General features: G+C 53.6%; 109 protein-coding genes and 1 tRNA gene (2 of these 110 cut by a window edge). 31 read left to right on the plus strand and 79 right to left on the minus strand.

Going from position 1 to position 115,343, the window contains the following annotated elements:
* From OGM61_09085 to OGM61_09115, 7 genes are all read left to right on the plus strand, one after another.
* Positions 1-647, plus strand: partial view of a class I SAM-dependent methyltransferase gene (locus OGM61_09085; protein UYI84003.1) — the 3' portion only. Its footprint begins 52 nt before the window's first position; the window shows 647 of its 699 coding nt (coding positions 53-699); the start codon falls outside the window, past its left edge; it ends in the stop codon at positions 645-647.
* The gene (tenA, locus tag OGM61_09090) at positions 644-1,327 is read left to right on the plus strand and encodes a thiaminase II (protein UYI84004.1); all 684 of its coding nucleotides are present in this window, start codon (positions 644-646) and stop codon (positions 1,325-1,327) included. The genes OGM61_09085 and tenA overlap by 4 nt, the downstream gene beginning before the upstream one ends.
* A 42-nt stretch (positions 1,328-1,369) precedes the next feature.
* On the plus strand, positions 1,370-2,296 hold the full coding sequence (locus tag OGM61_09095; GenBank protein ID UYI84005.1) for a site-specific DNA-methyltransferase: 927 nt from the start codon (positions 1,370-1,372) through the stop codon (positions 2,294-2,296).
* A gap of 141 nt (positions 2,297-2,437) precedes the next feature.
* On the plus strand, positions 2,438-3,421 hold the full coding sequence (locus OGM61_09100; protein ID UYI84006.1) for a DMT family transporter: 984 nt from the start codon (positions 2,438-2,440) through the stop codon (positions 3,419-3,421).
* A 141-nt stretch (positions 3,422-3,562) separates the two neighbouring features.
* Positions 3,563-3,940: a GntR family transcriptional regulator gene (locus OGM61_09105; protein ID UYI84007.1), complete on the plus strand. Its 378-nt coding sequence runs from the start codon at positions 3,563-3,565 to the stop codon at positions 3,938-3,940.
* Position 3,941: 1 nt separating this feature from the next.
* Positions 3,942-4,637: an ABC transporter ATP-binding protein gene (locus tag OGM61_09110; GenBank protein UYI84008.1), complete on the plus strand. Its 696-nt coding sequence runs from the start codon at positions 3,942-3,944 to the stop codon at positions 4,635-4,637.
* On the plus strand, positions 4,631-5,437 hold the full coding sequence (locus OGM61_09115; protein UYI84009.1) for a hypothetical protein: 807 nt from the start codon (positions 4,631-4,633) through the stop codon (positions 5,435-5,437). The genes OGM61_09110 and OGM61_09115 overlap by 7 nt, the downstream gene beginning before the upstream one ends.
* A 70-nt stretch (positions 5,438-5,507) precedes the next feature.
* On the opposite strand, the gene upp is transcribed toward OGM61_09115, so the two are convergent.
* Genes upp through tsaE form a run of 3 tightly spaced genes read right to left on the minus strand, consistent with a single transcriptional unit; the run spans position 5,508 to position 7,302 of the window.
* A complete protein-coding gene (gene upp / locus OGM61_09120) occupies positions 5,508-6,137 on the minus strand; it encodes a uracil phosphoribosyltransferase (protein ID UYI84010.1) in 630 nt (209 codons plus the stop codon).
* Between the two features lie 29 nt (positions 6,138-6,166).
* Positions 6,167-6,877 (minus strand): tRNA (adenosine(37)-N6)-threonylcarbamoyltransferase complex dimerization subunit type 1 TsaB, encoded by a 711-nt coding sequence (gene tsaB, locus OGM61_09125; protein ID UYI84011.1) that lies wholly within the window; start codon positions 6,875-6,877, stop codon positions 6,167-6,169.
* On the minus strand, positions 6,871-7,302 hold the full coding sequence (tsaE, locus tag OGM61_09130; GenBank protein UYI84012.1) for a tRNA (adenosine(37)-N6)-threonylcarbamoyltransferase complex ATPase subunit type 1 TsaE: 432 nt from the start codon (positions 7,300-7,302) through the stop codon (positions 6,871-6,873). Before tsaE ends, tsaB begins: the two co-directional genes overlap by 7 nt.
* Before the next feature lie 119 nt (positions 7,303-7,421).
* Between tsaE and OGM61_09135 the strand changes: the two genes are divergently transcribed.
* Complete coding sequence (locus tag OGM61_09135) at positions 7,422-8,564, plus strand: FtsW/RodA/SpoVE family cell cycle protein (protein ID UYI84013.1); 1,143 nt, start codon at positions 7,422-7,424, stop codon at positions 8,562-8,564.
* A 135-nt stretch (positions 8,565-8,699) separates the two neighbouring features.
* Here OGM61_09135 and nifU read toward each other — a convergent pair whose 3' ends face one another.
* The 4 genes from nifU to OGM61_09155 form a co-directional block, all read right to left on the minus strand.
* Positions 8,700-9,131 carry a Fe-S cluster assembly scaffold protein NifU gene (gene nifU / locus OGM61_09140; GenBank protein UYI84014.1) on the minus strand — a complete coding sequence of 144 codons (432 nt, stop codon included), beginning with the start codon at positions 9,129-9,131 and terminating at the stop codon, positions 8,700-8,702.
* Positions 9,132-9,160: 29 nt separating this feature from the next.
* A complete protein-coding gene (gene nifS, locus OGM61_09145) occupies positions 9,161-10,351 on the minus strand; it encodes a cysteine desulfurase NifS (GenBank protein UYI84015.1) in 1,191 nt (396 codons plus the stop codon).
* Between the two features lie 131 nt (positions 10,352-10,482).
* The gene (locus OGM61_09150; GenBank protein UYI84016.1) at positions 10,483-10,893 is read right to left on the minus strand and encodes an RrF2 family transcriptional regulator; all 411 of its coding nucleotides are present in this window, start codon (positions 10,891-10,893) and stop codon (positions 10,483-10,485) included.
* A 127-nt stretch (positions 10,894-11,020) separates the two neighbouring features.
* Entirely contained in the window at positions 11,021-11,611 is a 591-nt protein-coding gene (locus OGM61_09155; GenBank protein UYI84017.1) for a hydrolase, read from the minus strand.
* A 432-nt stretch (positions 11,612-12,043) separates the two neighbouring features.
* Here OGM61_09155 and OGM61_09160 point away from each other — a divergent pair, with 432 nt between their 5' ends.
* Complete coding sequence (locus tag OGM61_09160) at positions 12,044-14,107, plus strand: FAD-dependent oxidoreductase (GenBank protein UYI84018.1); 2,064 nt, start codon at positions 12,044-12,046, stop codon at positions 14,105-14,107.
* A 130-nt stretch (positions 14,108-14,237) separates the two neighbouring features.
* Here OGM61_09160 and OGM61_09165 read toward each other — a convergent pair whose 3' ends face one another.
* The 30 genes from OGM61_09165 to OGM61_09310 form a co-directional block, all read right to left on the minus strand.
* A complete protein-coding gene (locus OGM61_09165) occupies positions 14,238-14,921 on the minus strand; it encodes a YjjG family noncanonical pyrimidine nucleotidase (GenBank protein UYI84019.1) in 684 nt (227 codons plus the stop codon).
* Positions 14,922-14,936: 15 nt separating this feature from the next.
* A complete protein-coding gene (locus OGM61_09170; protein UYI84020.1) occupies positions 14,937-16,178 on the minus strand; it encodes a threonine/serine exporter family protein in 1,242 nt (413 codons plus the stop codon).
* Between the two features lie 585 nt (positions 16,179-16,763).
* On the minus strand, positions 16,764-17,534 hold the full coding sequence (locus OGM61_09175; GenBank protein ID UYI84021.1) for a class B sortase: 771 nt from the start codon (positions 17,532-17,534) through the stop codon (positions 16,764-16,766).
* Positions 17,535-17,601: 67 nt separating this feature from the next.
* Positions 17,602-17,847: an LPXTG cell wall anchor domain-containing protein gene (locus OGM61_09180; protein UYI84022.1), complete on the minus strand. Its 246-nt coding sequence runs from the start codon at positions 17,845-17,847 to the stop codon at positions 17,602-17,604.
* A 106-nt stretch (positions 17,848-17,953) separates the two neighbouring features.
* Complete coding sequence (locus tag OGM61_09185) at positions 17,954-18,958, minus strand: LCP family protein (GenBank protein ID UYI84023.1); 1,005 nt, start codon at positions 18,956-18,958, stop codon at positions 17,954-17,956.
* 301 nt (positions 18,959-19,259) lie between these two features.
* Positions 19,260-20,405: a UDP-N-acetylglucosamine 2-epimerase (non-hydrolyzing) gene (wecB, locus tag OGM61_09190; GenBank protein ID UYI84024.1), complete on the minus strand. Its 1,146-nt coding sequence runs from the start codon at positions 20,403-20,405 to the stop codon at positions 19,260-19,262.
* Positions 20,406-20,407: 2 nt separating this feature from the next.
* Positions 20,408-21,580, minus strand: coding sequence for a capsular polysaccharide biosynthesis protein CapF (locus OGM61_09195; protein UYI84025.1), 1,173 nt, complete (start codon positions 21,578-21,580; stop codon positions 20,408-20,410).
* On the minus strand, positions 21,574-22,602 hold the full coding sequence (locus tag OGM61_09200) for a polysaccharide biosynthesis protein (GenBank protein UYI84026.1): 1,029 nt from the start codon (positions 22,600-22,602) through the stop codon (positions 21,574-21,576). Before OGM61_09200 ends, OGM61_09195 begins: the two co-directional genes overlap by 7 nt.
* 4 nt (positions 22,603-22,606) lie before the next feature.
* Positions 22,607-23,842, minus strand: coding sequence for a hypothetical protein (locus OGM61_09205; GenBank protein ID UYI84027.1), 1,236 nt, complete (start codon positions 23,840-23,842; stop codon positions 22,607-22,609).
* The gene (locus OGM61_09210) at positions 23,839-25,158 is read right to left on the minus strand and encodes a flippase (protein UYI84028.1); all 1,320 of its coding nucleotides are present in this window, start codon (positions 25,156-25,158) and stop codon (positions 23,839-23,841) included. Before OGM61_09210 ends, OGM61_09205 begins: the two co-directional genes overlap by 4 nt.
* A complete protein-coding gene (locus OGM61_09215) occupies positions 25,133-25,651 on the minus strand; it encodes an acyltransferase (protein UYI84029.1) in 519 nt (172 codons plus the stop codon). Before OGM61_09215 ends, OGM61_09210 begins: the two co-directional genes overlap by 26 nt.
* 2 nt (positions 25,652-25,653) lie before the next feature.
* Complete coding sequence (locus OGM61_09220; protein UYI84030.1) at positions 25,654-26,802, minus strand: glycosyltransferase; 1,149 nt, start codon at positions 26,800-26,802, stop codon at positions 25,654-25,656.
* 7 nt (positions 26,803-26,809) lie between these two features.
* Positions 26,810-28,018: a glycosyltransferase gene (locus OGM61_09225; protein ID UYI84031.1), complete on the minus strand. Its 1,209-nt coding sequence runs from the start codon at positions 28,016-28,018 to the stop codon at positions 26,810-26,812.
* Positions 28,019-28,094: 76 nt separating this feature from the next.
* On the minus strand, positions 28,095-32,039 hold the full coding sequence (locus OGM61_09230) for an InlB B-repeat-containing protein (protein UYI84032.1): 3,945 nt from the start codon (positions 32,037-32,039) through the stop codon (positions 28,095-28,097).
* A 200-nt stretch (positions 32,040-32,239) separates the two neighbouring features.
* Positions 32,240-32,986: a prolipoprotein diacylglyceryl transferase gene (locus OGM61_09235; GenBank protein UYI84033.1), complete on the minus strand. Its 747-nt coding sequence runs from the start codon at positions 32,984-32,986 to the stop codon at positions 32,240-32,242.
* 11 nt (positions 32,987-32,997) lie between these two features.
* Positions 32,998-38,499: a phosphodiester glycosidase family protein gene (locus tag OGM61_09240; GenBank protein ID UYI84034.1), complete on the minus strand. Its 5,502-nt coding sequence runs from the start codon at positions 38,497-38,499 to the stop codon at positions 32,998-33,000.
* 28 nt (positions 38,500-38,527) lie between these two features.
* Positions 38,528-39,049: a hypothetical protein gene (locus OGM61_09245; GenBank protein ID UYI84035.1), complete on the minus strand. Its 522-nt coding sequence runs from the start codon at positions 39,047-39,049 to the stop codon at positions 38,528-38,530.
* Positions 39,031-40,359, minus strand: coding sequence for a hypothetical protein (locus OGM61_09250; GenBank protein ID UYI84036.1), 1,329 nt, complete (start codon positions 40,357-40,359; stop codon positions 39,031-39,033). The genes OGM61_09245 and OGM61_09250 overlap by 19 nt, the downstream gene beginning before the upstream one ends.
* 31 nt (positions 40,360-40,390) lie before the next feature.
* A complete protein-coding gene (locus OGM61_09255) occupies positions 40,391-41,263 on the minus strand; it encodes a LicD family protein (GenBank protein ID UYI84037.1) in 873 nt (290 codons plus the stop codon).
* A 10-nt stretch (positions 41,264-41,273) separates the two neighbouring features.
* Positions 41,274-42,107 (minus strand): glycosyltransferase, encoded by an 834-nt coding sequence (locus tag OGM61_09260; GenBank protein ID UYI84038.1) that lies wholly within the window; start codon positions 42,105-42,107, stop codon positions 41,274-41,276.
* 22 nt (positions 42,108-42,129) lie between these two features.
* A complete protein-coding gene (locus OGM61_09265) occupies positions 42,130-42,780 on the minus strand; it encodes a hypothetical protein (GenBank protein UYI84039.1) in 651 nt (216 codons plus the stop codon).
* Entirely contained in the window at positions 42,767-43,531 is a 765-nt protein-coding gene (locus OGM61_09270) for a CpsD/CapB family tyrosine-protein kinase (GenBank protein UYI84040.1), read from the minus strand. Before OGM61_09270 ends, OGM61_09265 begins: the two co-directional genes overlap by 14 nt.
* A complete protein-coding gene (locus OGM61_09275; GenBank protein ID UYI84041.1) occupies positions 43,494-44,297 on the minus strand; it encodes a Wzz/FepE/Etk N-terminal domain-containing protein in 804 nt (267 codons plus the stop codon). Before OGM61_09275 ends, OGM61_09270 begins: the two co-directional genes overlap by 38 nt.
* A 32-nt stretch (positions 44,298-44,329) precedes the next feature.
* On the minus strand, positions 44,330-45,004 hold the full coding sequence (locus tag OGM61_09280; protein UYI84042.1) for a sugar transferase: 675 nt from the start codon (positions 45,002-45,004) through the stop codon (positions 44,330-44,332).
* A 308-nt stretch (positions 45,005-45,312) separates the two neighbouring features.
* Positions 45,313-46,428, minus strand: coding sequence for a site-specific integrase (locus OGM61_09285; protein UYI84043.1), 1,116 nt, complete (start codon positions 46,426-46,428; stop codon positions 45,313-45,315).
* Positions 46,429-47,200: 772 nt separating this feature from the next.
* Positions 47,201-48,631: a hypothetical protein gene (locus tag OGM61_09290; GenBank protein ID UYI84044.1), complete on the minus strand. Its 1,431-nt coding sequence runs from the start codon at positions 48,629-48,631 to the stop codon at positions 47,201-47,203.
* 214 nt (positions 48,632-48,845) lie between these two features.
* On the minus strand, positions 48,846-50,429 hold the full coding sequence (locus tag OGM61_09295; protein UYI84045.1) for a recombinase family protein: 1,584 nt from the start codon (positions 50,427-50,429) through the stop codon (positions 48,846-48,848).
* Positions 50,426-51,709: a recombinase family protein gene (locus tag OGM61_09300; GenBank protein UYI84046.1), complete on the minus strand. Its 1,284-nt coding sequence runs from the start codon at positions 51,707-51,709 to the stop codon at positions 50,426-50,428. The genes OGM61_09295 and OGM61_09300 overlap by 4 nt, the downstream gene beginning before the upstream one ends.
* A gap of 60 nt (positions 51,710-51,769) precedes the next feature.
* The gene (locus OGM61_09305; protein UYI84047.1) at positions 51,770-51,928 is read right to left on the minus strand and encodes a hypothetical protein; all 159 of its coding nucleotides are present in this window, start codon (positions 51,926-51,928) and stop codon (positions 51,770-51,772) included.
* Positions 51,925-52,323, minus strand: coding sequence for an RNA polymerase subunit sigma-70 (locus tag OGM61_09310; protein ID UYI84048.1), 399 nt, complete (start codon positions 52,321-52,323; stop codon positions 51,925-51,927). Before OGM61_09310 ends, OGM61_09305 begins: the two co-directional genes overlap by 4 nt.
* Before the next feature lie 223 nt (positions 52,324-52,546).
* On the opposite strand from OGM61_09310, the gene OGM61_09315 reads away from it, so the two are divergent.
* Positions 52,547-52,714: a hypothetical protein gene (locus OGM61_09315; protein UYI84049.1), complete on the plus strand. Its 168-nt coding sequence runs from the start codon at positions 52,547-52,549 to the stop codon at positions 52,712-52,714.
* A gap of 90 nt (positions 52,715-52,804) precedes the next feature.
* Complete coding sequence (locus OGM61_09320; GenBank protein ID UYI84050.1) at positions 52,805-54,094, plus strand: hypothetical protein; 1,290 nt, start codon at positions 52,805-52,807, stop codon at positions 54,092-54,094.
* A 150-nt stretch (positions 54,095-54,244) separates the two neighbouring features.
* Here the strand turns inward: OGM61_09320 and OGM61_09325 are convergent, their stop codons facing one another.
* The 16 genes from OGM61_09325 to OGM61_09400 all read right to left on the minus strand — a co-directional run bounded on the left by OGM61_09325 (position 54,245) and on the right by OGM61_09400 (position 70,818).
* Positions 54,245-55,192: a LysM peptidoglycan-binding domain-containing protein gene (locus tag OGM61_09325; GenBank protein ID UYI84051.1), complete on the minus strand. Its 948-nt coding sequence runs from the start codon at positions 55,190-55,192 to the stop codon at positions 54,245-54,247.
* A gap of 1 nt (position 55,193) precedes the next feature.
* Positions 55,194-55,607 carry a phage holin family protein gene (locus tag OGM61_09330; protein UYI84052.1) on the minus strand — a complete coding sequence of 138 codons (414 nt, stop codon included), beginning with the start codon at positions 55,605-55,607 and terminating at the stop codon, positions 55,194-55,196.
* 58 nt (positions 55,608-55,665) lie between these two features.
* Positions 55,666-57,828, minus strand: coding sequence for a DUF859 family phage minor structural protein (locus tag OGM61_09335; protein ID UYI84053.1), 2,163 nt, complete (start codon positions 57,826-57,828; stop codon positions 55,666-55,668).
* Between the two features lie 13 nt (positions 57,829-57,841).
* Positions 57,842-60,211, minus strand: a complete 2,370-nt coding sequence (locus OGM61_09340; protein ID UYI84054.1) for a hypothetical protein — start codon at positions 60,209-60,211, stop codon at positions 57,842-57,844.
* Positions 60,208-60,939: a phage tail family protein gene (locus OGM61_09345; GenBank protein ID UYI84055.1), complete on the minus strand. Its 732-nt coding sequence runs from the start codon at positions 60,937-60,939 to the stop codon at positions 60,208-60,210. The genes OGM61_09340 and OGM61_09345 overlap by 4 nt, the downstream gene beginning before the upstream one ends.
* A complete protein-coding gene (locus tag OGM61_09350) occupies positions 60,936-63,431 on the minus strand; it encodes a phage tail protein (protein UYI84056.1) in 2,496 nt (831 codons plus the stop codon). Before OGM61_09350 ends, OGM61_09345 begins: the two co-directional genes overlap by 4 nt.
* A gap of 155 nt (positions 63,432-63,586) precedes the next feature.
* Positions 63,587-64,861, minus strand: coding sequence for an ATP-binding protein (locus OGM61_09355; GenBank protein ID UYI84057.1), 1,275 nt, complete (start codon positions 64,859-64,861; stop codon positions 63,587-63,589).
* A gap of 344 nt (positions 64,862-65,205) precedes the next feature.
* Complete coding sequence (locus tag OGM61_09360) at positions 65,206-65,589, minus strand: hypothetical protein (protein UYI84058.1); 384 nt, start codon at positions 65,587-65,589, stop codon at positions 65,206-65,208.
* 15 nt (positions 65,590-65,604) lie between these two features.
* Positions 65,605-66,201 (minus strand): phage tail protein, encoded by a 597-nt coding sequence (locus OGM61_09365; GenBank protein ID UYI84059.1) that lies wholly within the window; start codon positions 66,199-66,201, stop codon positions 65,605-65,607.
* Positions 66,202-66,204: 3 nt separating this feature from the next.
* Complete coding sequence (locus OGM61_09370) at positions 66,205-66,546, minus strand: hypothetical protein (GenBank protein UYI84060.1); 342 nt, start codon at positions 66,544-66,546, stop codon at positions 66,205-66,207.
* Entirely contained in the window at positions 66,543-66,974 is a 432-nt protein-coding gene (locus tag OGM61_09375; protein UYI84061.1) for an HK97 gp10 family phage protein, read from the minus strand. The genes OGM61_09370 and OGM61_09375 overlap by 4 nt, the downstream gene beginning before the upstream one ends.
* A complete protein-coding gene (locus tag OGM61_09380) occupies positions 66,961-67,302 on the minus strand; it encodes a head-tail adaptor protein (GenBank protein ID UYI84062.1) in 342 nt (113 codons plus the stop codon). Before OGM61_09380 ends, OGM61_09375 begins: the two co-directional genes overlap by 14 nt.
* Positions 67,299-67,610, minus strand: a complete 312-nt coding sequence (locus OGM61_09385; GenBank protein UYI84063.1) for a head-tail connector protein — start codon at positions 67,608-67,610, stop codon at positions 67,299-67,301. The genes OGM61_09380 and OGM61_09385 overlap by 4 nt, the downstream gene beginning before the upstream one ends.
* A gap of 18 nt (positions 67,611-67,628) precedes the next feature.
* The gene (locus OGM61_09390; protein ID UYI84064.1) at positions 67,629-68,831 is read right to left on the minus strand and encodes a phage major capsid protein; all 1,203 of its coding nucleotides are present in this window, start codon (positions 68,829-68,831) and stop codon (positions 67,629-67,631) included.
* 6 nt (positions 68,832-68,837) lie between these two features.
* Positions 68,838-69,557: a Clp protease ClpP gene (locus tag OGM61_09395; protein UYI84065.1), complete on the minus strand. Its 720-nt coding sequence runs from the start codon at positions 69,555-69,557 to the stop codon at positions 68,838-68,840.
* Complete coding sequence (locus OGM61_09400; GenBank protein UYI85584.1) at positions 69,466-70,818, minus strand: phage portal protein; 1,353 nt, start codon at positions 70,816-70,818, stop codon at positions 69,466-69,468. The genes OGM61_09395 and OGM61_09400 overlap by 92 nt, the downstream gene beginning before the upstream one ends.
* A gap of 120 nt (positions 70,819-70,938) precedes the next feature.
* Between OGM61_09400 and OGM61_09405 the strand changes: the two genes are divergently transcribed.
* A complete protein-coding gene (locus tag OGM61_09405; protein UYI84066.1) occupies positions 70,939-71,865 on the plus strand; it encodes a hypothetical protein in 927 nt (308 codons plus the stop codon).
* 185 nt (positions 71,866-72,050) lie between these two features.
* Here OGM61_09405 and OGM61_09410 read toward each other — a convergent pair whose 3' ends face one another.
* The 23 genes from OGM61_09410 to OGM61_09520 all read right to left on the minus strand — a co-directional run bounded on the left by OGM61_09410 (position 72,051) and on the right by OGM61_09520 (position 89,404).
* Positions 72,051-73,616 (minus strand): terminase large subunit, encoded by a 1,566-nt coding sequence (locus OGM61_09410; GenBank protein ID UYI84067.1) that lies wholly within the window; start codon positions 73,614-73,616, stop codon positions 72,051-72,053.
* Positions 73,617-73,752: 136 nt separating this feature from the next.
* On the minus strand, positions 73,753-73,980 hold the full coding sequence (locus OGM61_09415) for a hypothetical protein (protein UYI84068.1): 228 nt from the start codon (positions 73,978-73,980) through the stop codon (positions 73,753-73,755).
* A 115-nt stretch (positions 73,981-74,095) separates the two neighbouring features.
* On the minus strand, positions 74,096-74,275 hold the full coding sequence (locus OGM61_09420; protein UYI84069.1) for a DUF5049 domain-containing protein: 180 nt from the start codon (positions 74,273-74,275) through the stop codon (positions 74,096-74,098).
* Positions 74,268-74,495: a DUF4314 domain-containing protein gene (locus OGM61_09425; GenBank protein UYI84070.1), complete on the minus strand. Its 228-nt coding sequence runs from the start codon at positions 74,493-74,495 to the stop codon at positions 74,268-74,270. The genes OGM61_09420 and OGM61_09425 overlap by 8 nt, the downstream gene beginning before the upstream one ends.
* Complete coding sequence (locus OGM61_09430) at positions 74,479-75,156, minus strand: virulence protein (protein ID UYI84071.1); 678 nt, start codon at positions 75,154-75,156, stop codon at positions 74,479-74,481. The genes OGM61_09425 and OGM61_09430 overlap by 17 nt, the downstream gene beginning before the upstream one ends.
* 130 nt (positions 75,157-75,286) lie before the next feature.
* Complete coding sequence (locus OGM61_09435) at positions 75,287-76,525, minus strand: site-specific DNA-methyltransferase (protein UYI84072.1); 1,239 nt, start codon at positions 76,523-76,525, stop codon at positions 75,287-75,289.
* Positions 76,525-77,307, minus strand: coding sequence for an S-adenosylmethionine synthetase N-terminal domain-containing protein (locus OGM61_09440; GenBank protein UYI84073.1), 783 nt, complete (start codon positions 77,305-77,307; stop codon positions 76,525-76,527). The genes OGM61_09435 and OGM61_09440 overlap by 1 nt, the downstream gene beginning before the upstream one ends.
* A 4-nt stretch (positions 77,308-77,311) precedes the next feature.
* Complete coding sequence (locus OGM61_09445) at positions 77,312-77,860, minus strand: terminase (GenBank protein UYI84074.1); 549 nt, start codon at positions 77,858-77,860, stop codon at positions 77,312-77,314.
* A gap of 439 nt (positions 77,861-78,299) precedes the next feature.
* Positions 78,300-78,647 (minus strand): HNH endonuclease, encoded by a 348-nt coding sequence (locus OGM61_09450; protein UYI84075.1) that lies wholly within the window; start codon positions 78,645-78,647, stop codon positions 78,300-78,302.
* A 139-nt stretch (positions 78,648-78,786) separates the two neighbouring features.
* Entirely contained in the window at positions 78,787-79,212 is a 426-nt protein-coding gene (locus tag OGM61_09455; GenBank protein UYI84076.1) for a DUF1492 domain-containing protein, read from the minus strand.
* Positions 79,209-79,433 carry a hypothetical protein gene (locus OGM61_09460; GenBank protein UYI84077.1) on the minus strand — a complete coding sequence of 75 codons (225 nt, stop codon included), beginning with the start codon at positions 79,431-79,433 and terminating at the stop codon, positions 79,209-79,211. The genes OGM61_09455 and OGM61_09460 overlap by 4 nt, the downstream gene beginning before the upstream one ends.
* Before the next feature lie 4 nt (positions 79,434-79,437).
* Positions 79,438-80,802: a DEAD/DEAH box helicase gene (locus OGM61_09465; protein ID UYI84078.1), complete on the minus strand. Its 1,365-nt coding sequence runs from the start codon at positions 80,800-80,802 to the stop codon at positions 79,438-79,440.
* Complete coding sequence (locus OGM61_09470) at positions 80,783-81,064, minus strand: VRR-NUC domain-containing protein (protein UYI84079.1); 282 nt, start codon at positions 81,062-81,064, stop codon at positions 80,783-80,785. Before OGM61_09470 ends, OGM61_09465 begins: the two co-directional genes overlap by 20 nt.
* Positions 81,065-81,316: 252 nt before the next feature.
* The gene (locus tag OGM61_09475) at positions 81,317-83,665 is read right to left on the minus strand and encodes a virulence-associated E family protein (protein UYI84080.1); all 2,349 of its coding nucleotides are present in this window, start codon (positions 83,663-83,665) and stop codon (positions 81,317-81,319) included.
* 41 nt (positions 83,666-83,706) lie between these two features.
* Positions 83,707-84,087, minus strand: coding sequence for a hypothetical protein (locus OGM61_09480; GenBank protein UYI84081.1), 381 nt, complete (start codon positions 84,085-84,087; stop codon positions 83,707-83,709).
* A gap of 10 nt (positions 84,088-84,097) precedes the next feature.
* Complete coding sequence (locus OGM61_09485) at positions 84,098-86,038, minus strand: DNA polymerase (GenBank protein ID UYI84082.1); 1,941 nt, start codon at positions 86,036-86,038, stop codon at positions 84,098-84,100.
* Between the two features lie 67 nt (positions 86,039-86,105).
* The gene (locus OGM61_09490; protein UYI84083.1) at positions 86,106-86,288 is read right to left on the minus strand and encodes a hypothetical protein; all 183 of its coding nucleotides are present in this window, start codon (positions 86,286-86,288) and stop codon (positions 86,106-86,108) included.
* A 17-nt stretch (positions 86,289-86,305) separates the two neighbouring features.
* Positions 86,306-86,854, minus strand: coding sequence for a DUF2815 family protein (locus tag OGM61_09495; protein ID UYI84084.1), 549 nt, complete (start codon positions 86,852-86,854; stop codon positions 86,306-86,308).
* 2 nt (positions 86,855-86,856) lie between these two features.
* A complete protein-coding gene (locus tag OGM61_09500) occupies positions 86,857-88,002 on the minus strand; it encodes a DUF2800 domain-containing protein (protein ID UYI84085.1) in 1,146 nt (381 codons plus the stop codon).
* Positions 87,992-88,309, minus strand: coding sequence for an rRNA biogenesis protein rrp5 (locus tag OGM61_09505; protein UYI84086.1), 318 nt, complete (start codon positions 88,307-88,309; stop codon positions 87,992-87,994). The genes OGM61_09500 and OGM61_09505 overlap by 11 nt, the downstream gene beginning before the upstream one ends.
* Positions 88,302-88,502 (minus strand): hypothetical protein, encoded by a 201-nt coding sequence (locus OGM61_09510; GenBank protein UYI84087.1) that lies wholly within the window; start codon positions 88,500-88,502, stop codon positions 88,302-88,304. The genes OGM61_09505 and OGM61_09510 overlap by 8 nt, the downstream gene beginning before the upstream one ends.
* A gap of 73 nt (positions 88,503-88,575) precedes the next feature.
* Positions 88,576-88,974, minus strand: coding sequence for a hypothetical protein (locus OGM61_09515; GenBank protein ID UYI84088.1), 399 nt, complete (start codon positions 88,972-88,974; stop codon positions 88,576-88,578).
* A gap of 235 nt (positions 88,975-89,209) precedes the next feature.
* Positions 89,210-89,404, minus strand: a complete 195-nt coding sequence (locus tag OGM61_09520) for a hypothetical protein (protein UYI84089.1) — start codon at positions 89,402-89,404, stop codon at positions 89,210-89,212.
* A gap of 384 nt (positions 89,405-89,788) precedes the next feature.
* Between OGM61_09520 and OGM61_09525 the strand changes: the two genes are divergently transcribed.
* The 8 genes from OGM61_09525 (at position 89,789) to OGM61_09560 (ending at position 102,074) form a co-directional block, all read left to right on the plus strand.
* Entirely contained in the window at positions 89,789-90,586 is a 798-nt protein-coding gene (locus OGM61_09525; protein ID UYI84090.1) for an NBR1-Ig-like domain-containing protein, read from the plus strand.
* Positions 90,587-90,603: 17 nt separating this feature from the next.
* Positions 90,604-90,819 (plus strand): helix-turn-helix domain-containing protein, encoded by a 216-nt coding sequence (locus OGM61_09530; GenBank protein UYI84091.1) that lies wholly within the window; start codon positions 90,604-90,606, stop codon positions 90,817-90,819.
* Between the two features lie 72 nt (positions 90,820-90,891).
* On the plus strand, positions 90,892-92,898 hold the full coding sequence (locus tag OGM61_09535) for a type I restriction-modification system subunit M (GenBank protein UYI84092.1): 2,007 nt from the start codon (positions 90,892-90,894) through the stop codon (positions 92,896-92,898).
* Positions 92,895-94,256 carry a restriction endonuclease subunit S gene (locus tag OGM61_09540; protein UYI84093.1) on the plus strand — a complete coding sequence of 454 codons (1,362 nt, stop codon included), beginning with the start codon at positions 92,895-92,897 and terminating at the stop codon, positions 94,254-94,256. Before OGM61_09535 ends, OGM61_09540 begins: the two co-directional genes overlap by 4 nt.
* 2 nt (positions 94,257-94,258) lie before the next feature.
* Positions 94,259-95,431, plus strand: a complete 1,173-nt coding sequence (locus OGM61_09545) for a protein kinase family protein (GenBank protein UYI84094.1) — start codon at positions 94,259-94,261, stop codon at positions 95,429-95,431.
* Positions 95,432-95,454: 23 nt separating this feature from the next.
* On the plus strand, positions 95,455-98,436 hold the full coding sequence (locus OGM61_09550; protein ID UYI84095.1) for a type I restriction endonuclease: 2,982 nt from the start codon (positions 95,455-95,457) through the stop codon (positions 98,434-98,436).
* Between the two features lie 30 nt (positions 98,437-98,466).
* Positions 98,467-99,405 (plus strand): DUF1837 domain-containing protein, encoded by a 939-nt coding sequence (locus OGM61_09555; GenBank protein ID UYI84096.1) that lies wholly within the window; start codon positions 98,467-98,469, stop codon positions 99,403-99,405.
* Positions 99,402-102,074: a DEAD/DEAH box helicase gene (locus OGM61_09560; protein UYI84097.1), complete on the plus strand. Its 2,673-nt coding sequence runs from the start codon at positions 99,402-99,404 to the stop codon at positions 102,072-102,074. Before OGM61_09555 ends, OGM61_09560 begins: the two co-directional genes overlap by 4 nt.
* A gap of 408 nt (positions 102,075-102,482) precedes the next feature.
* Here OGM61_09560 and OGM61_09565 read toward each other — a convergent pair.
* Positions 102,483-102,558 (minus strand) — tRNA-Pro (locus OGM61_09565).
* Positions 102,559-102,701: 143 nt separating this feature from the next.
* On the opposite strand from OGM61_09565, the gene trmB reads away from it, so the two are divergent.
* The 8 genes from trmB (at position 102,702) to mnmE (ending at position 109,999) form a co-directional block, all read left to right on the plus strand.
* Positions 102,702-103,391, plus strand: coding sequence for a tRNA (guanosine(46)-N7)-methyltransferase TrmB (trmB, locus tag OGM61_09570; protein UYI84098.1), 690 nt, complete (start codon positions 102,702-102,704; stop codon positions 103,389-103,391).
* Positions 103,346-104,101 (plus strand): exodeoxyribonuclease III, encoded by a 756-nt coding sequence (locus OGM61_09575; GenBank protein UYI84099.1) that lies wholly within the window; start codon positions 103,346-103,348, stop codon positions 104,099-104,101. The genes trmB and OGM61_09575 overlap by 46 nt, the downstream gene beginning before the upstream one ends.
* The gene (gene dusB, locus OGM61_09580; protein UYI84100.1) at positions 104,095-105,069 is read left to right on the plus strand and encodes a tRNA dihydrouridine synthase DusB; all 975 of its coding nucleotides are present in this window, start codon (positions 104,095-104,097) and stop codon (positions 105,067-105,069) included. Before OGM61_09575 ends, dusB begins: the two co-directional genes overlap by 7 nt.
* A 21-nt stretch (positions 105,070-105,090) precedes the next feature.
* The gene (locus OGM61_09585; GenBank protein ID UYI84101.1) at positions 105,091-105,666 is read left to right on the plus strand and encodes a sigma-70 family RNA polymerase sigma factor; all 576 of its coding nucleotides are present in this window, start codon (positions 105,091-105,093) and stop codon (positions 105,664-105,666) included.
* Positions 105,663-106,547, plus strand: a complete 885-nt coding sequence (locus OGM61_09590; GenBank protein UYI84102.1) for a zf-HC2 domain-containing protein — start codon at positions 105,663-105,665, stop codon at positions 106,545-106,547. The genes OGM61_09585 and OGM61_09590 overlap by 4 nt, the downstream gene beginning before the upstream one ends.
* 276 nt (positions 106,548-106,823) lie before the next feature.
* On the plus strand, positions 106,824-107,495 hold the full coding sequence (locus tag OGM61_09595; GenBank protein UYI84103.1) for a redox-sensing transcriptional repressor Rex: 672 nt from the start codon (positions 106,824-106,826) through the stop codon (positions 107,493-107,495).
* Between the two features lie 24 nt (positions 107,496-107,519).
* Positions 107,520-108,575, plus strand: a complete 1,056-nt coding sequence (locus tag OGM61_09600; GenBank protein ID UYI84104.1) for an S-layer homology domain-containing protein — start codon at positions 107,520-107,522, stop codon at positions 108,573-108,575.
* Between the two features lie 56 nt (positions 108,576-108,631).
* Entirely contained in the window at positions 108,632-109,999 is a 1,368-nt protein-coding gene (gene mnmE, locus OGM61_09605; GenBank protein UYI84105.1) for a tRNA uridine-5-carboxymethylaminomethyl(34) synthesis GTPase MnmE, read from the plus strand.
* A gap of 55 nt (positions 110,000-110,054) precedes the next feature.
* On the opposite strand, the gene OGM61_09610 is transcribed toward mnmE, so the two are convergent.
* A complete protein-coding gene (locus OGM61_09610; GenBank protein UYI84106.1) occupies positions 110,055-111,365 on the minus strand; it encodes an MATE family efflux transporter in 1,311 nt (436 codons plus the stop codon).
* 216 nt (positions 111,366-111,581) lie between these two features.
* Between OGM61_09610 and OGM61_09615 the strand changes: the two genes are divergently transcribed.
* Positions 111,582-112,019, plus strand: coding sequence for an Rrf2 family transcriptional regulator (locus OGM61_09615; GenBank protein ID UYI84107.1), 438 nt, complete (start codon positions 111,582-111,584; stop codon positions 112,017-112,019).
* A 394-nt stretch (positions 112,020-112,413) separates the two neighbouring features.
* Here the strand turns inward: OGM61_09615 and OGM61_09620 are convergent, their stop codons facing one another.
* The gene (locus OGM61_09620; protein ID UYI84108.1) at positions 112,414-113,145 is read right to left on the minus strand and encodes an FCD domain-containing protein; all 732 of its coding nucleotides are present in this window, start codon (positions 113,143-113,145) and stop codon (positions 112,414-112,416) included.
* A 220-nt stretch (positions 113,146-113,365) separates the two neighbouring features.
* Between OGM61_09620 and OGM61_09625 the strand changes: the two genes are divergently transcribed.
* Positions 113,366-114,562, plus strand: a complete 1,197-nt coding sequence (locus tag OGM61_09625; protein ID UYI84109.1) for a 2-hydroxyacyl-CoA dehydratase family protein — start codon at positions 113,366-113,368, stop codon at positions 114,560-114,562.
* Positions 114,562-115,343, plus strand: partial view of a 2-hydroxyacyl-CoA dehydratase family protein gene (locus tag OGM61_09630; protein UYI84110.1) — the beginning only. The gene runs 1,003 nt beyond the window's last position; 782 of the gene's 1,785 nt are visible here — the first part of the coding sequence; the start codon lies at positions 114,562-114,564; its stop codon lies beyond the right edge, outside the window. The genes OGM61_09625 and OGM61_09630 overlap by 1 nt, the downstream gene beginning before the upstream one ends.

A 115,343-nucleotide genomic window follows, 5' to 3' on the forward strand; every position in this document is an offset into this window, starting at 1 on the left:
TGGAAAACGACAACCTGTTTCAGAGCGAGCTGCGCCTGTTTCAGACCGCACTCGGCGACATTGCCGGCAAGCGCGTGCTCTCCGTCGGCTGCGGCAGCGGCCTGTTCGAGAGCATGATCGACTGCAGCGGCATCGAGGGCATCGAGCCCTCGCACGACATGGGCGCGATCGCGCAAAAGCGCGGCGTGAACGTGATCGCGTTCGGCGCGATTGAGGACGCCGAGCTGGAGGAAAATGCCTACGACGTGATCTACCTCAACGGCAGCTCCAGCTATATGGAGGATCTGACGCGCGCATTTGGTGTCTGCAAAAAGGCGCTCAAGCCGAACGGTAAGTTTATTTCCCTGGACGTGCCCAAGGAGAGCGCGTTCGGCTTCATGTATCTGCTGGCAAAGGAGGCCGGCACGTTCGACCACCCGTCGCTCAGCGGCGTTATGCCCAAGCTGCCGTACCCACTCGAGCTGTGCTGCGCGGGCGTGTGGCACTCCACCGAGGAGAAGATCGACGCGCTCAAGGCACTCGGCTTCCACGATTTTGACTTTTATCAGACGCTGCTGCGCAACCCCATGTACACCAACGAGGTCGTGGAGGACGTCGTGCCCGGCTACCAGAGCGGCGGCTATGTCGCCATCATTGCGCACAAATGAGCGGGCATAACGGCACAAAGCTCTCGCAGCGGCTCCATGCGTGTGTGCAGGACATCTGGCCGCGGTACCTCTCCCACCCGTTCGTGATGCAGATGGCCGACGGCACGCTGCCGATGGAAAAATTCCGCTACTATATGCTGCAGGACTATCTCTACCTCAAGGACTACGTGAAGATCTTCGCGGCCATCATCCAGAAGGCCGATGATTTCGAGCAGATCCGCTTTCTGAGCGGAGAGTTGGCGAACACGATCGGCGAGACATTCCGCACGCATCTGCCGTACATGCAGCGCCTCGGCGTCACGGAAGACGAGATCCGCCGCGCGCGCCCGCACATCGACAACAGCGCCTACAGCCACTATATGCTCTGCGAGGCGCAGGCCGGGGACGTGCTGACCGGACTCGTGACGCTCTTAAACTGCTCATGGAGCTATGCCTACATCGCGCAGGAGATGGCGGCGCGCTATCCGGACGCGCTTCAAAACGAACACTACGGCGCGTGGTTCGCGGGCTACGTTTCGGAGGAGTACCGCCAGACGAATCAGGCGCTCATCGACCGGATCGACGCGCTCGGCGCGGACATCGACGAGCAGACAACACAGCATCTGTGCGAGATCTTCCAAACGTGCTGCCTGTTTGACCTGCGCTTCTGGGACATGGTCTACGCCATGGGAGAGACCTGATGCGCCCGCAAAACAGCCGCTTTTCCCTTGCGAGGTGACACCATGAAAGCCGAACGCAACAAGACCATAGACTTTCTGCCGGAGGACGCGCCGGAGTATCTCGCGCGCTGCCTGCGCGTGACGGAGGACGTGCCGCTCGACGCCGTGTGCGGCCGCACCATCTGCGGCGACACGTTTCAGGTCGCGCCGCACCTGCCGCGCGGCTTTGCAGACCTCCTGATCGTCGACCCGCCGTACAACCTAACCAAGGACTTTTCCGGCGGCGGCTTCCGGCGCACGACGGACGCAAACTACGCCGCCTTTACGCGCGCATGGATCGAGCTGCTGCTGCCGCTGCTCAAGCCGGACGCCTCGGTCTACGTCTGCTGCGACTGGCGCTCGAGCCCGGTCATCGGCATGACGCTCAAGGACTATTTCCGGCTGCAGAACCGCATCACCTGGCAGCGGGAAAAGGGCCGCGGCGCGCAGCGCAACTGGAAAAACGGCATGGAGGACATCTGGTTCGCCACCCGCACGGACGATTACACGTTCCATGTCGACGCCGTGAAGGTGCGCCGCCGCGTGCGCGCGCCCTACCGCGCCGACGGCCGGCCGAAGGACTGGGAGGAGACACCGGACGGCAAATTCCGCAACACGTGCCCGTCAAACTTCTGGGACGATATCTCCGTGCCCTACTGGTCCATGCCGGAAAACACCGCCCACCCGACGCAAAAGCCCGAAAAGCTGCTGGCCAAGCTCATCCTCGCAAGCTCCGACCCCGGCGGCATCGTGCTCGACCCCTTCGCCGGCTCCGGCTCTACGGCCGTGACGGCGAAGAAGCTCGGCCGCCGCTTCGTCGCCATCGAGCGCAGCGAGCAGTACTGCGCCTGGGCCGAAAAGCGGCTGGAGCTGGCGGAGACAAACCCCGCCATCCAGGGCTACGCCGACGGCGTGTTCTGGGAGCGCAACGCCGGCCGCCTGCCGCGCTGAGCGAACTGCATATGCCCCGGCGCCCGGCTGACACCGGGCGCCGGTTTTGCTTGTTGGAAATTTGACGTTTCTTGACAAGCGTCCAAAACAGTGTTACAACGGAAACCGCTTGTGCAAGTACGAAACAAAGAAGGCGCAGATATGAAACGAGGCTATCTGTACATTGCGGTCACGACGCTGCTGTTTTCCAGCATGGAGGTCGCGCTGAAGCTGATCTCCGGACAGTTCAACCCTATCCAGCTCAATTTCAGCCGGTTTCTCGTCGGCGGGCTGGTGCTCATTCCTTTCGCCGTGCGCGAACTGAAAAAGCGCGGCCGGAAGCTTGACGGCAAAGCGCTCGGCTCGTTTGCCCTGCTGGGCCTGATGGGCATCGCGGTAAGTATGTCGCTGTATCAGCTATCCGTCACGCGCATCCAGGCTTCGGTCGTCGGCGTGCTGTTTTCCAGCAACCCCGTGTTCGTGACGCTGTTCGCCTTCCTGCTCCTGCACGAGACGATCTCGAAAAACCAGATTGCGGGCCTCGTGCTGGACGTGGCAGGCATCGTGCTCATCATCCAGCCGTGGCACCTGCGGCTCGATGCGCTCGGTGTGGTGTACGTCCTGCTGGCGACGCTGCTGTTCGCGCTCTACGGCGTGTGCGGCAAGCGCCAGTGCGCGCGCTTCGGCGGCATCGTCGTGACGTGCTTCAGCTTTCTGTTCGGCGCGGCCGAGATGATCGCGATCGCAGGTTTGACACACATTCCGGCCCTCTCTGCCGGCCTGACGGCCGCCGGTCTGGACACGTTTGCGAGCATCCCCTTCTTCACCGGCTACACGCTGACCAACCTCCCGATCGTGCTCTTCATCTACATCGGCGTGACCGGCATCGGCTTCACCTGCTACTTCCTGTCGATGGAGGTCACGAGTGCGCAGACAACGTCGCTCGTGTTCTTCTTCAAGCCCGCGCTCGCGCCGCTGCTGGCGTTTCTGGTGCTGCACGAGGCAATCCCGGGCAATATGCTCGCCGGTATCGCGTGCATCCTCTGCGGCAGTCTGGTGTCCATCCTCCCCGGCCTGCTCGCACAGCGAAGGGCCGCTGCGCTTCCGTTCGCGGAAGACACGGTCAAGGAAGAAATCAAAATCTGAATCTGCAATCTTTGCGCCCGCAGCGATCGCTGCGGGCGGTTTTTGTTTTTTTGCAAAATTGGGCTTGACATCCCGCACACATTGTGCTATTGTCTTAATCACTTAATACAGCGATACACAATTTCGACAGGAGGCGGCATCATGAACTGGAACATCCGCAACGACGCGCCTGTCTACACGCAGCTCGTGGACCAGATCGCCCGCGCGATCATTCTCGGGCAGTTTCCGCCCGGGAGCAAGCTGCCGTCGGTGCGCGACTTCGCGTCCGACGCCGGCGTGAATCCGAACACGATGCAGCGCGCGCTCGCCGAGCTCGAGCGTCTGGAGCTGATCCGGACGCAGCGCACGGCCGGCCGCACCGTGACAGAGGATCTGGCGCGCATCGACCGGGAAAAGCGGCGGCTGGCGCAGGCCGGCATCGACGCATTCTGGCAGGCGCTGGCGCAGCTCGGCTATGACCGGGCGCAGGCGCTCGAGCTGCTGCAGCAGAATCTGCGGCAGGCAAAGGAGGAAATGTAACATGGCAATTCTCGAATGCAAGGGTCTGTGCAAGAGCTACGGCGCGGAGCCGGCGCTCGACCGCGTGGACCTCTCGGTCGAGCCGGGACACATCGTCGGCCTGCTCGGCCCGAACGGCAGCGGCAAGAGCACGCTCATCAAGCTGGCCAACGGCCTGCTCACGCCGGACGCCGGGGAAATTCTCATCGACGGCAAGTCGCCGTGCAGGGAAACGAAGAAGATCGTGTCCTATCTGCCGGAGCGCACCTATTTTGCCGACTGGATGACGGCGCTGCAGCTGCTGGCGTTCTTCGGCGATTTTTACGATGATTTTGACCGCGGCGCGGCCGTGCAGATGATGCAGCGGCTCGGCATCCAGCCCAAGCAGCAGATCAAGCAGATGTCGAAGGGCACGCGCGAAAAGGTGCAGCTCATCCTCGTCATGAGCCGTAAGGCGAAGCTCTACCTGCTCGACGAGCCGATCGGCGGCGTCGACCCTGCGACGCGCGATTTCATTCTCAACACCATTATCAGCAACTACAACCCCGAGGCCGCCGTCGTCATCTCCACGCACCTGATCGCGGACGTGGAGAACATCCTCGACGACGTGGCGTTTCTCAACCGCGGCCATCTGCTGCTGCAGTCGTCGGCCGACGAGCTGCGCGCCAGGGAGGGCAAATCGGTGGACGCTGTGTTTCGGGAGGTATTCAGATGCTAGGAAAACTCTTAAAGCAGGATTTTCGCGCGACAGCGCGCATCATGCTGCCGCTGTATGCGGCCGTGCCGGTGCTCGGCCTGTTCACGAACCTGATCACCCGCCTGTGTGAAAACCAGAACGGCTTTCTGATCCGCGCCATCGGCGCGCTCGTGTCGTTCGTGTTTTCACTCTCACTCATCGCCGCCGTCGTGACGACGGTCGTGCTCATGATCCTGCGGTTTTACCGCAACCTGATGACGGACGAGGGCTACCTGATGTTCACGCTGCCGGTCTCGACGACGGAGCTGATCTTCTCGAAGCTGATCGTCTCGATCGTGTGGTTTCTCGGCACGTTCGCGGTCGACGCGCTCGGCCTGCTGCTGTCCGGCACGATCGGCGGCTACGAGGATATCGTCCGGTTTCGGTTTGCCTTTACCTTCGGCGCACCGTACAGCATGCCGACGATCACGCAGGCGCAGGCCGGCTGGCTCACCGTCGGCGTGGTCGTGCTGGTGGTTTTGTGCGGCCTTGCCCTGTGCCTGATGACCTACGCCGCCATGGCGATCGGTCAGAGTTTCAAGAAAAACAAGGGGCTCATGTCCGTCGTGTTCTTCTTTGTGCTCTGGATCGGCACGCGCCTCGTACTGGCGCTGATCTTCGGCGCGTTCTACGGGTCGGCCAGCGCGGCCGTCAACACGATGACCGTGTTGCAGGCGCTCTGGACCGTGCTCGGCTGCGCGTGTGTGGGCGCGCTGGCGTTTTGCGTGGGCTATTTCTTCCTCACGCACGGCATGCTGCGCAAGCACCTGAACCTGCAGTAACAAAGCGAAAAAACACCCGGTATTGGCGAGCCAATACCGGGTGTTTGCTTTACGGATCAACAGGAGAGAATTACTTGGTGCCGAAGATGCGGTCGCCCGCGTCGCCCAGACCGGGGACGATGTAGCCGTGCTCGTTGAGATGATCGTCGAGCGCTGCGACGTAGATGTCCACATCCGGATGCTCCTTCTGCATCACAGCCACGCCCTCAGGGGCGCCGATGATGCACATGAGCTTGATGTGCTTGCAGCCGACTTCCTTCATGAACTGCACCGCGGCGGACGCGCTGCCGCCGGTGGCGAGCATCGGATCGACGATGATGACGTCGCGCTCGGAAATGTCGGGCGGCATCTTGAAGTAATACTTCACGGGCTCAAGCGTCTGCGGGTCGCGGAACAGGCCGATGTGGCCGACCTTGACGTTCGGCATCAGGGTGACCATGCCGTCGACCATGCCGAGACCGGCGCGGAGGATCGGCACGATGGCCAGCTTCTTGCCGGCGATGTGCTTGCAGTGCGCCGTGGCGACCGGGGTCTCCACGTCGATCTCCTCGAGCGGGAGGTCGCGCGTGGCCTCAAAGCACATCAGCATGGCGATCTCGGAAATCAGCTCGCGGAATTCCTTGACGCTGGTGTTCTTGTCGCGCAGGATCGAGAGCTTGTGCTGGATCAGCGGGTGGTCAAAAACGTGAACTTTACTCATCTCGTCGTCTCCTTTGTTGATTCAATTTTTCATTCTTGCGCCGCCTGAGCAGCCAGCCGTGCCTGGCGTTCCCGCTCGGCCTGCGACAGGCGCAGATAGACCGGGAGCAGTTCCTCCGCCGGGGCCGGCGTCTGCCCGAAGGCGGCCATGGCCACGCCCCACGCGCTCTGGCTGACCAGATTGCCCGGCGCCAGCACCGCAGGGATGCCCATGTCCAAACATGTATTATAACACAACTGTGCGCCGTCGCCAACCAGAAAAGCGGATTTCTGCATTTTTCCCAGTTCTTCGCCCAGCTCCGCGAGCGAAATCGCACGGTCTTCACAAAGACGCACCGGTTTTCCGCCCCGGATCTCGAACAGGGCATTGTAGATCTGGCTGCGGCGGGCATCCATGGCCGCGCACACGAGCGCGCCCTCCCCCGCCGCGAGACCGTGATACGCCATGGCCTCAAGCGTGGACACGCCGATGGCGGGCTTCTGCGCGCCCCAGGCGAGCCCCTTGGCCGTGGACACGCCGATGCGCACGCCGGTGAACGAGCCCGGCCCGCGCGCGACGGCGATGGCGTCGACGTCCGCAAGCCTGGTATCGGTATTTTTCAGCATCTGCTCCGCCATCGGCAGCAGCGTGCAGCTGTGCGTCAGGCCGCTGCACTGCTGGCTCTGGGCAATGAGCACTCCATCGCGGCACAGGGCGACCGACGCCGCCTTGGCCGAGGACTCCAGTGCGAGGATCAGCATGATGTCCCGCTCCCTTCCGTGATCGTGATGCGCCGGGTCGTCGGGCCGAGTTTTTCAAACCGGACCACGACCTCGTCGCCGTAAAAAGCGTCCTCCACGTTCTCGCTCCACTCGACGGCGCAGACGGAACCGCGGTTGACATAATCCTCCCAGCCAATGTCGAACAGCTCGTCGGCACTGCCGAGACGGTACATATCAAAATGGATCAGCTCGCGGGGCCCTTCATATTCGTTCACGATCGTGAACGTCGGGCTCGAGACGCGGCACGTCAGCCCCATGCCGCGGGCCATGCCGCGCACAAAGGCGGTCTTTCCGCTGCCGAGCTCGCCGTACATGGCCACGACCTTGCCGTCCGGCAGGGCGCGCGCAAAGTCCGCGCCGGCCTGTTCGGTCTCCGCTTCGCTGTGGGTCAGATATTCCTGCATGATATCCCTCCGATTCTGAAGAAGTATTATAGCACGGTTTCGGCCGTTGCGTAAAGTCGTTTTGTGTGATATAATAAGCGCCGATTTCAAAACGCCGCCGCGGCGGAAAGGAGGCCATTATGAAAAAAGCCATGTCCTACGCAAAGGAGTTTTTTCACCGGGCGGATATTTTCCTGCTCGTGATGGGCCTCATCTGCGCCATTTTCGGCATCGTCGTCATCTCGAGCGCCACGGCGTCGTACCACTCGGCCAAGTATGTCATCGTGCAGAGCGCGTCGCTCATCCTCGGCGTTTTCGCGTTCGTGGTCATGACCGTGCTGGACGTGGATGTGCTGGCCGACAAGTGGCAGATCCTGTGCGCGTTCAACGTGGTCTTTCTACTGCTGCTGATCCCCTTCGGCGTGAGCGACAACACCGGCAACACCGGCTGGCTGCGCTTTTTCGGCATCGGCATCCAGCCGACGGAGGTCGTCAAGCTCGCGTTCATCATCATTCTGGCAAAGCAGATCAGCTACTTGAAAGAATACCACGACCTCAACTCCGTGTGGTCGGTCGCGCAGTTGGCGGGCCATTTCGTGCTGCTGTTCGGGCTGATCCTCGTCGTGTCGTCTGACCTCGGCTCGGCGCTGATCTTTTTCTCCATCTTCCTCGTGATGCTCTTTGCCGCGGGCTTTGCGCTGCACTGGTTTGCGATCGGCTTTGCGGCCATCGCCGCGATGATCCCGCTGCTGTGGAAATTCGTGCTGCACGACTATCAGAAAAACCGCATCCTCGCGCCGTATGACTCCAGCATCGACCCGACGAACACCGGCATCAACTGGCAGCCGCACCAGAGCAAGATCGCGCTCGCTTCCGGCCAGTGGACCGGCGCGGGCCTCGGCCACGGCACGCAGAGCCAGTCCAACGCCCTCGCCGGCAAGCACACAGACTTTATCTATGCCGTCATCGGCGAGGAGCTCGGCATGATTGCCTGCATCCTCGTCATCGTGCTGCTGCTGATCATCATCATCCGCTGCGTCATGGTCGGCATCCGCTCGGGCAGCAACATGGGCTCGCTCGTGTGCTTCGGCGTGGCCGCGTTTTTGACGTTCCAGACGTTTGAGAACATCGGCATGTGCATCGGCATCACGCCCGTCATCGGCATCACGCTGCCGTTTTTCAGCTACGGCGGCTCTTCCCTGTTCACAACGTTTGCCGCGCTCGGCATGGTGTCGGGCATCCACTTCCGACCAAGGCCCAAGCGAAACAGCATCTATTACTGACGCACCACGCCCCCGCAGGATTCCCGGGAAACCTGCGGGGGTGTTTTTTGCGGACATACAGAAAGCACCCGGCCGAATGGACGGGTGCTTTCCGCAAAACATAGAAGGGGGAAGAGGAGAAGCAGCAGGGTGGTATCAGCCGCCGTGACAGGCGGCGCAGTCATGCTCTGCAAAGAGCGCGGCGTCGTAGGCGATGCCGTTTTTGTCGTAGTAGTCCTTCACGGCCGCCTTGACCGCTTCCTCCGCGAGCACGGAGCAGTGGATCTTCTGGGCCGGCAGGCCGTCGAGCGCCTCCACGACCGCCTTGTTGGACAGTGCCAGTGCCTCCGAGATGGGCTTGCCTTTGATCATCTCGGTCGCCATCGACGAGGACGCGATCGCGCTGCCGCAGCCGAACGTGTTGAACTTCACGTCCGAGATGATGCCGTCGTTTACCTTGATATACATCCGCATGATGTCGCCGCACTTGGCGTTGCCGACTTCACCGATGCCGTCAGCGTCGGGCATCTTGCCAACGTTGCGGGGGTTTTCAAAATGGTCCATGACCTTTTCGCTGTACAGTGCCATAGGAAAGCCTCCTTTATATCTATATTGTGTCAAATCAGGTGCGGGCGCGCGCCGGTCTCCAGTTCGTCCCACACCGGGGAGATGCTGCGCAGGTAGGCGACCACCTGCCGGACATTGTCCACGATGTACGCCATTTCCTCGTCCGTGTTATATTCGCCCACGGACAGACGCAGCGACCCGTGCGCCACCTCGTGCGGCAGGCCGATGGCCAGCAGCACATGGCTGGGGTCGAGCGAGCCGGACGTGCAGGCGCTGCCGGATGAAGCGGCGATGCCCTTGCGGTCGAGCAGGAGCAGCAGCGACTCGCCCTCGATGCCCTCGAAGCAGAAGTTCACCGTACCGGGCACGCGCTGCGCGCGGTCGCCGTTGAGCCGGGCGTGCTCGATGGTCGAGAGGCCGGCGATGAGCGTCTCGCGCAGGCGCGTGACTTTCTCCGTGTTCTCGGCCATGTGGTCGACCGCCTCGCGCAGCGCTGCGGCCATGCCGGCAATAGCCGGAGTGTTCTCCGTGCCGCCGCGCTTGCCGCGCTCCTGCGCGCCGCCCTCGATGATGTTCGTGAGCGGGATGCCGCGCCTGGCGTACAAAAAGCCGACGCCGCGCGGTCCGTGGAACTTGTGCGCCGAGCACGAGAGCAGGTCGATGTGCATCTCCTGCACGTTCACGGGGACGTGGCCGACGGCCTGCACCGCGTCCGTGTGAAACGGGATGCCCCGCTCGCGGCAGAGCGCGCCGATGGCCTCAATGGGCTGGATGGTGCCGATCTCGTTGTTGGCGAACATGATGGACACGAGCGCCGTGTCGTCCCGGATGGCCGCGGCCACGTCCTCGACGCGGACGACGCCGTTTTCGTGCACATCCAGCAGCGTCACGTCAAAGCCCTCCTTACGGAGCTTGTCGAGCGTGTGCAGCACCGCATGGTGCTCGAATTTCGTGGATATCAGATGTTTTTTCCCTTTGCGAGCGCCGTTTCTGGCGGCGGAGATGATGGCCTGATTGTCAGCCTCGCTGCCGCCGGAGGTGAACACGATCTCGCGCGGATCGGCAGCGCCAATCAGCTGCGCGATCTCAGTGCGGCAGGCGAGCAGATGCTCGGCCGCCTCCTGCCCGAGGGTGTAGAGCGTGCTGGGATTGCCGTAGATCTCGTCAAAATACGGAAGCATGGCTTCCTTTGCGGCGGGGGATAGTTTTGTGGTTGCCGCATTGTCTGCGTAGACGCGCATGAGACTGTCCTCCTTTAATTCCTATTTGCTTTGTGGGTAAATGATACCATGTATTTCCCACACTGTCAATAGGAATTTGAAAAAGAAAACCGGGGAAAGAAAACACACGTTCTTTCCCCGGTTCTGCGCCCTTATGCCTTGCCGTCGAGCAGGTCCTGCACGGACACGCCGGACAGGTAGTTATCCATAACGGCGTCGAGCTTTTTCCACATCGGCAGCGTCAGGCACTGGGCCGCGCGCTCACAGCCGTTCTCCCCGGCGTCAAGACACGACACGGCGGCCATGCTGCCCTCGGTGCTGTGCAGCACCTCCGCGACCGTGATCTCGCTCGCCGGCCGGCTCAGGCGGTAGCCGCCCTCCTTGCCGCGCTGGCTGTTGACGAGGTTCGCGCGGTTGAGCGCCGCTGCGATCGCCTCCATATATTTCAGGGACACATCCTGCCGCTGCGACACGGTCTTGAGCGAGATGAAGCCCTCGTCGCAATGCTGCGCCAGGTCGATCATCAGGCGCAGCGCGTAGCGCCCCTTGGTTGAGATGACCATAATCTGTTGCCTCCTTGCTGCACAGGTGTGTGTGCAGATGCTAAGGATAATATACTACCAAATCACAAGGAATTCAAGCCGAATGTTGCAGATGTAAAAAAAGCCGGGGCGCATCCCCGGCCTTTTCTTATTTGGCTTCTTTGGCTTCCTGTTCGGCCACGAGCGGCTCGACCACGCGCATGGCGTCGAGCGTGCGCGTCAGTAGCTCGTCCAGACTCCAGCCGAGCATATCCGCGCCGCGCTGGATCACCTCGCGCGAGCAGCCCGCCGCAAAGCCGCTGCTCTTATATTTCTTCTTGAGCGACTTGAGCTCCATATCCTGCACGCTCTTGGACGGACGCATCAGCGCCGCCGCGCCGATCAGGCCGGTCAGCTCATCGGTCGCAAAGAGCACCTTTTCCATCTCGTGCTCCGGCTGGATGTCCACCGTGATGCCGTAGCCGTGGCTGGCCGTGGCATGGATCAGCCGCTCGTCGAGGTCGCGCTCGCGCATGATCTCCTGCGACTGGATGCAGTGCTGATCGGGATAGCGCTCAAAGTCCAGATCATGCAGCAGGCCGACAATGCCCCAGAAATCCACCTCGTCGCCGTAGCCGAGCTCCTGCGCGAAATAGCGCATGACGCCCTCGACCGTGCGGGCATGATGCAGATGGAACGGATCCTGGTTATACTCCGTCAACAGTGCCCAGGCTTCCTCCCGGTTCAGTTGCTTGCTCATAGCAAAGCCTCCTAATACATATCTTTTTTGTAGGTCTAAGAAAGAATAGCATTAACATAGCACAGTCGCCGCTGGATTTCAAGTAGTTTTTTCGCTGAACACCCGGAAGTCAATGTGTCTGAAAATTGACACGCTGCCAAAAATATACCATTATTTGACTAAACGTTGGCTTTCTACCGCGCTGCTTCTTTTTGGAATTTCCAGACGCTTTCTGCCACTTGTGTCACTCTTTTACGCTTTTTGTGAGCAAAATATACGAGCCGGTCGATTTTATTTCATTGCTTTTTGTCAAAAAGTATGTTATGCTATGCACAGTATGTATGCATCGTGTTCACTGCACTGCGGTGTCATACTTACGAAAACGTTCGATGATCTGCCGAGAGCAACAGCAGGATCATCTTCGTAATAAAAGAAAAAGGAAGGATGTATTTCATGGACGAAAAGTATAGCGCGCTATTTACTCCGTGGAAGATTGGCAATGTCGAGATCAAAAACCGCATTGTCCAGTGCTCCATGGGCGGCACCTCTCTGTTTGGTTGGCTGGAGCCCTGCCACTTTGATAAGGAAGCTGCGAACTTCCTGCTCAACCGTGCACAGGACGGCGTCGGTCTGGTTCTCCCGGGCATGCAGTGTGTCCGCGACACCATGGGCCGCAGATGGCTCTGGCAGAACAAGAAGATGTTTAAGGAACTCGCCGACTACATGGTCGAGTACCACAAGACCGGCTCCAAGCTGTTCATTCAGCTCGCCGCTGGTTTCGGCCGCTCCATGGCTGTTGCCCCCTGGATGGTCACTCTGAACAACAACAAGGTGCTCGGCGCCCTTGCCAAGCCCGTCATCGACGTCAGCTACTGCTGCGCTTCCGCTTCCGCTACCCCGAACCGTTGGCAGGAGGACATGCTCTCCCGTCCGATGACCGTCGAAGAGATCCACGAGATGGTCGATGCGTTCGGCAAGACCGCGAAGCTGCTGCGTGAGGCCGGTGTCGACGGCGTTGAGATCCACGCCGTCCACGAAGGCTATCTGCTTGACCAGTTCACCATCGCCAACTGGAACCATCGTACCGACGAGTACGGCGGCTCTTTCGAGAACCGTTTCCGTTTCCCGGTCGAGATCGTGCAGTCCATCAAGCGTCAGGCCGGCGCCGACTTCCCGGTGTCCCTGCGTTACTCCGTCGTCTCCAAGACCAAGGCTTGGGGCAAGGGCGCTATGCCGTATGAGACCGACTTTGAAGAGTTCGGCCGTGACATGCCCGAGTCCGAGAAGGCCATCAAGTACCTGGGCGATGCCGGCTACGACATGTTCAACTGCGACAACGGTACTTACGACGCATGGTACTGGGCACATCCGCCTCAGTACATGCCCGACAACTGCAACCTCGAGTACGTCGAGCACATCAAGAAGTTCACCGACAAGCCCGTCGCCTGCGCCGGCCGTATGGATCCGGTCAAGGCCGCGGAAGAGATCGCTGCCGGCCGTCTCGATGCAGTTGCCATCGCGCGTCAGAACCTCGTTGACCCCGAGTGGATCCACAAGATCCTCGAGGGCCGTCAGGACGAGATCAAGCCCTGCATCCGCTGCCACAACGGCTGCTTCAACTTTGCGAAGTTCAAGGGCACGGCGAACATCCAGAGCACGCAGGATTCCCTGCACCTGGGCCGCTGCGCGCTGAACCCGACGACCATGCAGCACAACAAGTATAAGATCGTTCCGACCAAGAGCCCGAAGAAGGTCGCCATCATCGGCGGCGGCATCGGCGGCATGGAGTGCGCGCTTGTCCTCAAAAAGCGCGGCCACAAGCCGGTCCTCTTCGAGAAGACCAACGAGCTCGGCGGCCTGTTCCTCACCGCTTCCGCGATGAGCTTCAAAGAGAACGACAAGGAACTCATTGAGTGGTACAAGAAGGAAGTCGCGAAGCAGGGCATCGACATCCGCTTCAACACCGAGGTCACCGACCTTGGCACCATGCGCGGCTTCGACGAGATCATCGTGGCCACCGGCTCCGTGCCGAGAACCATGCCCATGATCCCGGGCTTCGAGAAGACCATGAGCTTCACCGAACTGCTCAAGGAGAAGAAGGAAGTCGGCGACAAGGTCCTGTTCTTCGGCGGCGGCCAGTCCTCCTGCGAGGCGGCTTACGACCTGATCCTCCAGGGCAAGCACCCGATCATTGTCGAGTACGCCGGCGACCTGGTTGCTGCTCAGGCTACCTGCCTTGCCAACACCTCCTTCCTGCGTGACGCGATGGAGTACCACAAGGTCCCGACCTACCTGCACTCCACCATCACCGAGATCCACGACGGCGGCGTTACCGTCAAGGGTCAGGACGGCAAGACCTTCGAGGTCGCTTGCGACAACGTCATCAACGGCATCGGCTTCGTGCCGGCTCCGGTTGGCGACAAGGGCCGTCACGTGCACCGCGTCGGTGACTGCGTTGCCATCGGCAACCTGCGCACCGTCATCTGGCGTGCATGGGACGTCTGCATGAAGATCTGATCTTCGGCTGACCCCGAAAACCGCACAAAACCCGCGCGGGTGCAGAGTGATCTGCACCCGCGTTTTTGTATGCATATAGGAAAGCCGCCCTCGCTCAGCAAAGCGAGGGCGGTCTGCTTTTTGCGCTTTCTTAGAGAATATCGAACAATTCCTCCAGCCGCGTGATGCGCCAGTCCGCCTGCGGCGGCATGGCCGCACCGCGGTCGGCGGGGTCGAACCAGCAGGTGCGCATCCCCGCTGCCCTGCCGCCCGCAATGTCCGCCGTGAGCGAATCACCGATCATCAGGCACTGTTCCGACCGAACACCGGGCAGCTGCGCAAGACACCGGTCAAAGAATACCCGGCTCGGCTTCTCTGCGCCCATCTGCCCGGAGATGAACAGCCGCTCAAACGCATCGAGCATCCCGGCCCGGCGCAGACGGTTCACCTGCTGCGCATACGGCCCGTTGCTTGCAGCGCACAGGCGGTATTTCCCATGCAGCCGCGCCAGCACCTCCGGCGCGCCCGCGACCGGGACCGCGCTCTCATGCAGACGGTCGCGGAACGCATCCTCCATCGCCGCGCCGTCAGCCTCCAGCCCGAGCCGCGCCAGGATCGTCTGCCAGCGCACGTCCCGCAGCCCGGCGATCGTCAGCTCGCCGCGCTCGATCCGCGCCCAGAGCTTGTCGTTCTCCACCTGAAACACGGCGAACATCTCCGGCGCATACGGCAGTCCTGCCGCGCGGAAGATCTCCTCCATTGCCTGCATCGCACCGGCGCTGAAGTCCAGCAGTGTATTATCAATATCAAACAATAGTACAGTCGATTTTTCCATGGTTCGCCCCCCTGTTTATTCGCGTCCGGGTGCAGATGCGCGGCGCCTGCGTGCATTTACTGCACGAAACACCGTCGACACCAGCAGGATGCCAACTGCCAGACTGCCCGCGATCCCGGCCGTCTCCAGTCCCTTTTGCAGCGCCGCCTGCACGGAGCCCGAAAGGCCGATGCTCATCGTATAATAAATACCGGCGCCAGGCAGCAGCGGAATGCTGGAGATGACCAGATAGGACGTGACCGGGCACTTGCGCCAGCGCCCCATGCCCTCGGAATACACGGCGGCCACGACCTCGGAAAAGAAGTTGGCGCTGTAGATACTGAACCCGGCCCTGCTGCACAGCAGGTACACGATCCATGTCAGCGCGCTGCCGAGCGCGCACAAAACGCTGCCCCAGTCGTGGACATTAAACAGGATCACAAATCCAAGGCAGGCGACAAACGTCGCGAGACCCTGCGCCCAGAGCGGATAGGTCAGCGCTGCGGCCGCCTCCGCATGGCCGTAGATCGGCGTCGTGACGTGCCACGCCGCCGCCGTGCCAAGCGCGATGGCGAACGCCGAGAGCAGCACCTGCACGATGCGGCTGACGCCGGAGCTCGTGTCGCCGTAGATGATGTCGCGCATCGAATTTGTGATGAGCAGTCCGGGCACCAGCAGCATCAGCGCGCCGATGATGACGACCGCCACGCAGTCGAGCCAGCCGAGGCCGGCAGCGACATACGCCGGCAGCGCCATGAGAAAGGACGCCGCAATGGTGCTGAAAAACGGGTTGACCTCCAGCCGGTCCATGCAGCGCGTCACAAAGCCGATGATCAGGCCGCTCAGCCCTGCCCAGAGCCAGTCGCGCACCGTGCCGCCAAATACGCAGCAAAAGCCCGCCGCCGCCATGAAATTGCCGAGGTAATATATCCACACGGCGTAGCTGCGGACGGCGGCTGTCGTCTCTTTGAGCCAGCGCTGCGCCTCCTGCGGCTCCGGGACTTCGGCGCAGATGCGCCGGCTGAGCGCGTTGAGCTTTTCAATGCGCTCGAGGTCGTTGCCATGGTAGCCCACGCGCTTCATGATGGTCAGCGGCTTCGTATTCGGCGTCACGAAGCTCACCGCAACACAGTTCGGGATGGCAAACGCCTGTCCCTCCGTGCCATATGCCTCGATCACACGGCGCATGGTCTCCTCGACCCGGTACGTCTCCGCCCCGGCGACCGCGAGCTCGTAGCCGATCTGCACCGTCATATCCGCAAGAAGATAATAGTCCATACCTGTCTTCCCATAAACGAAAATTTCCCGGCCAGTGCCGGGCTTCCAGCACTGAGAGCGTAACACATTTCGCGGAGCAAATCAACGGGGATGCGGTGGTTTTTGTGCCGATATTTTTCCCCAAGAAGCAGCACTCCCTTACTGTGCCCAGATGCGGAGGCACAGCAGGATTTCTGCTCCAGAAATCCTGTGAATCTGCCCAAACGCTTCGGTCGAAAAGAAACATCTGTTAAAAAAGAAAAGGAAAGGAATCCAGAGCGATGATTCCATTGTCAAAGAAAAGACTGTCAACAAGATAAAAACTATGCTCATAAAGACAAGGATTATGAAGCTGCAGCGTATCATAGCCTTAATGCCATGGCCGCTGCCAACGATGGTTTTTCCGGAAAGTGTACTTTCCACGGCCCGCGTCCCAGTAACCCAGACTTCATTTGATTTATCGAGTCAGAGTCGCTATCATATAGCAGATTCATGACATTGCCATTGAAAACATGGAGCGTCAGGAAAACGGCCTGCACGGCTGATCTTCCGGATGCAAAACCCGGCAGAGCATTTGCTCTGCCGGGTTTTCCTTTTCGTATGCAGTTATTTGGCGTGGGCCTCCGCCACGAGCTTGCCCTGCACGAGGTAGCGTTGGTGGTTATCGCCCCGGAAGCACGTCGAGAGCGTCAGCACCCGGTCGCCCGGTTCGGGCCAGGCGTCGGTGCGGAAGTTGGCCTGCAGGCTCTTTTGCGCCTGCACGCCGTCAAAATACGCCGTGAAATCGTCCGCATCCGCAAAGTCGTGACACAGCAGCAGGTGCTCGTTCGAATGCGGATAGGCCGCGAAGATCTCATAAACGAGCATCCGGTCCGGAAGATAGATATAGATATAGCGGTGCGCCTCAAAGACCTCGGCATCCGAAAAGTCGTTGAGCTGGGCAAACATGCGTCCGTTGCGCAGGTTATGCCCGTAGAGCACGGTCATGGGATCGCTGAAGTCCTTTTGATTATAGTCCTGACTGAAGATGCTGCCGCCGCTGTAGTACGCGCCGTTTTCGCTGTGCTTGGAGTAATACTCCTGATCATCATCGCCGTCACGCTGGAGCACAGCGTAGCTGATGTCCGTATCCGGGATCGTCACCCAGGCGTAGATATCCGGGTTCATGGCCTGCAGCTCGTCGAAATCGACCGGGATCTTCACGCGTCCAAGCTGGAAGCTGCCGGTGTCGTCCGGGGCGTTGGTGCGCATCCGGTCGCCGAAGGACTGGCCCTGATAGTACTGAATGATGTACCACACGCACCACGCGCACGCGCACAGCGCCGCGAGCGCCACAAGCACCAGCACACTGCGCACAAGGATCTTTTTCGTTTTCATCGTTCACCTCATAAAACAAAAGCTCCATGAACGAATCATGGAGCTTTGTTATCATAGTTATGCCATCTTACTTGGCGCGAACCAGCTTTTTGCCGCAAAACAGCACCGCTCCGACCGCAGCAACGGCCGCCAAGATCACCCACAGGATGCTGAAGGACTCACCGGTCTGCGGAGAGGTCTTGCCGGAATCGGGATTGACATTCGGATTCGTGTTGCCCTTCTCCGGGCTGGTAACATTACTGGCAGCAAACGCCGTCGCCGACAGTGCAAACACAAGCACGAGTATCAAAAGAATGGCCACAAAACGCTTCATTGTGTAACTCCTCCATTCATAAACTTACAGCTTCTAATAGTAGCATAATTTTACACCGAAACGGTGTAAAATGCAAGGGTTATTTTCAAAAAATAACCGTTTTCAGTCAACCATCCACCGGCTCGTAGAAAATATCCAGGACCATCTCCAACAGCGCATCGGGATTGACCTGATACTCTGCGTGCTTCTGCGCGCCCATAACCGATGTGCCGGGCACGTTGACGATATCGCCCGAGAAGTGCATCCCGCTCGCCTGCTGCGCCAGATAGACCATCATGGCGGTGTTGATGTTCGTCGTGATATTGCGCCGAACATCGTTATAGAGCGCCAGCACGCTCGCCGGGTCCTCCTTGACCTGCGCGAGCATCTTGTTCACGAGCGCGAGCACGACCTGCTTCTGCCGCTGCATGCGCTGGTTGTTGCCCTCGGTCGAGTCGGCACGGTAGCGGATATAATTCTCCGTGCGCTGACCGGTGAGCGTCACGGGCTGTCCGGCGGTGAAACCGGAAAAGCTCGCATCCGGCGTAACGGTCACACCACCAACACTGTCCACAAGCTGGCGGATACCCTGCATATAGATCGATCCGTAGGCCGGGATCGGCAGGTCATAAAACAGGCGCGAAACAGCCGCGCTCGTCAGCTCGCAGCTGCGCTCTGCCCCGTCGCCGTAGGAATAGGCCAGCGCCAGCTGCGCCGTGGCCGTGCCGACGTGTGCGCCGGTGCTGTCGAGAATGTCCAGCGTGCACATCGCATCACGCGAGATGGACACAAGCGTCAGCTCCTGGTTACGCATGTCGAGCACCGCAAGGATATTCGCATCCGACTGGTTTGCGTTTCCATAGACGCCGTCGGCATCCTGCTTGACCTCCTCGTCCACGCCCATGAGCAGGATCGTGACAATGTCGGTATTATAGCGGTAGAGCTGCCCGTTGTAGCGCACCGTGCCAGAGCCAAGCGCCTCCACATCATCGCGGGCAATGTTCACCCCGTCGTCGTTCGTCAGCGCATTGCGGCCGACCGCCGACAGGATCAGCACCGTGCCGACCAGGATCAGCGCAATGGCTAGCAGGATGCACACGATGATGACCAGCACACGCGTGCCGCTGCTCATGCGTTTTTTTGGCGGCTGCGCCGCCGGTTGTTCTCTGGCGTCTGACACAGGCGTCCCCCCTCGTTTGCAGATTTGTTTCTGTCCGCATGATACCACACCCCGGCAAATGTTGTAAAGCCGGAGAACGGGATACGCAGTTGCCTTTTCCAACCGCACTTCCCCATATACAGCTCCCTTGTTTGTATCTCCCCCTTTGGTCCTTTTGCTATGCCACGTCTAAAATGGCGTGCATTACTTCTTCGTCTTTCGCACCGTCATCCACTCCAAGCAAAAAGTGTATGTGATTATCTGCAAGCGCCATTTATTCGTCTTTCCTCCAAACCATTTTATTGACGATGCCCGTGTAGCTCTGAATGATTCTCGCAACCTTCATGGACACGTTTTCAGCAGTGTAACCCGCTACCGGTGTGCCAAAGCATTCCGCCCGCTGCATCCCGACAGCCATCTCCACCGCCTGCAGGAGGGAGTCTGCGTCGATTCCGGCGAGTACAAAGCAGCCCGCGTCCAGCGCCTCGGGACGCTCAGTGGAGGTGCGGATGCTGACTGCCGGGAATGGCTTACCGACAGACAGGAAGAAACTGCTTTCCTCCGGCAGCGTTCCGCTGTCGGAAACCACCGCAAAAGCGTTCATCTGGAGGCAGTTGTAATCAAGGAAGCCCAGCGGTTCGTGGGCGATCACACGGGTGTCCAGCTGGAATCCCGTCGCCTCCAGCCGCTTTCTGCTTCTGGGGTGGCAGGAGTAAAGGATTGGCATATCATACTTCTCTGCCATGGCATTGACCGCTGTGAACAACTGGACAAAATTGCGGTCTGTATCGATATTTTCCTCCCGATGGGCCGAGAGCAGAATGTACTGCCCCTTAGTCAGTCCCAAACGCTGGTGGACATCGCTCGCTTCGATCTTGTCCAGATTGGCGTGCAGTACCTCGGCCATGGGGCTGCCGGTCACAAAGGTGCGCTCCTTCGGCAGGCCGCACTCCATCAGATACCGGCGTGCGTGTTCTGAATAGCAGAGATTTACATCGCTGATAATATCCACAATGCGTCGGTTCGTCTCCTCCGGCAGGCGCTCGTCCTTGCAGCGGTTACCCGCCTCCATATGGAAAATCGGAATGTGCAGCCGTTTGGCGCCGATCACAGAAAGGCAGGAGTTGGTGTCGCCCAGGACCAGCACCGCATCCGGCCTGACCCGCACCATCAGCTTGTAGGACTTCTCGATGATATTCCCAATCGTGGCTCCGAGGTCATCGCCTACAGCATCCAGATAATAGTCCGGTGCCCGAAGGCCAAGATCGTCAAAAAACACCTGATTGAGGGTGTAGTCGTAGTTCTGACCAGTGTGGACTAGAATCTGCTCAAAGTACCGGTCGCAGCACTTTATCGTGGCGGACAGCCGGATGATTTCCGGCCGCGTACCGATAATCGTCATCAGCTTCAGCTTTCCCATTGCTACACCTCCTCAAAGTAGGTATCCGGATGGCTGGGGTCAAACTGCTCGTTGGCCCACATGACTGTCACCAGATTTTCCGTTTCGCTCAGATTGATAATATTGTGGGTATAGCCCGGCAACATATGAACAGCCTGGATCCGGTCGCCGCTGACCTCAAATTCGATCTTTTCATCGGAGCCGATTTGACGTTCCTGAATCAGCCCGTGTCCGGCCACGACGATAAAGAATTCCCACTTGCTGTTGTGCCAGTGCTGTCCCTTGGTGACGCCCGGTCTTATGATGTTGACGGAGACCTGTCCGCAGGAGGCGGTCTTCAGAAGTTCCGTGAAGCTGCCTCGCTCATCCACATTCATCTTTAGCGGGAACGCAATTTTTTCCGGCGGCAGATAGGACAGATAGGTACTATAGAGCTTCTTTGCAAAGCTGCCATCCGGGATCTCTGGCAGCAAAAGCGTCTGCGGCTGCTCCCGGAACGTTCGGAGTAGACGGACGATCTCGCCCAGCGTCACAGGATGACTGACCGGAACGCTGCAATACGCCCCATCTGTCCGGTTGGGATGCCCCTCCATGGCGTTCAGAATCTCGTTGATCAGGTCGTCAATGTAGACCAGTTCCAATTCGACTGCCGGGTCTGAAACGGTGATCGGCAGATCCCGCGCGATATGATGGCAGAAGGTTGCCACCACCGAATTGTAGTTGGGGCGGCACCACTTGCCAAACAGGTTCGGCAGACGATAGATCATCCCGTTTGCACCGGTTTCTCTGCCGTAAGCGAGGAGCAGCTCCTCCGCCGCTTTTTTGGACTGCCCATAGGGACTTTCGGCATATCGTCCGGTCAGGCTGGCCTGAATGGAGGAAGACAGCAGCACTGGGCAGCGGTTGCCGCTTTCCCGAAGCATCTCCAACAGGGTACGGGTGAAGTCCGTGTTTCCGGCTGCAAATTCTCCCGGATCCTGGGGCCGGTTCACGCCAGCCAGGTGAACCACGAAATCCGCCTTTTGGCAGTAGCCCACCAGGGTTTCAGCCGAAGTATCCCGCGTACACAAGAGAATTTCCTCGATTTGCAGTGCGGGCCGAGTCCTGTCTCTGTGATCCTTGATGGCGGAAAGGCGCTGCGTCAGATTTTTCCCAACAAATCCGTTTGCGCCGGTGATCAGTACATTCATCAGCAAGTTCCTCCGAACAGCTTCAGCTTCAGCAAAAGCTGTTTCATTTCCTCCACATTCAGCCGGTGTGTATTGTGTGAGGTATATTGCTCGATCTTGCCGAATTCCGGGTTGCCTTTACTGAAATAGTTGTCATAGTTCAGATCCCGGTTGTCCGCCGGAATGCGGAAGAAGCCGGGCAGCTCTTCCGCCCGCATCATTTCCTCTGCAGTGACCAGCACCTCAAAGAGCTTTTCGCCATGCCGCGTTCCGATGATCGTCGTGCCAAGGTTGGAGTGCTTCAGCTCCAGCACAGCCTGTGCCAGCGTCTCGATGGTCGCAGCAGGGGCCTTCTGCACGAACAGGTCGCCCTGTTCGCCATGCTCAAAGGCATAAAGCACAAGGTCTACGGCATCGCTGAGCGTCATCATAAAACGGGTCATATTGGGATTCGTGATCGTCAGGGGCTTCCCCTCGTCGATCTGGTCGCAGAACAGCGGGATGACCGAGCCGCGGGAAGCCATGACGTTGCCGTATCGGGTCAGGCACAGAACCGGATCTCCGGGCAGCATCTGCCGGGAGCGGGCGATCACATTCTTCTCCATGACGGCCTTCGTCATGCCCATAGCATTGATGGGATAAGCCGCCTTGTCCGTAGACAGGAAGATTGCCTTCTTCACATGGTTTTCCACACAGGCAGAGATCACATTGTCAGAACCGGCCACGTTGGTTTTGACCGCTTCCATGGGGTAAAACTCGCAGGAGGGTACCTGCTTGAGGGCGGCTGCGTGGAATACATAATCCACCCCGCGGAACGCCGGGTCGATGGAACGGTAGTCCCGCACATCACCTATGTAGAATTTGATCTTTTCCGCATACTGCGGATACAGCTCCTGATAGGTATGCCGCATATCATCCTGCTTCTTCTCATCCCGTGAGAGAATGCGGATCTCTGCAATGTCGGTGGTCAGGAAGCGGCGCAGCACAGCGTTGCCAAAGGAGCCTGTCCCACCGGTAATGAGCAGTATTTTATCTTTGAATTGAGACATGTCTTTAGAATCCCCTTTCCGATTCAGCGGTATCTTCCTTGCCGAATGAGCACTCCACTCCTTTGATGCCACCCAATAGCATTAGAATAGCAAAGAAAAAATACGGATTTGCATCAACAACAGGCTCAGGCATACAGATCAGCAATGCACCTAAACCTAAACTTGCAATTTGATTTGATAGCAAATTGTGGTTTGTTTTTTTCATACGCACAGCGGCACCATATGCAGACCGTATGCTCGTTATCGTAAATATTACAGCGATTACAAAGGGAATCAGTCCAACCTTATTTAAAATATCAAGCCATAGATTGTGTACCCACTCTCCGTGATATGCGAATTCACTCTTCTGGCCTCCAAAGGGATAACGAAGCCAATCCCCCGAAAACAAATATGAGGTCCATGTTTTAAACCTCGAAGATTTGTCATCGTATAGCAGTCGCCGTACAATTTTCAAAGACAGCAATTCATCTTGAATTCCGAAAGCATTCAGGAACACAATTGCAAATATCGCAACAAAAAAGAGCGCGGCAAGCCCAATGAGCAAAGCTTTTCTGCTGATTCGCACAGATGAGTCATGAAGCCAACGAAGTAGGTTAAAAGCAACAAGAATTAAAACAATGAATATCATCGTTCGATAGGCAAAGAACGATGCTTCAAACGTACTCATCAATAGAACCGCCAGCGCTATAAGCTTTTTTCGAACCCCGCAATGGGAGAACAGGATTGAAGTTGAAAGAGCAACCGCAAATGTGAACATAAACCCCGTAGAGATAACTGAAACCATGTCACCACGCCAAAAATCGACGGACACTCTTTGATAAGCATATTGCGCATAGTAGTCTGATTTAAGATATGCGAGCAGATTCAAAACGCCGTGCAGAAAGAAACCAAATGTTAGCGTATTCGTCATTTCTTGAAACGAACGGTCGCTATTATCAGATAAAACAAACCACTTTCCGAACAAGTAGGCTGCCCAAGGTCCCCAAAGATATATGATTAGACTTTTTACCGCAAATCCAAAGTTAAAAGTATAAATAACAAAATAGGATGTCGAAAAAAGCAAGAGAATAACATCATGCTTTTCAATGACAATGGTTTTCGATTTCCATATAAAAAAGTAAAGAGTCAATGCGAAGAAAATTTGACCAGGAAGATTGAAGGCACCGACCGAAAAGAGGAACAGCCCCACAATAGTTATTGTATTAGCGGCATTTGTTCTTTTGCCGAAAAGAACACTCATCTCCAATTTCTCCTTGCTGTGCTTTCATTCTTTTTTGGAAAAATCCCGCGAAAAAGTACTGCATCAAGCATCAGTCTACAGTTTGGTCTCAAAGGCCTTATTATTGCGGGAAGAATCACTGTTGTCGAAGCCTGGGTGATTAGCGAGGCCGCAGCGGCTCCAGATGCTCCCCACGATGGGATCAGCGCAAGGTTCAGCACAACATTAAGTGCAGCCGCACTGACATACAGGTATTTCAGATATTTCTGCCTGTTTTCACATACCATCCATGCATTTCTGGCAACACCAAGGTAGGAAAACGCTGTGTACCAAACCACGATGCGCAGAGGCCCGACTGCCGGCAGATAGTTTTCTCCATAGAGAATCAAAATAAAAGGCTTTGCGACAAGGCAGATCATTGCGGATACGAACAGGGACACATAAAAAACAATTGCGTAGAGCTGCCGGTTCTTCCGCTCATAGCGCAGGCGGTCTTTCTGAAAACTCTGCACGATCTCCGGATAAAGGGAATCAATGATTGCTGAGAGAATAAAGGCCCATGAAACGCTGACCGTCGAAGCAAGTGAATAATGTCCGACGGCATCTGCGCCAAGCATCTGCTTGAGCATCAGCTTATCTGTACAAGCATAGATGGAGACCATCAGCCCGGCTATGATAAAGCTGCCGCTGCTTTGCAGAAGCTCCTTTGCTTTTTCCAGAGAGTAACGGAATCTTGTTCCGCCATTTTTGAAATAAGCAATCAGCAAAAACGCTGCGAGTACGATGTAATCCAATGCGCTTGCAACGGCGAACCATTCCACGCTTTTCCCAAGCGCAAGCAAAATAATTTTGTACACAGACATTGCCGCATACGAGACGAGTTCGGCAATGGCGGAATACTTGGACTGGAGCCTGGCCTGAAACCAGTAGTTGAGGGTATCAAACACCTGAAAAATGAGGCCAATGCTGTACAGCGCCACAACCACAATGGTGAGACGTTCCCCTCTGTCCACAACACTGACAATGCCGATGATTGCCAGCGCAGACAGCAGACTTGAGATCGCCCGCAGCAACAGGGTCGTTCCAATTGTTTCGCCCTGCTGATCCGGATGATCCACAAAGTTCTTAACGATCACGCTGTTAATGCCAAGCGTACAGAGCGAGGCAAAGAATGCCGCATATGCCGCCGCGTAATTGATCAGGCCGTAATTGCTTGGGCCAAGATAGCGCGCCGCAAAAATACCAACGACAAAAGCCAGCAGCTTGTTCGCCACTTTGCCACCGATGATCCATCCGGCATTTTTAACGACTTTATTCTTTCTGAGCGACTGCAGCAAAATCTTCAAGCTCCTTCATCACTTTGGCTGGGACACCGGCCACCATCGTATCCGCCGGCACATCTTTAGGAACACAGGCGCAGGCTGCGATCATACTTCCATCCCCAATGCTCGTATTCAATAGGAGCGTAACCCGACCACCGATCCACACGCCGCTGCCTACTGCAATATGATAGGATTCGCCTTTTCCAGCCCGCCTGCTATGGTCGCCCATCTGGTGTCCACCTGTCAGGAAGGTGACATCCGGAGCAATATCGCAGTTATCTCCAATCGTCACTGTCCCATTTCCATGGACAGTGAGATTGCATCCAATCCAACAATTCGCACCAATGCGGAGCGTCCCTGTATTATGAATCGGCCCGACAATTTTGGTATTTTCTCCGATCTCATAGCCGATGGAACGAAGAAGATTCCTCTTTGCGGGGAAAAAACGTGTTCCGGCCAAGACATGATTGACAAGGTAAATCACAATTCGTTTTTTGATAGTCTTCAACTTCATCTTTGATACCAGTCCTCCCGCAGCGGCTTTGCGAGGCTGCATGGACCGTTCGCAAACAAGCCGGAAGCGTCTGTACCGTTCAAAAGTGCCTGCGATAGCTGCAAAAATCGCTTTGCGGCAACCTCTGCATTCCACAATTCTGTAATCGTCAGGTACGCCGCTTTTCCAAAGCTATACTGCATAGTCGTATTTTCAAGAAGCCGTCGTACCTTTTCATAAAGCTCCTGAATATTGCCGGAGTGATAAACGCTTCCATTCACGCCGTCATTTACGAGGTAAGGTGTTGCCCCTGCTGCATAGCTGGCAACCACCGCACAGCCGCTGTTCATGGCCTCGTTTAACACAGCGCCCCAGCCCTCTTGGCGGTCACTTGTGAATAAGTAGATGCCTGCGCTTTCCATATGACGACGCACGGCTTCCGGAGACATGGCCCCAAGAAACCGTACATTTTCATCCAGAAGTCCAGCTTCCGAAGCCTGTTGCTTGAGCTGCCGCTCCATCTCACCGGTACCGATCATCTCGATTTTGAAGCAGCATCCTGCCTCATGGAGTCTCTTTGCAACCTCAATCACATCGTCCGGATGCTTCCAGTCCAGAAAGCGTCCACACCACAAAATGGTTGCTTTTGCTTTGCGGTCAATCAAGTCATCAATGCTGGGATACCGGATCGTCTCCGGAAAGTAACCCCATTTGTAGCACCGATTATGGAAAAGACCGAATTTTGCATAATCCCCCGCGGTATAGGCACTGGCGCAGAGCATATATGTCTTCCGCCAAGGTGGATTGTAATAATGCCACTTGAGAAATCGCGGTATATATTTCAAAACAGGATTTCCAGCTTTCAGCGGTCGCTCGGAATATCGGAAAAACAATTTGGCCTTTTTGCCGTATTCCTTTGTCTGACGCTCTGGAAAGGAACCTGCTATCAAAACATCCAGATCATTTAATTGCTTCTGAACCTCCTGGTCTGATGCCGAACAGGTATATGAACGCACCAAATCATTTCCCCATCCGAGGTTCTTTCGCTCTGCATCCATCTCTTTATGCGCCACGAAGCAATAGTTGTGATTTGTCAATTCATAGAGGGCATCGGATAGGGAAACTTGATGATGCGTAAAGTAGTTACTGCAAAAAAGAATTCTCATGTAGCCATCACACGCCCTTTTTCAAAGTAGACAAAACATTTTCATAGAGTTTGACATAGCCTTGATACACCGTGTCCTTGTCAAAACGCACCATTTTTTTAGGGTCCGCACGCCAGTTGCTGTCCGCCACGTCTCTCACGGCATTCTCCAATGCCTGCATATCGCCCTGCGGAATCAAGCGTCCATTTCCCGGTGCTACCGTTTCAGGACAACCGTCCGTTTCGTATACCACCACTGGCGTTCCGCATGCCTGGGCCTCTACCGTAGTCAGGCCAAAGGTTTCCTCATAGGTAGGGTTCACAAACACATCTGCGGTAGAGTACCATTGCGCCAATTCGATTTGATTTGCCGTGCGTAAAAGCCCAAGCACATTGGAAGGAATATTCGGCAGTTGCTTTTCGATTAGGCCAATCAAAACCACCTGATAGTCAGAGCCGAGGCGGCCAGCAAGCGTCAGCAAATCCGGCAAACCCTTGCGTGCATTCCATGCATTGGCTACCCCGAGGACGATTTTCTTATCTTCCAGATGATACTTTTCACGCAAGCTGCTGGACTGTGGGCGGAAAATCGTGCGGTCAATCCCGTTGGGAATAACGGTTCTCGGATAGTTCTGTAGGAACGACTGTGAAACCTGATCCGCAAGCCATTGCGAGGGCGTTGTGATGGTCAGACTTTTTACACCGGTAAAGGCATTCTTTTTGCGAAGGAAGTTATGCCTTACATCGCCTTTCCAATAGCATTGCGGATACCGGTACAGCAATTTGCAGTCCCGGCACTCGGTCTGCCATTGCATACACTTGACTTGCGAGAAATGTGTGCAATGGCCGGTAAAAGTCCAGCAATCATGCAAAGTCCAAACGACGGGAATATTCGCTTCCTTCAAAAAGCGGAACAGCATCTCGTAATTCACATAGAAGCCGTGCAGCGTGTGCAGATGGATCAGATCAGGCTGAAACGCTCTGATTTCTCGGATCATCTTTCTGGTCGCCGCCCAGGAATATAGTCCCGCATGGTCTGTGAATCGTGATACTGCATTGTGAAAGTAATACTCCAGCTTTCCAGACACCTTCACTGTGTCCGCATTGTCGGAGCATGCTCCCGTACCGTATAAAGTCTTTACATCATTGCCATACTTTTTCAGCAGGTTCATGATATCAGCGATGATTTTTCCAGTGCTTCCAGTCCCATATACCAAATTGACAAACAGCACTTTCATCCTTCTCATCTCCGATGTTGTGTGATAAAAGAGAACCGCCGAGGCGCCAAGGTGCGCCCCGGCGGTTCCAGTGTATTTACTCGGTTTCGCTGTCCAGAATCATCCGGCCAGCACTGTCAAAGTTGTAATATCCCTCCGGCATCAGGCCGTGCGTCCAGTACACATAGTAGCTGCGGTCATGGACGACCTCACAGGTGGAACGCACATAGTAGTAGTCGCCGTCGATCTGGATCAGACCGGCATAGGTACGTTCACCGTTCCTGTAGAAGTACAGGCTTCCGTCTTCCTCGTAGATCCCGTTTTTCAGAGGTGCGACGCTGCCTGTCAGCTTGCCATCTGCGTCGAAGTGATATCTGCCCTGGGGCATCAGGTCATGCGTCCAGGAAATGTAGTAATCACAATCGCGTACCACTTCGCACTTGGAATTCACATAGTAATAATCATCGCCAATTTTGATGAGGCCCGCATAGGTCAGTGTTCCGTTGACATAGTAATGCAGAACACCATCTTCCTCGACGATGCCATTCTTCGGAGTGCCGGTCAGCTTTCCGTTCTCATCGAACGTGTAGTAGCCGGCTTCCTTCAGACCATGCGTCCAGGAAATGTAGTACACACAATCGTTCACGACCTCACCGCTGCTGCGGACATAGTAGAAATCACCGTCAATTTCAATCAGGCCAACATAGGTTACCTTGCCGTTGACATAGTAACGAAGCACGCCGTCATCGTCCTTCACGATGCCATTCTTGTCCGTAGCACCCGGAATGAGCTTGCCCTTTGCGTCAAAGGCATAGGTTCCTTCCTCCATCAGACCGTTCATTCTGGAGCAGTAGTAGGTCTGGTTCACGATCAGCTGGCCCTTGCTGTTGGCATAGTAGTAATCGTCACCGATCTTGATCATACCTGCAGGAGCCTTGATGCCGTCGACATAGTAGAAGAGATCTTCGCCAGCCTTCAGGATTCCGTTCTTGCCGGTGTCCTCGTCGTGCAGAATGACACCGTTCTCATCGAAGTAGTAGCCCCATTCAGGAAGCGCAAGGCCATTGGTCTTGTGGAGCCAGCAATCCTTGCCGTTCAGCACAGTGCTCTTCACCGCCGCCGAGAGGGTCAGGCCCTCACGCTCCTCCAGATTCTTCTGAACCGCGAAGTAATAATAGTTGACCTCGCCGTTCTCCTTGACAACGCGCTTCAGGCCGGCTTCTTCCTCGATGATGCCGCTGTTGAGCCAATAGGTATCATTTCCGACGCTGTAAACACCGGTAACATCTTTTTGGAACACACCCTTGCCGTCAAAGACGCAGCGGGCTTCTTCCGTTGCTCCATCGGGGACCAGCGTCGCGATTCCGGTAGCCGCGTATCCGGTTTCGGTGTCCAGATAGTAGGTATTGCCGTCAATGACGGTCCAACCAGTCTTCTGCAGTTCGCCGTTCTTGTAATACTGTCTGCCCTGCTCGCTCTCAAGCCAGCCGGTCGGGCACGGGATCACTTCGCCTTTTGCGATAAGCTCATTACAAACCGTGCAATACGTATCGCCGGTGTAACCGGGTGTCGTAAGCGTTGCTTCGACCGCATTGCGAATCTCCGGCTTGTGGCCGGTCGCAGGGACTACCTCCTGTTTAACAAGCACTTCCTTGCAAACATCACAGTGCTTGCCCTCCGTCAGGCCGGTCTTGGTGCAGGTCGGCGCGACTGCGGGGTCAATGACCTCGGTATGTCCCTTGGCGGGGATCACTTCCTGCGCAACGAGGATTTCGTTGCAGACAGAGCAGTGCTTGCCCTCGGTCTTGCCGGGTTCGGTGCAGGTCGGCTCAACTGCCGGATCAATGACCTCGGTATGTCCCTTGGCGGGGATCACTTTCTGCGCAACGAGGACTTCGTTGCAGACAGAGCAGTGCTTGCCTTCGGTCAGACCAGTCTCCGTGCAGGTCGGAGCCTTTGCTACATCGATTACTTCTGTGTGGCCGGTCGCAGGGATTTCTTCCATACCGGAGAGGATTGCCTTACAAACGGAGCACTTCGTACCGGCCTTATGGCCGGGCTCGGTGCAGGTGGCCGGTTTTTCGGGGATCTGAACAGGCGTGTGGCCGGTCGCGCTGATTGCTTCGGTCTTGGTTGCATTGCAAACTGTGCAGGTGTAGGTCTTGACACCGGCGTTCTCACAGGTAGGGGCGGTCGTGATCTCGCCCTCATTCCATCTGTGGCCCTTGGCGGGAATCTCTTCCTGCGCTTTGATAACCGTTCCGCAGACAGAGCAGTGCGCGCCTGCGGTCTTGCCGGGCGCGGTGCAGGTAGGCTCGACGGCCGGGTCAATGACCTCGGTGTGTCCCTTGGCGTGGATGACCTCGCCTTTCTTCACCATCTCGTTGCAGACGGTGCAGTAGGTGTCGCCGGTGTAGCCGGGCGCGGTGCAGGTGGCGTCCTTGGCATCTCTCACCTCAGTGACCGCATGGCTGCATCGCCACTGGGCGTAGAGGGTGGTGTCCGCCGTCAGGGTGATGTTGTCGCCATCTGCATAGGAGGTGCCGCTGCCGTCGGCTGCGGTATTCCAGCCGTTAAACGTATAGTTCTCGCGGGTGAACGGGTTGGAGAGTAGCGGCGTATCCGTGGAGGGCGCGACCTTCTGCACCTCGATCTCCGGTGCGCCGGTGTAGTTCGGATCAAAGATCACCAGAAGGCGCTGGCACTTGAGCCACTTGTCAACCTCGAAGTTATACTGATCCTGCGCCGCACCTTTGGTGTCCGTATAGCTTCCGTCGTCATTTTTCAATCTGATCGGGTCGATACCGATATCATGAGAAGTTACGTTCGAGCCGCTTTGTGTATACTGATAGGTGATTGTCTCGGTACCAGAGGTTGCCTTCATAATATAGCGGCCGGTCTTCTGGCTGGAGCATACGTCCGCACCGCTTTTTGTGGTGTAGATCGCGCCGGCCGCAATGAGCGTGCCGTTGACATCCACAAGGGCGTCCACCAGATCGGCATTGGTTCGCGTATAGCTTTTCGTGGGAGAATATAACACGGATTTGAACTTCGCGTTGGGATTGACATAATTCTGGTCCGTCCACTGGTCGCTGTCGTAGATATACGCCTTCTTGCGCGCAGCGATCGTCAGCTCCGCCGCCTTGTCCACATATACCTGCACGCCGGGCAGGAGCGCAATGTCCTGGTTGGTGGTGATGCTGCTGCGCGGCGTGATGTGCAGGGTCATATTGTTGGTGATGGGCAATACATATTCGGAAGAATCTACTCTAAGCGCACCAGAGTTGATACTCAAACTGTTCAACTCTGCCTTTCCGTCTACTGTGTAAACCATGCGATCCTGGGCAGCGTCGTACTGCTTTGTCAGGCTGCCGGAAAGCACCTTAAACATGCCGCTGTTTCCGATAAAGGTGACAGAAGCACCATTTTGGCTGTCACTTGCATAGATATCTGTATAGAGAATTTCTTCGGCACCTGAATAAATGGTTAAAGGAGACTCAATGTTTTGGATGAAATACTGGGAAAAAGGAAATACATTGTTGCCCATGCACATTGTTGCACGTCCACCGCGGAAGTCGCCAATCTGGAACCACTCATATACCTTGGCACCGCTCTCAGCGGCGACTGCACCGTTGCCGGAGACAAAGCCCCACGCATACAGCGCACCGCCACTCTTTACGGTGATCGCAGCGCCGGTGTTCAGCCAGAGGTGACCATAATTGCCAACCATTCCTCCAATCTGACTGCCACCAGCAGAGTAGTATTGACCACCAACGCTGATGGCGCCCTCCACCGTCAGAGCCGCATCGGCAGCCAGCACCAGCTTGCGGTATGCTTTGGCCGCTGCCGCCTTTCTGGTTGCCGTGGGTGTTTCCTTGTACAGTGTATTAGCATCATCGAACGGCACCAGCAGCGTAACACCGGCGGGGATGGTATAGCTGCCGGACAGCGAGCCATCCGTTGCTACAACAATGGTCTTATCCGTGCCGGACTGAGCCGCTGTAATAGCGTCATTCAGATCCGAATAGGTTTGGCTGCCCACAGAAAATGTCGCCGGCACAGCTGTGGCCGCGTCTGCCAATGGCTGAATTGCAGGAGTTGAAGCTATTTGAGCTTCGCTTGTCAATTCTGTGAGTTGTGTGAAATCCGAAACATTCTCAGCTGCCAATACTTCCATAGGCAATAATGCCAGTGTCATTAGCAACGCCAGCATGAGGGAAGTAAACCGCTTGATTGTCCCCTTCATTTCTTTGTTACCTTCTTTCCTTTTTTATTTTTCATGCTTGATTCTATATAAATGCTGAGTCCCGCCGCAAATGCGATGGCTGCCCAGACATGAGAGAGGTGGAACAGCATCCCCGTAGAGGACGTCCGGAAGAATTCATCAATGAAGCGGAACGCTCCATAGGATGCCATATATAACGGGTAAATGCTGCCGGGGTTCTTGCTCTTTTTCACTCTGGGGATGAGCAGAATCAACATCACAATATAATAGAGGATCTCGAGTTCCCTTGTGGGGAAGTGAACGTGCGTTCCCGGTATGACTAAGCCAGAGCAGCATCCAGAGACGATGCAGTTGATCCGAGCGCACATCACCGTGAAGATCATGCAAATCGTAAAAATATCAAAAACGGCTTTGATATTGCGTTTTGAAACCTTTGCGCTGATGAAATAAAGCACTGGCATAAAGAACACTCCGCCGAATAAGCTCATGTTGCCAGCATCTCCGGTTTCCAGAAACGCAAATGCTTTTACACTCAAAACACCACATACCGTATGCAGCACCGAGAATGCTATCACGGCGTACCATTTCATTTGGAGTTGCCGCCGCATCCTGTACAGCCAGAACACATTGAAGATAGTTCCCAGAAGCAGGAGCACGATCAGTGAATGCTCCTTCAGCCAGATAAATACAAGATCAAGCAATACGTACTCCTTTTCGTATTCGTATCTTCCATGGGGTATGGCGCTAAAATCACCATACCCCATGGGTCTTTTGGTTATTTGACCATCTTGCCGTCTGCACCAAAGGTATAGAAGGTGGCGGGCAGCAGGTCGTTGGTTTTGCTGATCCAATAGCGCTGGTTCGTGATGACCTTGCAGGAGCTGTTCACATAGTAGTAATCGCCGTCGATCTGGATCAGGCCAGCATAGGTCTTGACGCCGTCCACATAGTAATACAACTCGCCGTCCTCGCTGACGATACCGTTCTTTGCAGGATCGACTGGATCGGGATCCGGCGTCGGAATGGGTGCATCGGTCATCTTGCCGTCTGCACCAAAGGTATAGAAGGTGGCGGGCAGCAAATCGTTGGTTTTGCTGATCCAATAGCGCTGGTTGGTAACAACCTTGCAAGAACTGTTCACATAGTAATAATCGCCGTCGATCTGAATCAGACCAGCGTAGGTCTTGACACCATTGACATAGTAATACAGCTCGCCATCTTCGCTAACGATGCCATTCTTCAGCTCGGGATCAGGCTCAGGCGTCGGAATCGGTGCATCCGTCATCTTACCGTCTGCACCAAAGGTATAGAAGGTGGCAGGCAGCAAATCGTTGGTTTTGCTGATCCAATAGCGCTGGTTGGTAACAACCTTGCAAGAACTGTTCACATAGTAATAATCGCCGTCGATCTGAATCAGACCAGCGTAGGTCTTGACACCATTGACATAGTAATACAACTCACCATCTTCATTGACGATGCCGTTCTTCACCCCGGGATCAGGATTGGGATCCGGATCGGGGTCAGGTGTCGGAATGGGTGCATCGGTCATCTTGCCGTCTGCATCAAAGGTATAGAAGGTTGCGGGCAGCAGATCATTGGTCTTGCTGATCCAGTAGCGCTGGTTGGTAACAACCTTGCAAGAGCTGTTCACATAGTAATAATCGCCGTCAATCTGAATCAGACCAGCGTAGGTCTTGACACCATTGACATAGTAATACAGCTCGCCGTCCTCGCTGACGATGCCGTTCTTCACCTCGGGATCAGGATTGGGATTAGGATCGGGGTCAGGCGTCGGAATGGGTGCATCAGTCATCTTGCCGTCTGCATCGAAGTTATAGAAGGTTGCGGGCAACAGATCATTGGTCTTGCTAATCCAGTAACGGCAATTTGTTACGACCTTGCAGGAGCTGTTCACATAGTAGTAATCGCCGTCGATCTTGATCAGGCCCGCGTAGGTCTTGACGCCATTGACATAGTAATACAGCTCGCCATCCTCGTTGACGATGCCGTTCTTCACCCCGGGATCAGGATTGGGATTCGGGTCAGGATCCGGCGTCGGAATCGGTGCATCCGTCATCTTACCGTCTGCATCGAAGTTATAGAAGGTGGCAGGAAGCAGATCATTGGTCTTAGATACCCAGTAACGCTGACTCGTGACTACTTTGCAGGAACTGTTCACGTAATAGTAGTCACCGTCAATTTGAATCAGACCGGCATAGTTCCTGACACCATTCACGTAGTAATAGAGCGTACCGTCTTCGTTGACAATGCCGTTTTTGCTCGGATCCGGATTATCAATAATCATCCTGCCGTTTTCGTCAAAATCGTAGAACGCCTGTGCAAGACCAGTGTCATTCGGGAAGGATACCCAGTGACGGGTGTTCTTAACAGCGGTATAATTGCCACTTCCAAAATAGTAGTAGTATCCATCTTCCGCTAAATACAGGCCAAAGCAGACCATTCCGTCGATGGTGTAGTACGTATTTCCGTTAAGATAGAAGAGGCCTGTGTGCTGATATACGCCGTGGCAAATCCCATCTTCGCCAAAGTCATACCAGTAGATATGATCATCGTGATTGTAGCTTTCTTTCACATATCTAAGCCCTGTATAACGATAGCCCTGCGGGTCGAAATAGTACTTTTCGCCTTCAACCGTATACCATTTTCCCTGTACGAATGTCGGCCCATAATAATACTTGGTTCCTTGATCGGTTGTCAGCCATTCTCCCTTCAACAGCTTTCCGTTATCAAACGTGTACGTCACATTCTCGAAGAATGCTCTACTCGGGCCATTCAGTCCTTTGAATGTCTCTTTATCAAAGTAATAATAGCTGTTCTCACCATCTGCATCCGTCAGGTTCCACCAGCCAGACTTGGCCACACCGTTGATGGCGTAATACCGTGCGCCGTCAAGTTCGAACAGGCCTGTGACCTTACCCTCGCAAGCACCGGTCGTCTCATTGAACTGGTAGAAATACTCGTTGCTTTCATCGTTGAGACCAGGGACCTTGTGAACGCCCTTCACAGCGACGTTATCCACAAAGTAGTAGGTTGCGCCGTTGATCTGCTTCCAGCCGGACCAGACTGTGCCATCCAGAATGAACTTATCCGTAAATTTCTGATACGATTCGCAGTAAAAATGGCCGCCCTTGGGATGTGTGACATTTTCCGGCTCCTCATAGGGATAAATACCATATTGCTCTTGGAAAGAGGTCTGCTTGGCCATGCTGTAGAGCGCGTTTGCGCCAAGATAGATATCATAGCCGATCGAACCAGCGTTCGTAATTGTCAGCGTCTGATTCGCGCCGTTCTTAGCGGTCATCTTTACACCACTGAGAATGCAGATGGGGTTGGCCGTTTCAGGATCAATGGCCTGGCTCTGCTTGATGAAATTGCACTTCACCGTGAGCAGATTATTCTCGTCCATGGATGCGGACGTCAGACGGAAATAATCATTCGACACCGTCAGGTTGGAAATGTCCACATCGACATTCTGGTCGAACTGGAACTTCACCGTCACCTCAGTCTTCGGGCTGACACGCTCTGCCAGCTGGAGCAGCAGATCCCAGGCCGTGATGCCGGAAATATCGCCGCCAGCAACCATGGACAGAAGCGGCTCCAGCTTTTCAGGCATCTTGATCGTCATCATATCCAGTCCGAAGACATAGGTGACGTTCATGGGCTGGCTGGGATCGATCACATGATAGCGGTCTGTCTCGCCGTCGCCGCCGGGGAGATATTCCGCGTTGGAGACTTCTCTTGTCCATGCGAAGGTTCTGTCGCCGCCTGTGGCGTTGTCAAAGTCGAAAATCGCCTGATTGGCACTGTACATGGCGACCTTGATCGTGGCACTGATGGAATAGTCCCGCGTGATCATAGCCGTAATGGTAACGTTGCGCAGACCGGATCCCTCGCTGCCAGTAAAGGCAAAGCCATTGTTCGCAGCTTCCACAGTACCTGCTGCGCTGTTGCTCAGTTCAAATGTGATATCGCCCGCGCATACAGCGACGGGATTCTCATTATAGGTTGCGATCAGGGGAAGGCGCACCGAATCCCCGTAGATGGCGTTGATGCTTGTCTTGGAAAATTTCAGTCCATTCGGCTCGACCACGGTAAGCGTCTTGCTGCCGATCACCGTGTCACCGGACAGGAGCTGAATTTCCACGCTGCCTTTCTTGACGGCGGTGAAAACACCATCTTCAGAGACGGTACCGATGGTTTCATCTGCGGACTTCCATGTAAGATTGGCAGGGAGTTCCGCAGCGCTGCCGGACACACTGACACCGGAAGCAACCAGACGAACCGCGGCGCCGCTCGTCAAGTAATCGTAAGCAGAGGTGATCAGGGCATGATCAAACTCCGTAGAGACAGGGGCCGTGGAGACCACCATCAGAGAGGAACTAACGGAACGCTCATAACCATCCGAAGGACGGTTCACAACCGTGAGCGTATTGCTGCCTTCCTGCTTCGCTACGAAGGTAGTGGAACCGCCGCCATCCAGATTGATTGCGGTCACACAGCCTGCGTCCAGCATGATCTGTGCCAGTTCTTCAGCAGTGCCGCCAGCGGAGAAGGGTTCCTGACGGCCGTCCAGCACCATCATGACGACCTTGCCCTCAGCAGTGATACCCACACAAGTGCGGGAATGACGGCTGTTATAATAGTCCGCCGCACTGGTCACGACAGGCTTCCCATCCTTGACCAGATAAACGCTGCCACCGACAGCCTCCTGGATCTGATCCTGATAAGCTGCGTAATCGCTGGGCCCGCCGATCATGGCAGTCCCGTCTTTCAGGATCGCAAAGAAGTTTTTGGAGGTGCCGCCATGATACTCGACACCATCCATAACCAGAGCGCCGCTGGGGGCACCGGTGGTCATGTTGTAGAAGTCAGCGTTGACACCGACCACTGCATTGTAGTGCTCGACGTAGTTTGCCGCATCGGACGGATCGGAATGCCGCTTCTGAGCCGCCGCCATCTGATCGGACACGCGGGACATTGCCCAGCCCTGGCTCGGATCGTTGTCGTGATAATTGGCGTGGATGCTCACATCCTCCCGGGCGATATCCGCCGTGGCAATGTAGTAGACGATCTGCTTGTCGTCCTTGGTCAGTGCATAGTTGATCGTCTGCGTCACACCGGGCGCGACCGTCGTCGTGTCCGAAGAAAACACAGAATAGTAGGCATTATCCGGCTTCGGCTCGGGCTTAGGATCCGGATCGACCGGGTCGGGATCAACGGGATCCGTGCCGTTGGGATCGCCAGCCAGATCAAACAGATAATCCGCAAATGCATAGCAGCAGGCCTTGCGCAGCGTCTCGCAATTGGGCAGATCTGTCAGCGAGTACGAGCTCTCCAGCGCACCGATCAGGGTATTCCCGGTATAGGTGCTCAGAACCTTGCTCCGGATACCGTCTTTGGTGACCATGCCGCCCAGACGGTTGGTCAGGAAGTAGGAAGCGCGGCTTGCGTCTGTAAGCCCTGCGGTAAAGTAGTTCTCAATGATCGTGCTCAACGCCACACCGCCGCGGTTCATCTCCGTTGTGAGATAGAACGCATCCATGTCGCCATAGAGGTCCGTATCAGTGAAGGAGTGACCCACACTGTTGAGTGTGCCGTAATCTACACCGAGGTATTTTGTACGAATGTTGGCAGCCAGAATGTCAACGTCCGTCTCCGTGGTATCCACCTTATCGGGGATGTCCACATTTTCGGCGCAGAACATCAGGTCCGCGATGTCACCGGCCCAGCTGCCCATATCGGCACGTGCCTGCACAACAGCCGCAGTCATCCCCTGCGCCTTGGCATAGTTGGCCACATCCATTGCGCCAAACACATGGCCAAGGTCAACTTTATTGCCATTGGGCAATGTGAAGTTGCCCAAGTTCTTCAGTGCAGAAGCCGAGGTATTGTTCGCGGTATCCTGCTCGGAAACATAGGCGGTAAAGGCAGTATTCTCCTTGCCGCAGACCATTTCCCAAGTGCCGGAGGTGTACCGCTCCACGCCTGTACGGATATAGTTGATGATCAGCGCATTGGCATCCTCACCGGCATTTTCTTCCGCATAGGTCTGGGCATAGCCTTCCAGAACCTTGAAACAGGAAAGGAATGTTGCATAGTCTGAAATCATCGTAGTTGCAGCTGCGTTCCCCCCGGAAGCAGCAGAGCCTTCATCGTTTGAGCCCGCCGCGAAGACGCTGACCGGCAGCATAGCTGTCAGCAGCATCACAAGAACAAGGCACAAAGACAAATGTCGTTTCACCAGTCTACTTGTCATAACAGTTCTCCTCCTATTGTAATTACATTCAGCTTAAATGATCGATCAGATAATTTAAGTCCTCTTGCATTGCGTAGAAGCGGGTCTGCTCTGTCTCTTCCAAGCCAGAATCGGCAGGCAGTTCCTCAACATGTAGATAAACATTTCGCTGGGTTCCCGTGTCGTCCGTCAGGCTGCCGACAACCTCACTGCTGTCATCACCAATTAAAACCTTGAACAATTCATAGGTTTCTTCTCCGCTCTTGGTTTCAAAGGTAACCGCAATCGTGTTGCCGTTCTGCTCCTGGCGAATGGTAACATACTCCTGCCAACGATCCGGATAATGCAGATCACCGTAGTCCGTATGAACGACTACATCTTCTGGAATCGTATTTGCAGAAACATTATCATTCTGTTCTTCTTGCACTTTGTCATTGCCGCACCCGGCCAACAGGCCACACACGAATATGACGCACAAAAATACTGATATCCATTTTCGATATGTCATCCCTGCATTCCTTTGGCGTATTCGGATTTTGTTTTGTTTGCTTGTCACTTTGTCGTCTTGCATTCCTTGACCTCCGCAGTTTTATAATTACTAATTGCTTCCACGAAAATATCTCTTAGACATTCTTCATTAACTTCAGCGCTATGAAACTGTTCGGCCAATGATTGTGCGCATAGTGTATAATGACTGTACTCATTGGCTTCTTCGCATAAATGCCGTATTGCATTAGGAAGTTCTTCTGCTTTTTCGAGTATGTATGCAGCACGATAACGTCTCAAATAATCAATTGCTGCAATTTCAGATGGCCCATACGCAAGAATGCATGCTCCGCTTCGTAGGCTTTCTGCAATTTTTGTAGAAAGGGAATACTTAGTACGACAAATTGATTTGTTATCAAAGGCTTCAGTAAAGATAATAAACTTACTTGTCCCTAAGAGCCGCTCAACCTCTCGCTCAGAAATACATCCGCAATAAGTCAATCCATTTCCCTTGTTGATTTGTTGAAGAATTGTGGAATTCCGCTCACCGGAGTATACATTGATTGTCTCAAATCCAGTTATTGCGGCTGCCCTGAGCGCACGCCCCAGTTCAGTCAGCGGTACAATGCGATTGATTCCCAAATTCCCAACATAAACAACACCCGACCGGAAATCAGCAGGCAGCGAGTAATGGTTAATTGCACTTGAGATTCGGATCGTTTTTGTTGGAACTTGAAACAAGCGTGCATAATCTCTTTGCATCATGTCACTGATCGTAACAATAGTCCCGCCCCGATGAATGACCTTTCGGGCCAGCTTCACCAGCTGTTGGCATTGTATTCGACGAAAAAAAGGTCCATGATTCAGCGGCTCAATATAGAAATCATCTGCGCACCACATCACAATCGGAATGTGCAGGAAATCCGACAGCCAGATGGCGATACGATAGGGAAACGCATAGTCTCCGGCCGCTAAAAATATGACATTAGGGGCAAATGCCTGCACCCACTCCAAAAGCGCCTTGGTTTTCCATTTGCCGAATCTCCACATTGTGTCCCGCAAAAAATAGATGAATGATGTACGCCGTCTGGAAAACTGATATACCTTCGCCAGCCAGCCTGTGTCGGTTCTGCTCTGCACCGCCGATTCATCAATGTCTGATGCATCAAAGACCCTGAACTCTGTTTTTCGTGTAAACAGCGAATGCAGAATATTGCTGTCCGTCATTCTGAAATAGTGCAGACAGCATCTTCGAGTCGGAATCTCCTGATGGAAGTACAATTGTGCGAGATTATCTGGGGGGATTCCAGCCAACATATGCATCATTGTTTTCCCCATGTTTCCAGAAGAACTGAAAACATTGTGACTAACAACAAGTACTCGCGGTTCTACCATATTATCTCCTCGAAAATATCCGGAATCGCATTTATCGAATGCTTCTTGTAAGAACGTCGAACTGCATATTATGAAGTTCCGACAGATGCGCTTCATACGGGTGCTCCAGATCCAGAATGGCGACATGCTCTTTGCACTTTCTGTCCTCCGGATTTGGGAGCGCGTGGTAATCGCCGTACAGCTTCGTCAGCAGCTCGTCATAATAGGCAGATACCGGAAATACTCCATCCTCGAACTGCATCTCAACGGACTGCTCAATCCATGCCCGCGGGAATATATTTTTCTCGTATTTGCTCCCTGCGCCAAAAAATGTATGGACTAACTGCGATTTCTGATCTTTTTTTCGTATACAAATTGCCTTGAGCCCTTTGAGCGGGAACATGCGGCATACCTGCATGAATAGCTTCTTAATCACGCTATTGGTTTCATACCCACGAGCATATAGGCTTTTTGCAATAATGATTTTTGATACACAAAACTGTATCTTCCGCATCAAAGTGCAATCAGAGAGGTTATCGCACGGGAAGATATCGACATACACGCCTTGGTGCGTCTTCAAATCCTTTGGATAATACTTCTCTATGCAGGTCGTATTGTTTCGCCGCAATTTGGAGTAGGGCATTGGCCAATGAGCGCTGTGTTCCTGCTGGGCAAAATATAAAGTCTCGTCAAAATCTTTGGCCGCTTCCTTGAAAAAACGCTCATACTCACTGCGAGACATTATAATATCCACATCATCATCCCATGGAATGAAGCCGTGATGTCTGACTGCTCCTAATGCCGTGCCTGCAAAAAGCTGATATGATATTCGGCGCCTTTTGCAGACGATATCAATATCTTTCAGCATTTCAAGCAGAAGTGTCTGATGAGCCGTCATTCCCGTATGTTGTTCCAGTACTCTCATATGTGCACCCTTAGCTACGCAGAAAAGTCATATACATATACTTGCGCAGCCAGTTCGGTGACAGCGCAGAACTACTTCGGATAATGCAACTCTCAGCATACTGCCAAGCATTTATGAATCCTTGCTTCCACATGAAACGGAACAATTCTATTTGCGTTTTTGCGTAGTGCCACCCTGACCGGCGCTTGTACATATCTACTGTGGCTCTTACGAAAATGAGCGGCTCTTGAATATTGTATCCTTCATAGCCGACCATCAGCATTCGAATCCACAGATAATAGTCCTCCAGCCGGTAAAAGTGCTGATACGAACCTGCCGCCTCAACCGCCGATTTTTTGTACATTACGCATGCATGATTAAATGGGTTCCTTCTTTTAGCAAATTCTCTGATCGCTTCATTTCCTTCTGGCAGCATTCGCCTGCGATCCGCATCTTCTGGTGTTTCCGAAAACTCCAATATTGTGCCAGAACAGATGCTCACTTCCGGATGTTCGTTAAAAACTGCAACCTGCTTTTCACATCTGTCAAGGCACGCAATATCATCACTGTCCATACGCGCAACCAGTTCATTCCTGCAGTGCCTTATCCCTTCATTCAAGGCATTTCCCAAGCCCATGTTTTTCTCAAGCCGCACGACCGTTAAGGTCTCGCCCATCTGACGCTGCTTTTCAGCAATCACACCGTCCAATTCCGGGGTCAGTGGTCCATCACATACCAAAACGAAATCACTGGTCGGCAGGCTTTGAGTCTGCATGCTTTCAATTGCAAGTCTCAGCCATGTCGGATTTTCCTTGCTATAGACTGACATAAGGACGGAATATGCTCCATATTGCTCTGCGCTCATAAAGCGCCCCTTTCTGCTCCAATTATTTGCCTAGAAGTCTTCGGCATTTAGTCCAATCTTCGTACCGATCCCCCAGCATATGGATATCGCTTCCGAGGTACTTTACATATCCATTTTCAATCCATTCAAGATACCGTTTACGTTTCAGCGGCTTTGTCAGGCATTCTGCATTGAGCTGGAGCGGCACGCTCTCACAAATCAGTTTTTCAATATTCTCTGCAGGATACCGCTCTGCGTGAGCAAGGACAATTTGAATATCCGCCAGGTCACACAGAAGATACAGCGTGTCCCAGATCGACTCCGGCCACGCATAAAACGGCATTTCCAACAAGAGCTCGTTTGTACCCTCACGGCACAGGCGGTTCAGGCCGTCCATCCGTTCCATGCCATCGCAGATCAGCACCTCTGCGCCGAGCTGAATCAGCGGAGCGTTTTCAGGCAGCTCACGGAGCAGCAGCCCTGCAGTTTTCTTCCTACGGCGCAGGAAGGATTCGACGGACTCCTTGTGCGGGTAAAAATGCGGCGTTGCACAGATCGTTTTCACGCCAGCAGAAGCTGCCATCTCCACCTGTTTCAACGAGGTCGCAAGGCCATCGCTCCCATGGTCGCAGCCGGGAAGAATATGGGCATGGTAGTCAAGCGACAAGTCGAGCTTCATATTACCGCGCTTCATACGACTCAGAATAGGAATACTTATATCCGTATTTGCCCCCATATTTATATTTGTAAGCATTCTTCACGGATTTCATATTCAGGCCGTTGAGCACCGTGCCGCATAGGTTTCCGCCCGCACGGCGTACTGCATCGATGGCCTCGTTCAGCTCGTCCTCCGTCGTATTGCCGGACTTGACTACGAGTACCACACCGTCCACATAGGTCGAAACAATTTGGGCGTCGGCGACCGTATTGATTGGCGGCGTGTCGATAATAATATAGTCATAAACCTTTGCACTTTCTTCCACGAAGTGCTTCATACGCTCGGATGAAAGCAGTTCGGAGGGGTTCGGTGGGATGGTGCCAGTGCAAACGATCCAGAGCGGCAGATCTTTCACCTTGTCCAGTTCGAGCTTCGATATTTTTGCAAGAAAATCGCACAGTCCGGTAGGCTTCTCCACTCTCCAAAGGCGGCGCTGCGTTGGCTTGCGCATATCCGCATCGATCAAGAGCACCTTTTTACCCAACATTGCATAGCTAATGGCAATGTTGGCTGCTGTCAGGCTCTTGCCCTCAGAGGGCTTTGCGCTAGTGACGGCGAAGCTCGTACATGGGCGCTCCTTATCCGCCGTCATGCAGAACATCAAACTGGTGCGCAACTTTACATAGGCTTCCTTTATCGCAAATGGAGATTCATTGGTCAGCAGACGTTTCCTGCTTGTACGAACAGCTTCAATCGCTACCTTTCGGCTTTCTTTCTTTTTCGCCATAGAGCACTGCACCTCCCTCCGCCAGCTTCCAGCAGCCAGCATTCTCATTTGTCGCATGGATGTCCGGTATCTGACCAAGGACAGTCACACCGGCGGACTTTTCAATGTCCTCCGGCAGGTAGATGGTCGTATCGGCCATCATTCGCAGAATAATAGCAACTGAAGCCAGTATCACGCCAACCACAAATCCAATCGCGCTGTCAAATACGGTTCTGGGCGCAGATTTTTCCGTTGCCACCTCCGGTCGGTCCACGACCTCGACGCCGCCCGCCTTGGTAATACGAACGATTTCAGTAGGCGCAACTTTTGCAAAGGAATTGGCGATCTTACAGGCAAGCTCCGGATCGGTCGAGGTCGCTACCACCTCCAGCAACTGTGTATCCGACACAACGGAGACATTCACCATGCGGCTAAGTTCCTTTCTCGACAATGAAGTTTCTGCTCTCAAATCACTCAGGACGGAATCCAAAACAGAATTGCTCGCCAGGATCTTTGAATAGGTCGTAGCAAGGCTCTCCGCCGCCTGGAGGTCGCTGTTATTGATCGTTCCCTGTGAAGAATTGTCCGCACTGTTATATACATAAAAACTCACTCGAGATTCATAGGTCGGCGTAACAAAAATTGTTACTACTGCATAAACGCCCGCAGCAGCAACGACCCCCGCAAGGAGCAGCCAATGAATCTTTGCCAACAGGATCTTTGTAATATCCCATAGTGACAGTTCTGTGCCCCCCACGGAAGCATACGGTTTCTTACTTTCGTTCATATTCTAGGATTGTCCTCCAAACGCATCTTTCTTTATCGGGCGCCCGCGCCGCACAAAACGACGCGGATCGTTTTTCCAATACACGCCAAATCCATCCAAATCGATCGTTTTTCTATATACTCCATATCGTAGATAATTTTTTCTTCCGGCTTCAGAGAATATCCGCCATTCACCTGAGCATGTCCAGTCAGGCCAGGAACAACCATTAACCGGTTGGAGAAACCGGGAATGTATTTTTCAAATTCTCCGTAGAAATAAGCACGCTCCGGCCGCGGGCCGACGAAACTCATGTCGCCGCGCAGGATGTTATAGAACTGAGGAAGCTCGTCCAGCCGGGTGCGTCTGAGAATTTGGCCGAAGTGTGTGCATCTTGGATCCTGTTCATCTGCCCACTGCGGGCCGTTTTCCTCTGCGTCAAGACGCATTGACCTGAATTTATAGATCATAAACGGCTTCCCATGGAGACCGAGCCGCTCCTGCTTAAAAATTGGGGGACCTGGCGAGTCCAAAGTGATGATCAATGCAATGATTATCATCGGGATTGCCAGAATCAGCAGGCCCAGGAAAGAACATACTATGTCAAAAGCACGCTTCGTTATCAGGTACAGCTTCTTTTGTTCCAATACAGGTTTTGCTATTTGAATGATCACATCGGCAGAGCGCTCCTCTGTCAAACAGCTGCTCGCTGTTGTTGTCACATATCTCACATCCCTACATTGATATCTGTATCTCTGCCCCCCATCGGTTCAGCACGAAGCCGTCCAGGGGCAAAGGCTCTACACAGATATTGAATTTGCAAATTGCTGTACAAAAATATCCATTCAAGGTGCGCAATTCAAGTAAGTACCGCCTCCGCCATAGCTGCACAAAAACGAACATCTTTTGTTAATGCAGATGTGTCAGCGGAGCTTTCGTGGAGTTTGCCACTCCACTACAAAAGCGAAGAAAAAGCCTTGCTATGCAAGGCTTTTCCCGTTTTTATGATATTCACTTACACTAGTTTTGACTGCGTAGATCATAGACCCACTACCTTCAATTTCTGCATATTATCCCGTTTCAGTTCCAGCGAAGCGTGCACATACCGGTCCAACGTGATCGTCACAGAGGTATGTCCTAATATTTCTGACAATGATTTAACTTCAAATCCGACCTCAACAGCTCGCGTCGCAAATGTGTGGCGCAGCGTATGAAAATGCACGCCCTCCAGACCGCATGCCTGCGTGTACTTTTCCAATCGATACTGCAATGTCCGCGGCTCCATGAACGCTTCCGTTCCGGTCAGAACATACGCAGCTGAACTTTGCGGTTTCATGCGCCTGCAAAGCCCGGTTGCGTATTCCGTCATAGGGATTGTTCGCACGGAGGTATCGCTTTTGGGCGGACCAATCACAATCCTTGTTCGAGCACCTTGCGATACGCTGGTATCATGCAGCCTTTGCAGGGCCTTTGCAATTCGGATAGCTTTATCGTTTGTAGAAACACTTTCCCACTGCAGTGCACAGAGTTCACCAATTCGTATGCCTGTACATAGCGCCAGCAAGATACCAAATCGGCACGAATCCAGATCCTCATGTAGATAGGCAACGAGGCGCGCCTGCTCTTCTCTGGACAAAACGCGCATCTCCTTCTTGCCGATCTTCGGATAGTTGATCTCCACCGCGGGAAATGAGCCTGCAAACTTCGAGGAAGCGAACTTCAAAATGCCATGCAGCACGACTAGAATATCATGCACCGTCTTTGGCGCCAGTTCGTCTTCGAATTGCAGTTCTTTGATGAAATCGTCCATCAGTTCCGTCGTGAAGCCCAGAGGGCGGCACGCGCCGAGCTTTGGAATGATGTGCTTATTGACCGCGGTGCTGTATTTAATATACGTCGATTCTTTCACCGTGCATTTCTTTGTATGTAGCCATTCCAAGCAATAGCTGGAGAACGGTTTTTGCGTTCTGGCTGTCGGTAAGGGAGCTCCATTTGCCAAAGCTGCTTTGCGCTTTGCGGCTTTCTCTTTGGCTTCCCGATATGTTTTTCCATAACAGTATCCATACTTGATTTTTCCGGATAGCTCACGACCCTTGATATACCGAGCCTCCCAGCGACCGTCCCGCCGTCTGAAGATATTCTCACCCTTTGCCATTTTGTAATTCCTCCTTGTGCAGTGATTATGTTGGGTGTGGATCTTATTTTAATTTCATCCAGACTGCTGGGATGACTGCGCTGAACTTTAAGTCAACGTAATTCTCCGCAAAAAATTAACGTAAGTTGACAAAAACATACTTTTTTCTTCCATTTCTTTGTTGATTCAATTGCATTTAAATATGTAATGTGCTATAATACAAAAGAATAACTATGTTTTGCGTTACACGTGGAGTGGCAAACTCCACGAAAATACAACTTCGGCTCAGTCCGTAAAATGGAGTACATTAGAAGCCCATTTGCTTTCTTCACCAAAAATCATCAGCGCATTTCGTTCTAATGATATGTTTTGCCTGCGTTATCCACGCATTTTCATTATAAAGAAATTAATTCCATATTTCAAGACTGAAATGAATTATTCATCCAGAAAGAGGCAACACAAATTCAACGAATATACGTAAATCTAACGATTACTGCTACACTTATGACAAAAATAGCCTACATAAAATGAAAATCACGCTGCGAAATTTCTCCGCAGCAGGATTAATTTATATGCCAAAACGGCCAAAAGTCTTATTTCAAACAGTTCCCAGGCACAGAAAAAGCCCACCGTAATTCTATCGAAATTACGGTGGACTTATGGCAAAGAACCGTAATTTTGATAGAAACCCGTTAAGGGGGTGCAACTACGGTTTAGGGGGGTGCAGTTCTCGACTTAAGGGGGTGCAAAATTCTGCGCTGTCACACCCTTGACCTTCGAGCGTATCTCCACGTCAAAGCATATTCTTGATAATGGTTGTCACAATATTGAGCCCAGAGCGTCCATCGCTCGGAGTCTTGGCAAGAGTAATCATATATCGACTGTCCCCGTAGTATGTCAACTTGTAGTGTTTTCCCTCTTCACTGATTGTGAAGCCTAAATCCTGCAATGTACGTTTCATCGAACCACTTACATTCTTATAGCCTTTAAGGAGCGTTTTTAGTTCGGCGGCACGCTCATCAATAATGTGCTGGCAATTGTTTTTCGATATAATATCAGCCAGGACATCGCGCCGGCGGCTACCGGGAACACACCGCGGAAGAGATTCTTTGAGAGCATCTAACAGCATAAGTCGAATTTCATTGGGGAAAAACTCATCTTCATCGCCAAAGTACAAGACCGGTAAATCATCGGTACTGTCTATTTTTGCTCTCAGCCCCTGATTCTCGTATGCAAGTGCTTCATTAGCCCTAGTTAACTCCTCAACCTGATTTTTGAGTCGACGGATATCTGCATCTCCCAGTTCGAGTAACTGGTCTGTTTCTTCGGCCGCACGAGCCTTCTCCTTTTCGACTGTTAACAACTCCGCACTGCGGCTATCCAATCTATCACGAAGCAGGGCGTTATTAACCCCTTGCCAAGTGTACAAAGTATCTACCATTTGTGCATTGCAGTATTGTATGACGCTACGAATTACTTTTTCAGCCAAAATGGCATCAATACCATCATATGCACGATACAAAAATTTCCGATGACCACAAGCACTATTGGGAAAATATACTCCAATCGCTCCATAGTACTCATTTTTATCGGCGCACAATTTTCTGATGGACGAATTGAGCAAAGGGCTTTCTTCCACAAGAACATGAGCAACGCCTTTCAGCCGACCAGCGAGTTTCCAAATGTCGACAGGATCTACGCCTGTAGCAGTCTTTGAAACATATACAACAGGCATACGGTATTTGGCTTGCCCGTTGATAACATCCGCAAGTACATCCAAATTACTGGACTTGATGAAATAGGGAGAACGAAGAACTGGCAGCGTCCCGTCATCTTTGATATAGCCATGTTCGATTAAAAGCGTAATAAAGTGTGGAGTTGAGAAAGCAGTGTCCATAGCCAATGCTTCCTCTAAATAGCTACGATCAAGCCGGATTGACATTTTCATGTCATTGAAATTCATCACATAGTCCGTATCCCAAACGACGCCATCGTGTTCAATTTTTTCGTATCGAACAGCAATTGTATTTTGATTGCGATACTCTTCAATACCCATCCAAAGTGTATCTGAGCCATAGCGAATGTTATATTTGCCGTTCCACTGTATTCCTGGAATACGGTTTTCGTGATGTGGGCTTCCTTGATTCCACTCGATAACCAACTTAACAAACGCATCTTTTGACATGGAATCGTTTATTTCAAGCAATGCAGAGAACAGCAGCATCTTTAATACCTCCCAATGGCTCTTCAGATCCGTTCCATTAAAAGCGTGAAAACCAACAGCACTCACAAATATGTAGTTTCCAAAAATTCAACGATAATCTGTATTTCGAGTGTATTGCATATATTATAGCATGAAATTCCAGTATTCTCAAGGAAAACAGATGAAAAAAGACCGCAGGCGTTGAAACCTGTGGTCTTTTCATTTTTGTTGGGACTCACGCCTCGATTTCTGTGCCGCCCTGGAATTTAAATGCCATTCGTCCGTCTGTGTGGACAGTTACCGTGTCGATGATGGTCAGCCAGAGCTTTTCGTCAAACTCGGTGAGGGCATCCAATTCCTGCACCTCAAACATAAACGCTCCGATGGCTTCTGACTGGGCTTCCCGTGCAGCTTTTGTAGTGCGGAGCTGTTCGAGCCGTGCCTTGGCTTTTTCATACCGCTCTACAAACCCATTGTACCGGGCGGCGTATTCTTCCTGGTTCTGTGCCGTCTGTGAATTTTCCGCAATGCAACGCATTGTCAGTTCGGTCACCACATCGATCTCCTCAAGCAGACTCTCGATTTCTGTATCAATGCCTGCACAGTCTGTCAGGGTGGCTTGCATCAATCGGCAATCCTCAAGGATGTTGTCTTTGCTTTCGATGATAGCGTTAAGGGCGGTCACGAACCGCGCTTTAATGGTTTCCTCGTCCAGATGCGGCGTTTCGCATTTGTGCTCACCCTTGAATTTGCCGTTGCATTGCCAGATGACCCTGCGGTATTTTGAGGTCGAGTTCCAGACTTTCGAGCCAAAGTAGGAGCCGCAGCCCCCGCAGACGATGCGGGAAGAAAAAATGCCCTTTCCGCTGTACTGGCGGCTGATCTGCTTGCGCCGCGCAAGCTCCGTCTGAACTTTGTCGAACTCTTCCGGCGTAATTATCGGCTCATGGCTGTGCTCCACATAATACTGTGGCACCTCGCCCTCGTTAATTTTTTTCTTTTTTGTGAGAAAATCGACTGTGAAGCATTTTTGTAATAACGCCGCCCCCTTGTACTTCTCATTTTTCAGGATGCTCTCCACTGTGCTGGACTGCCACCGCAGTTTTCCAGATGGGGTTGGAATTCCATCTGCTATCAATTCTTTTGCAATGGCACCAGATGTCAATCCTTCCATGAAGCGTGAATAGATTCTGCGGACGATGACCGCCTCCTCCGGCACAACTTCTGGAAAACCGTCTGCGCCTTTGCGATAACCAAGGAAGTTCTTATAAGGCAGGTTGACCTTGCCATCGGCGAAACGCTTTCTTTGTCCCCAGGTCACATTCTCGGAAATGGAGCGGCTTTCCTCCTGGGCAAGACTGGACATGATGGTAAGCAGCAGTTCTCCCTTGCCGTCAAAGGTGTAAATGTTCTCTTTTTCAAAGTAGACCTGAACACCTTTTTCCTTGAGTTTTCGAATCGTGACCAGGCTGTCGACCGTATTTCTGGCGAATCGACTAACTGACTTTGTGACGATAAGGTCGATTTTTCCCGCAAGGGCATCCTCTATCATCTCGTTAAAGCCTGCACGGCGTTTGGTATTTGTCCCGGAAATGCCTTCATCGGTATAGACCTTTACAAAAGTCCATTCTGGGTTTCGCTGGATGTACTGTGTGTAGTAGTCGATTTGAGCTTCGTAGCTGGTAAACTGCTCATCGCTGTCCGTGGACACACGGGCGTAGGCGGCAACTCGCAGTTTGTAAAGCTGTGTGTTGGTTAGATGGGTCATAGGGGTGATGGACGGTGGTATCACCGTAACCGTCCGAGCCGCAGTGTTCATGATTTTTGCCTCCTTCTGGCCAGCGACTGTTGCCGAGCCTTTTCTTTCATTTCCGGTGTCCAGCTTTCAGCCCTGGAACGGTCTGTCCAGGTTCGTGTGACCACTGTGCCGCCCAAAAAATGAAAGTGCAATGTGTTGCCGTCATCAGCGATAATTTTTTCAATGCTGCAAGGGTCATCTGTGACCTGCCGCACCAATTCGTCAAGGGTGGCTTCCGGTATCTGCTTGGAAGCGCAGTACTTTTTCCCTTTGGTGTTGAGCGTGGCGCAAATCCAAACAATCCGTGCTGCCGTCGTTTTTCTGCGGAAGTTCTTCCCACATTTTGCACACTGAATTCGACCAGTATAAAAGAAGGATGGCTGTGCGGGAGGTTTTGAACCGTGCCTCTCGGCTCTCCGAATAATCTCTTCCTGCGCTGCCTTCCACTCAGCCAAAGGAATTATGGCCTCATGAGTTCCTACGGCATGGTACATTGCCTTTTGGCCAACATTGGGGACCATTTTCTTTGTGATGTGGCTTTCACAGAAGAACCTTTGCAAGAGCAGATTACCTGTGTAAGCGTAATTCCGCAGAATTTTGGCTATCGTCTGTGGATGCCATTCCTCACCATACCTGGTGGGCTGAATCCCCTCCTCGTTCAGTCTTGCTGCAATGCGGTTTCGCCCCATGCCGTCGAGAAATTCCCGGTAAATGCGGCGCACAAGCTCGGCCTCCTCCGGAATGATACAGTATTTGCCCTCCTGCATTCGGTAGCCAAGCATCCGGCCGTTCCAAGGAATACCCGCTTCAAAGTTTCTTTTAACACGCCATTTCTGGTTCTCACTGACAGAGCGGCTTTCTTCCTGGGCATAGGAAGCCAGAATGGTGAGCATCAATTCACCGTCCGCACTCATGGTGCGGATATTCTGCTCTTCGAAGAACACATCGATGCCCAGGTTCTTCAGCTCCCGGACGGTTTCCAAAAGCGTGACGGTGTTGCGGGCAAAGCGTGAAATGCTTTTTGTAATGACCATATCAATTTTTCCTGCACGGCAGTCCGTCAGCATCTGCTGAAAGCCTTCCCGATCGCTCTTTGTACCGGTCAGTGCTTCGTCGCTGTAAACACCGCAATAGGCCCAGCCAATGTGAGACTGGATCATTTCGCTGTAGTGGCTGATCTGGGCAGAAAGCGAATGGAGCATGGCATTCTTTCCGGAAGAAACACGGGTGTAGGCGCATACTTTCAACGCCTGGGGTTGCATGATTTTCGGGAAATCGACCCGTTTTATAATTCTATCCATGGGTTCACCTCCTTGCGTGTGTCACATATTACCTCTAAACACCCCAGTTATCCAGTGATTTCAGCGGAATATACTACACGAAGATACCCCATATTTCTTGGCGATTGTGGCGTCTATTTTTGCGTACTCTTTCCCGGTGATGATGCCCTGGGACAACATTTGCCGAGCCATTGCCATCGCTGTTTGATAGTTCCAAAGTTTCTCTTCATATTCGCTCATTTGCAAGCCTCCTTTCGACGATACTGTGTATAGCACAAGCGGGAGCAGAAAGTACGACGATTGTTTCCGTAGCTCTCAAACTCTTCGCCGCAGTTCTTGCACACCAGCTTGTAATAAGCCCTGCGGTTCACTTTTTCGGGGTGAGCATTCCACCACGCCATACGGCAGGTATCCGAGCAGAAATACCGTTTTCGGCGATGTGGTGTCTGCTCCAGTTGCTTCAAACAGTTTCGGCAGAGTCCTTGTTGCTCGGCAATATCCTCATATCGGACGGGATGCCTGGTACAAAAGGATTTCACTGTGTTCAGCGGCAGTCCGGTTAGAGTGGATATTTTCTTGTATCCGTAGCCCTGGTGTTGGAGTCCCACGACCCGGTTTCGTTCCATTTCCGTCATAGTAGTGCCTCATTTCTGAGAAATAGCGTTTCTCGCTATACCCAGAGAAAGGCCGCATTTGTCAGGGTGAAATGGGCAAAAAATAACGCCCTCCACGGAAAAATCCGCAGAGGGGTTCCATCAACTTGAAATTGCTGCGCCATCATGATATAATTTTAAAGACGTTGATAGCATAGCACACCATTTTATTCTTAGAGCGTGGCTCTGGAAAGGAGGTAGTGCTATGGACGTTAAGGCCGTTGTCGACTATAAAGTCGTTCTGGCCCTTGGCGTGATTGCCATTGGTACCATCTTCGCTCTGCGAATGGAACCCGATGCAATCAAGGAAGTATCGATTTATGCAATCGGTATTTCCAGGAATCGTGCAATCGCTAGTGGTAGCGGTTGCTAAGTTCCCAGCGTCAGGGCACATAATCTTCGGGTTATGTGCCTTTTCCTTTACGCAGTTCTAAGCTACACTTGTACATATAGGGGGCCGCTCATGAAAAACATATATGAAAAGTGCTTCGACAAACTACTCAAACTGGTTCGAGACAGTAGAGACAATTGCGTTCGGAGAACCGAGGAATTTGCAAAAGCAAAGAATTCCATATTAAATCTGGGTGATGTTCGGTTTATTAGCTATTCCAACATGGTTGGAACAAGTGAGATTCGCGCGGTAAAACTGATCGAGCGACTTGCTGTTTCGTTAATCGAAGCGCGAAAAATTGCGGAATTCTCGTTGTACCCTGTTGACCCGGAGTACAAAGCACTGGATTCACAGGAACAAGCCAAATCCAGGCCATTCCAGATTGTGCTAGAAGAAGACAACAGAAAATATGGGGTTATCTTCTGTGTAACGGACGATGAACCCAAGCACTATTCACGCTTCACAGAGGGCAAGTATGCTGTTGATGGAATCAAATTTATAAAACTCATCGATCCGGACAGAGAGGTATATGATGCCCTCATTCGATGCGTAAATGATTTCAATAAGAGAACGGGGTGCTCCATTGAGCGTGTTACTATTCGTGAGTTCTGGGAGCGGCATTTTGGACGAGACGAGTTCGAGGTTCTGGCTGATTATTTAAATGCATTTAATGAAAAAGCAAAAGAAATCATCGGATTCAGTACTGTAGTAACACCTACAGAAGCCGCATTGCAAAAGTTCAAAGCCAGAACTGGTGAAGTCTTGCGTACTTTTCCATACGCTGATGCAATCCCAGACAGTGTATATCAGCCGCAAATTGATATTATGACTAAAAATTATATTGATCGCGGCCTGTGGAAAGCAATGGTTGGATCAGCTAATTTTGCGGTAAGTTTCATTACATCCGAATGGAATTTCGAGATGTATGAACTTACAGAAAATCTGGATTTGACAAGCATTATATCTGGCTACTTAAAATCAGTAGAGCAGTTAATTTGGACCATCCTTAAATTCCAGACAGGAAAATCATTCAAAATCAGAGCGAAAAATGGTGAGTTAATTGAATACACCACAAATAGCGAAGATGTTATTGATACCACCTTGGGTTCTCTTGAGGGAGTCCTTATCCATAATAGTTGGATGTTTGATGTCAATTATCACGCTAAAACACATATAACAGCGACTATTAAAAACTGGCGTGAAAAGCATAGGAATGGCTTTTTTCATAAGGATAACCTCCAGACAATTGATAGGGTCAAGGAAATCCGCAACCAAACTTTACAGCTATATTTCTTGATTCTCGGTGGATGCTCAATCGGCGATGAGAATTTTATCGAATTAGGAATTGAAACGACTACATAATTACTTATAGTGAGACTCCTGGTAAGCTGTATAGCAGTGACACCGGAGGGAGCAAAGATGAATTCCCCGAAATTTTAAGCGAAGCCACTAAAACGAACTAATAGAAAAAGCCCATCGAAGAGAAAATGCTCTCCTCGATGGGCTTTCGGTTTACTTATAGGGGATTTTGAGTTTCATGCCGCTGTAGATGACATTGCTTTTCAGTCCGTTCAGGCTGATAAGCTCCTTATAGCGGCTGCCGTTGCCGAGATACTTTTTTGCGATTGCCCAGAGGGTGTCGCCATGTACAACGGTATGGACGCGGTAGTCCTCGACGGGTTTCGTGCCTGCCACGGCAAGTGCAGAGGTCTTGACCGGCGACATGATGGCGTACCTGCCGGATTCATCCTTGTTGATGACGGCGCGGTCGCCGCTGACCTCGACCACATACCAGCGGAGTTTCTTCACCCAGCCGGGAATGGTTTTGCCGCCATAGTAGGTGCTGCCCGTGATGGTCACGAGGTCGCCAACATGAAGTGTGCCAGTGGGCTTGACCGGGTCGGCAGGCTTTACATCACCGCCGAGAGCCGCAGTGACCTTGGATGCCAGATCGCCCATGCGGGCATACATCCAGTTACCGGGGCAGCTCTTGTTGGCAAACCATCTGTGGACAGTCAGAACCATCTCATCCTGCTTTGGGATGTAATTGAGTGTCTTATTCTTATCACCCAACCAGAGCAGCTTCGTCTTGCCGTTGCGCCTGCAGATATCGGTGCAAAGCTCGATGAGGCACTTGTACACCATATCCTTGAACGCATACGGCTCAGTGCTGTCACTGGCGCACTCGATTGTGATGGCTCTCTGGTCGTTGGCTGCGGAAGAGGAGCACCAAGAGCGGTTCTTCTCCTCCACATACATCCCAACTCTGCCGTCCACGCCAATGCCGTAGTTGCTGCTTGCCTGCCGGGATGCAGGCAGAAAAATATTGCCCAGAGTTTCCACCGAGCACTGACCCACCACGCAGTGAGGCGTGATGCGGTCAATGTTGTGGGTGCGCTGCCCGGAATGGTTCGGGCTGAGTTTGGTGTAGGACACCAGAGGGCTGTTCGTGTAAGCCATATTATTTGTCCTCCCTTTCCGCACGGTCATGAAGCTGCTCCAGCACGGATTTCAGTTTTTCGGGAATGGGCAGTCCCAGATGCCCCGCATTTTCAATCAGCGAGATGCCCTCGTTGGAGATATAGAAGAAAATCACGGCGGTTCGCAGAACGCTGCCGTTGCCGATGACCTGTGCGTCGATGATGTGTCCGATGCCGACCAGCTCAAAAATTAGGAGCTTTTTGAAAATCCCCTTGAAACCAATCTCACTTGACAGCTTGTGATCCACAATGGCACACATGACACCGGTGATGTAGTCGAGCACGACGAATGCCAGCAGCGCATAAAGCAGGCCGTCGCACCCGCCCATAAACCAACCGAGCCAACCGCCTACTGCCGCAAAGGCTACCTGAATGGTCGTCCAGAATTCTTTCATGTTGTTGTCCTCCTTTGAATGTTGAATTTGCGTATAAAAAAGTGACGCCAAAAAAGCGTCACACTTTTCCGATTGCGTATATGGTGATTTGGTAGTTGCTTGAGCCGGTCGAAACCGGGCGCATCGCATAGAACTTACCGGGACTTGTGGTAGTTGTTCGTGTCTCGCCGTTTCCTCGTTCAACGAAAAAAGCAGCATTGCCGTTGCCGGAGGAGAAGAACACCGTTGGGATGGCTGCGAATGTAAACGGAAACGTCGGGAGCGAAATCAGACCACTTTCATATACCGCACCCCAGGCGGATGTTATGGCAACGGTGAAGTTGTACGCACCCCAACACTCTGCCATGCCGCTCTTCCACTTTCGGAAAGACCAGATTCCGCTGGTTCCTTGCTGTATGACAAAGTCGGCAAGGGATGCTCCGCCCACACGCAGACCACCTGACACACGCATATCTCCCGCCACATCCAACGCAGCCTGCGGATTCGGTGTGTTGATGCCTACCTTCTTTTTCCGCAGTGCAATCAGCGGCGTACCCTGTGGTACAACAAAATACAGATCCAGACTGCTCTGGGAATAGAGCTTGTCTTGAATCTGTAGCTGAAAGTCATAGGAGCTGTTAGCATCCAGGTTGCACAGCTCAAGGTTGGAGTAACTGAATGAGGTGCCGCTCTGGGTAAGTCCGGCAATTATACTGGTAAAGCCGCTATAATCGGCATCACTGGTTTTCTTATACCGATACCGTGCGTAGACCACGCTGTTTTTCTGCGTTCCGTTCACAGATATGGCCGCAATTGAGCCGCTGAACTTGAGCTGCATCTCCGGCTCGATGTCGTTGGTTCGCCGGAGCGTTGCCGAGTACATTTTGGGCGCAGAGTACGGAATGACCGTGATGGTCTTCGTCAGCGTAGCGGTGTAGCCGCGGGAATCAACAACCGTAAGCGTAACTATCACGCTGCCGGACTTGGTGATCTTTCCGAGCGTGATGGCAGAGCCGCTGGAACTGGATGCGGACAGACCGTTGCAGGCTGCTGTGTAGTTTGAGATGGATGCGCCGTTCTTTGCGGTGGCTGTTCCGGGAGTGACCTTCAGCGTCGAGCAGTCTTGAATGAATAGCTGATTGTTCTCTGTAATGCTCTTCGTGACCGCATAGCTATCCTCATAAGTGAAATCGCTGAGAGTCGGTGCGGAGTTTGCCGCCGTAGTCTGCACCGTAGCAGTCTTGCTTGAGGTGCTGCCGATCTGCGTTGAGCCGCTGAAGGAGGAAACGGCAAAGGTGCCGGTGAAGGACTTTATTGAAGCCATCCAATTGAGCAGCGTGGTTCTCTGTGCCGATGACAGGGTGACCGAGCGGTTCGCCGTACCCTTCGTCCATGCAAGCCCGGTAACGGTCAGGAGGGTCGTGTTCCCGCTTTTGATCGCCAGAGAATTGATGTAAGACGGTTCGTACACGGTGACATTGATGGTGATGGTCACTCTGGCATTGTCTGCAGTCACCGTGCTGACACTGTTCACCACTGCGCCGCCCAGCGTTTTCACCGTTGAGCCGCCGGATGTACCATAGACTTGGTTGTACTGCCGCCGTGCCCGCACCTTCACCGTGTAGTTTGTGTTCGGCGAAAGCGAGGACAACGTTACGCTGGCACTGGTGGATGCCGATGTTGAGAATGTCATCCATGTGGAGCCGCCGTTGGTGCTGTACTGCCAGATATCCGCTGTTGAGGTGGAGTTTGCAGAGATTTTAAAGCCGTTTGCGGTGATGCTCGAAACGGAAAAGGTCACGGTGGGTGCAACACGGTCGATGGTGCTCAGCGTCACATTGTAGCTGCCGGAGGGTCCTGTGTACTGACCCCACGGGCTGTTGACACCCCAGTGCCAGTAAATCGGAAGGGTCAGCGTACCGTTGCTGTTGTGGGATACCGTAACCTGCTTGTCCTCCACCAGCCACTTCGTGCCGCTGCCGCTTTGCCCATTGGTAAAGGTGAAGCAGTTCGCACCGGAGGTGGCTGTGCCGATGTAGGAAGTGCCGTTTGTGCCAAAGTCCGACCACGCAATGGAATACTGGGAATAGACATACATACCCAACGCAATGGTGGATGTGTTTGCGACTACGTTCTGGGAAATAACCTTTACATAGATGTACAGGTCAGTCGTCCAGCTGTTGGAGCCGTAATTCGTCCTTTCGGATTTCACCAAATAGGCAGCGCCGCCTGTCATTGCCATAGCCTTACCTCCTTTAGTCCAGAATGACGATATTCAGCCCATCGGACGCTATCGGCATGGGAACGAACTTCGTCTTGCCCACGGTCAAATCGCCGTCCACCGTGGTTTTCTTGGTTTGTGTTTCATCTTTGTTCAGGGTGAAAATCACCTCATCGTTGTAGTAACCGGCAAACTCCGTGTTCGTGATGACTGTTCGCTGGGACGATGCGCTGTTGGACACCTCAATACCGCGCTTGTCGATTTTGACCTCTTGCGTATAGATCTCGTTGGGTGCAGGCGTCCACTTTCGTGGGATCGCACCTTCGGTGATCATAATGTCCGCCAGATAAATGGATGCATTCCGGCAGTAGCAGTAGACGCGCAGCGTGGGGTCGGTCACATCGGTGAGCGTGACGGTAAAATCCGTCCAGTCAAAAGCGGTGCTCTTATTGAAGAGATACGCAGTTTTGTTTCCGTTGTAGGTCACATAGAAATGCCCGGACATGGTCGAGGTTTTCTTGGCGCGAACGGAAACTGTATAAGTGCCGGGAACTACCCCTCGGATGTACTGCGACAGCGAGGAGTAAGCTCCCAGCACAAAGCAGGAGTCGGAAACGGTGTTGTTCTGGGTGTCCGTGGAGGCATCCGTTTTTACGGTGCCGGAATAGCTCCAATCATCCGTGATGCCGTTCAGGCCGGAAGAGTTTTGCACATAGTTGATGCCGCCGATGTACTGCTCCTGCATGGTGACGGACAAGCCTTCCACCGTGTGCTGAAGCTGAGATACTTTGCTTTCGGAGCTTCGCAGCCGCTCTTCCAGTATGCCTTGGTCGTTGGAAACCGACTCCATAGTTTCGGTAAGAGTCGCCACATAGCTGTTCAGCCCATCCACATTCTGCTGGAGATAGGCTGTTTTCTCTGCAAATTCATCGGTCGAAACATAGGCTCGAAGCACAACCTCGCCGCTCTCCAAGTCCCACCAGGACGAGTCATCCTGTGACTGAATGACACCAGCCTTGATGGTGTTCGCCACCAAGGAGCCGGAGGTGATGAAGTCCGCGACGATCTGACCGTCTGCCGTGATGGCAGTTTCATAGGGGCCGTTGTAGCCGTTATGGGAAAAGCCCAAGCCGCCCACATTCCAACGCCAGACATTTACGGCTTCATCAATAGAGGGAGCGTCCAGAATGAGCAGTTCATAGGGCTGTCCGTTTTCCTCGCTGGTGTGAATGACCACATAGCCGCCGCTCTGGCCGGTGATAAGCCCTGTAGCCTTGCCGATGGCGGTTTGGAGCAGTTTCGGAAAGCGTCCCACTGCGGACTCCACCTTATCGACCGTGGACTGCACCTCGGAGATGGTGGTGATCATGCTGGACTTGCTTTGACCGAGAGAAATACTCTTGTATCGTTCGGCGAGGGTGTCGTACACGGTTTCAATGACCATAGCCGACACGCTGACGCCCAGCAGCGAGTGCCGAATGGTGACGGTATCACAGAGATTGACCCGCGCCAAGAGTGCCGAATACTCCGGCTGTTTCCAGAGCGGCTCAAAGGACACCTTCACCGTAGGGATGGTCGCACCCAGCGGATTTGCTTTGATGTAGCTGTTGGCTTTCGCTCGGAGGGCTTCCTCGGTCACAACTCCGTCAAACTGGTCGGAGAAATCCATGATGAGCGTTTTCGCCCGGACGATCTCCGAGGTCACAATGGGGAGCGTGACCTCCGGCAGCGTGATCACCATTTCGGTGTCCGAGCCTTCCGGCGTGTATATGGCATACGGGAGCAATGCGGTATACACGCCGCTGTTGTCCTCGTCCTGCTCCAAGGCGGTGAGGTTCTTGCCGTATTCAATGACCACGCCGGTCTTCTGCCCACGGTGCGAATGGAACTTTACCGTGAAGTTGTCCCACTCAAACTCGCCGTACCATTTGGAGAGCATGGAGCCTTCCGTACCGCCGAGGCAGGCGCGGACACTTTTCGGCTGGGCAACAGAGAATGCCTTTGCATCCGAGTAGTCCGTCCGGCCCGTGAAGCGTGTATCTCCGGCAAGAAGCTGCGAGAGGATAAGCTGCGGAGAACGGCTCTCCGTCGAAAACGGCATCACCGGCACATTGGCAAGGTCATACGAGATGTGCTGTCCGTAGATGGTAACGATGCTGTTTAAGGGCTTCGTGATGCGGTAAATACGGAACGCTTGGTCGGCGGCGGTGTCATTGGGTTTTGCCTTGATGATGCACTCTTTGGTGATAAGCCCATAGTGCTGACCGCTGACCGGGTATTTGAGTAAGCACTCGAACACACCGTTTCGCTCTTCAGTGACTTCGCAGAAAATGGTATCCGTCAGCACACCGAGACCGAAGGTCGAGAAATCCGTAGTGTTTGCGGAGTAAAGTACAGGAATCATAAACAGCACCACCTTGGAATGACCTCAATCCTTGACACATCGCCGTTGCAGTTAATGGTGCAAATACCCGACTTGAAAACCGGAAACTCAGCCCCTTTGACCACATCATTTTTGAGCATGGTGCCTTTGAAGCAGTTCATCAGCTCACTGTCGATTTCGATGTACTCGTTAATAGCTGAAATCGTCCACGAAGTTGTGCTTCCGCCCGATGAGATGTTGAGCGTGACCGTACCGCTGCCATAGAGTTTGATATACGGCTTACTTTCAAAAGCAGTTGGATTGGTAATCGTCAGTTCGGAAGCGTCAGCCGACACCGTTTCCTGCCCCGCAAAGCTGTATTTGAAAGGCTTGCAGTTGAAGGTCACGGTAAAGCTGCCGACCTTGCTCAGCTGCTCCTCAATGTCCAGACTGCCGGAGATGACGCCGTAGCGGAAATACTCCGCATCGTAAGAGTCGGTGAGTTCGTGGTATCTGTCTGGCTCGGAGTACAGCCAGCCTTTGATGTCCCGCAGGTCGGATGCAAGGGCGGCTACGTTCTTCCGTGCGAGGAACACCGTGTAGGTCACTTTGATGTTGGCAAAGCGGCGGTTCGGATTGATGATGTCACCGCTCCTGCCGGGAATGGAAATGAACTCCGCATCGTACTCCGGTGCGGAGAACACATCCTTCTTCTCGATATGCAGACCGAAATCAGCGGAACTGCGGCCGTTGTAGGTGAAATAGGTCATGCGAATATCACTCCTTTCCGCTGGGCGAACTGATTCGCCGTTTCCATGACTTCGGAGGTGAGCTGACGGATATCCTCACTGTTGTAATTGTTGAAGTTCGTAATGTTCAGGGCAACGGTGAAAGTGGATGCCGCCTTGCCGACCACACCGTCCACGGCAGAGCGGATCGAGCCGTTCACGTCAAAGTCGGTGGGCAGAGCCGTCTGCATATCGTGAGCAAGGTCGCCCATGACGCCGTTGATGTCCTCCGCCATTCCTTCTGCGGCTTTGACCGCTTCATCGCCGTTATCTTCAATGGATCCGGACAAGCCTTTGACCAGCATTTCACCGACCCATGCCATTTCCTTTGAGGGCGAATGGATACCGAAGAAATCGCAGATACCGTCCCAGATGGAGGAAATCCACCCGGACACCTTGTCCCACAGCCACGAGGTAAGCTGGGTAATACCGCTCCACAGTCCCTTGACGATGTTGCCGCCGATTTCTACGATTTTATACATCAGAGAGCCGAAGGCTTTCACGATGCCCGCAATAATCTGCGGCACGGCCTTGACGATCTCCACGATGATGGTGGGCAGGTTTTCAATCAGCGCAACGAACAACTGCACACCTGCCATGATGATTTTATCGATGTTTCCGACCAGAGCATTGACAATGCCGGAGATGATTTGCGGAATCGCCTGCACGATGGTCGTGATGATCTGCGGCAGGGCTTGAATGAGAGAAATCAGCAGGTCGATGCCTGCCTGAATAATGAGCGGTATCGCATTCAGCACAGCATTGATAATGCCGTCAATGATTTTCGGGATAGCTTCCACGATTGCCGTGATGATCTCCGGCAATGCAGTCACCAGCGAGGTCAGAAGCTGAATGCCTGTTTCGATAATCTGAGGAATCGAATCCAGTAAGAAGGTAATGATACCGTTGATGATCTCCGGCAGAGCGGCGATCAACACGGGGATTGCGTCAAGAAGTCCTTGCGCCAGTCCCGTGATAAGTTGTAAGGCTGCGTCAAGGAGCATCGGCAGGCTGTCCACCAGCCCTTGCACAATGGTGACGATAGCCTGCACCGCTGCCGGGATGAGCGTGGGCAATGCATCCGCAATTCCTGTCACCAGCGTGGACACCAACTGAACTGCCGCATCAATGAGCAGGGGCAGATTCTCAATTAGCGTGTTCACGATGGTCATAAGTGCGGACACCGCCGCCGGGATAAGCTGCGGAAGCAGGGACAGAAGCGTTTCCAGCACCTGCGAGAAGAGTTCGGTGACTGCTTCCAGCAGTGTGGGCAGCAGTTCACCCACAGCCGTCAGCAGAGCGTCCAGCGCTGTGGGCAGAGCCGCCACGATGTTCTCAATAACCGGGGTGATGTTCGCCACCACGGTCTTGAAGGCATCCACCATGTTGTTGCACAGCAGCTCCATGTCAGCGTCCGCATCACCAAAGCCTACGATGAGGTTCGACACGGCGGATTTCAGCGCATTGACAGAGCCGGAAATAGTGGCTTCCGCTTCCTTGGCGGTCGTTCCTGCAATGTCCATGCTCTCCTGCATGACATGGATGGCTTCCACCACATCTGCGTAGGAGGAGATGTCGTACTTGACACCGGATATCTTCTCCGCATCGGTGAGCAGTCGCTCCATTTCCTGCTTCGTGCCGCCGTAGCCCAGTTTGAGGTTGTCGAGCATCGTGTAGTTCTGCTTGGCAAAACCCTGATAGGCATTCTGAATGGAGGACATATCCGTGCCCATCTTGTTGGCGTTATCGGACATATCCGTGATTGCCATATCCGCATACTTTGCGGCTTTTTCGGTATCGCCGCTGAGAGACTGGATCAGGCTTGCGGAGAAGCCCGTGACCGTCTCCATGTACTCGTTGGCAGAAAGCCCTGCCGTTTTGTATGCGTTGGCGGCATACCGCTGGATCTCCTGCGAGGAGTCCTTGAACAAGGTATCCACACCGCCGACCAACTGCTCGTAGTCTGCATAGGCGGCGATGACCTCTTTGCCGAGCTTCACGGCGGCGGCACCTGCGGCAACGGCCACTGCGCCGAGCGCCACACCTACGGTTTTGAGAACTTTGCCGAAGCCTTCAAACTTACTGCCGGATTCCTCTGCGGCTTTGCCGCCCTCCTTGATGGCTTTCTCGTTCTCGTCCAGCTCACGGTTCATATCGTTGAGGGCGGCTTCGGCATTGTTGAGTTGGATCTGCCAGTTCTGGGTGCGGCGGTTGTTCTCTCCAAAGGAGGTGGCGGCATTCTGCAGAGCCTTGCGAAGAGTTTCGATTTTTGTAGTCTGCTCATCGATCTCTTTTCGCAGCACCTTATTCCGTGCGGCGAGAGCCTCCACGGATTTGTCATTTTTATCGAACTGAGAGGTGGCGAGTTTCATTTCGGAGCCGAGCACCTTGAAGGACTGGTTGATGTCCGCCAGCGCTTTTTTGAATTCCTTTTCGCCCTCAAGACCGATCTTCAGTCCGAAACTGTCTGCCATGTACCGTCACCTCCTTGTGGATGGCATGAAAAAAGCACCCTCTCACCGAGAAGTTGGGACGACACCGTCCGAAGTTTTCGATGAAAGCGTGACTGATGGTATGAAAAAGGAGTGTCCCCGAAAGGTCACTCCTCGTAGATATATGAGTTATTTTGTCAGAACAATTCTACCCGGCCAAGCAGTAGGTCGATCAGATTGCAGTGGAAGATGCCGTTGTCGTCATAAAAATTGTGCGGCACATCCATGCGAACGATAATCTTTTTGAAGAAATCCTTGGTAAGCATCAGCGATGCCAGCTCGGAGAATTCCTTTTTATCGGTATCCATGCGGAAAGCGGACTGAATATAGATTTTTTTATCTGCATCGTTTACCACAAAGTCGATCTCTTTCTGAACCTTGCTGTCGCCTGCGCGGTCGCAGACCACACCGACATCAACAGAGTACCCGCGCCGCAGAAGTTCGTTGTAGATCATGTTTTCCATGATATGACCGGGATCATACTGGCGGTAATTCAGCCGTGCGTTCCGAAGCCCGATATCCGTATAGTAGTATTTGTTCGGATACTTGAAATAGGTCTTTCCTTTGACATCGTATCGCTTTGCCATTGAAATGAGGAAAGAGTCGATAACATACTGTACATAGTTTGAAACCATCGCGGGATTGATTTTTTCGTTCTTCATGGACGCGATGGCATTTGCAATATTGGTCGGATTCGTCAGCGAACTGATCTGCGAAGCAAGGAAGTCCAGAATATCATTCAGAACATCCTCGCGCTCGATGCCGTTTCGCTCCACAATATCCTTGACATACAATTCGCTGTAGAGGGAGGTCAGATAATCCTTCTTATCTTTGTCATCCTCCAGTGCTAAAAGTCTAGGCATACCGCCATAGAGCATATAGGTATCCAGCGCTTTTTGCTCGTCGCCGCCCACGGCAGAATAAAACTCCGCAAATGACAAAGGGAACACATGGATCTGTGTAGCACGACCGCGAAACTCTGTTGCGATATCTTTCGACAGCCCTTTGGAGTTACTGCCGGTGACATAAACATCAAGGTTTTTATATGCCTTGAGTTCGTTCAGCATATCGTAGATGGTAACCTCGATGCCGCCGTTTTCCTTGTCCACTACTTTCGTGGTGAACTGCACCTCATCAATGAACAGATAGAATTTTTCATCCTTCCTGTCCCGGACGGTGCTTTCTACATATTCGCACAGAGTGATCGGATTTCTGAACTTATAGTACCGCCGCTGATCCAGTTCGATTTTCAAAATATGATCTTCCGAAACGTTCTGCGAAAGAAGATACTCGAAAAACAGATCGAAAAGCAGTACGGACTTGCCGCATCTGCGTATGCCTGTGATGACCTTTATCTCGCCGTTCCACATACTGTGGATCAGTCGGTTCATATAGGAATCTCGTTTAACCATGCATTTCACCTCGTACTTAGGACGAAACCGTCCGAACTTCTATGTGTAGTATACCACGATTTTTGAAAAATATCAAGGCTATACGAAAAAGTTCACAAAGAAGTTGTGACGGAAACGGACTAAGTTCGAGGTGAAGCTGCCCGATATGGGTCAAATGCCGTCCGGGATAATATCGTCGATGTAATGCTCTCGTGCCGGGGAGGCCTGCCCGTTATACTGCTTGTGGCACTCCCATAAGTCCAGCAGCAGACCAAACGGCATCAGCCACACCTCATCCTGGCTGAGATGCAGGTGGGCAAGGCCGTAATAAAGAAGCTGGGTAAACAGCTCCGCATCGGAGACCGTTACCCGACTTGCGCGTTTTTTGCGTCTTTCTCGCTTTCCACATTCCGCTTGGTGCCCTTGTAGAGCGCCTCCGTAATGGCGGTTTTGTATCCGGCGAGGTCGAGGGGCGTGGTCAGAAGCTCCACCACATCCTCCGTGAGCAGCTCCTTGGGATGCTCTTTATCCTTGAGGTTGTGAATGAGGATGCTCTGATTTGCCAGAAGCGTGATGAGCCACACGATCTCTCCGATGGCCATTTCAAAGTTCTCGGACTTCATCAGCTTCTCGCCGAGGTTTTCCAGCCCGCCATAGCGACCGGCGATCTCCTTGGTGGCTTTGGTTGTGAGGAGCAGCGTGTACTCCTCGTCACCGATGTTGATAACTGCGGTTCTTTCGTTATCCATTGTGCGTTACCTCCGTTAACCTTGTTTTTCGGGTGTCGTGGTATAGGTCGGCTCATAGACTTCCTTATACCAGTTCGTGATAGTCGCAGCGGTCACATCGCCCTCCAGTGCCTCCGCTTTCCACGGGTGCTTGCCGCCTGCGTCTGCCTTGTTGCGGCGCAGAATGGTGCCTTCAATGGTCGGCGTGGAGAAGGTAATGCTGTCGCCCTTGGTGGCAAGGTTCGTCGCCGGAATACCGAATTTCACGCGGTACAGCCAGTAATACTTGTACTTGCCGTTGGACTTCTTGGCGCGGAAGCCCACCGCCACAGGGTCGCCGCCGTCCTCGGATGCGGAAATCAGCACCTTGTTTTTGTCGATGGTTGCACCCGTGAGGTCGGATGCCGCCGTAGAGCCGATATCGTCAATGCCGAGGGAGAGCGTGCCGGATTTGAATTCCTTTACGATCTCCGAAGCACCGTCGTCGGCGTATAGAGTTGCCTCTGCCAGTTCCACCGAAAGGTCAGCGGAGATGGCTTTGGCAAGCTGGGACGGCGTACCGTAGGTTTCCTCACCGGCGTCGTTTTCGGTGATTTTTGCGTAATACAGTCTGTCAAGACCGATAGTCGCCATAACTTATTCCTCCAGTTCGTAGATTTGCGCCACGTCAATGGCGTAGTGATGATAGCCGGTCTCGGTCTCAAAGCCGATGTACCGGCGGTCGGTAATATAAAAGTTCGCGCCCAGTAAGGCACGGACGAGTGTATTTTTCAGTTTGGTGTAGCTGCCCTTTGTGAAGAGGGACAGCCGTGCCTCCTGCGTTTCGCAGCCGGGAGCGTTGTCGGCGTGAAGCTCGAAGTTGTCCGACAGCGGCGTGATGACCAGATATGTGTCCAGTGCTTTGCCGGAGAACACACCCGTTTCAACGGGAGCCCCACAACTTTTTGCGATGGTTTGTAAATCGGATAGCAGGCTCACAGCTTTTCCACCTCCTCATCCAGTGCCTTGGTCATGGCATCGATGCATTCCTGCCGGGACGCCGTTTTCGCAGGTTTCAGAAACGGTTTTGCAGGCTGACCGTGCTTGCCGTATTCGAGAATGTTGGCAAGTTTGGCGTTGCTGCCGCCGTCCGAGCGGGGTTCTGCGAAGCCGACCTTGATGTCGTGGTTACCGTCCCGGTTCAGCTTGGAGGGAGAAAGGCCGAGTGCGCCCTCCAGTTCGCCCGTGGTGCGGGATTTGAACTTTGTCCCTCTGCCGATAACGGATGAGAGATTGCTTTTGACCTTCTTCAGCACGACTTCGCCACCGGCCTGCAGGATGGTATCTGCCACACTGTCAAAGTTGCTGCCGAGCTTGGAGATCTTCAGGAGAAAATCCTCCGGCATTTTCATTTCAGCTTTTGCCAATGGTGGGTTCACTCCTTTTCGCTAAAACCTCGATGTACATCCCACGGCCTTTGACATTCTCTACGGACACAATGTCGTAGCGGCAGTCATCGCAGATGAGAAAATGGTCGGTAGTGACCGTCAGCCCAGGAATACACCGAAAGCGGAACAGGTCGGTCGCTTCGCTGAATGCAGCGAGGTTCGCCCAACGCTGACTGCCGTGCCGGCCTTCCCGGTACACACGGACGGAAGCGAGGACTTCATCCTCGGAATGGATGAAGCCCTCGCTGTCCTTGATTTGACGGGTTTCTACGATGTCGGCAAAGCCGTTCATTTTTCCAAAACTCATACCTGCCACCGCCTATCCAAGCGGAGCAGCAGATTGACCGTGTTCCACACCTGCTGTGCCGCTCCGGTGTTATCCGCAAAGAAGCCGCCCGTGCTGCCGTCCCGGCTTTCATAGAAGTGGGACGACAGCATAATGACGGCTTGCTCTGTGGTGGCTGGCATGGGATTCTCCTTATAGAACCCCTCCGGGATGTGCTGGTAGCTTTCGGCGTAAGAAACAGCGGCGGTGATGTAGCTTTTCAGCAAGGCATCATCCGCCGTGTGTTCCAGGATAAGGTTGGCTTTCACTTTGGAAAGAAGCTCGTCCATCACCGCCGCCTCCTCTCATCAGGCAGATGCCATTTTGAGCAGCTTGACTGCTTCGGGCAACACCAGCTTTCCGTCCACACGCTCCTTTGCGACAAAGCCGACCATGCCATTTCCAGCAAACAGCTCCTTCAGTTCCGCAATAGAACGAGAGCCACGGTCACCGATGTTGTAGTAACTGAAGTCGCCGAATGCGACTGCGGCCTTGCCGGGAGCAGGGACAGGGAAATACGCAGAGGTGTAAACCTTGTAACCCAGCACACGGTCAGGCTCACCCGCCTGCAGAGAGGGCTGCCACAGATACTGACCCGTGCTGTCCTTCAGCTTGCGGAGCTCTGCGACGCAGACATCGTTGGCAAGGAACACGGCGTTCTTACGGTAGGGACGCTTAAGGGAGTACACCAGATCGATTACCTCGTCGGCTGCCACTTTGCCAGAAGATTTCGTTGTCACCCCGACCTGTGCGCCGCCGGTTTCGGCGAGAATACCCAGGGGCTGACCGGTGCCGGTGCCGTTGATGAACGCATCCTCCTCGGCATTGGCCAGAGCCTTGCCGAACTGCTCCAGAATGTAGTTTTCCAGATTGAATGCGTTATCGTAGAGCAGCTCCTCGGTCACCTTTACAGCAACATGGAGCTTGTGGGCATCCAGGATGATCTGGTCGAAGGTAGCGTCACCGAAAGTCAGTGCGCCGCCCTCCTCGATCCACGCAGCCGCAGGCTTGGTGGCTGCGATGTTGATTTTGTGCTCACCGCTGGTGGTGATAGCAGTGCCGAGAGAACGCATAACGTTTTCCTCGTTGAGCACCTGAATGAGACGGCTGTCATACTCATCCGGCACCAGATAGCCGCCATTGGCATCGATGCCCTCCTGCAGCACATTACTGATCTGACGGAAGTTGGTACGCAGAGCGTTGAGCATACCGCTGCGGTAGGCATCGGTGGCACGGAAGCTCTTAGGCTGCTTATCCTCGGTGGTCTTTCCGTTCAGGGGCTTTTCGGTGATGGGCGCAGAAGTGGGCTTGGAAAGCTGAGCCTCCATCGCTGCCATAGCCTCCATGCGCTCGATTTCAGTGCCGTAGTCCTGAACCTTCTTTTCCATCTGGGCATAGGTCGCAGAATCCTCATCGGAAAGCAGACCGTCCTTGTCACGCTTGGTCTCCACAAATGCCTTTGCAGCGTTCCAAGCCTGGTTGCGCTTTTCACGCAGTTCATTGATTGTCATATTGCATTACCTCCAGTTTTTAATAAGGTTGAGCCGTTCCATCAAATCGGTGGCTTTTTGTGTACGGTTGGGTTTGGGTTCAATGGCGCACTTTGCGGCGATCTTCTCCATGAGGGAGTTCACCACGTTTGCCTTGGAATACAGCATGGAAACGGTGGGTGCGGCTATGTCCTCAGTCTCATCGGCGCGGCTCATGATCCCGTCCGCAAAGCCGAGTTCCACAGCCTTGTTTGCGTCCATCCAAGTTTCGGCATCCATGAGGTGCGAGAGCTTGGCACGGGAAAGCCCCGTCTTGATTTCATAGGCGTTTATAATAGAATCCTTAACACTTGAGAGCATCTCGATAGCTTTCTGCATTTCCTCCGAATTGCCGAATGCCGCCGTCATGGGGTTGTGGATCATGAGCATGGACACCGGGGACACCAGCACCTTCGTGCCTGCCATAGCGATGACGGACGCTGCGGATGCCGCAATGCCATCGATTTTCACGGTCACATCGCCCTTATAATCCATGAGCATATTGTAGATTTGAGCCGCCGCCACGCAGTCGCCGCCGGGGCTGTTGATCCAGACGGTGATGTTGCCGCTGCCGGACATCAATTCGTCCTTGAAAAGCTGCGGGGTGACATCATCGTCAAACCAGCTTTGCTCGGCGATGGTTCCGTTCAGGAACAGCGTCCTTTCCGCTGTCTCCGTCTGGTTCTTCCAATTCCAAAATTTCTTCATCGGTTTTTTCCTCCTTTCCGTCATCGGTAGGTGTATTTGCAAAAGCCCCGGCATTTTTCAGCGGGAGCATATTGCCGTTAATGAGGTACAAATCGCCGCCATCCTCTGCCGGGATACGGTCGAGGTTTTCCAACTCTCGGATGTCGTTGGCGGACATCCAGCCGTTCTGGCGGCCGATGGCGTACCCGTTCATGCGGCTCTGGTAATCGCCGCGAAGCAAGCCTTCCAGATTGAACTTCACAAAATACACAGCTTTTTCGTCCTTGGACAAAAGCGACCGCTGGATTGATTGCTCCCAGCGGATGACCCAGGGGTCAAGGGTGTATTTCACAAACTCAAGGGACTGCTGCTCAATATTAGAAAAGCTCGATTTTTCCAGGTCGCCGACCATGTGGGGCGGAACTCGGAAAATTCGAGCAATTTCATTGATTTGGAATTTTCGTGTTTCGAGAAACTGTGCCTGCTCCGGCGAAATGCCGATTGGCGTATATTTCATACCTTCTTCCAGTACGGCAATCTTATTGGCGTTGCCGCTGCCGCCGAAGGTGGACTGCCAGCTTTCCCGCACACGCTGCGGGTCTTTGATCGTGCCGGGGTGTTCCAACACACCGCCCGGTGCGGCACCGTTGGCGAAGAATTTCGCGCCATACTCCTCACAGGCGATAGCCATGCCGATGGCATTCTTCGCCATAGCGATGGGACTGTAGCCCACTAGCCCGTCAAAACCCAGACCGGGGATATGCAGCACATCCGTGGGCTGAAGCGTTACGGCGAATTCTTTATCCTTGATGGCTTCATCCGACCCTCGGTAATAGGTATAGTACAGCCGCCCACTCTCGTCTCTGTCCACCGACATCCTGTTCGGCATAAGCGGGTACAGAGCCACGATCTCGTTCTTACCATTGTGGATGATCTGCGCATAGGCGTTGCCCCAGAGGAGCAGGTGCGTCATGAGGGTTTCGCGGAACACAAAGGAACTCATCTCCGGGTTCGGCTCATCGTGGAGTAGCCGATACAACGGATGGTCGTGAGCCATAGCCTTGCCGCCGCTGTCCGTGTATTTGTATAGATGAAGCGGCAGTCCTGCGACAGCTTCCGACAGAATGCGGACACAGGAATACACGGCAGTCATCTGCATAGCAGAGCGCTCAGTCACTGTTTTGCCAGAAGTTGTGCCGCCGAAGAAGAAGCTGTACCCGCTGCCGGATGTCCGGTTTTGGGGCTTGTCACGAGATTTGAATAAGCCAGAAAAGATGCCCATTGACTTGACCTCACTTTCTTTTTGTTTTTGGATATTCACATACTTGACAGAGCGAGAAGAAAGATGTATCCTTTGATTACAGAATTTCTGGATATCCATTAAAGCGAAGGAGATGATTAAATGCTTGGTAGGCCCAAAAAGAGAGACAGTCGTGAAAAGCAATACCGTGTCCGTCTCAATGATAAAGAAGATGAAATGCTTGCTTTTTCCAGCAATGCGACTGGCGTTCCCAAGTCTGAAATCTTTAGAAAAGCTCTGCTGGAGTACTGCGAAAAGGTAAAACTCCGGCAGGCAGCAGAAGAAATTGGGGATGACACATCGTGGGAAGATGACCGCATTAGTCTACAACGTGTTGTTGAATGCCCCTATTGCAAAGCAAAAAATCGCATCGACTTGGAGGATGAAGGAACTGTTTCCACTTCCGAACGGCAGATGGGCGATGAGGTAATTTACGAATTTGAGAATATAGAGTGTCAGTGCCATAGCTGCGGACGATCCTTCGCAGTGTCTGGATATATTAGTGAGTACCCCATTGGGGCATTCAACGCTGAGAGTCTTCATGTGACACCTATTGAACCTTTGCCAGATGAAACAACTCACACTGTTGTTTGCCGCGACTGTGGTGCAGTGCTTGAGCCGGGTACAAAACAGAAGCTCTGCCCCGATTGCCGTGAAAAGCGCAAAGCCAAGTGGATGGAGCGCCTTAAGGATGGGGCAAAAATTGTTGGCATTATCGGTGTAGCGGTGGGCGCTGCATACTTGGCTACAAAGGGAACCAGCGACTCTGATGAATCGACAGATGACTTTGAGCCGGAATCCCTGGGTGATGATTCTTGTCGTAAATTCAAACTCCTTATGAAATACCCCGATGGTACCGAGGAGGAAGAGGATGAACTCTTCGATTCCGAAGAGGAGGCAAAAGAGTACGGGGACTACATGATCTCCTGTTCACGGGAAGGTGCGGAGACACTTTATATGTCTAACCCAGGTGACTACCCTTTGGAGGATTATGAAGACCCCGATTATGAAGTGATCGAAACGGAGTGATTAACAATATTGGTACTTTGTATCAATTACGCCTGTGACTGGGTTCAAATAACAAATATGGGGTGCCGGTATACCTGCCCAATGAAGGAAATCGCTGGTGAGCTGTACTCCCGTTTTAAGAACCAGTGGCATCGAGTATGGGAGTACACCTCAGAACTGACATCAGAATTTCGCTAACAGGCAATTTATAAAAACAGCAGCCCTCTGCTGTCATAGACCGACTCGATAGTGTCGTTGCCGCATCGGATGGCCCGATCAAGGGCCATAACGGTGGCAACGGCACCATCGATTTTCTCCGTAGATTTCTCCTTGTCCGGTTTGATATTGCCAGCAGGGTCGGTGCGGATGAAGATGTTGTCCATCATCCAGCGTAGAACGGGGTGCCCTCCGTGAGCGATTTTCTGCTCCAGCACCAACTTCATCAGCTCCTTAGTGGGCGGGGACATATCCTTGAACCCCTGTCCGAAAGGAACAACCGTGAAGCCCATGCCTTCCAGGTTCTGCACCATCTGCACAGCACCCCAGCGGTCGAAGGCAATCTCCCGAATGTTGAAACGCTCACCCAGGCTTTCGATAAATTTCTCAATGTAGCCGTAGTGAACGACATTGCCCTCGGTGGTCTGCAGATATCCCTGCCGCTCCCACACATCGTATGGCACATGGTCACGCCGGACTCGCAGGTCGAGGTTGTCCTCCGGTATCCAGAAGTACGGCAGGATGACGTACTTGTCATTCTCATCTTCTGGCGGAAACACCAGAACGAACGCCGTAATGTCCGTTGTGGACGAAAGGTCCAGACCGCCGTAGCAGATGCGACCTTCCAGATCATCCTCGTTGACGGCGAACTCGCATTTGTCCCACTTGTCCATCGGCATCCAGCGAATTGCCTGTTTGACCCACTGGTTGAGTCTCAGCTGTCGGAAGGAGTTCTCCTCGCCGGGGTTCTGCTTTGCCGACTCGCAGGCGTCTTTGACCTTGTCGATGCCAACCGTGATGCCGAGAGAGGGATTGGCTTTCTTCCAGACCTTCGGGTCCGTCCAATCGTCCGATTCCTCCGCACCGTAGATGACGGGATAGAAGGTGTGGTCGATCTTTCGACCCTCGATGATATCTTTTGCTTTCTGGTGAATCTCATAGCAGATGGATTTCGTATCGTTGCCGGCCGTGGTGATGAGGAAATACAGCGGCTGCATACGGGCATCGCCGGAGCCTTTGGTCATAACATCGAAGAGCTTGCGGTTGGGCTGGGTGTGCAACTCATCGAACACCACGCCGTGGGTATTAAATCCGTGTTTGTTGCCCACATCGGCAGAAAGCACTTGATAGATACTGCCTGTTGGCTGGTAAATGAGCCTCTTCTGGGAATCCAGTATCTTGACCCGCTTTGAAAGCGCAGGACACATCCGCACCATATCTGCTGCTACGTTGAAAACGATGGACGCCTGCTGACGGTCGGCAGCGCATCCGTAGACCTCGGCTCGTTCCTCTCCGTCACCGCAGGTGAGCAGAAGCGCCACCGCAGCAGCAAGCTCGGACTTGCCCTGCTTTTTCGGAATCTCGATGTAGGCAGTATTGAACTGCCGATAGCCGTTGGGCTTGAGAACACCGAAGATGTCCCGAATGATCTGTTCCTGCCAGTCAATAAGCTCGAAAGGCTTTCTCGCCCAGGTGCCCTTGGTGTGGCAGAGGCTCTCGATGAACATGACGGCGTAATCCGCAGCGTCCGTATCATAGTGGGAAGTTTTCTCCATGAACCTTGTGGGCTTATATGTTTTCAGTTTTCTCGTAGAGACCACCTCCTGGGCATAAAAAATACAGCCCTGTGGCTGTTTCGGAATATACGAGAGAAAGAGCCTTTCGGCTCAGCCTCTTTATGGAATTATTGGGTTACCAGTTCTCGCTGTGGAGCAGAAGCTCCAGCGCAAGCTGCGTGTTCTCATCGGCGGGTTCGATGTCCCAACCTCTGTCGTAGTTGCAGACGATGTATCCGTTGCGCTTGAACATTAGCTTGGAAATGCGTCCGCCGTCGATGCCCCACTCGGAACCTTTGTCGTACTGCTTCATCCAGTAGTGAAAAACCTCGCCGTTAACTCTGATGCTGCCTTCTTTCCACATAACTGTGTACCTCCGTTTGTTTTGTTGTGAGTGTATATTACCTCTGAAGTACGGATATAGCCAGTTACATCGGAGATATATACTACACAATCATTGGGGGTGGAAACTGTGTATATTACAGCGGTTCTCCCGTGAGGATGAAATGCACATACTCGCTGCGGTGTTCTTCGAGGAATACCACCAGTTCGTAAAACCGCATCTCATTGGCAATGTACTGTACCATCAGCACATCAAACATATTAGTGCATCCGGTCTTGCGGACGGTAAGAATCTGCTCTCGGATTTTCTCATTCATTGTCGCACCTCCGGCAGATGTCCTCGCCGTAAGCCACGCTTAAGCCGCAGCCGTTATCCCAAGCAACCATGATGCTGCCGATATCGTCCACACCTCGCACGGTGCCTTTCGTGCCGACAGGCGGTGCCTGGGGATCGTCCATCCGAACAAGCTCTACACGGCTGCCGACCGGATATTCCTTGCGAATACGCTCGACCGTTTCCTTACTTGGAAATCTCATGTTCTGTACCTCCGTTTTTGAAAGCTGAAGAGCCGGACAGGTTCTTCAGCAGGATTTTTCGAGCGGCCTTGTATTCCGCGCCGATGAAGCCCAACCGAAGTAGAAAGCACCGAAACGCATATTTCTCGTTGCCGGTGGGCTTCTCGGTGGAAGTTACACGCTTTTGCGTCCGCGCCATTTCGCACAGCTTGCAAATGAAGGTGTCGTAGGCGTTCATCTCGTCCGGGGTGGGAATCGCCGGGAACCAAGGGAAGGATACCTTCGTGTCGGTAACTTCCAATGGCAGGTCAGCGACTCCGAGGGCTTTCTTGATAAGACTTCCCTTGGCTGTGATGAGTGCCTTGAGATTTTCCAGATTGCTGTCGGTGAACAGGCTCTTCGGCATGGAAACGCAGACGGCGCAAGGCTCGTCCTCATCCTCGGTGTGGCTCTGGTCGATGTCAAAGCCCTCATCGTAGATATGCTCAAGCAATCTTTCAATGACCTCGCTGTCGGCATGGTCGTCAAAGGAAAGGCTGCCGTTTCGGTCGATGGTGAAGCAGTCCACCTGGTAGGCGCAGGACGGAACCCCCAGGTACTTGGCTTCACAGCCGAGCCACTGTGCGATGGTCTGTACCAGCCGCTTGCGTTCCGCACCCTGGGCGTTAATTGTAATCGTCATTTAAGTGACCTCCTTGATTTTTGGTAGTCACATATTCGCTCTGAACGCTCTGAATAGCAAGGCTCAGATGAGGAGAATGATGTAGATTTATTCGTCGCGGGACTGTGCAGACCACACAATGCTGTGCGCGTCATTCGTCATGGGGCGCTACCTCGCTATACTTGTATTCCTTGCCGTCACGCAGAACGCTGACCTTTTCATCCGAGCCGACCTGCTCGATGTACCGTTTTACGATGACGTCGCAGAACTTCTCATCCAGTTCGATGGCATAGCAGATGCGGTCGGTCTGCTCACAGGCAATGAGCGTAGAACCGGAGCCGCCGAAGGGGTCGAGCACCACGGAGTTTGTCATAGAGCTGTTCTGAATGGGATAGGCAAGCAGCGGAATTGGCTTCATGGTAGGATGGTCGCCGTTTTTCTTGGGCTTGTCGAACTCCCAGATGGTGGGCTCTTTGCGCCCGGTGTACCACTGGTGCTTGCCTTTCTTCTTCCAGCCGTAGAGGCACGGCTCGTGCTGCCACTGGTACGGAGAGCGTCCCAGCACCAGGGACTGCTTCTTCCAGATACAGCAGCCGGAAAGATAGAACCCAGCAGCGTCAAAAGCCTTTCGGAAGTTCAGCCCCTCAGTGTCGGCGTGGAACACATAGATGGAGGCATCGTCCGCCATGACCTTCTCCATATTGGAAAAGGCATCGAAGAGGAAGTCGAAAAACTTCTCCGATGCCATGTTGTCGTTTTTGATTTTCCCGGCACTGCCCTCGTAGTTCACATTGTAGGGCGGGTCGGTAATAACGAGGTTCGCCTTGCGGCCGTCCATGAGTGCGGTGTAGGTTTCCTCTTTTGTACTGTCGCCGCAGATGAGCCGGTGCCGTCCCAGCGTCCAGATGTCGCCGGACTTCGTGAAGGTCAACTTTTGCAGCTCGGCATCCACATCAAAATCATCCTCTTGGATGTCCTTACCGTCGTCAAACAGCTTTGACAGTTCTTTCTCGTCAAAGCCGGTGAGGAGCGGGTCAAAGTCCGCCGCCTGTAAGGACTCGATCTCCACACGCAGAAGCGCTTCGTCCCATCCGGCATCCATCGCCATGCGGTTGTCGGCAATGATGTAGGCTTTCTTCTGGGCTTCGGTGAGGTGGTCGGCAAAGACGCACGGCACCTCGGCGATGCCTTCCTCCTTGGCGGCAAGAATACGACCGTGACCGGCAATAACGCTATAGTCACGGTCGATGATGACAGGATTGATAAAACCGAACTCACGGAGCGAGGAGCAGAGTTTGTTGATCTGCTCCGGCGAATGGGTACGGGCGTTATTGACATAGGGAACCAGCTTCGTGATAGGTACGAGCTGCATCTCGGTCGTTGTTTTCATTAGACCAGCCCCCATTCCGCAAATTTCTCGAAGCCGCCGACCGAGTGGATGTAGTTTCGGGCGATCTCCACGATTTCGGCGTAGGGTCTGCCGTCCACGGCATCGTCCCCAATAGCGCAGCAGAGTGTCACGGGCTTGCCGGTTTCCTGGGCTTTGAGAAAAGCATAGATGTTGACAGACACATCTGCCTTGGATAGATCCTTACCGTGCAGACCGCCGCCTGTCACCGAGTCGGCCATATCCGAACCGAGCTTACGGTTGGCAACGCCGGTGTCCACATCGATGCCGCCCGTCCAATCGCCGAGCGGGTTGATCTCCGCATCGGGATAAATCTCGCGCAGATGCTGTGTCTCGGCATTGCTCTGACAGAGGATGAGCCGGTCGCCATCCAGGATGTACTTGCCGTCATTTGGATACACGGAGAAAATGTTCCGTGCGATCTGCGACAGCATTTTCTGCTCTTCAGTCACGGGCATTCCCTTGAAGATGCCGTTATCGCCACAGCGGACGCCGTCTGCCTGGTTATCGGCAAGGTGACCGTCCTGTGGCACTTCCACATAGTCCACGGTGAGATTTCCGGCAATGCGGTGAACGGCAGCGGTGACACCCGCCTTGTCCAGAGAAACAGAAGTTTCCGCAATGATGTGGCACACACCGTGGCCGATGAGGACTTCAACAGCGATGCGGGGATTTTCTGCTTTCTTGTATGCCAGGTCAACGAGCGCACCGGCAATTCTGTCTGCCACCTTATCCGGGTGGCACGGATTTACTTTTTCAAACATGGTGTTACCCCTTTCTCGCACGGAGCAGGCGTTCCATAAGGTCATCCTGCGGCGTAGACTCGCCGTATTCCGTGCTGCAGTTTTCTTTCACGATCTGGAAGATCTCATTCCAGAGCCGAACCGCCTGGTTCATGTAGTTGATGCCGATGTTAATAAACGGAGACGGGATCGGCTTTCCCGTGGTGGGGTGCTTGGAGAGGAAACCCATGCGGTTGGTCATTTCCTCGCACTGCACCCAGCGGGCGGAACACATGGCATAGCGCTCCAATAGCTGCGGCGACACCTTTGCGGCACAGCCGATGCCTTTGAGCCACTGCCAGGTTTCCGTGTAAATTTCCTGCGCCTGCAGGACTCTGCCGTCCCGCTGCTCGGCGGAAAGAAAATCATGGGGCTTCGGCATGACAACACCCTCGACTTCGGGAATATCCAGCACTTCAAGTTTTCTGCCGCCGGGATTACCGCTTTCGGCTTTGTCCTTGACTGCGGATTTCTTCCTTCCCGCACCGGGTCTTGCGCCGCCGCGCCCTCCCGTGTTATTCGATTTTGTGGGCATCCGAGTTCACCTCCCTTAATTACCCTTTTGATTTCGCCTTTTTCGCACACGTGACCCCGGGCCGTTGCCCGACCGAGAGGGCCGTAGAGATTTGACCGCCCCTACCGCAAACAATTGCATTTTCGTAAAATCTGTGTTATAGTGAATTCGTTCCAATTGTTGGTTATGGTGACAAGCATTTTTCTACTCAACGGAATCCCAGTCAACACAGTTTCGCTCTTCCTTGCACTGGTTCAAACACTGATTGCAATGAGAAGTCTAAAGGAGGAACTTGAGATGGTAAACGGATATAACACGGTGGTATGCGGCGCGCACGGGGCGGCCTGTTTGTAGCTGTGGAAACCGCAGGAAGAATGCGAATAGCCTTAACAAGTGCCGATAGTAGGTTCGATTCCTACCCGCTCCGCCATAAGAGGTCATCCTTCTGGGTGACCTCTTTTTATCTGTCACCAAGGTCATGGTGTATCTTCGTGTGGCAAGACTGGCACAGACTCATGAGGTTCTCTCTTGCGTGAGTGCCGCCTTTGGAAACGGGCAGAATGTGGTGAACTTCCTGCACCGGAGTCAGCCGACCTTCCTTGAGACACATCTCGCAGAGGGGATGCTCCGCCGCATAGCGGTCACGGATACGCTTCCATGCTCTGCCGTACTTGCGGTTGACATCGGAACTGCGCTCGTATTTATCATATTTGCGGCGTTCCTCCGTGCGGTGCTGCTCACAGAACTGTCCGTCACAGAGGTTGGGGCAGCCAGGGTGGGAGCATGGTCGCAGCGGTTTCTTCGGCATCGTTTCACCTCCTTGGGCATGAGAAAAGCCCCACGGTATTGCTCCCATGAGGCTATCCTTGATTCTTTTTCGCTGATTCTATCATACCATAATGGTGAGGTGGGCATCTACGGACAAAGCTGGGTATTTCCGGCGTCTTTCAAATTTTAATGGGAGCGGTGGGCAGCTTCACCGCAGAAAGGGCTGCTTTGTGCCATCTGCGGATGGTGCTTTCGTCCGCATTCAGCTCACCGCCAATCTGCTCCCAGGTCATGTTGTGGATGTAGCGGTAGCGCAGAACCATCTGCTCGTTGACACTCGTAACGGTGTCCACCGTCGACCGAATCTGCCGTTTCAAATCAACGAGGGTGTCAATCTCGCTGTTCACGACCTTTTCCAAGTCCATGATTTTCTCCAGACACCGCACGAAAGGTGCATCCGTGTGGCGGGAGGTTTGAACTTTCTCTTCCCACGACGGGGACGAGATGCCGCAGGCCATTTCCTGAAGGCGGCTGATTTCCTCAATGTTGGAGTTGATGCGCTGGTCGAGGCGGTAAGCCTGACTGAGATATTCCTTTGCGGTCATACGGCATACACCTCCTCGTTCATTCTCTGAATCAGTACCTCGCCGTTCAGGTCGGTCAGCACCTCAAACCAACCGGAGCGGAAGAAGCGCTCACAGTCCTGCTTGATGTATCGTGCTTCCTTGTCATGCGGAAACTTTTTCAGACGGCGCAGTGCTTTGGTGTAATCCTTTGCTGCCTGTACGATAATGGCGTTTGCAAGGTTCGTATAACAGTTTTCCATTCGTTTATCCCTCCAAATCGGCCTTGACCGCATCGATGAGTGCGGTCTGGGTCTTTTCTTTTTTGCGGAGCGCAGTCATGATGCGCTCGTCGATGGTGTCTTTGGCAATAATGTGGTGAATGACCACGGTATCGGCGGTCTGTCCCTGTCGCCACAGTCGGGCGTTGGTCTGCTGGTAAAGCTCCAGCGACCAGGTCAGCCCAAACCAGATGAGGGTCGAGCCGCCTGCCTGCAGGTTCAGCCCATGACCGGCAGAAGCCGGGTGGATGAGTGCCACGGGCAGCTCACCGCTGTTCCATCTGCGGATGCTGTCGGAATCGTCCAGCAGACCGAACGGGATGTATCGTTTGTGGAGCCGCTCGGAGATGCGCTCCAGGTCGTGCTTGAACCAGTACGCCACAAGGACGGGTTTCCCATTTGCGGCTTCGATGAGATCCTCCAGCATATCCAACTTGCGGTCGTGTATCTGAAACACACGCTTGTCCTCTCCGTAGACTGCTCCGTTTGCCATTTGGGAGAGCTTATTCGCAAGCGCTGCGGCGTTCCCGGCGTCGATTTCTTCGCCTTTCAGCGAGATAACCAGGTCTTGTTTCATGGCATCGTAGGCTTTGCGCTCTGTTTCGGATAGCATCACAATGGCGTCATTATGAACGCACTCCGGCATATCCAAATGGTCGACGGCTTTCATGGAGATGGTGATGTCGGAGATGGCATCGTAGATTTGTTCCTCCGCACCGGGCAGCGGCTTGTAGCTGAACACCACCTGCCCGTTGCGCTTATCCGGGCGGAAGAAGGTGTTGCGGTAATGGGTGATGAACCGACCGAGCCGCTTGCCCATATCAAGGATGCGGAACTCTGCCCAGAGATCCATAAGACCGTTGCTGCTTGGCGTGCCGGTCAGGCCCACGATGCGCTTGATGCCGGGACGGACTTTCAGAAGAGTTCTGAACCGCTTTGCCTGATAGCTCTTGAAGGAGGACAGCTCATCGATGACCACCATGTCGTAGTCGAAAGGGATGCCGCTCTCATCAATGAGCCACTGGACATTCTCCCGGTTGATGATGTACACGCTGACCCGCTGCCGGAGTGCCGCCTTGCGCTCTGCTTCTGTACCGACAGCCACCGAGTAGGTCAGCCCATGCAGATGATCCCACTTGTGGATTTCCGCAGGCCATGTATCTCTGGCGACACGCAGCGGAGCGATGACCAGCACCTTGCGAACCAGAAAACTGTCGAGGCAAAGGTCGAAGATGGCGGAAAGCGTGATGATGCTCTTACCAAGACCCATGTCGAGGAATACAGCGGAGATTGGATGCTCCAGGATGAAGTTCGTGGCATACGCCTGGTAGTCATGCGCCTTGTATTTCACTGAGTATCTCTCCAATCTGATCGGGGCTATCGATGCAGTACACCGAAAAGCCGAGTGCTTCTAACTGCCTTTTTCGCCTTACTTGCAGAGGGCGGAGTGTTTTGCCCGGTGCTTTCAACTCAATGAAGGCGATTTTGCCGCCGGGCAGGAGCACCAGACGGTCAGGCACTCCATCGAAACCTGGACTTGTAAAGTTCAGTGCAAGACCGCCCATTGAACGAACGGTCTGTACCAGCTTTGCTTCTATTGTTTTCTCACGCATAATGGCCTCCTGTGTTCTCAAAACCCGAAAAGTCCTTTACGTGCGCAAATGCGGGTATTGCGTGCTTGTTGCTCTTTATTCCTTCTTCTTTCGATATATAAGAAAGGTTAGGAACACAGGAACAAGACCGCCTGTTTTCTTTGGTACTTATGGGGCTGCCGCCGTTCCCATGAGATGTTCCCATAAATGTGCCGAGCGGATATGCTTCTCCCCGGAACCTGTTCCGAAGGATGTCGGGTACAGTCATTTTCATTAGGAACACTCCTTGGGAACAAAAACATACTGCGGACCGTAAAGCGGGATACGCACCTTGCTGTCCAGCCGCTTCCAGCCAAGACGGGCAAGGATGGCGGTCAGCTCGTTGCTGTCCGTTCTGCGGATATTGGCACGTTCCTTGCCGAAGCACTCGCACCAGATCTCCATGTTGGACACCTGGGTGCGCTTGACCGTACCATGCTTTTGGGTATCGCCGAAGTCGCTGCCGGTGAGGAAATTGCGGCGCTCGAAGATGTCCATGCCGTCCCAGCCCTCCGGGAGCAGCGTGTCGAGATACAGACGGACAAGCCCTTCACGCTCATCGGACTCCATTGCCTCCCGCTGTTCTGCCTTCGACAGGGCTTCCAATTCGGCGCTCAGATATAGCTTCTCGCCCTGTTTCACATACACCAGCGTTTCCGCCCAGATCTGGCAGATGAGCTCCGGGGTCAGATCCCAGGAGTGCTTGATGCCCGTACCCGGCGTCTTGACCGGCCAGAAGCGGCGGTTTCCGGTGGTGTCCCGCAGATAGCCGGACTCGGCGTTGGTTGTGCCGAAGAACACGCACTGGCGCAGGTGCGGTGTAGCTCTCTTGCCGAATGCCGCACGGTAAATATCGTTTTGCCGGGAGAGAAAGGAACGCAGCGTCTCCACCTCGGCTTTTTTCAGTCCCGCCAGTTCGCCGATCTCCAAGATCCAGTACCCCTGCAGCTTCTCGGCAGCGGTCTTATCCTTGGTGTCGCCCAGGTTCAGACTGTCCGAAAACCACTCTCCGGCCAGCTTGGCAATAAGGGTACTTTTGCCCACACCCTGAGGACCGTTCAGCACCAGCATGGAGTCAAATTTGCAGCCGGGATACAGCACACGCTTGATGGCAGCGCAGAGGGTCTTCCGGGTGACAGCTCGGACATACCCGTTATCGTCTGCGCCGAGGTAGTCGATGAGCAGCGTGTCCACACGGGGAACCTTGTCCCACTCCGGCAGATTTTCAATGAACTCCCGAATGGGATGGTAGGAGCGGTCGTCCGTGACCTTCGCCACGGCAATGTCATAGTTTCTTGCAGAAAAGGTGCCGTAGTGGGAATCCACATAGCTGATAAGCTGGGCATCATCCGCATCCCGCCAGAATTTCGAGGGGTGCCGCCAGGGCACATCGCCCTTGATCTCCATGCCGTCCAGAAGCTGATTGAACACCAGCGGTTTCAGAAGCGGATCATTCATGAGGATCACGGTGAGGTTTTGCAGCGTATTTTTCACTTTCCCGGCCTTATCCAGTTCCAATGCCTTCTGCCAATCCTCATCGGTGAATTCCTCGCTTGCCTGGACTTTGCGCTCCTCGGCAAAGACCGCTTTGACTTTCTCGTCCTTGAGGGAAAAATCCGACATTGCATGGAAGGACGGCAGCTTGCCTGAGGCGGTATCCGGGGCGCACTTATCGTCCAGGTCACGGAAGCGGTGCAGTCGCACCAGGTCAAAAGCGTTCAGCAGCCGGCCGCAGACCGGGTCTGTGGCATGGTGGCTGTATGCGAACTTGCCGTCGTAGACGATAACACCGGCAGAGGAATCGGCGGGGATATAGTCGTAGCGACCGTTCATAGCAGACGGCGCATATACATCCGAGAGGAAGGTGTCGATGGCTTCCTCCACAGTATAGGCACGGCAGAAGGCACCCACCACACCCGGCTTTGTCAGCGGGTCGGCCTGCTGGGCGATGCTGTGCTGTACCAACTCGGACTGGCGGCTGGAAACTGGCCAGGTGGAGGCATCGTGCCAATCGTCGTAACGAGAAAGGTATTCATCCGGGTCAAGCTCTGCGCCGTCCTGCACCTTGTAGAAAAACTCGCCGTTGGCGGAGGTGGAAGGCCAATACATGAGCCGGGATGCCTCGTAGGTGGTATCGTCAAAGAGGTCAATGCCGATCTCCTTTGCCACCATGCGGGCGACTGCCGGATATTCCTCCTCACTGATTTCCCGCTTCAGCGGAATGAGCAGACGAAGGCGGGGATGCTCCGGCGTGTGTTTATGGGTGGAATAGACGCAGCACTTGAAATCGTGGAACAGCGTAATTTCATCCCAGATATCTGGGGTGCCGTAGTCCATATCCAGCGTGAGCAGAGAGCGGCACAGCACCATGCCGTTTTTGCGGCGACCTTCCCGGAGATGCCCTCCGACAAAACCGCCCACATCCTTGATGCCGTCCTGCTGCCCCTTTTTCAGCTTGCGGTATTCTTCGACCGTTTCGGTGGTGCGGATGGTGCTGCCGCAGCGGGCGCAGAGATCCGCCCAGGAGATATCCTGGTTCTTCCACTTTTTATCCATGCGGCTATTGCCGACTGCGATCTTCATCTGTGTACCTCCTCACAGTTTTCGGTAAAGTAACGGATAAGCTAACCTTTTCGTTTTGCTTTCTCGATCTCGATGCTCATGCCGCTGGTGATTTTCTCTCCGAACACCCACAGCTCGGCGCATTTGGAGAGTAGGACGATGTCCATGAACAGTGCCAAGTCACGCTCCCTGCGGTCATTGTCATTCATGAATTGGGTGAAATAGATGTGCGGTGCGATGGGTACGCACCCGGCTTCCACGGTGAAGCGGCAGTAAGTACGGGCGTTCTCCTGGTTCTTCAACATATCCCCGGCCAGCGGAGAGCAGATATACACCACAGGACGGAAGGCTCGAAGTGCCTTGGCTTCCTGCTCGATCTTCGTCAGTGCCTCGTAGGCAGTGGGGTCGTAATACCCCTCGCAATTAAATTTATTGACTCCCATTTGGGCCACCTCAGTCTTTCTTATAAAAATCGCAGACATAGCCATCTGCTCGGAGCAGCAGCCCCGATGCCCAAGCGGGCGTTTGCCCCATGACGGAGCAGATATTCTCCAAAGAAGTATCCGGCGGTGCTTCGATGACCGCTTCATCGTGGACGTGCATGACGATGCGGTACCCGGCAGCATTCAGCCGGAGCATAGCTTCCGCAAGAATGTCCCTTGCCGTTGCCTGGACGATGTTCTCCACGAACTTGGGTCCGTAGCTTTCCAGCCGCAGCCACTTTTTCTGTTCGCCGACACCTTCATAGGTCACGGACTCATTGCCGAAGCGGTTCAGGCCCATTTTCGGTTTTACATACACGAGCCGTCTGCCGGAGGGCAGCACCACGAACATCATGCCGCTCTGATAATAGAAGCGAATGCCGTGTGTTTCTGTGGCAGTTCGCTCTCGGACGCAGGTGGAAGCTGCTTTGTCCACATCCCACCAGAACTTTGTAATATGTGGGTTGGACAGACGCCAGGCATCCACCAGCGGTTTCAGTTCTTCTTCCTGTAAGCCGTAGTTCAGTGCGCCCATTGCTTTCAGCGCATCCACGGAGCCACCGTAGCCAAGAGCCAGCTCGGCAATTTTGCCTTTCTGCCGCAGATGCCCGTTCACGCCGTGCTTTTCTACGGGGACATGGAACATCTGCGAAGCGGAAGCGCAGTAAATGTCGCCGCCCTTTGCAAAAACCTCCTGCCGCCAATGCTCCCCAGCGATCCATGCGATGACCCTCGCCTCGATGGCGGAGAAGTCTGCCACATAAAAGCGGCAGCCGGGTTTCGGCACAAAGGCGGTGCGGATAAGCTCGGACAGTACCAGCGGCACGGAGTCATAGAGCATTTCCACGGCATCCGTATTGCCGCTGCGGACCAGTGCCCGTGCGGTGTCCAGATCCGGCAGATGGTTCTGCGGCAGGTTCTGCACCTGGATGAGTCGACCGGCATAGCGGCCGGTGCGGTTGGCACCATAAAACTGGATAAGCCCTCTGGCCCGGTCATCCGAGCCGACTACCGTCTGCATGGCGGTGTATTTCTTGACGCTGCTCTTTGCAAGTTCCTGTCGAAGGGAGAGGGCAAGCTCCACCTCGCCGTCCGCCTTTTCGAGCATATCTGCCACAGCGGCTTTGGAGAGTGAATCTGCCTCCACGCCTTTTTCGGCAAGCCACGCCTTGAGCTGCACCGGACTGTTGGGGTTATCCAAGCCGGTGACGGAGCGAGCCTGCTCCATGTGCGTCCGCTTGAAGCGTTCATCACAGCGAATCGCCTGGGTGACGAGGGTGCGGTCGAGCATGATGCCCCGGTCGTTGATCTGCTGGTCGAGGGTGTAGTTACGCCACTCCGACTCCGTGACCGGGAACTTGGAGAGCTTCTGCTGAATGGACATTTCCGTTTCCACATCCCGAAGGTTGTAGGCTTTGAAAAGCGACCATTTCTCCAGCGCATCTGTCGGATAATGTCGAATGGGCGAACCGTCTCTTGCTTTTGCCGGAGTGCAGAAATACCGGATGAGGTCTTTGCCTTCTTTGAGCTTCTGCTTTTCCAGACCCAGCACGGCACCGACGCCTTCCAGCGAAAGCGGCAGTCCAAGGGTCGCCGCCCAGACCATCGTGCAGTGCCAGGAGGACGGGTTGAGATATTGTCCGGTTGGGTATCCAAGATAGCGGGACAGACACACGCGCTCGAATTGTGCATTGAATGCCCATTTGGTCACGGCAGGGTCGGTCAGCGCAGAGCGGACATCAGCAGGAATCTTTTCTCCGGCAGCCAGATCCACGACCTTCACCGGAGCACCGTCTGCTGAGTAGCCGAAAAGCAGTACCTCGAAATCCGGGGCTTCGGCATAGCGGTACACGCCGCATTTGGTGAGGTTCTCGGAGGAGAAGGTCTCAATATCGATGCTAAGTGTTTTCATACGCATTCCTTCCTACGGAATACGGGTGGCAGAGGTCAATTTCTGCCACCCACAGAGCCGTCTGGGGTTACTTCAATTCCTTCATGCGCTTCTCGTGGTATTTCAGGTCACGGGAAGCCTGTTCCTTCTCGCGCTTTTCACGCTTGTGGTCATTGCTGATGCCCTGCACCAACCAAACGAAGAAGCCGATGCTGAGGCAGGCCCAGATGCCAAGGAGGACGGTTACCAGGATGTTCTGAATCAGTTCCATTGTGTTGCACTCCTTTCTCAGGACAGGAAGTCGTCGTCCAGGTCGGTGGCGAAATCGTCAGCCGCAGAGGACTTGCCGCCGAGAGGCTCACCGTCACGAACCTTCTGGATGTTGCCAAGACCACAGGCGATGCCGCGGTTACCGTTGGAATTGAAGGCGTAGAAGTTGACGGACACTCTGGCGTAGCAGCCGGAATACACCTCGGAGCGATCAAGGATCGGCTGGACGCTGCGGTCCACGATCTGGGGAGCGGTGGTGCTGTTGGCGTTTACGAAGAAGCTGTTCTTGTAGGCTTCATCGTCACGCTCGGTATCGCCGTCACGGAGCGGGAGCTTCAGAGCCGCCTTGTTGGGGATCTTCCCTCCGAACTTGGCGACGCCCTCCTTGATGGCAGCGTCCACGGCGGCGTTGATGGCGTCGAGGGTCTGCTTATCGGATTTCGGAATAATGAGTGACACGGAATACTTGGGGTTGCTGCCATTAATAGAGACAGGCTCCCACACGTTTGCGTAGGACAGGCGGACAACGCCGGTCACAACTTTGGTCGAATTCATCTTGTTAGCCATAATTACAGTTCTCCTTTATAGTCGGTAAAGTCTTGTTTTGCACCCGTGGTCGTAATAGCCGGACGCCGGTCGGATGCGGGAACGAGCGTCGGCTTTCCTTTGGGTTTGACGACCAGACCGCCGAGCACCTCGGCAAAGGTCTTTTTGCCCATGAGCTTCTCCATCTCGGTGATGGGAATGAGGGACTTCTTGAAGATGTCGGTATACCCGGCCGCACGGGCAGCAGCGACAACGGCATCCTCGTCGGTGTACTTGCGATTGGTGCGGCTCTCCACCAGCTTGTAGCCGGGCCACTGTTTTCCGTGGTTGACCGCTGCTTCCTGGGCGTAGGCCATGAGTTCATTTGCCCATTTAGTGAGGTCATCCAGCTTACCGAGAATGTCGCCGATCTCCGCATCGGAAAGCAGAGGCGGCTGGGCAAACTCGTATTTGGCAAGTTGGAGCTTGGCATCGGCTCTGGCTCGGCACTTGACCGCCGCCTTGCAGAATTGGCACCAGCTTCCGGGGCAGTATTCACCTTCGCCTTTGAAGGCAAGCTCGGCCTTGGGTTTCAGTGTCTTTTCCGCCCAATCCCGAAGCTCGGCAACGGAAATGACCCAGGTGCTGACATTCTCTCGGCGCGGCTGGTAGATGGTCATAGAAACTGTCTCAATGTCGTAAAGACAATCGAAGATGCGGAGCGCACCGAGGGCGTACAACATCGTCTGAGGATTCTCTTCGGCATTCACCAACACGCCCTGGCCGTACTTCAGATCGATAATGTGGAGGAGTTTGTCCGCCACGATAAGGCAGTCGCCGGTGCCGAAGCCATCCGGCACATAGCAGGAGAAGTCGAGCCGCTGCTCAATGAGCACCTTGGGGTCCGGGCAGTCCTGCCGGGCTTCCTCAATGGCTTCCAGAACGAACTCCAGGTAACTGTCCGTGTACATCTCCATCTCGTCGGAGTCGTACTTGCTGACCGGGCGGGTGGAGCGCATCTTCAGCGCCTTGCGGAGCTTGTGTTCCGCCAGCGCATGAGCGGCGGTGCCTTCGGCTGCGGCTTCCGTTTCTCTGTCCTCAAACTCCAATTCCAACCTTGCGGATGGATTGCAGTGGAGCCAGCGGTGGGAGGAAGAGGCCGAGAGGACTGCGTGACGATTAGGGGGCATCTTTCAGCACCTCCACATCCTTGAGCAGTACCTCGTAGTGCTTGGGGTCGATGCCGGAGAGCTTCGGAGCACCGTACTTTTTAAGGAGCGCCTGAATCTCGGTCGTGAATCCGGCTCGGCTCTTTTCACCGAGGACTGCTCGGACTTCTTCCAGCGTTAGCTCCTTTTGGGGAGCAGGTGCAGGCGTCTTCGGCTCTGCATCGACAGTCGGCTCATTCTGCAGCATGGCATCTGCCACAGCCTGAACGCTGTCCGCCAGTGAGCGAAGATCCTCGACCACATCGAGCAGGAGCTTGACCTTACTCATGTGTGCCACCTCCCATCGGAACTTCGGTGATGGCAATGGACTCGACCGAGTTGCCGGGAACCACGACCATGACCTTCTGCTTGGGACCCAGAAGCAAGGTGAAGAGTTTCTCGCGGATGCTGACCGTTCTGCAAGCAACTACGCCGCCGTTTCTGGGCTTGTCTGAAACACGGATATTCAAGTTGTGTCTCATACGGGGTTACCGTCCTTTCCGGAGGGCTTATATTTTGTTGCCTTCCGGTGTACCCAGAAAAATCGGGGATTTGTCAGGGTGTCTGGCGGAAAATTTTCAAAAACTTTTTTCTGCCTGCTTCGATGGACTCGGAAACAGACTGAAAGCTGGCCTCTTCGATGGCAGCGATTTCCCGCAGGGTCTTGCCGTTTGCGTACAGTCGAAGCCGGCGCTGCTGGGTGGCAGTCAAATGCGAGAAGGCTTCTCGGATACGAGCGGTCTGTTCTGCCGAATCATCCTCTACGGCATATTCGTCGCAAGCACCGTACTCCTCGCCCTCGTAGTCGATGGCGTCGTAGGAGTAGCAATGGTAGCGATGGCGTTCGTCCTGCGCGTGCTCCGCCTTGCGGCTGGCGATGATGACGGCACCGATTTCGTCAGAAACCTCGACCTCCGTCACTGTTCCGTCCAAGAATGCGTATTTGATTTTCATAAAAAAGTCCTCCGTTTTGATTTCTCGAAACGGAGGACTTTGGGCGCTGCCGCAAAATGGGTGTGAAAAACCAACCGCAGTCCAAACGGAAACCTCCGTTTCGGTCTGCAGCAAACCCGCTCAAAAGGCAGCTACATTATTTACTTGTGCCGCCGGATACCGTTGAGCCATCAGCGATCAAGTGATGCGGTATCCGACGGTGAGCAGTTTTCTGTCTTGCTCAGGACGATTCGCTTTAGCCGAGGTCGGCTTCGATTGCATACAGGTCGCTAAAGACATCAGGCAGGTCACTCGGATTCAAATCTTCAACGCTATGTGCACCATATCTTTTGAAAACAGAATCAACTACTGCTTGACCAACTTGGGCGCTGACAGTAGCAGCGGTGTTCTCAATGTTGATAATCCAATTACGACGTTCGGATTTTGTCACTGCTTGTCCCTCCTTTTCATATCAGCGTCCCAATCCAGACAGAAAGCTGTGATTTTGTGGCAAGTAGGCACTGGATCATTCATGGCCGGTGAATATACCTCTCTGCCGTTGGCGACCCCCTCTTAAAAGTGAGTTATCGTTGGTTTATGTGAATTAACACCTTGAAAGCGTTGATTTTTTCATATTTTCATGCTATAACGAAATGTGAAAATCATTTAGAAACGTTTTAGAGGACTTTTGAATCCTCGGAACCGTCTCCGCAGGCATTTCCCAACCGCCATTTATATGATACTTGGGCAAATTTGTGGTTGGAATATAGTGCGGCGAAGGGTCTCAAGGTTCTTTGGTTCTTTTTGATGGTTCTTTTTAGAAGGCGGTGAATTAATGGTATTTTCGGAGTTTTGCGAGGTCGGGCAACTGAACTGGTTTTCCTGCTCGTCACAGGCGCAATATTTGAAAGGACTGTTTAGGGCGGCTGGAATTACCCGTGAATATTCCGATGATTATTTGAAGGCGGTCTATAGTGGCACAACTAAGAGTCTCAACAGCAATATGAAGAAACATTTTCCGAAGCCGGTTGATGAATCTAAAATAGCGGACTATTACGAAAAGCATATAAAAGATGAGTTTGTGGCCGCATTGTGCGATGCCTTTGCTATTCCTGCGAATTTGGAGAAAAACAAAAAGCTATTAAGTATTGCGATGGCTCGACAGGTTGCGGTTTTTATAGGCAGCAAAGATGACACCGTTGACTGTATTGTTGCAAGTGCATATGAGAATGCAGTTGTATCCGAGGCTGTAGCTCGCTACGAGATTCCAAAGCGCCTTTATGACGGTGATGATCTGTGGGTAGAACAATACGACAGGTGTCACGCAGTCGGATGCTATCAGAAATTCACTCATCAATGGAGCATACAGAATCGAGGCCGATGCCTGTGGAGCGGAAGAAAATTGGTTTGCACCAATCAAAATGAGATCAAGCCTCAATTCGCACCGCTCACAATAGACATTCCGGAAACAAAACCTCAAGAGTTTATAAAAATAACCACGGGAGCGGACTCCCGTGGCATTGAAGGCTCTTATAACTGCGTGTGGGAAATGCAGGATTCTAACGGAAATAATTGCTTTCCAGACAGCAGACTCGTATTCGACTTTACTATTAGTGTTACATTCAAAGCTTAAGGTCAGGAGGAAAACAAGTGGCTGAAAATAATGTGAATATTGAAAAGTGGTCTACCCTTAAAGAAGTACAGGAATATCTCGGCGTTGGCAGAGAAACGATTCTTGCCTGGATCGCTAAAAGAAATATGCCTGCGTACAAGGTGGGCAGGCTGTGGAAGTTCAAACTGTCAGAGGTAGATGATTGGATTCGCTCCGGCGGCGCAGCCGACGATAAAGCAGAGAACGCCGACTAAGACCGTTTTATTGTGCAGCGAATTTGATATGATAATAGTGGCTCACTATAGAGCGAAAGGAAACGAAGAAATATGGACAATCAGGTGCATAATCAAATAGTTAGTTTTATATGGGGTATCGCAGACGATTGCCTGCGAGATGTGTATGTGCGCGGTAAATACCGTGATGTGATTCTGCCGATGACGGTCATCCGTCGTTTGGATGCTCTTTTGGAGGACAGTAAAGAGGCTGTCCTGGATATGAAGAAAAAGTTGGACGCGGCAGGTATCGATAACCAGTGGCCTGCGCTGTGCAATGTAGCAGGACAGGCTTTTTGCAATGCGTCTCCGTTCCGTCTGCGCGACCTTACCAGCCGTGCGAAGAAGCAGACATTGAAAACGGATTTTGAAGCATATCTTGACGGTTTCTCTCCGAATGTGCAGGAGATTCTGGAGAAGTTCAAGTTCCGCAATCAGATTGACACCATGATCGAGGCAGATATCCTCGGTGCAGTCATTGAAAAATTTATATCTTCGGATATTAACCTCAGTCCGAACCCGGTGTACAAAGACGAAAAAAAGACCATTCTCAAGCATCCCGGTCTGGACAACCACGGCATGGGTACGATTTTCGAGGAACTGATCCGTAAGTTCAACGAGGAGAACAACGAGGAAGCCGGCGAACACTGGACGCCCCGTGATGTTGTTGAGCTGATGGCAGACCTTATCTTTATGCCGATTGCGGATCAGATCAAGGACGCTACTTACTCCTGCTATGATGGGGCCTGCGGAACGGGTGGTATGCTCACCGTTGCACAGGATCGGCTTATGACACTGGCGGCACGGCGCGGCAAAAATGTTTCTATCCACCTTTTTGGGCAGGAGATCAACCCGGAAACCTATGCCATCTGCAAAGCGGATATGTTACTCAAAGGTGACGGCGACCAGGCAGAACATATCAGTTACGGCTCAACGCTGTCCTTGGACGGCAACGCCACCCGGCAGTTTGACTTCATGCTCTCAAATCCGCCTTATGGCAAGAGCTGGAAAACCGATGCAGAAAAGATGGGTGGCAAGAAGGAAATCCTCGACAGCCGTTTCAATGCTTATCTGGACGGCGGTGAGCAGCTTACAATGATCCCGCGCACGAGCGACGGTCAGCTTCTCTTCCTGCTGAACAATGTAGCAAAGATGAAGAAAGAAACGCCCCTCGGCAGCCGCATTGCAGAGGTACATAACGGTTCATCCATCTTCACGGGCGATGCGGGAAGCGGCGAGAGCAATGCCCGCCGTTATATGATCGAGAACGATCTGGTGGAAGCTATTATCGCCGTGCCGGAGAATATGTTTTACAACACGGGCATCGGCACATTCATTTGGGTGCTTTCCAATAAGAAAGAAGAACGCCGCAAGGGGAAAATTCAGCTCATCGACGCAACGGCGATGAAGTCGGCACTGCGCAAGAACATGGGCAAGAAAAACTGCGAATTTACCGAAGAAATCCGCAAGGAGATCGTCCGCATTTTCCTCGCAATGGAGGAGAGCGAAGTCAGCATGATACTGAACAACTGGGACTTCGGCTATTGGAGCGTGACGGTGGAGCGGCCGCTGCGCCTGCGCGTGTACCCCGACAGACCGATTCCGACAAACACATTCAAAAAGTCGGATGAATACGACAGTGTGATTGCGGCTATCGAAAAGGCCGCAAAAACTGCGCCGTTGGATGATTGGACCGCCTTTGCCAAGGCTACCAAGCTGAAAGCCGCCGCATTGAAAAAGGTACGCCCCTTTATCACGGAGAAAGACCCGGCCGCGCAGCCAATCGAGGGTGAACCGGATGTTGATCTGCGCGACACGGAGAATATTCCGTTCACCTATGAGGGCGGAATTGACGCATTTATGAAAAACGAGGTTCTGACCTATGCATCGGATGCCTGGGCGGACGAAAAGAAAACCCAGATCGGCTATGAAATCAGATTTACGAAGTATTTTTACAAGCCTGTGGAGCTACGAGACATGAGTGATATTTTGAGTAGTTTGTCTACCCTTGAGCAGGAAACCGACGGATTGCTGGCTTGCATCATGGAGGGCGTGCAATGAGCAAATATCAATCATATACAGCCTATGCATCTTTGTGGAACAAATCATTTCCAAGTCATTGGAGTGTATTGCCGATGTATGCGCTTGCGAAAGAAAAGTCCATATGTGGTTGTGTGGATTTGCCTCTTCTTTCTGTTTATTTAGATGTTGGGGTGATTCCATTTTCGGCAAAGGCAGAAAAAAGGACAAATGTAACAAGTAAGGATTTGTCTAAGTACCAGCGTGTTGATTGCGGCGATTTTGTCCTGAATAATCAGCAGGCTTGGCGGGGCTCCGTTGGTATATCATTTGATACAGGAATTGTTAGTCCTGCATACATTGTTCTGAGCATGAATGATATGCTCAACAGCAGATATGCAAACTACCTTCTGCGTTCCCAAATCATGGTAGACCAGTATCTAATTAACTCGAAAAGTGTCGGTTCGATTCAACGAAATATATATTGGCCCGCATTAAAAAGGACATCTGTTCCCGTTCCGCCCCGTGAGGAGCAGGATCAGATTGTGCGCTTTCTGGACTGGAAGGTTTCAAACATCAATAAGCTGATCAATATCAAGAAAAAGGAAATCAAAGCGATTGATGCGCTGAAGCGTTCAACGGTAAGCCATGCGATCACTCGCGGGCTGACAGCAGATGCGCCCACGAAGTATAGTGGCGTCAAGTGGCTGGGAGATATTCCGGCCCATTGGAATGTCACAAAACTTCGGCAGATTTTACATCCGGTAAGCGAGAAAAATCACCCGGAATTTCCTCTACTATCAGTTGTCCGTGAACAGGGTGTCATTCTCCGTGATGTCGAGGATAAGGAAGCTAACCACAATTTTATTCCTGATGATTTAAGCGGCTATAAAGTTGTGCGAAAAGGGCAGTTTGCGATGAATAAGATGAAGGCTTGGCAAGGATCCTATGGCGTTTCGGATTATACCGGAATCGTCAGCCCTGCTTACTTCATCTTCGACATTGCTTTTGAGAATTTGGAGTATTTTCACTATGCCATCCGCAGCAAGGTTTATGTGAATTTTTTCGCCCAGGCGTCCGATGGCATTCGTGTTGGGCAGTGGGATTTACAAATGGATAAAATGAAGGAGATCCCATTCATTGTCCCGCCTACGGATGAGCAGATTGCCATTGTCAAACATATAAAGCAGGCACTGCCCCAATACGATGCCGCAACCGAAAAGTTGACGGAAGAAGTTGCTGTGCTTGAAGAATATAAGAACAAGATTATTGCTGATACCGTCACTGGCAAGATTGATGTCCGTGGCATCGAAATCCCCGAATACGAATTTGTGGATGAAGATGCCGATGCGGATAATGAGGACGATGGTGAAGAAGGTACTGAAGAACAGGAGGATTAAACATGGCTGTTGCTAAACAAAACGGAGATGTTATTCCTTTTGTAAAGCAGAAGGATTACATTATGGTCAATAATGACCTCGGCGGTGGTTCATTCGGAAAGACGGTATTACTCCAAGACCCGTTTATAGACGAACTGTTTGTCGCAAAAAAATATGAACCAGAGTACGATGGAATTAAGGAGCAATTCTATAAGAATTTTCTTGATGAAATCAAGATTCTCTACAAACTCAACCATAGAAACATTGTCCGTATTTATAACTATTATGCTTATGAAAATATTTACACGGGCTATATCCTTATGGAGTACATTGACGGGGAAAACATAGGGGACTTTATCAGCGATTACTTTGCCCCGTTTGCAGAAACCACTTTGGATGATGTTTTTCTGCAGCTTATCGATGTGTTTTGCTACATAGAAGCGCACGGAATCATTCACCGGGATATTCGTGAAGGAAACATTCTCGTAGATAAGAGCGGAACGGTGAAAGTAATTGATTTTGGAATTGGAAAGATTGCTTCAAAAGTAGATGACGGCGACGCTGACAGCCTTGTTACAGATATTAATCGTGCTGCATCTGACACTTTGCCGCAGGAATATTATGATGGTATCTATACCAACCTTACTGATATGTTTTATCTGGCAGAACTGTTTCGGAGGTTAATCGATAATTCGAAAAGCTGCGATCGGACAGATTTCTCTTACAATGACATTCTGAATAAAATGATGGAGAAAAAGCCTGAAAATCGCTTTGCAAGTTTTGCTGCTATACGGGAGGCCATAGGAAAGCACGATTTCCTTCATATGCAAATATCTGATGAGGACAGGGAAATCTATCAGGAGTTTACCAATTTAATTTATGAGTCTTTGACATCTTATATGGCAGAACCACGATTCAATACCGATTGTGCAATTTTTATTTCCAGATTGGAAAAAGCACTTACAACTAATCTGTTTGAAACGGTGATTCAAAAAAATGCCGATGTAATTGGCAGTGTTGTTGACTGTGGTTACCGTTATAACAATAGAGTGAATATTCCAAATGAGACTGTCAGGAATTTTTTGGGCTGGTTCCGAGCATCGACACCACAATCTCAGGCTCTTGTACTAAACAACTTTATTGCTAAAATTTCAGATATTGAGGTTATAGAACCTGATACCGAATTGCCGTTCTGATTTTATCGGAGAGGAGGAAATGTATGTTTACAAACACAAAGGAAAGCGGACTTGAAGTGCTGATCGTAAACTGGCTTGTTGAGCACAACGGATATGAAGAAGGCTCCAACACCGACTACAACAAAGAATACGCCATAGATGAGACTCGGCTTTTTCGGTTCCTGCAGGATACGCAACCGGAGCAATTAGAGAAGCTGGGTATCCGGAAAAGTCATCAAAAATACGCACAGTTTCTCAACCGCTTACAGGGCGAGATTTCTAAGCGCGGCATAGTTGACGTGCTGCGAAACGGCATCAAAGTATACCCTGCCGACCTGATCATGTTTTACCTGACCCCCTCTGAGGGCAACGCAAAAGCGAAGGAGCTGTTCCAAAAGAATATTTTCAGCGTTACACGACAACTCCGCTATTCACAGGATGTAGCCAAACTGGCATTGGATCTGTGCGTATTTATCAATGGTCTCCCGGTTATTACATTTGAGCTCAAGAATCAGATCACAAAGCAAAATGTTGATGATGCCGTTCAGCAGTACAAGGATGACCGTGATTCCAGAGAGATGCTGTTCCAGTTCAAACGCTGCATGGTGCATTTTGCCGTAGACGATGCCCGTGTCAAGTTCTGCACGAAACTTGCCGGACAAGACAGCTGGTTTCTGCCCTTTGACAAGGGATATAATGATGGTGCAGGAAATCCACCAAATCCCAATGGCATCATGACTGACTACCTTTGGAAAGATATTCTTGCAAAGGAAAAGCTGACGCTGATTATAGAAAACTACGCGCAGGTCGTTGTCGAGGTGGACGAGGACACCAAAAAGAAAAAGGAAAAGCAGATTTTCCCCCGCTACCATCAGCTCGATGTTGTAACGAAGCTACTTGCCGATGTGAAAACAAACGGTGTCGGAAAAAAGTATCTTATTCAGCACAGCGCAGGCAGTGGCAAATCCAACTCTATCGCTTGGCTTGCTCATCAACTGATTGGGCTTGAACAGGACTGTCGCCCGATGCTGGATTCCGTTATTGTAGTCACCGACCGCCGGATTCTCGACAAGCAGATTCGGGATACTATCAAGCAGTTCATGCAGGTCGGCAACACGGTCGCATGGGCGGAGCACTCCGGCGATCTCACGAAAGCCATTACAGATGGAAAGCGTATTATCGTGACCACGATTGAGAAGTTCCCGTACATCGTTCCACAGATTGGAGCAGAACACAAGGATAACCATTTCGCCATTATCATCGATGAGGCTCATTCCGGACAGAGCGGAAGAAACTCTGCGCAGATGAACCTTGCACTTTCAGGGCTTGCTTCTGATGACGAGATGGATAACGAGGATAAGATCAACGCCATGATGGAAGGGCGTAAACTGCTGAACAATGCCAGCTACTTTGCGTTTACCGCAACCCCGAAGAATAAAACGCTGGAAACCTTCGGCGTTCCGTATCAGGACGGCGACGATATCAAGCACAGACCTTTCCATGTTTATACGATGAAACAGGCAATCCAAGAAGGGTTCATTCTGGATGTGCTGCAATACTATACGCCTATCGACAGCTTCTATAAGCTGATGAAGACCGTCGAGGATGACCCGATGTTCGATAAGAAGCGGGCGCAGAAGAAGCTGCGCAGCTTTGTGGAAAGCGACAGCTATACCATTGCCAAGAAAGCGGCTATGATGGTAGATCATTTTCACGAACAAGTCATTGCCAAAGGAAAAATCGGCGGGCAGGCTCGCGCTATGGTCGTGACCTCCAGCATTCCTCGCTGTATCGAATATTATTACGCCATCAATAAATGCCTTGCGGATAGGCACAGTCCATATAAAACGATCATCGCCTTTTCCGGCGAGAACAAGTATCAAGGTCAGGAACCGCCGCTCACCTCTGCCGGATTGAACGGCTTCCCGGATGCTAAGATACCGAAAGAGTTCAAAAAAGACCCATATCGCATTCTCATAGTTGCGGATATGTTTCAGACGGGCTTTGATGAGCCGCTACTCCACACCATGTATGTGGACAAGGTGCTTTATGACATCAAGGCGGTACAGACGCTCTCCCGCTTGAACCGCTGCTGCCCGAAAAAGTACGATACCTTCGTATTGGACTTTGCAAACAAGCCGGAGATGATTCAGGAATCATTTTCGCGATATTACCGCACCACGATTCTGTCCGGCGAAACCGATCCGAACAAGCTATACGACCTGGTTGCAACAATGGAGGAATACCAGGTGTTCTCCAACGAAGATGTCGAGCGGCTTGTCAATTTGTACCTGGATGGAGCGGATCGCGACAAACTTGATCCCACATTAGATGCCTGTACTGCCGTTTACAAGCAGTTTGACACGGATGATCAGATTAAATTTAAGAGCGCAGCAAAGGCGTTCGTGCGTACATATGGCTTTCTCGGAGCGATTTTGCCGTATGGTAACGCAGACTGGGAACGGTTGTCCATCTTTCTTAATTTGCTGATACCAAAGCTGCCGTCTCCGCGAGAGGACGATCTTTCGCAGGGGATTCTTGAAACGATCGACCTCGAAAGTTACCGCAACGAGGCGCGTGAGGTCATGTCCATTCGCCTGGAAGATACCGATACGGAGGTGGCTCCCGTACCGGCGGGAAAGGTTGGGCATATCGTTGAACCTGAAATGGATTTGTTGTCTGTCATTCTCTCCAATTTCAATGATATGTTTGGTAACATCAATTGGAATGATGCGGATAACGTGCGGCGGCAGATCCTTGAGATACCGGCCATGGTCTCTAAGGACGAAAAATATCAGAATGCCATGAGAAACTCTGATGAGCAGAGTGCGCGCTTGGAAAGCGAACGTGCTCTGCAGCAGGTCATCTTTTCGATTATGGCGGACAATATGGAGCTGTTCAAGCAGTTTCAGGACAATCCATCATTTAAGAAATGGTTATCCGACCTTGTATTTAATCTGACCTACAACAAGGACGGAAAGCCTTATGAAGCGCCCAACTCTGATATAGCTTCAAAAGAGAACTAATTATATGCGGCAGATTGGAGGACCGAAAGAATGAGCGAATCTATTTCAGCGACAATAAAAAATAGTGGATTAACCTTGGACAGCGTTTTTGTAGAGGTTCAGCATTCCGAGGGACTCAATCTGCCCAAAGCTAATCATATCCGCTTCTTCCACACCGCAATGCGTGGAAACAGATTGTCGACAGATAATTTACAGGTATTTTTGCGTAGAAACCTTGCGCGTTATGTTTTCTCCAGAGCACAGCTTGAGAATTATCGTATAAATGATGACCTCGATTCTGCCGTATCCGAAGCTATGCGCATCATGGCTGAAAACGGCGGATCATCTGCCGAGGGAACAGGAAATATGCTGGATGAAATCCTTGTATATGCGTTTCTTGAGGAGAAATTGAAAGCGCCCAAACTTATGAGCCGCGTGGAATTATACACGGAAATGGCACAATTCCGCAGCGAGTGCAAAGGAATTCATCTACTATCACCGAGTGATTTGCCCCAAAACACAAAGTTTCAAATGGTCTTTGGTGCATCCAATATTGTGGATGATGTCAAAACAGCTATCGACCGTGCGTTTGAAACAATTAGCAAGATTGACTCCCATGAGAGTCGCGAAATATTAATGGTACAGAAAACGGTTTTAGATCAGTTCTTCAACCAGGAAGAGGTTGCCCTGCTTAGTGATGTCCTCATTCCGCAACCAGGAAAGCCGGAAACATATGACACGGCATACGGTGTTTTCTTGGGGTATCAATTGGGCTTGAACCCTACCGGGCGCGGCGATGATTTTGAGGCTCTTGCAGAGCAAAAAATGCTCTGCGATATCAGAGAGCACGCAGGTTATATCTCAGAGAAGATTTCCGCAGCAGGATTGACAGGACACTCGTTTTATGTATATATTGTCCCATTCAATGATGCCGAACAGGAAAAAGCACAAATTATGGATGCCGTATTGAGAGGAGGGGCTCCGATATGAACCAGCACGAAAAAATGCGACTTGGAGATGTCCTCTTCCAGGGAATAGACGAAAATGATTACCTGAATGAGCTTTATAAGAATATCCTTTACAACTATGCGATTACGGTGCTCCAAATTACCAACATTAAACAACTGCGCGGTGTTAATGTGGATGACGCATTGCGATTTGCAGACCTTCTTTCGAAATCAACTCATGTAGAAAAGGCTGATTCTCACAAAATTTGGGCGCATGAGATTATTACCATGTTGCTTACTTTGTACCCAGATGATGAAGTTGTACACTATTATGCTGGGTCTGTATTGACAAGCACGGGGAACTTTATGGGAAGAAAACTCGTGCAATCACAGTATGTTGAGCCTACCGTGATGGATGAACTGTTTTCTACATTGAGCGACTTGTACCTTACTGTTCCTGCCGCTCCTGAAAAGAAGTTCTTTCAGCAACAGCGAAAGGTTTACGAGCATTTGGATGATGCGTGCTTTAGTTACTCAGCGCCCACGTCTATGGGAAAGTCGTTTATCATGCGTATGTTTATTAAAGAACAGATATTGGCCGGTAAAAAGAAGAATTATGCGCTGATTGTCCCGACCAAAGCACTTATAAACGAAGTGCGAAGCGAAATCATTCGAAATGACCTCGAAAACTTGTTGGATGAAAATCAGTATCATGTGGTTTCTTCTGCTAATGATATGGCCTTAGAAACCCACCCCGATCATAATTTTGTTTTTGTCCTGACACCGGAACGCTTGCTTTATCTGCTTAATGACAAACCGGATTTCGTGCTGGATTATCTTTTTATAGATGAGGCTCATAAAATGACAGGGCGCAACAGCAGAGCACCATTTTACTATTCAGTTGTGGATGAACTAAGCAGACGAACTGCAAAACCTAAGTTTATCTTTGCGTCACCCAATATACCCAATCCACAGGAGTATTTGAGCCTTTTAGCTTCTGGTGAATACGATAAGCAAAATGCTATTGCTTCAGCATTCTCTCCGGTGGTTCAGTTTAAGTTTCTTGTAAATCTGAAAACGAAGCAGATTTACATATATAATGACCATCTGAAAACTCTGGAGTACATCTGCTCCATAAATGCCAATCCCGAAGACGGCGTCATTCCGCTCATGGGGCTGTTCTATAAAAACAGTGGCGAACGCACAAGCAGAATGATTGCGTATTTTAGTAGTAAGGATAAAGCCATCAATGCTGCACTTACATTTGCAGAGTTACAGAAACAGATTGATGGTGGAACCCAAAAGCAGATCGATCCGGAGCTTGCAGAATTGGCACGAGATGTTCGCAACCAAGTGCATAGGGACTATTTCCTGGCAGGACTCTTGGAGCAAGGTATTGCATATCATATAGGATACCTGCCGTCGGCGATTCGTATGAGGATTGAAAAACTCTTCAAAGACGAAAAGATTACGGCGATGTTCTGTACAAGCACATTAGTCGAAGGTGTTAATTTACCTGCAGATAACCTGTTTATCACAAGCTATTACAGCGGACGTGCGCAGATGACGGACGTTGATTTTAGAAATCTCGTTGGCCGAGTCGGTCGAATACAGTACAATCTCTCCGGCAATGTATTCATGATCAGCGATGAGACCCGAAATAATAAACAGGACGTATACCTTGATAAATTGAAATCAGGGATTCCGGATCAACATCTTTCTTTGGTGCAGGATTTGAAGCCAAAACATAAAAAGCGAATAATAGAAATCCTTTTAAGCGGTAGTTCGGTTATTGACAAATACAACGACGACCAACCCGAAGAAGAATACATCATGATGCGAAAGTTTGGCCTTATTCTTCTGAAAGATATCCTGCATGATAATGATAGTCTGATTCAACAAGAATTCAGAAAGTACATGAAAGACGGCGATGAAGAAAAAATAAAGAACATTTTTTCTCAGTATACCCCTATCATCGATAGTGATATAAACATTTCGCTCGATCAAACTCGAAAATTGCGTGCAGCTATTTCGGCAGATTCCACATTCGCCTATCCATTGCCGGAGTCGAATGGCAGCTTCAACGTTGACGAAGTGTTTGGCTTTCTAATCCGATTGGGCGATATTTTTGATTGGAAACGGTATGAGTACAGTACTCTTGGAAAATGCGATGAGGATGGTGACTACACTAAGCTCCGTTGGTATGCAGTCATATTGGTTCAATGGATGGAAGGCAAGGGCCTAAACTATATAATGCGGCGAGCTGTGGAATACCAAGAAAGACACCCCGAAAAGTTCTGGATCAACAGGTATACGAAGCAGTATTACGACAAAAACTCGTTGGAACACAGAAATATTGTATTTGCCAATACGCTGGAGGTAATAGAAAATGTAATCCTATTTAGCATTTCTAATTACTTTTTGCGCTTTTCCAATGAATACAAGCGTGTCCACGGCGAAAAATCACTTAACAGGAATAATTGGTATGAGTATGTTGAATACGGCACTACCAATGAAGTCACCATTCAATTGCAGCGGTATGGTTTTTCTCGTGAATCTGCAACTTACATCAAGGCACACCCACAGTACTTTACGGTTGATGGTGAAGGGAATGTTCATGTCAAAAACGATTTGGAAAACTGTGGAGACAACGAAGTTGTGCAGCAAATTCCAGACATTCGCTTCAATACACCGGAGTTGTTTGTGGAATAACCTTAACTTTTTAGTTGTTCCAAATAAAGCAAACAAGGACTTTCGAAGTCAGTATTTGACCTCGAAAGCCCTTGCTTTATGCCTTTTTCGGCGGTTTGGACCCCGGAGAAGGCTCTTGCTTTCTACCGCATCAAAGCAGTTCGATGCGAGTAAGGCAGGAGCTTGAGCGGTAAATAACCAAATCTGCTGTTTAACGAATACCCCCAGTAGGTCAACGACTACTCGGCTGTTTAACGATTACAGCAGAGCAGAAAGCTGCAATCCCCATAAAACGCACGAATCCCCGCTGCAGAATTGCTCTGCAGCGGGGTTCACTTATGTGCCGAAATAGCCGAAAAGCCTGATTTCAAGCGGTTTTCGGGCATAGAAAAAGTCCACCGTAATTCTATCAAAATTACGGTGGACTTATGGTCCGAGTGACAGGGTTCGAACCTGCGGCCTGATGGTCCCAAACCACCCGCGCTACCAGCTGCGCTACACCCGGATATGGAATTTCGCAATTTGCATAAAATAAAGTTTAACATATTCTTTAGAAATGCGCAACGGTTTTCTGCGTTGCAGTTTTCGGGCGCGTGTGGTATGCTCTAAACATCAAATCAGGACTTGTTATGACAGGAGCATCAACCTATGAGAATGCGAAAAAAGCCCAACCTCGTCCCTCGCATGGAGCGCTGCGCGGCCACGCTGATCACTGACCCCGAGGCGCTGCGCGGTCACTGGCTGGAGCACTTCCCCGGCCATCAGGCGCTGCAGCTGGAGCTCGGCTGCGGCAAGGGCCGCTTCACAGCGGACACTGCGGCGCAAAATCCGGATATCTTCCTCGCCGCGATTGAAAAAGTTCCGGACGCCATGGTCGTCGGCATGGAGCGCGTGACCGAGCGCGGGCTCGAAAACGTGCGCTTTCTCGACCGGGACGCAGCCAACCTGCTCGACATGTTTGCCCCCGGCGAGGTCTCTCGCATCTACATCAACTTCCCCGACCCATGGAAAAAATCCCGCCAGCACAAGCGACGCCTGACCTATGCGGGCTTTCTGGCGCTGTATGCAAACGTGCTGCCGCTCGGCGGCGAGATCTGGTTCAAGACCGACAACGACCCGCTGTTCGCCTTCTCACTCGAGCAGTTCGCGCAGGAGGGCTGGGAGCTGCGCGAGGTCACGCACGACCTGCACGCCGACGGCCCTGTCGGCGTCATGACCGACTATGAGGCGAAATTCTACGATCAGGGCATCACGATCAACCGCTGCGTAGCGGTGAAAACGGAGGACACGAAATGCGACTTGTATCCTGGAACGTCAACGGGCTGCGCGCCTGTGTGACCAAGGGCTTTGCGGACACGTTCCGCGCGCTGGACGCGGATATTTTCTGCCTGCAGGAGACGAAGCTCCAGCCCGGGCAGATTGCGCTCGACCTGCCGGGCTACCATCAGTACTGGTGCAGCGCCGAGAAAAAGGGCTACTCCGGCACCGCCGTGTTCACGAAGGCCGAGCCGCTCGACGTGCAGTATAACCTCGGCCTGCCGCAGCATGATCTCGAGGGCCGCGTGATCACGGCCGAATACCCGGAATTCTACCTCGTATGCGTCTACACGCCGAACGCGCAGGACGGTCTGCGCCGGCTGGAATACCGGATGAGCTGGGACGATGCGTTCCGCGAATTCGTCTGCTCGCTCGACCGGCACAAGCCGGTCGTCATCTGCGGGGACATGAACGTCGCCGCAGCGGAGATCGACCTGAAAAACCCGAAGCGCAACGTCGGCAACCCCGGCTTCAGCCCCGAGGAGCGCGCGAAGTTTCAGGAGCTGCTGCACGCCGGCTTCACGGACACGTTCCGCGCCCTGCATCCGGACGAGACGGACGCCTACTCGTGGTGGAGCTACCGCTTCCACGCGCGGGAGAACAATGCCGGCTGGCGCATCGACTACTTCCTGTGCTCGGACCGCGCGGCGGAAAAGATCGAGACGGCCAGCATCCTTTCCGACATTTACGGCAGCGACCACTGCCCCGTGGAGCTCGAGATCGCATGGTGAAGATCGGAAACGTCGAGATCTGCGGCCCGCTCACGCTCGCGCCCATGGCGGGCGTGACCGATGCGCCGTTTCGCGCGCTGTGCCGCGCGCAGGGCGCCGCCCTCACCTGCACGGAAATGGTGAGCGCCAAGGCGCTGGTCTATCACGATGAAAAAACGAAGCAGCTGCTCTGGTCGCCGCCGGACGAGCACCCCGCCGCCGTGCAGATCTTCGGCCACGAGCCGGAGGTCATGGCCGAGGCCGCGCCCATGGCGCTGGCATACTCCGGTGCGGACATTCTGGACATCAATATGGGCTGCCCGGTGGGCAAGGTCATCCGCAGCGGCGACGGTTCGGCGCTCATGCGCGATCCCGAGCTCGCCGGGCGCATCATCGAGGCGGTCGTCAAGGCCGTCGATGTGCCCGTGACCGTGAAATTCCGCAAGGGCTGGGACGGCGGAAACGTCAACGCCGTGGCCTTTGCGCAGATGTGCCAGCAGGCGGGCGCGGCCGCCATCGCCGTGCACGGGCGCACGCGCGTGCAGATGTATGCCGGCCGCGCCGACTGGGACATCATCCGTGACGTCAAGCGCGCCGTGACGATCCCCGTCATCGCCAACGGCGACATTTTTTCCGGCGCAGACGCGGCGCACATCCTGCGCTACACCGGCGCCGATCTGGCAATGGTCGGCCGCGGCAGCTTCGGCGACCCGTGGCTGTTCGCACGCGGCAACGCCGCCATCGCCGGCGAGCCGGAGCCGCCGCTGCCGCCGCTGCGCGAGCGGATCGAGGCGGCACTGCATCAGATCGAATTTGCCGCCGAGATCAAGGGCGAACGGCTGGCGTGCCTCGAGGCGCGCAGCCAGTTTTGCTGGTATCTGCGCGGTGTGCCGCACGCCAATGCCTACAAGCAGGAGGTCGTGCACGTCGAGACGCTCGACGACCTGCGGCGCATCACGCGCGCCATCCAGCGCGACTTGCGGGACTGACCGCAGAAAGGCAAGGAAACCATGGACCGGGACGAGGAACGGCGCATCATCGCTCAGGTGTGCGCCGGGGACACCAACGCCTTTGAGGCGCTGGTCGTCGCCTACCAGAAACAAGTGTATAACCTCGCCCTGCGCACCGTCGGCAACGAGGAGGACGCCGCTGACATGACGCAGGAGGTGTTCCTGCGCGCCTATCGGGCGCTGGGCACGTTCCGCAGCGAGAGCAAGTTCTCCGTCTGGCTCTACCGGCTGACGACGAACGTGTGCATCGACTTCCTGCGCAGCCGCCGGCGGCACCCGACCGTGTCGCTCACCGCCTCCGAGGACGACGACGAGCAGCCGCAGTTCGACCTCCCCGCCGACGAGAGCGTCGGCCCGGAACAGCAGCTGACCCGCAGCGAAATGTGCCGCTCCGTCGCGCGCGAGCTCGACGGCCTGTCCTATGCCGAGATCGGCAAGGTGCTGCGCCTCGAGGCCGGCACGGTGAAATCGCGCCTGTTCCGTGCGCGGCGGCGGCTCTGCGATTTCCTGCTCGCCGACGGGAACCTTCCCGACCGATATGCGTCAAAGCAGACGAAGGGAGGTGCAGACGGATGAGCGCCTGTGAACATTACCAGCAGCAGATCAGCCAGCTGCTCGACGGCGAACTGCCGCCGGAGCAGGTGCAGACACTGCGCGCACATCTGCGCACCTGCCCCGAATGTCAGCGCGTTTATGACGACTTTCTGGCGCTTCAGGCCGCCGTCCGTGACGCGGCCGCCGCGCCGCCCGCCGACCTGACCGCGCGCATCATGCAGCAGGTGCGTCAGGAGCCCGTGCCGATGCCGCCGCGCTCCGCCGCCCCGGCGCGCCCGGCGCGGCATGTGCAGCCGACGCCCATTCGCAGGGCTGCTCAGCCCCGGCCGGCCGCGCGAAAGCGCCCGGCCGCCGGCCGTACGTCTCCCCTGCTGCCGATCTCGGTCATGGCGGCGTGTCTCGCGCTGATCCTCGGTGCAACGCTCTGGTTCGTGCCGCACAGAAGCCAGCCGAGCGGCGCCGACACCGCGCTCGACAATGCGCAGGCGCCAACCGTGACCCTGTCTCCCTCCGTTAAGGAAGAGGATGCGGATGGTCGGAAGCAGGACAGTCTCCCCGCTCCGGAAAGCGCGCCGGTGCTCGACGACAGCGTCAGCAGTCTGCTCTTCTCCGTCCCGGCGGAAAGCAGCGCGGACAGCACGACACTGCACATCTCCGACCGCAAGACCATCGAGGCGCTGTCTGCGCTTTTGGTGCGGACGCAGCCGGTACAGCCGCTCGATGCCGACCGGACACCGCTGTGCGTGCTGGAAGAGACCAGCGCCGACGGCGTGACCACACGTGTGACCGTCTGGTGCGACGGCAAGGACGTGGTCTTCGTCAGCAGCACGGATACACAGTATTACCGCGTGCCCGACGCCGCCGCAGAGTTTTGCCGGCTGACGGGCCTTCCGGAAAACTGAACACCAGGATCGGCTCCTTTGACCCGGCAGGCAAACGCCTGCCGGGTTTTCACTTGCACGCGCTCCCGCTCCCCCACTCGCCATTTTTCAATCATTCGCTGCAAAACGACGACAAAAAACCACAATTTTTCGAGCATCCTTGGCAACCATTTACTTGAAACACGCGAAAACGTGTGTTATAATTTATCTTGTCTGCTTGTACCTTGCTATTTTCGTAACAAACAGATGTATTTCTTAACAATATGGTGTCTTTTGCCATCAGGAGGATAATGACTCGTGAAACGTATCAAAGTATCGAACAATGTCATCAGAAGAATGCCCCGCTATCTCCGGAAGCTTGACGATCTGAATGCTGCCGGGATCGAGCGCATCTCTTCCGGCGAGCTGGGCCGCCAGATGGGCCTGACCCCCTCGCAGATCCGTCAGGATTTCAGCTGCTTTGGTGAGTTCGGCCAGCAGGGCTATGGCTACAACGTTGTGGCGCTGCGCGGCGAGGTCGCCAAGATCCTTGGCATGGATCGCAACTACTCGGCCGTTCTGGTCGGCGTCGGCAACATCGGCCGCGCGCTGGTGGAGAACTTCTGCTTCGAGCAGTACGGCTTCACCCTCAAGGCCGCGTTCGACATCAACCCCGACCTCATCGGCAAGGAAATGCACGGCATCGTGGTGCATGACTTCTCCACGCTCGACAACATTCTTGCCGAGCTCCAGCCGGACGTCGCCGTTCTCTGTGTGCCGAGGGCCATGGCCAACGACGTCGCCAATGAGATCTGCTCCGTCGGCGTGAAGGCCATCTGGAACTTCACGAACACGGAACTGCAGATCAAAGATGCCGACCCGATCATCGAAAACATCCACTTCTCCGACAGCCTGCTGGCGCTCGGCTACTACATTGCCGAAAGCCAGGACGAGGCCGAGGCCCGCGCTGCGAAGAACAAGAAGGCCTGACAGCCCGCAAAGGAGGTCTGCCCCTTGAAAATCAAGCGACTGATCTCGTTGCTGCTGACGCTGATGCTGCTTGCCGGCACGGCGCCCGCTCTGGCTGCCGACGCCGGCAGTCGGCAGGATCCGCTGCTGTCGCACAGCTTTGTGGACAGCTGGTCGTCTGCGGTGCTGAGCCACGCCGAGGCCACGGCGCATTCCGCCGCGCAGGCCGCACTGGACAAAGCCCTGCAGACGCATGACGCGGCGCTGCACAGCACCGCCGCCAAGAGCCGCATCTGCACGCTCAACGCCGGCAGCACGGTCGCGCTCAAGACCGGCGACTGCTTCACCGTTCTGAGCGGGAGCGCTGGCGTGACCATTTCCGCCGGTGTGCTCGTCGACACGACCGACGGCAAAAAGGCCGCCTCCGGCGCGCTGCACACGGCGCACCGCTACATCGCCTGTGAAAATCTGCGGGCGACCATTACCTGCGAGCAGACCGTCTCGCTGCTTGTGTCAGCGAGCGCTTCCGTCACGCGCTTCGTGGATGTGCCCGCCGGTGCATGGTATGCTGATGCCGTGGAATACGTTGCTGCCAACGGTCTCATGGACGGCGTCGGCGGCCGATGTTTCGCGCCGAATGACGCGCTCACGCGCGCCATGTTCGTGACGGTGCTGGGCCGGCTTGTGCAGATCAACGAAGCGGACTACACGAGCGTTTCCTTCACCGATGTCACGCCCGGGAGCTGGTACGCGCCGTATGTCGAATGGGCCGCGCAGCAAAACATCGTCAACGGTATGGACAGCGGGCGCTTTGAACCGAACACGCCGATCACGCGCGAACAGATGGCGACCATCATCGCGCGCTATGTGCAGAGCACCGGAAAAGCACTTCCCACGATCACCGACCCTGTCACGCTGCGGGATATGAACGCGGTCTCCGACTGGGCGCGCGACGGTGTGGAGCTCATGCGCACGACCGGGATCATCGCCGGTGATGAGCGGGGTTACTTCAACCCACGCGGACTTGCCACGCGCGCACAGGCCGCCACGGTTTTCATGCGGCTGCGGGAAGCGAGCCTGCGCTCGCAAACACAATCATAAAACGATCGGATCGGCGGAGCCAGCGGCTCCGCCGATCTGCGCAAAGGAGTTTTCTCATGTCTGATACGATCGCCGCCATTGCGACCGGCAACGTCCTGTCCGCGATCGGCATCCTACGTCTGTCCGGTGACGGGGTGCTCACCGTTATCGACCGCGTGTTTCGCCCGGCGAACGGCCGCCCCATGTCCGAAGCACCGGATCGCAAGCTCGTCTACGGCGCTTTTTGCGACACCGACGGCCAAACGCTCGACCTCTGCCTGTGCACCGTCAGCCGCGCCCCGCACAGCTACACCGGCGAGGACACGGCCGAGCTGCAGTGCCACGGCTCGCCGGCCGTGCTGCGCGCGGGACTGCAGGCGCTGTTCGCCGCCGGGGCGCGGCAGGCGCTGGCGGGTGAATTCACGAAGCGCGCCTTCCTCAACGGCCGCATGGATCTCACGCAGGCAGAAGCCGTCATCGACCTCATCCACGCCGAAACCACGCTGGATGCGAAAAATGCCGCCGGGCAGCTCGGCGGCGCGGTGCTGCGGCGCGCGCAGGCCGTATATGATGCGCTGCAGGACATCGCCAGCCACTACCACGCCGTGATCGACTACCCGGACGAGGACATCCCGGACTTTCAGCTCAGCGCCTACGAGGCCACGCTGACCAACTGCATCGACCAGCTCCAGCGACTGCTGGACACGTTTTCCCGCGCAAATGTGCTCCACGGCGGCGTTCCGGCCGTGATCCTCGGCCGGCCAAACGCGGGCAAGTCCTCCCTGCTCAACGCCCTGCTCGGCTACGAGCGCGCCATCGTGACGGACGTACCCGGCACGACCCGCGACACGATCGACGCGCGCGTCACGCTCGGCGGCGTGCTCCTGCGCCTGACCGATACCGCCGGGCTGCGCGACACGGCCGACCCCGTGGAGGCCATCGGCGTGCACCGGGCACTGGACGCAGCGGCGGACGCGGCGCTCGCCATCGCGGTGTTTGACGCGGCGCGGCCGCTCGACGATGATGACCGGCAGGTCATCGCGGCCGCGCAGGCAGCGCCGGTGCGCATCGCGGTGCTCAACAAGGCCGATCTGCCCGCCGCCGTGCAGCCGGACGCGCTGGCGGCGCAGTTTGACGCCGTGTGCGTGCTCTCGGCAAAAGAGCGCACGGGTCTGGAGGCACTCGAGCAGGCAGTCGCGGAGCGCTTCCCTGCCCCGGACGCGCCGGCCGGCGAGATCCTCACGAACGCTCGCCATGCCGAGGCCATCGGCCGCGCGCTGGAGTCGCTGCGCGCCGCGCGCGAGGCGATGCTGCTGGGCGTGACGCCCGACGCCGTGCTCACGGAGGCTGAGGAGGCCATGGCCGCCATCGGCGAACTTACGGGCGCCTCCATCCGCGAGGACATCACGAACCGCATCTTCGCGCGCTTTTGCGTGGGCAAATAAATTTGGGCAGCAAACGGCCGCCGGTCAGAAACCGGCGGCCGTTTCGTATGCAGTTTCAGCGAAACACGATGCCGTTGCGCTCCGACGTGCGCAGGAGCACAACGCCGAGCAGCAGCGCCAGCCCCTCATAGATGCCCATCGTCAGCCAGACAGCGTTGCCGCCAAAAATGGCCGGCACGGCAAAAATGACCGCGCTGTCAAGCAGGAAGCTGCGGCACAGGTTCAAAATGACCGCCTGCTTCGTGCGCTTGGTCGAATAGAGATAGGCCGATATGAGTGTGTTCACGCTCATGATGATAAAGCCCCAGGCATAGCGCGGCATGTACTGCACCGTGCAGGCGAGCGTCAACGCATCGGCACCGAACATTTTGCAGATCGGCCCGCCGACAAACAGCAGCACCACGTTGATGAGCGTGCTGCCGATCAGGTCAATGAGCACGCCCGCGCGAAAATACCACCGGAGCTCCTGCGCGTCCTTCGCACCATAGCTCTGGCCGAGCAGCGGCTGCAGGCCGCTCGAGACGCCGATGAAGATGGCCGCGGAAAACGACGCCACGTAGCAGATGATCGAATAGGCGTTCACGGCCATGTCGCCAAGGCGGCCAAGCAGGACGTAGTTCGTACACAGTGTCGCCACCGGGACGGCAAACTGCGCGATGGCCTCCGGCGTACCGCGCAAAAGCAGCTTGCGCGCGAGCTTGCCCGAAAAACAAAACCGGCCCACCCGCAGCTGGCCGCGGCGCAGGATGAAGTGCGTCGATACGATCAGCATACCGCACGTCTGCGAGATGCCGGTCGCAATGGCCGCGCCCATGAGTCCTTTTTGCAGCGGGAACACAAACAGCCAGTCGAGGAAGATGTTGATGACCGTCGCGATCGTGGAGCCCACGCTTACGAGCACGGGCGAACCGTCGTTGCGGCAGTAGTTGTTCATGAACGTCATCAGCCCCGACGGCACCGCGAAAAGCGAATACCAGAACAGGTAGTCGCACACGAGCCGATGATAGGTCTCGTTTGCGCCGAGCAGCGTTGCGATCTGAGACGTGAGACACGTGCCGATGAGCGTCATAATGATCGCGGCCGTCAGCGTGCCGGCAAGCGAGTGCATGAACGCCTGATTTGCGCCGGCAATGTCCCCGCGGCCGATGCGCACGGCCGAGACCGTCACGCCGCCGACGACCGTGAGCATGATGATGGCGTTGAGCACCATCACAAACGGCCAGACCAGATTGACCGCGCCGAGCGCATCCGTGCCGACGCCCTGCCCGACAAAAATGCCGTCGATGATCGTAAAGAGAAAATAAGCGCAGTTGCCGAGAATCGTCGGCACGACATACTGCGTGAGCTTTTTCTTTCTGCTGTCCATGAGCCCCTCCGAGCGCATAATTTGCCGCTAAACGCACAGACTTCCGGCCGTATGCACGCACACGGCGCGTCCCGGCCGGAAATCTGTCCTTATTATAGTGGCTTGCCAAGCCGCTGTCAAGCAGGACGACCGCCTGCGCAGGTGCGCCAGAAACCGCTTGAAAGCCTAGTAAGCATATGTTATTATTATAGTATGTAATTTAAAGGGGGACTGCCCATGAAAATATCTACAAAAGGCCGGTATGCCCTGCGCATGATGCTCGATCTGGCCACGCATCAGGGCGACGGCTATGTCGCGCTCAAGGACATCGCGCAGCGGCAGGAGATCTCGAAAAAATATCTGGAGCAGATCGTGCCCATGCTGGGCAAATCCAACATTCTGCGCACCACGCGCGGCTATCAGGGCGGCTACCGGCTGGCCCGTGCCCCGCAGGATTACACCGTCGGTGAGATCCTGCGCCTGACCGAGGGCGGGCTCGCGCCCGTGGCCTGCCTCGACCAGCATCCGAATCCATGTCCGCGCTGCGGAGAGTGCGCCACCCTTCCCATGTGGGAAGGGCTGGAGCGCGTCATCTGCAACTACCTCGACGGCATCACGCTGCAGGACCTGCTCGAGCAGCAGACGGCACGCGCCGCGAACGACTACGTCATCTGACGCGGCCGCGTACTTCCCATGCAGGCCCGGCAAGCGCACCGCAAACGGCGAACGTGCCGCTCGCCCACGGCTGGATATTTGGTATTACCAGAAAAGCCGGCGTGTGAATTCTATGTTTTTCATAGTTTCCGACCATCGCGCAGGAACACATTGCTGATTATTTATCAATTTTGCATTTTCCGCTTGCCATCCGTGGAGATTCGGGTTACGATGATGCTGCGTCACGTGGTAATACCACAGAGGGAGCTCACCTGCCGTGTACGTTCCCTGGCGCCCGGTGCGCGGCCACCCTTCACGTCCCGGATAGACCGTCGGTCATGAGCCGCCCGATAGCGCCTCTTCTTCCCAACCGGCTGTCAAAAACCGCAGAGCCCGACCGGGCCCTGCGGTTTTTTCATACGCTGTGTGACGTCTGATCGGGATGACTATAGAGCGAGAACGCGCCGTTGGCAACGCTGTCGAGCATATCGGAGGTGAACGCCTGTGCGCGCTCGGCGTCACGGTCGAGCAGCGCGCGGTAGAGCTCGAGTTTATTCTGATACAGGCGGTTGGCGCCGTAGCGCTGGCGGTACAGGCTCCAGAAGTGCAGCCCGTAGCTGTGGATGGAGTTATACAGCAGCGGCAAAAACGTATTGCGCGACAAAACGCTCAGCGCATGGTGGAACTGAAACGTCGCCTCGGCGCCCTCCTGGTCGGTTTTTGCGTCCTTGATTGCGTCCAGCATGGGCGCGAGCTCGTCAAGCTCGGCCTGCGTGGCGCGCTCGACCACCAGCTTCACGCACAGGCACTCGTTCGCGCTGCGCACTTCCATAAGCGAGCGCACCTCATCGTCGCGCATGACGCCGCCGTTATAGTTCAGCAGCGCCGTAAGTGTATCGAGCGAGCCGGTCTTGCGGTAATCGCTGACGTACACGCCCTGGCGCGTCACGATCTCCACGAAGCCCATCTTCTCCAGCTCGATCAGGCCGGCCGAGATCACCGGCCGGCTCACGCCCATGCGCGCGCTCAGCTCCCGCGCCGGCGGCAGCTGGTCGCCGGGCATCAATTCCCCGGAAATGATCATGCTCTCGATCTTCTGCACGAACTGATCCGTGAGCGAGACCGCCTCAATCTTGTCGAATCCCATCGTTCCGCCCCCAAAATGTATTTGGTATTACCAAGTGCTTTTCGTTTTGAATTTATCATCATATTGACGGACTGTCAAGCGAAAATGTCGGCATAGTTCCGAAAATGTTAAAATCGAGACACATAGCATTGCTTTTTCAGGAATACTGCTATATGATAATGCTGAATTCTGGTAATACCAGAGCAAGAAACAACAACCATCAGGAAGGAAGGGGAAACATTTGAAAGATCTGAAGCATCTGATCTACTTTGAAAACCTTCTGGAAGACGCCAACAACGAGTTGGTACGGCAGGCGCAGGAGAACGGCAGCATCGTCCTCGGCTACACCTGCTATCACATTCCGGAGGTCCTCCTCAACGTAGACAACTGCATCTCTGTGCGACTCAGAGCACCCAAGACCGGTTCGCTGGATATCTCGACGTACTACATGTCCAACTATACCTGTGACTACGCACGTGCGCTCGTCGAGCGTGCAATCGAGGGTGGCTACCAGTTCCTGGATGCGATGATCGGCGTGGACGCCTGCTCGGCCATGAACCGCTCCATGGAGCACTTCGAGGTCCTGAAGGTCAACAGCAAGGAGAAATTCTTTGTCACGCATACCGACATGCCGCTCAAGGTGACCGATTACTACATTGATTCCTACACCACGCAGATGCGCGAGCACGTGCTCAACCGTCTGACCGAGACCTTCGGCGTTGATACGTCCGACGAGGCGCTGCGCAAGGCCGTCGCCGAGCACAACGAGGTCTGCAAGATCATCAGCGAAATTGCTGAGATGCGCAAGCTCGACAACCCGATCATCACGGGCTACGAGTTCCACATCCTCAACCTTGTGAGCTATACCTGCCCCAAGGCGCTCATCCTGCCCTACCTGCGCGAGACGCTCGCCGAGCTCAAAAAGCGCAAGCCGGACGCCAAGAATCCGTACCGCGCCCGCGTGGCCATCGTCGGCAGCGAGATCGACGATCCGAGCCTGACAAAGCTCATCGAGGGCTGCGGCGCACTCATCGTGTCCGACCGTTTCTGCTTCGGCAGCACCCCGGGCCGCGAGGTCATCGAGCTCAACGACGAGGAAGACGTCCTGCGTCAGATCTGCCGCCACTACATGGAGACCAGCGAGTGCGCTCGTTACATCTCCGACGAGAAGGTGCACCAGCGCCGCGAGACGGCCGACCGTCTGGCGCGCGAGTACAAGGCGGACGGCATCATCTATGAGCAGATGAAGTACTGCGACTACTGGGGCTTCGAGCGTGCTCTGGCGAGCTACATCATGAACACCGAGTACGGCTGGCCGGTCCTGTCGATCGACCGTGTGTATAACAACGGCTACTCGGGTCAGCTCCGCACGCGCGTTCAGGCGTTCGTGGAGAGCCTGGAGATCAAGAAGATCCAGAGAGAAAGGGGTGCCAAGTAATGGGCAAGGTGAAATATCCCAATCCGAAATTCTTCAAAGCGAAAGACAGAATGGACTGGGCTGCTCAGGCAGAGAACCTGAAACTGGTCGGCGGCATCTTCTGGGACATGTTCAAGGAGACCGACTGGAAAAAGTTCGGTGAGGGCTGGAAGAACATTCTCATTTCCGACCGTGACCGTATCAAAGAAGAGTACAAGGCCTTCGCGGCTGCCTCTATGAAGGATAAGATCGACCTCATCCTCAACGGTGAGCGTCACCTCGGCCGCCTGTATCGCGACGGCGCCATGTGCACCGTCCGCCGTGAGTGGCGCGGTATCAAGGACACGGTCTATGACTTCTATGAATGGGCTCGTCTGTGGGGCATGCTGCTCATGTCCTTCTCCAAGGACCTGATCCCGGCTATGAACCAGACGCTGTACTATCGCTGGATGGTGTCTTACTTCTGCTGCCACAGCTTCATGGACAAGAACATCCTCGGCCTGCGCGGCTCCAACCTGCGCATGAGCCACGAGCTTACCTACTGCATCTACCGCTACGTCGCCGAGAACCTCGTTATTCTCGCCAAGGGCGACAGACGCAACGGCAACAGCGAGGAGCTCAACAGCAAGCTCGTTCTGATCGACGAGATGACCATGGCGCAGATCATGGCCGGCTTCCCGACCCTGTACGGCATCCCGCACCAGCTGCTGCCGGTGTTCCTGGTCTCCGAGATCGACCAGCTCACCTGCATCCCGTACATCGACGCCGTCGAGTCCTTCGGTCTCCCGGCCGATACCTGCCC

It is taken from the genome of Clostridiales bacterium (genome assembly GCA_025757645.1).
Classification (GTDB): domain Bacteria; phylum Bacillota; class Clostridia; order Oscillospirales; family Oscillospiraceae; genus CAG-103.

What these genes read in the sequence shown, in the direction of transcription:
- OGM61_09165 (UYI84019.1), bottom strand. Translation starts at nt 14,921, where the DNA reads ATGGAAAAATCGACTGTACTATTGTTTGATATTGATAATACACTGCTG.
- OGM61_09470 (UYI84079.1), bottom strand. Translation starts at nt 81,064, where the DNA reads ATGCGTGAGAAAACAATAGAAGCAAAGCTGGTACAGACCGTTCGTTCA.
- OGM61_09550 (UYI84095.1), top strand. Translation starts at nt 95,455, where the DNA reads ATGTTTACAAACACAAAGGAAAGCGGACTTGAAGTGCTGATCGTAAAC.
- OGM61_09350 (UYI84056.1), bottom strand. Translation starts at nt 63,431, where the DNA reads ATGGCAGACAGTTTCGGACTGAAGATCGGTCTTGAGGGCGAAAAGGAA.
- OGM61_09205 (UYI84027.1), bottom strand. Translation starts at nt 23,842, where the DNA reads ATGAGTGTTCTTTTCGGCAAAAGAACAAATGCCGCTAATACAATAACT.
- OGM61_09445 (UYI84074.1), bottom strand. Translation starts at nt 77,860, where the DNA reads ATGCCCACAAAATCGAATAACACGGGAGGGCGCGGCGGCGCAAGACCC.
- tsaB (UYI84011.1), bottom strand. Translation starts at nt 6,877, where the DNA reads ATGCTGATCCTCGCACTGGAGTCCTCGGCCAAGGCGGCGTCGGTCGCC.
- dusB (UYI84100.1), top strand. Translation starts at nt 104,095, where the DNA reads ATGGTGAAGATCGGAAACGTCGAGATCTGCGGCCCGCTCACGCTCGCG.
- OGM61_09220 (UYI84030.1), bottom strand. Translation starts at nt 26,802, where the DNA reads ATGAGAATTCTTTTTTGCAGTAACTACTTTACGCATCATCAAGTTTCC.
- OGM61_09295 (UYI84045.1), bottom strand. Translation starts at nt 50,429, where the DNA reads ATGAACACTGCGGCTCGGACGGTTACGGTGATACCACCGTCCATCACC.
- OGM61_09335 (UYI84053.1), bottom strand. Translation starts at nt 57,828, where the DNA reads ATGGCAATGACAGGCGGCGCTGCCTATTTGGTGAAATCCGAAAGGACG.
- OGM61_09450 (UYI84075.1), bottom strand. Translation starts at nt 78,647, where the DNA reads ATGCCGAAGAAACCGCTGCGACCATGCTCCCACCCTGGCTGCCCCAAC.
- OGM61_09495 (UYI84084.1), bottom strand. Translation starts at nt 86,854, where the DNA reads ATGGCTAACAAGATGAATTCGACCAAAGTTGTGACCGGCGTTGTCCGC.
- OGM61_09115 (UYI84009.1), top strand. Translation starts at nt 4,631, where the DNA reads ATGCTAGGAAAACTCTTAAAGCAGGATTTTCGCGCGACAGCGCGCATC.
- OGM61_09255 (UYI84037.1), bottom strand. Translation starts at nt 41,263, where the DNA reads ATGAGAGTACTGGAACAACATACGGGAATGACGGCTCATCAGACACTT.
- OGM61_09285 (UYI84043.1), bottom strand. Translation starts at nt 46,428, where the DNA reads ATGGCAAAGGGTGAGAATATCTTCAGACGGCGGGACGGTCGCTGGGAG.
- OGM61_09265 (UYI84039.1), bottom strand. Translation starts at nt 42,780, where the DNA reads ATGAAGCGCGGTAATATGAAGCTCGACTTGTCGCTTGACTACCATGCC.
- tenA (UYI84004.1), top strand. Translation starts at nt 644, where the DNA reads ATGAGCGGGCATAACGGCACAAAGCTCTCGCAGCGGCTCCATGCGTGT.
- OGM61_09200 (UYI84026.1), bottom strand. Translation starts at nt 22,602, where the DNA reads ATGTCTCAATTCAAAGATAAAATACTGCTCATTACCGGTGGGACAGGC.
- OGM61_09555 (UYI84096.1), top strand. Translation starts at nt 98,467, where the DNA reads ATGAGCGAATCTATTTCAGCGACAATAAAAAATAGTGGATTAACCTTG.
- OGM61_09485 (UYI84082.1), bottom strand. Translation starts at nt 86,038, where the DNA reads ATGAAAACACTTAGCATCGATATTGAGACCTTCTCCTCCGAGAACCTC.
- OGM61_09155 (UYI84017.1), bottom strand. Translation starts at nt 11,611, where the DNA reads ATGAGCAAGCAACTGAACCGGGAGGAAGCCTGGGCACTGTTGACGGAG.
- OGM61_09365 (UYI84059.1), bottom strand. Translation starts at nt 66,201, where the DNA reads ATGGCGACTATCGGTCTTGACAGACTGTATTACGCAAAAATCACCGAA.
- OGM61_09510 (UYI84087.1), bottom strand. Translation starts at nt 88,502, where the DNA reads ATGAGACACAACTTGAATATCCGTGTTTCAGACAAGCCCAGAAACGGC.
- OGM61_09170 (UYI84020.1), bottom strand. Translation starts at nt 16,178, where the DNA reads ATGGACTATTATCTTCTTGCGGATATGACGGTGCAGATCGGCTACGAG.
- OGM61_09105 (UYI84007.1), top strand. Translation starts at nt 3,563, where the DNA reads ATGAACTGGAACATCCGCAACGACGCGCCTGTCTACACGCAGCTCGTG.
- OGM61_09420 (UYI84069.1), bottom strand. Translation starts at nt 74,275, where the DNA reads ATGAATGAGAAAATCCGAGAGCAGATTCTTACCGTCCGCAAGACCGGA.
- OGM61_09180 (UYI84022.1), bottom strand. Translation starts at nt 17,847, where the DNA reads ATGAAGCGTTTTGTGGCCATTCTTTTGATACTCGTGCTTGTGTTTGCA.
- OGM61_09505 (UYI84086.1), bottom strand. Translation starts at nt 88,309, where the DNA reads ATGAGTAAGGTCAAGCTCCTGCTCGATGTGGTCGAGGATCTTCGCTCA.
- OGM61_09250 (UYI84036.1), bottom strand. Translation starts at nt 40,359, where the DNA reads ATGGTAGAACCGCGAGTACTTGTTGTTAGTCACAATGTTTTCAGTTCT.
- OGM61_09100 (UYI84006.1), top strand. Translation starts at nt 2,438, where the DNA reads ATGAAACGAGGCTATCTGTACATTGCGGTCACGACGCTGCTGTTTTCC.
- OGM61_09615 (UYI84107.1), top strand. Translation starts at nt 111,582, where the DNA reads ATGAAAATATCTACAAAAGGCCGGTATGCCCTGCGCATGATGCTCGAT.
- OGM61_09515 (UYI84088.1), bottom strand. Translation starts at nt 88,974, where the DNA reads ATGAAAATCAAATACGCATTCTTGGACGGAACAGTGACGGAGGTCGAG.
- OGM61_09525 (UYI84090.1), top strand. Translation starts at nt 89,789, where the DNA reads ATGGTATTTTCGGAGTTTTGCGAGGTCGGGCAACTGAACTGGTTTTCC.
- OGM61_09355 (UYI84057.1), bottom strand. Translation starts at nt 64,861, where the DNA reads ATGGTTAAACGAGATTCCTATATGAACCGACTGATCCACAGTATGTGG.
- OGM61_09405 (UYI84066.1), top strand. Translation starts at nt 70,939, where the DNA reads ATGCTTGGTAGGCCCAAAAAGAGAGACAGTCGTGAAAAGCAATACCGT.
- wecB (UYI84024.1), bottom strand. Translation starts at nt 20,405, where the DNA reads ATGGGAAAGCTGAAGCTGATGACGATTATCGGTACGCGGCCGGAAATC.
- OGM61_09500 (UYI84085.1), bottom strand. Translation starts at nt 88,002, where the DNA reads ATGCCCCCTAATCGTCACGCAGTCCTCTCGGCCTCTTCCTCCCACCGC.
- OGM61_09320 (UYI84050.1), top strand. Translation starts at nt 52,805, where the DNA reads ATGAAAAACATATATGAAAAGTGCTTCGACAAACTACTCAAACTGGTT.
- OGM61_09185 (UYI84023.1), bottom strand. Translation starts at nt 18,958, where the DNA reads ATGAGCAGCGGCACGCGTGTGCTGGTCATCATCGTGTGCATCCTGCTA.
- OGM61_09270 (UYI84040.1), bottom strand. Translation starts at nt 43,531, where the DNA reads ATGGCGAAAAAGAAAGAAAGCCGAAAGGTAGCGATTGAAGCTGTTCGT.
- OGM61_09440 (UYI84073.1), bottom strand. Translation starts at nt 77,307, where the DNA reads ATGTTTGAAAAAGTAAATCCGTGCCACCCGGATAAGGTGGCAGACAGA.
- OGM61_09435 (UYI84072.1), bottom strand. Translation starts at nt 76,525, where the DNA reads ATGAAAACAACGACCGAGATGCAGCTCGTACCTATCACGAAGCTGGTT.
- OGM61_09455 (UYI84076.1), bottom strand. Translation starts at nt 79,212, where the DNA reads ATGACCGCAAAGGAATATCTCAGTCAGGCTTACCGCCTCGACCAGCGC.
- OGM61_09175 (UYI84021.1), bottom strand. Translation starts at nt 17,534, where the DNA reads ATGAAAACGAAAAAGATCCTTGTGCGCAGTGTGCTGGTGCTTGTGGCG.
- OGM61_09315 (UYI84049.1), top strand. Translation starts at nt 52,547, where the DNA reads ATGGACGTTAAGGCCGTTGTCGACTATAAAGTCGTTCTGGCCCTTGGC.
- OGM61_09490 (UYI84083.1), bottom strand. Translation starts at nt 86,288, where the DNA reads ATGGAACTGATTCAGAACATCCTGGTAACCGTCCTCCTTGGCATCTGG.
- OGM61_09305 (UYI84047.1), bottom strand. Translation starts at nt 51,928, where the DNA reads ATGAGCGAATATGAAGAGAAACTTTGGAACTATCAAACAGCGATGGCA.
- tsaE (UYI84012.1), bottom strand. Translation starts at nt 7,302, where the DNA reads ATGCAGGAATATCTGACCCACAGCGAAGCGGAGACCGAACAGGCCGGC.
- nifS (UYI84015.1), bottom strand. Translation starts at nt 10,351, where the DNA reads ATGCGCGTCTACGCAGACAATGCGGCAACCACAAAACTATCCCCCGCC.
- OGM61_09290 (UYI84044.1), bottom strand. Translation starts at nt 48,631, where the DNA reads ATGCTGCTGTTCTCTGCATTGCTTGAAATAAACGATTCCATGTCAAAA.
- OGM61_09395 (UYI84065.1), bottom strand. Translation starts at nt 69,557, where the DNA reads ATGAAGAAATTTTGGAATTGGAAGAACCAGACGGAGACAGCGGAAAGG.
- mnmE (UYI84105.1), top strand. Translation starts at nt 108,632, where the DNA reads ATGTCTGATACGATCGCCGCCATTGCGACCGGCAACGTCCTGTCCGCG.
- OGM61_09475 (UYI84080.1), bottom strand. Translation starts at nt 83,665, where the DNA reads ATGAAGATCGCAGTCGGCAATAGCCGCATGGATAAAAAGTGGAAGAAC.
- OGM61_09325 (UYI84051.1), bottom strand. Translation starts at nt 55,192, where the DNA reads ATGGCTTACACGAACAGCCCTCTGGTGTCCTACACCAAACTCAGCCCG.
- OGM61_09275 (UYI84041.1), bottom strand. Translation starts at nt 44,297, where the DNA reads ATGAACGAAAGTAAGAAACCGTATGCTTCCGTGGGGGGCACAGAACTG.
- upp (UYI84010.1), bottom strand. Translation starts at nt 6,137, where the DNA reads ATGAGTAAAGTTCACGTTTTTGACCACCCGCTGATCCAGCACAAGCTC.
- OGM61_09430 (UYI84071.1), bottom strand. Translation starts at nt 75,156, where the DNA reads ATGACGATTACAATTAACGCCCAGGGTGCGGAACGCAAGCGGCTGGTA.
- OGM61_09150 (UYI84016.1), bottom strand. Translation starts at nt 10,893, where the DNA reads ATGGTCATCTCAACCAAGGGGCGCTACGCGCTGCGCCTGATGATCGAC.
- OGM61_09385 (UYI84063.1), bottom strand. Translation starts at nt 67,610, where the DNA reads ATGGACGAGCTTCTTTCCAAAGTGAAAGCCAACCTTATCCTGGAACAC.
- OGM61_09330 (UYI84052.1), bottom strand. Translation starts at nt 55,607, where the DNA reads ATGAAAGAATTCTGGACGACCATTCAGGTAGCCTTTGCGGCAGTAGGC.
- OGM61_09575 (UYI84099.1), top strand. Translation starts at nt 103,346, where the DNA reads ATGCGACTTGTATCCTGGAACGTCAACGGGCTGCGCGCCTGTGTGACC.
- OGM61_09460 (UYI84077.1), bottom strand. Translation starts at nt 79,433, where the DNA reads ATGGAAAACTGTTATACGAACCTTGCAAACGCCATTATCGTACAGGCA.
- OGM61_09545 (UYI84094.1), top strand. Translation starts at nt 94,259, where the DNA reads ATGGCTGTTGCTAAACAAAACGGAGATGTTATTCCTTTTGTAAAGCAG.
- OGM61_09415 (UYI84068.1), bottom strand. Translation starts at nt 73,980, where the DNA reads ATGTGGAAAGAAGGCAGCATCAGAGTTAACGGCGAGGTTTTTCACTAC.
- OGM61_09610 (UYI84106.1), bottom strand. Translation starts at nt 111,365, where the DNA reads ATGGACAGCAGAAAGAAAAAGCTCACGCAGTATGTCGTGCCGACGATT.
- OGM61_09300 (UYI84046.1), bottom strand. Translation starts at nt 51,709, where the DNA reads ATGGATAGAATTATAAAACGGGTCGATTTCCCGAAAATCATGCAACCC.
- trmB (UYI84098.1), top strand. Translation starts at nt 102,702, where the DNA reads ATGAGAATGCGAAAAAAGCCCAACCTCGTCCCTCGCATGGAGCGCTGC.
- OGM61_09345 (UYI84055.1), bottom strand. Translation starts at nt 60,939, where the DNA reads ATGACCTATTTCACCTACAACGGCCGCAGTTCCGCTGATTTCGGTCTG.
- OGM61_09380 (UYI84062.1), bottom strand. Translation starts at nt 67,302, where the DNA reads ATGAGTTTTGGAAAAATGAACGGCTTTGCCGACATCGTAGAAACCCGT.
- OGM61_09225 (UYI84031.1), bottom strand. Translation starts at nt 28,018, where the DNA reads ATGAAAGTGCTGTTTGTCAATTTGGTATATGGGACTGGAAGCACTGGA.
- OGM61_09585 (UYI84101.1), top strand. Translation starts at nt 105,091, where the DNA reads ATGGACCGGGACGAGGAACGGCGCATCATCGCTCAGGTGTGCGCCGGG.
- OGM61_09260 (UYI84038.1), bottom strand. Translation starts at nt 42,107, where the DNA reads ATGAGCGCAGAGCAATATGGAGCATATTCCGTCCTTATGTCAGTCTAT.
- OGM61_09390 (UYI84064.1), bottom strand. Translation starts at nt 68,831, where the DNA reads ATGACAATCAATGAACTGCGTGAAAAGCGCAACCAGGCTTGGAACGCT.
- OGM61_09110 (UYI84008.1), top strand. Translation starts at nt 3,942, where the DNA reads ATGGCAATTCTCGAATGCAAGGGTCTGTGCAAGAGCTACGGCGCGGAG.
- OGM61_09245 (UYI84035.1), bottom strand. Translation starts at nt 39,049, where the DNA reads ATGCAAGACGACAAAGTGACAAGCAAACAAAACAAAATCCGAATACGC.
- OGM61_09560 (UYI84097.1), top strand. Translation starts at nt 99,402, where the DNA reads ATGAACCAGCACGAAAAAATGCGACTTGGAGATGTCCTCTTCCAGGGA.
- OGM61_09360 (UYI84058.1), bottom strand. Translation starts at nt 65,589, where the DNA reads ATGGATAACGAAAGAACCGCAGTTATCAACATCGGTGACGAGGAGTAC.
- OGM61_09410 (UYI84067.1), bottom strand. Translation starts at nt 73,616, where the DNA reads ATGGAGAAAACTTCCCACTATGATACGGACGCTGCGGATTACGCCGTC.
- OGM61_09620 (UYI84108.1), bottom strand. Translation starts at nt 113,145, where the DNA reads ATGGGATTCGACAAGATTGAGGCGGTCTCGCTCACGGATCAGTTCGTG.
- OGM61_09590 (UYI84102.1), top strand. Translation starts at nt 105,663, where the DNA reads ATGAGCGCCTGTGAACATTACCAGCAGCAGATCAGCCAGCTGCTCGAC.
- OGM61_09235 (UYI84033.1), bottom strand. Translation starts at nt 32,986, where the DNA reads ATGGGGTATGGTGATTTTAGCGCCATACCCCATGGAAGATACGAATAC.
- OGM61_09240 (UYI84034.1), bottom strand. Translation starts at nt 38,499, where the DNA reads ATGACAAGTAGACTGGTGAAACGACATTTGTCTTTGTGCCTTGTTCTT.
- OGM61_09540 (UYI84093.1), top strand. Translation starts at nt 92,895, where the DNA reads ATGAGCAAATATCAATCATATACAGCCTATGCATCTTTGTGGAACAAA.
- OGM61_09340 (UYI84054.1), bottom strand. Translation starts at nt 60,211, where the DNA reads ATGATTCCTGTACTTTACTCCGCAAACACTACGGATTTCTCGACCTTC.
- OGM61_09400 (UYI85584.1), bottom strand. Translation starts at nt 70,818, where the DNA reads ATGGGCATCTTTTCTGGCTTATTCAAATCTCGTGACAAGCCCCAAAAC.
- OGM61_09425 (UYI84070.1), bottom strand. Translation starts at nt 74,495, where the DNA reads ATGAGATTTCCAAGTAAGGAAACGGTCGAGCGTATTCGCAAGGAATAT.
- OGM61_09535 (UYI84092.1), top strand. Translation starts at nt 90,892, where the DNA reads ATGGACAATCAGGTGCATAATCAAATAGTTAGTTTTATATGGGGTATC.
- OGM61_09310 (UYI84048.1), bottom strand. Translation starts at nt 52,323, where the DNA reads ATGACGGAAATGGAACGAAACCGGGTCGTGGGACTCCAACACCAGGGC.
- OGM61_09480 (UYI84081.1), bottom strand. Translation starts at nt 84,087, where the DNA reads ATGGGAGTCAATAAATTTAATTGCGAGGGGTATTACGACCCCACTGCC.
- OGM61_09095 (UYI84005.1), top strand. Translation starts at nt 1,370, where the DNA reads ATGAAAGCCGAACGCAACAAGACCATAGACTTTCTGCCGGAGGACGCG.
- nifU (UYI84014.1), bottom strand. Translation starts at nt 9,131, where the DNA reads ATGGCACTGTACAGCGAAAAGGTCATGGACCATTTTGAAAACCCCCGC.
- OGM61_09160 (UYI84018.1), top strand. Translation starts at nt 12,044, where the DNA reads ATGGACGAAAAGTATAGCGCGCTATTTACTCCGTGGAAGATTGGCAAT.
- OGM61_09135 (UYI84013.1), top strand. Translation starts at nt 7,422, where the DNA reads ATGAAAAAAGCCATGTCCTACGCAAAGGAGTTTTTTCACCGGGCGGAT.